General features: G+C 62.8%; 99 protein-coding genes and 5 pseudogenes (2 of these 104 cut by a window edge). 45 read left to right on the top strand and 59 right to left on the bottom strand.

The window, feature by feature from the left end:
• The 3 genes from REH34_RS28230 to REH34_RS28220 form a co-directional block, all read left to right on the top strand.
• Positions 1-1849, top strand: partial view of a TonB-dependent receptor gene (locus tag REH34_RS28230; RefSeq protein WP_311970036.1) — the 3' portion only. Its footprint begins 260 nt before the window's first position; 1849 of the gene's 2109 nt are visible here — the last part of the coding sequence; its start codon lies off the left edge, out of view; it ends in the stop codon at positions 1847-1849.
• Complete coding sequence (locus REH34_RS28225) at positions 1850-2974, top strand: ABC transporter substrate-binding protein (RefSeq protein WP_311970035.1); 1125 nt, start codon at positions 1850-1852, stop codon at positions 2972-2974. It begins immediately after the preceding gene.
• Between the two features lie 214 nt (positions 2975-3188).
• Positions 3189-4133 carry a hypothetical protein gene (locus tag REH34_RS28220; RefSeq protein WP_311970034.1) on the top strand — a complete coding sequence of 315 codons (945 nt, stop codon included), beginning with the start codon at positions 3189-3191 and terminating at the stop codon, positions 4131-4133.
• Between the two features lie 185 nt (positions 4134-4318).
• Here REH34_RS28220 and REH34_RS28215 read toward each other — a convergent pair whose 3' ends face one another.
• From REH34_RS28215 to REH34_RS28190, 6 genes are all read right to left on the bottom strand, one after another.
• Positions 4319-4993: a response regulator transcription factor gene (locus tag REH34_RS28215; protein ID WP_311970033.1), complete on the bottom strand. Its 675-nt coding sequence runs from the start codon at positions 4991-4993 to the stop codon at positions 4319-4321.
• Between the two features lie 10 nt (positions 4994-5003).
• The gene (locus REH34_RS28210; RefSeq protein ID WP_226502369.1) at positions 5004-6278 is read right to left on the bottom strand and encodes a HAMP domain-containing sensor histidine kinase; all 1275 of its coding nucleotides are present in this window, start codon (positions 6276-6278) and stop codon (positions 5004-5006) included.
• A gap of 25 nt (positions 6279-6303) precedes the next feature.
• Positions 6304-9384 carry an efflux RND transporter permease subunit gene (locus tag REH34_RS28205; protein WP_311970032.1) on the bottom strand — a complete coding sequence of 1027 codons (3081 nt, stop codon included), beginning with the start codon at positions 9382-9384 and terminating at the stop codon, positions 6304-6306.
• On the bottom strand, positions 9381-10553 hold the full coding sequence (locus REH34_RS28200) for an efflux RND transporter periplasmic adaptor subunit (RefSeq protein ID WP_311970031.1): 1173 nt from the start codon (positions 10551-10553) through the stop codon (positions 9381-9383). Before REH34_RS28200 ends, REH34_RS28205 begins: the two co-directional genes overlap by 4 nt.
• Positions 10554-10561: 8 nt before the next feature.
• Complete coding sequence (locus REH34_RS28195; protein WP_311970030.1) at positions 10562-11944, bottom strand: efflux transporter outer membrane subunit; 1383 nt, start codon at positions 11942-11944, stop codon at positions 10562-10564.
• 155 nt (positions 11945-12099) lie between these two features.
• The gene (locus tag REH34_RS28190; protein ID WP_311970029.1) at positions 12100-12270 is read right to left on the bottom strand and encodes a DUF3077 domain-containing protein; all 171 of its coding nucleotides are present in this window, start codon (positions 12268-12270) and stop codon (positions 12100-12102) included.
• A 267-nt stretch (positions 12271-12537) separates the two neighbouring features.
• On the opposite strand from REH34_RS28190, the gene REH34_RS28185 reads away from it, so the two are divergent.
• Positions 12538-12816 carry a type II toxin-antitoxin system RelE/ParE family toxin gene (locus REH34_RS28185; RefSeq protein WP_226502835.1) on the top strand — a complete coding sequence of 93 codons (279 nt, stop codon included), beginning with the start codon at positions 12538-12540 and terminating at the stop codon, positions 12814-12816.
• A 13-nt stretch (positions 12817-12829) separates the two neighbouring features.
• Positions 12830-13114: a HigA family addiction module antitoxin gene (locus tag REH34_RS28180; RefSeq protein WP_226502364.1), complete on the top strand. Its 285-nt coding sequence runs from the start codon at positions 12830-12832 to the stop codon at positions 13112-13114.
• Between the two features lie 12 nt (positions 13115-13126).
• Here the strand turns inward: REH34_RS28180 and REH34_RS28175 are convergent, their stop codons facing one another.
• Genes REH34_RS28175 through REH34_RS28155 form a run of 5 tightly spaced genes read right to left on the bottom strand, consistent with a single transcriptional unit; the run spans position 13127 to position 19270 of the window.
• The gene (locus REH34_RS28175; RefSeq protein WP_311970028.1) at positions 13127-14515 is read right to left on the bottom strand and encodes a sigma-54 dependent transcriptional regulator; all 1389 of its coding nucleotides are present in this window, start codon (positions 14513-14515) and stop codon (positions 13127-13129) included.
• Positions 14512-16251: an ATP-binding protein gene (locus REH34_RS28170; RefSeq protein WP_311970027.1), complete on the bottom strand. Its 1740-nt coding sequence runs from the start codon at positions 16249-16251 to the stop codon at positions 14512-14514. The genes REH34_RS28175 and REH34_RS28170 overlap by 4 nt, the downstream gene beginning before the upstream one ends.
• A 58-nt stretch (positions 16252-16309) precedes the next feature.
• On the bottom strand, positions 16310-17188 hold the full coding sequence (locus REH34_RS28165; RefSeq protein ID WP_311970026.1) for an alpha/beta fold hydrolase: 879 nt from the start codon (positions 17186-17188) through the stop codon (positions 16310-16312).
• Positions 17185-18579 carry an aspartate aminotransferase family protein gene (locus REH34_RS28160; RefSeq protein WP_226502360.1) on the bottom strand — a complete coding sequence of 465 codons (1395 nt, stop codon included), beginning with the start codon at positions 18577-18579 and terminating at the stop codon, positions 17185-17187. The genes REH34_RS28165 and REH34_RS28160 overlap by 4 nt, the downstream gene beginning before the upstream one ends.
• On the bottom strand, positions 18569-19270 hold the full coding sequence (locus REH34_RS28155) for an MtnX-like HAD-IB family phosphatase (protein ID WP_311970025.1): 702 nt from the start codon (positions 19268-19270) through the stop codon (positions 18569-18571). Before REH34_RS28155 ends, REH34_RS28160 begins: the two co-directional genes overlap by 11 nt.
• A 237-nt stretch (positions 19271-19507) precedes the next feature.
• Here REH34_RS28155 and REH34_RS28150 point away from each other — a divergent pair, with 237 nt between their 5' ends.
• From REH34_RS28150 to REH34_RS28140, 3 genes are read left to right on the top strand one after another with little or no spacing between them, the layout of a single operon-like run.
• On the top strand, positions 19508-20293 hold the full coding sequence (locus tag REH34_RS28150) for a MipA/OmpV family protein (RefSeq protein ID WP_311970024.1): 786 nt from the start codon (positions 19508-19510) through the stop codon (positions 20291-20293).
• Positions 20293-20664, top strand: a complete 372-nt coding sequence (locus tag REH34_RS28145) for an EamA family transporter (protein ID WP_311970023.1) — start codon at positions 20293-20295, stop codon at positions 20662-20664. The genes REH34_RS28150 and REH34_RS28145 overlap by 1 nt, the downstream gene beginning before the upstream one ends.
• A gap of 25 nt (positions 20665-20689) precedes the next feature.
• Positions 20690-21076, top strand: a complete 387-nt coding sequence (locus REH34_RS28140; protein WP_311970022.1) for a transporter — start codon at positions 20690-20692, stop codon at positions 21074-21076.
• Between the two features lie 623 nt (positions 21077-21699).
• Here the strand turns inward: REH34_RS28140 and REH34_RS28135 are convergent.
• The 9 genes from REH34_RS28135 to REH34_RS28095 all read right to left on the bottom strand — a co-directional run bounded on the left by REH34_RS28135 (position 21700) and on the right by REH34_RS28095 (position 34897).
• Complete coding sequence (locus tag REH34_RS28135) at positions 21700-23139, bottom strand: efflux transporter outer membrane subunit (RefSeq protein WP_311970021.1); 1440 nt, start codon at positions 23137-23139, stop codon at positions 21700-21702.
• A gap of 21 nt (positions 23140-23160) precedes the next feature.
• Positions 23161-26268, bottom strand: coding sequence for an efflux RND transporter permease subunit (locus tag REH34_RS28130; RefSeq protein ID WP_409373358.1), 3108 nt, complete (start codon positions 26266-26268; stop codon positions 23161-23163).
• 8 nt (positions 26269-26276) lie between these two features.
• Complete coding sequence (locus tag REH34_RS28125) at positions 26277-29480, bottom strand: efflux RND transporter permease subunit (RefSeq protein WP_311970019.1); 3204 nt, start codon at positions 29478-29480, stop codon at positions 26277-26279.
• Complete coding sequence (locus REH34_RS28120; RefSeq protein ID WP_311970018.1) at positions 29477-30700, bottom strand: efflux RND transporter periplasmic adaptor subunit; 1224 nt, start codon at positions 30698-30700, stop codon at positions 29477-29479. Before REH34_RS28120 ends, REH34_RS28125 begins: the two co-directional genes overlap by 4 nt.
• A gap of 256 nt (positions 30701-30956) precedes the next feature.
• Positions 30957-31565 (bottom strand): PqiC family protein, encoded by a 609-nt coding sequence (locus tag REH34_RS28115; RefSeq protein WP_311970017.1) that lies wholly within the window; start codon positions 31563-31565, stop codon positions 30957-30959.
• Complete coding sequence (locus tag REH34_RS28110; RefSeq protein ID WP_226502351.1) at positions 31562-33244, bottom strand: intermembrane transport protein PqiB; 1683 nt, start codon at positions 33242-33244, stop codon at positions 31562-31564. Before REH34_RS28110 ends, REH34_RS28115 begins: the two co-directional genes overlap by 4 nt.
• A complete protein-coding gene (locus REH34_RS28105) occupies positions 33237-33854 on the bottom strand; it encodes a paraquat-inducible protein A (protein ID WP_311970016.1) in 618 nt (205 codons plus the stop codon). The genes REH34_RS28110 and REH34_RS28105 overlap by 8 nt, the downstream gene beginning before the upstream one ends.
• Positions 33851-34459 carry a paraquat-inducible protein A gene (locus REH34_RS28100; protein WP_226502349.1) on the bottom strand — a complete coding sequence of 203 codons (609 nt, stop codon included), beginning with the start codon at positions 34457-34459 and terminating at the stop codon, positions 33851-33853. The genes REH34_RS28105 and REH34_RS28100 overlap by 4 nt, the downstream gene beginning before the upstream one ends.
• Positions 34460-34672: 213 nt before the next feature.
• Positions 34673-34897: a hypothetical protein gene (locus REH34_RS28095; RefSeq protein ID WP_226502348.1), complete on the bottom strand. Its 225-nt coding sequence runs from the start codon at positions 34895-34897 to the stop codon at positions 34673-34675.
• A 152-nt stretch (positions 34898-35049) separates the two neighbouring features.
• Here REH34_RS28095 and REH34_RS28090 point away from each other — a divergent pair, with 152 nt between their 5' ends.
• Positions 35050-35448: a hypothetical protein gene (locus tag REH34_RS28090; protein ID WP_226502347.1), complete on the top strand. Its 399-nt coding sequence runs from the start codon at positions 35050-35052 to the stop codon at positions 35446-35448.
• Here REH34_RS28090 and eutC read toward each other — a convergent pair.
• The 3 genes from eutC to eat form a co-directional block, all read right to left on the bottom strand.
• On the bottom strand, positions 35445-36296 hold the full coding sequence (gene eutC / locus REH34_RS28085; protein WP_311970015.1) for an ethanolamine ammonia-lyase subunit EutC: 852 nt from the start codon (positions 36294-36296) through the stop codon (positions 35445-35447). The genes REH34_RS28090 and eutC overlap by 4 nt on opposite strands.
• Before the next feature lie 159 nt (positions 36297-36455).
• Positions 36456-37850 (bottom strand): ethanolamine ammonia-lyase subunit EutB, encoded by a 1395-nt coding sequence (locus REH34_RS28080; RefSeq protein WP_311970014.1) that lies wholly within the window; start codon positions 37848-37850, stop codon positions 36456-36458.
• A gap of 3 nt (positions 37851-37853) precedes the next feature.
• Positions 37854-39215 (bottom strand): ethanolamine permease, encoded by a 1362-nt coding sequence (eat, locus tag REH34_RS28075; protein WP_226502345.1) that lies wholly within the window; start codon positions 39213-39215, stop codon positions 37854-37856.
• Between the two features lie 342 nt (positions 39216-39557).
• Between eat and REH34_RS28070 the strand changes: the two genes are divergently transcribed.
• Positions 39558-40604 carry an AraC family transcriptional regulator gene (locus REH34_RS28070; RefSeq protein WP_311970013.1) on the top strand — a complete coding sequence of 349 codons (1047 nt, stop codon included), beginning with the start codon at positions 39558-39560 and terminating at the stop codon, positions 40602-40604.
• Positions 40605-40760: 156 nt separating this feature from the next.
• The gene (locus tag REH34_RS28065; RefSeq protein ID WP_311970012.1) at positions 40761-41915 is read left to right on the top strand and encodes an aminotransferase class V-fold PLP-dependent enzyme; all 1155 of its coding nucleotides are present in this window, start codon (positions 40761-40763) and stop codon (positions 41913-41915) included.
• Between the two features lie 150 nt (positions 41916-42065).
• Here REH34_RS28065 and REH34_RS28060 read toward each other — a convergent pair whose 3' ends face one another.
• From REH34_RS28060 to REH34_RS28010, 12 genes and pseudogenes are all read right to left on the bottom strand, one after another.
• Positions 42066-42650, bottom strand: coding sequence for a peroxidase-related enzyme (locus REH34_RS28060; RefSeq protein WP_226502342.1), 585 nt, complete (start codon positions 42648-42650; stop codon positions 42066-42068).
• Positions 42650-43174 carry a carboxymuconolactone decarboxylase family protein gene (locus tag REH34_RS28055; protein ID WP_311970011.1) on the bottom strand — a complete coding sequence of 175 codons (525 nt, stop codon included), beginning with the start codon at positions 43172-43174 and terminating at the stop codon, positions 42650-42652. The genes REH34_RS28060 and REH34_RS28055 overlap by 1 nt, the downstream gene beginning before the upstream one ends.
• Positions 43175-43392: 218 nt before the next feature.
• Complete coding sequence (locus REH34_RS28050) at positions 43393-44958, bottom strand: ABC transporter substrate-binding protein (RefSeq protein ID WP_311970010.1); 1566 nt, start codon at positions 44956-44958, stop codon at positions 43393-43395.
• A gap of 107 nt (positions 44959-45065) precedes the next feature.
• Positions 45066-46079 (bottom strand): ABC transporter ATP-binding protein, encoded by a 1014-nt coding sequence (locus REH34_RS28045; RefSeq protein WP_311970009.1) that lies wholly within the window; start codon positions 46077-46079, stop codon positions 45066-45068.
• On the bottom strand, positions 46069-47082 hold the full coding sequence (locus tag REH34_RS28040; RefSeq protein ID WP_311970008.1) for an ABC transporter ATP-binding protein: 1014 nt from the start codon (positions 47080-47082) through the stop codon (positions 46069-46071). The genes REH34_RS28045 and REH34_RS28040 overlap by 11 nt, the downstream gene beginning before the upstream one ends.
• On the bottom strand, positions 47079-47984 hold the full coding sequence (locus REH34_RS28035; protein ID WP_226502337.1) for an ABC transporter permease: 906 nt from the start codon (positions 47982-47984) through the stop codon (positions 47079-47081). The genes REH34_RS28040 and REH34_RS28035 overlap by 4 nt, the downstream gene beginning before the upstream one ends.
• The gene (locus REH34_RS28030; protein ID WP_311970007.1) at positions 47981-48955 is read right to left on the bottom strand and encodes an ABC transporter permease; all 975 of its coding nucleotides are present in this window, start codon (positions 48953-48955) and stop codon (positions 47981-47983) included. Before REH34_RS28030 ends, REH34_RS28035 begins: the two co-directional genes overlap by 4 nt.
• A complete protein-coding gene (locus tag REH34_RS28025) occupies positions 48955-50412 on the bottom strand; it encodes an NAD(P)/FAD-dependent oxidoreductase (RefSeq protein ID WP_311970006.1) in 1458 nt (485 codons plus the stop codon). Before REH34_RS28025 ends, REH34_RS28030 begins: the two co-directional genes overlap by 1 nt.
• A 271-nt stretch (positions 50413-50683) precedes the next feature.
• On the bottom strand, positions 50684-51634 hold the full coding sequence (locus REH34_RS28020; protein WP_311970005.1) for a LysR family transcriptional regulator: 951 nt from the start codon (positions 51632-51634) through the stop codon (positions 50684-50686).
• A gap of 202 nt (positions 51635-51836) precedes the next feature.
• A pseudogene (locus REH34_RS30430) lies at positions 51837-52277 on the bottom strand (methyl-accepting chemotaxis protein); the annotation flags it as partial.
• Positions 52278-52400: 123 nt separating this feature from the next.
• Positions 52401-53105, bottom strand: a pseudogene (locus tag REH34_RS30425) (PAS domain-containing protein); the annotation flags it as partial.
• Between the two features lie 211 nt (positions 53106-53316).
• Positions 53317-54933 (bottom strand): PvdJ/PvdD/PvdP-like protein, encoded by a 1617-nt coding sequence (locus REH34_RS28010; RefSeq protein ID WP_311970003.1) that lies wholly within the window; start codon positions 54931-54933, stop codon positions 53317-53319.
• 390 nt (positions 54934-55323) lie between these two features.
• Here REH34_RS28010 and REH34_RS28005 point away from each other — a divergent pair, with 390 nt between their 5' ends.
• From REH34_RS28005 to REH34_RS27980, 6 genes are all read left to right on the top strand, one after another.
• Positions 55324-56532: an MFS transporter gene (locus REH34_RS28005; RefSeq protein WP_226502333.1), complete on the top strand. Its 1209-nt coding sequence runs from the start codon at positions 55324-55326 to the stop codon at positions 56530-56532.
• A 219-nt stretch (positions 56533-56751) separates the two neighbouring features.
• Positions 56752-57216 (top strand): hypothetical protein, encoded by a 465-nt coding sequence (locus REH34_RS28000; RefSeq protein WP_311970002.1) that lies wholly within the window; start codon positions 56752-56754, stop codon positions 57214-57216.
• Positions 57189-58256, top strand: a complete 1068-nt coding sequence (locus tag REH34_RS27995) for an S-type pyocin domain-containing protein (RefSeq protein ID WP_311970001.1) — start codon at positions 57189-57191, stop codon at positions 58254-58256. Before REH34_RS28000 ends, REH34_RS27995 begins: the two co-directional genes overlap by 28 nt.
• A gap of 12 nt (positions 58257-58268) precedes the next feature.
• The gene (locus REH34_RS27990; protein WP_311970000.1) at positions 58269-58793 is read left to right on the top strand and encodes a hypothetical protein; all 525 of its coding nucleotides are present in this window, start codon (positions 58269-58271) and stop codon (positions 58791-58793) included.
• The gene (locus REH34_RS27985; RefSeq protein WP_311969999.1) at positions 58790-59254 is read left to right on the top strand and encodes a DUF6392 family protein; all 465 of its coding nucleotides are present in this window, start codon (positions 58790-58792) and stop codon (positions 59252-59254) included. The genes REH34_RS27990 and REH34_RS27985 overlap by 4 nt, the downstream gene beginning before the upstream one ends.
• A gap of 320 nt (positions 59255-59574) precedes the next feature.
• Positions 59575-60039: a hypothetical protein gene (locus REH34_RS27980; protein ID WP_311969998.1), complete on the top strand. Its 465-nt coding sequence runs from the start codon at positions 59575-59577 to the stop codon at positions 60037-60039.
• A gap of 48 nt (positions 60040-60087) precedes the next feature.
• Here the strand turns inward: REH34_RS27980 and REH34_RS27975 are convergent, their stop codons facing one another.
• Together REH34_RS27975 and REH34_RS27970 are read right to left on the bottom strand one after the other, a co-directional pair.
• Entirely contained in the window at positions 60088-60801 is a 714-nt protein-coding gene (locus REH34_RS27975) for an alpha/beta fold hydrolase (protein ID WP_311969997.1), read from the bottom strand.
• A 96-nt stretch (positions 60802-60897) separates the two neighbouring features.
• Positions 60898-61185: a YkgJ family cysteine cluster protein gene (locus tag REH34_RS27970; RefSeq protein ID WP_409373357.1), complete on the bottom strand. Its 288-nt coding sequence runs from the start codon at positions 61183-61185 to the stop codon at positions 60898-60900.
• Positions 61186-61466: 281 nt separating this feature from the next.
• Between REH34_RS27970 and REH34_RS27965 the strand changes: the two genes are divergently transcribed.
• The 3 genes and pseudogenes from REH34_RS27965 to REH34_RS27955 form a co-directional block, all read left to right on the top strand.
• Positions 61467-61952 (top strand): flavin reductase family protein, encoded by a 486-nt coding sequence (locus REH34_RS27965; protein ID WP_311969996.1) that lies wholly within the window; start codon positions 61467-61469, stop codon positions 61950-61952.
• A gap of 101 nt (positions 61953-62053) precedes the next feature.
• On the top strand, positions 62054-62806 hold the full coding sequence (locus REH34_RS27960; RefSeq protein ID WP_311969995.1) for a GntR family transcriptional regulator: 753 nt from the start codon (positions 62054-62056) through the stop codon (positions 62804-62806).
• Between the two features lie 21 nt (positions 62807-62827).
• A pseudogene (locus tag REH34_RS27955) lies at positions 62828-62943 on the top strand (LLM class flavin-dependent oxidoreductase); the annotation flags it as partial.
• Positions 62944-62988: 45 nt separating this feature from the next.
• Here REH34_RS27955 and REH34_RS27950 read toward each other — a convergent pair.
• The 3 genes from REH34_RS27950 to REH34_RS27940 all read right to left on the bottom strand — a co-directional run bounded on the left by REH34_RS27950 (position 62989) and on the right by REH34_RS27940 (position 66118).
• Positions 62989-64341 (bottom strand): OprD family outer membrane porin, encoded by a 1353-nt coding sequence (locus REH34_RS27950; RefSeq protein WP_311969994.1) that lies wholly within the window; start codon positions 64339-64341, stop codon positions 62989-62991.
• 269 nt (positions 64342-64610) lie between these two features.
• Positions 64611-65543 carry a 2-hydroxyacid dehydrogenase gene (locus tag REH34_RS27945; protein ID WP_311969993.1) on the bottom strand — a complete coding sequence of 311 codons (933 nt, stop codon included), beginning with the start codon at positions 65541-65543 and terminating at the stop codon, positions 64611-64613.
• Positions 65544-65578: 35 nt separating this feature from the next.
• Positions 65579-66118, bottom strand: a complete 540-nt coding sequence (locus REH34_RS27940; RefSeq protein ID WP_311969992.1) for a chalcone isomerase family protein — start codon at positions 66116-66118, stop codon at positions 65579-65581.
• A 226-nt stretch (positions 66119-66344) separates the two neighbouring features.
• Here REH34_RS27940 and REH34_RS27935 point away from each other — a divergent pair, with 226 nt between their 5' ends.
• From REH34_RS27935 to REH34_RS27925, 3 genes are all read left to right on the top strand, one after another.
• A complete protein-coding gene (locus tag REH34_RS27935; protein WP_311969991.1) occupies positions 66345-67019 on the top strand; it encodes a response regulator transcription factor in 675 nt (224 codons plus the stop codon).
• A gap of 165 nt (positions 67020-67184) precedes the next feature.
• Positions 67185-68321 (top strand): D-alanyl-D-alanine carboxypeptidase family protein, encoded by a 1137-nt coding sequence (locus REH34_RS27930; RefSeq protein ID WP_311972177.1) that lies wholly within the window; start codon positions 67185-67187, stop codon positions 68319-68321.
• A 142-nt stretch (positions 68322-68463) separates the two neighbouring features.
• On the top strand, positions 68464-69054 hold the full coding sequence (locus tag REH34_RS27925) for a bifunctional 2-polyprenyl-6-hydroxyphenol methylase/3-demethylubiquinol 3-O-methyltransferase UbiG (protein ID WP_226502320.1): 591 nt from the start codon (positions 68464-68466) through the stop codon (positions 69052-69054).
• Positions 69055-69135: 81 nt separating this feature from the next.
• Here the strand turns inward: REH34_RS27925 and REH34_RS27920 are convergent, their stop codons facing one another.
• Complete coding sequence (locus REH34_RS27920) at positions 69136-70155, bottom strand: branched-chain amino acid aminotransferase (RefSeq protein ID WP_226502319.1); 1020 nt, start codon at positions 70153-70155, stop codon at positions 69136-69138.
• A gap of 241 nt (positions 70156-70396) precedes the next feature.
• Between REH34_RS27920 and REH34_RS27915 the strand changes: the two genes are divergently transcribed.
• Together REH34_RS27915 and ppnN are read left to right on the top strand one after the other, a co-directional pair.
• On the top strand, positions 70397-71338 hold the full coding sequence (locus REH34_RS27915; protein WP_311969990.1) for a sensor domain-containing diguanylate cyclase: 942 nt from the start codon (positions 70397-70399) through the stop codon (positions 71336-71338).
• A gap of 241 nt (positions 71339-71579) precedes the next feature.
• Entirely contained in the window at positions 71580-72953 is a 1374-nt protein-coding gene (ppnN, locus tag REH34_RS27910; protein WP_311969989.1) for a nucleotide 5'-monophosphate nucleosidase PpnN, read from the top strand.
• Positions 72954-73016: 63 nt separating this feature from the next.
• On the opposite strand, the gene REH34_RS27905 is transcribed toward ppnN, so the two are convergent.
• Positions 73017-74213, bottom strand: a complete 1197-nt coding sequence (locus tag REH34_RS27905; protein WP_226502316.1) for a sugar transporter — start codon at positions 74211-74213, stop codon at positions 73017-73019.
• 362 nt (positions 74214-74575) lie between these two features.
• Here REH34_RS27905 and REH34_RS27900 point away from each other — a divergent pair, with 362 nt between their 5' ends.
• The 3 genes from REH34_RS27900 to ada all read left to right on the top strand — a co-directional run bounded on the left by REH34_RS27900 (position 74576) and on the right by ada (position 76980).
• Complete coding sequence (locus REH34_RS27900) at positions 74576-75163, top strand: N-acetyltransferase (protein ID WP_311969988.1); 588 nt, start codon at positions 74576-74578, stop codon at positions 75161-75163.
• A gap of 294 nt (positions 75164-75457) precedes the next feature.
• Positions 75458-75931, top strand: a complete 474-nt coding sequence (locus REH34_RS27895) for an acyloxyacyl hydrolase (RefSeq protein ID WP_311969987.1) — start codon at positions 75458-75460, stop codon at positions 75929-75931.
• A 185-nt stretch (positions 75932-76116) separates the two neighbouring features.
• Positions 76117-76980: a bifunctional DNA-binding transcriptional regulator/O6-methylguanine-DNA methyltransferase Ada gene (gene ada, locus REH34_RS27890; RefSeq protein WP_311969986.1), complete on the top strand. Its 864-nt coding sequence runs from the start codon at positions 76117-76119 to the stop codon at positions 76978-76980.
• A gap of 17 nt (positions 76981-76997) precedes the next feature.
• Here ada and REH34_RS27885 read toward each other — a convergent pair whose 3' ends face one another.
• Positions 76998-77912 carry a PHB depolymerase family esterase gene (locus REH34_RS27885; protein WP_311969985.1) on the bottom strand — a complete coding sequence of 305 codons (915 nt, stop codon included), beginning with the start codon at positions 77910-77912 and terminating at the stop codon, positions 76998-77000.
• Between the two features lie 350 nt (positions 77913-78262).
• Here REH34_RS27885 and aroQ point away from each other — a divergent pair, with 350 nt between their 5' ends.
• A complete protein-coding gene (aroQ, locus tag REH34_RS27880; protein ID WP_226502312.1) occupies positions 78263-78703 on the top strand; it encodes a type II 3-dehydroquinate dehydratase in 441 nt (146 codons plus the stop codon).
• 20 nt (positions 78704-78723) lie between these two features.
• Here the strand turns inward: aroQ and REH34_RS27875 are convergent, their stop codons facing one another.
• On the bottom strand, positions 78724-79602 hold the full coding sequence (locus tag REH34_RS27875; RefSeq protein ID WP_311969984.1) for a LysR family transcriptional regulator: 879 nt from the start codon (positions 79600-79602) through the stop codon (positions 78724-78726).
• 218 nt (positions 79603-79820) lie between these two features.
• Between REH34_RS27875 and REH34_RS27870 the strand changes: the two genes are divergently transcribed.
• Both REH34_RS27870 and REH34_RS27865 read left to right on the top strand, forming a co-directional pair.
• Positions 79821-80252 (top strand): DUF202 domain-containing protein, encoded by a 432-nt coding sequence (locus tag REH34_RS27870; RefSeq protein WP_311969983.1) that lies wholly within the window; start codon positions 79821-79823, stop codon positions 80250-80252.
• A gap of 6 nt (positions 80253-80258) precedes the next feature.
• Entirely contained in the window at positions 80259-80579 is a 321-nt protein-coding gene (locus REH34_RS27865) for a DUF202 domain-containing protein (protein ID WP_311969982.1), read from the top strand.
• 92 nt (positions 80580-80671) lie between these two features.
• On the opposite strand, the gene REH34_RS27860 is transcribed toward REH34_RS27865, so the two are convergent.
• Complete coding sequence (locus tag REH34_RS27860; RefSeq protein WP_311969981.1) at positions 80672-82834, bottom strand: ATP-binding protein; 2163 nt, start codon at positions 82832-82834, stop codon at positions 80672-80674.
• A 198-nt stretch (positions 82835-83032) separates the two neighbouring features.
• On the opposite strand from REH34_RS27860, the gene REH34_RS27855 reads away from it, so the two are divergent.
• Positions 83033-84226, top strand: coding sequence for an MFS transporter (locus REH34_RS27855; protein WP_311969980.1), 1194 nt, complete (start codon positions 83033-83035; stop codon positions 84224-84226).
• A 28-nt stretch (positions 84227-84254) separates the two neighbouring features.
• Here REH34_RS27855 and REH34_RS27850 read toward each other — a convergent pair whose 3' ends face one another.
• Entirely contained in the window at positions 84255-85046 is a 792-nt protein-coding gene (locus REH34_RS27850) for a sulfite exporter TauE/SafE family protein (protein ID WP_311969979.1), read from the bottom strand.
• The gene (locus REH34_RS27845; RefSeq protein WP_226502306.1) at positions 85043-85384 is read right to left on the bottom strand and encodes a helix-turn-helix transcriptional regulator; all 342 of its coding nucleotides are present in this window, start codon (positions 85382-85384) and stop codon (positions 85043-85045) included. The genes REH34_RS27850 and REH34_RS27845 overlap by 4 nt, the downstream gene beginning before the upstream one ends.
• 98 nt (positions 85385-85482) lie before the next feature.
• On the opposite strand from REH34_RS27845, the gene REH34_RS27840 reads away from it, so the two are divergent.
• On the top strand, positions 85483-86346 hold the full coding sequence (locus REH34_RS27840; RefSeq protein ID WP_311969978.1) for an MBL fold metallo-hydrolase: 864 nt from the start codon (positions 85483-85485) through the stop codon (positions 86344-86346).
• A gap of 101 nt (positions 86347-86447) precedes the next feature.
• On the opposite strand, the gene REH34_RS27835 is transcribed toward REH34_RS27840, so the two are convergent.
• Positions 86448-86711 (bottom strand): DUF2790 domain-containing protein, encoded by a 264-nt coding sequence (locus REH34_RS27835; RefSeq protein ID WP_226502304.1) that lies wholly within the window; start codon positions 86709-86711, stop codon positions 86448-86450.
• 378 nt (positions 86712-87089) lie between these two features.
• Between REH34_RS27835 and REH34_RS27830 the strand changes: the two genes are divergently transcribed.
• A complete protein-coding gene (locus REH34_RS27830) occupies positions 87090-87419 on the top strand; it encodes a DUF6388 family protein (protein ID WP_311969977.1) in 330 nt (109 codons plus the stop codon).
• Positions 87420-87542: 123 nt separating this feature from the next.
• A complete protein-coding gene (locus tag REH34_RS27825) occupies positions 87543-88808 on the top strand; it encodes an MFS transporter (protein WP_226502827.1) in 1266 nt (421 codons plus the stop codon).
• 65 nt (positions 88809-88873) lie between these two features.
• Here the strand turns inward: REH34_RS27825 and REH34_RS27820 are convergent, their stop codons facing one another.
• Together REH34_RS27820 and REH34_RS27815 are read right to left on the bottom strand one after the other, a co-directional pair.
• Positions 88874-91738, bottom strand: coding sequence for an EAL domain-containing protein (locus REH34_RS27820; RefSeq protein WP_311969976.1), 2865 nt, complete (start codon positions 91736-91738; stop codon positions 88874-88876).
• A 164-nt stretch (positions 91739-91902) separates the two neighbouring features.
• Entirely contained in the window at positions 91903-92646 is a 744-nt protein-coding gene (locus tag REH34_RS27815) for a FadR/GntR family transcriptional regulator (protein WP_311969975.1), read from the bottom strand.
• 319 nt (positions 92647-92965) lie between these two features.
• On the opposite strand from REH34_RS27815, the gene moaA reads away from it, so the two are divergent.
• The 3 genes from moaA to REH34_RS27800 all read left to right on the top strand — a co-directional run bounded on the left by moaA (position 92966) and on the right by REH34_RS27800 (position 95073).
• Entirely contained in the window at positions 92966-94006 is a 1041-nt protein-coding gene (moaA, locus tag REH34_RS27810) for a GTP 3',8-cyclase MoaA (protein WP_311969974.1), read from the top strand.
• Positions 94007-94072: 66 nt separating this feature from the next.
• Positions 94073-94426: a DUF305 domain-containing protein gene (locus tag REH34_RS27805; RefSeq protein ID WP_311969973.1), complete on the top strand. Its 354-nt coding sequence runs from the start codon at positions 94073-94075 to the stop codon at positions 94424-94426.
• 47 nt (positions 94427-94473) lie between these two features.
• Positions 94474-95073, top strand: coding sequence for a chemotaxis protein CheB (locus REH34_RS27800; protein ID WP_311969972.1), 600 nt, complete (start codon positions 94474-94476; stop codon positions 95071-95073).
• 21 nt (positions 95074-95094) lie between these two features.
• Here the strand turns inward: REH34_RS27800 and REH34_RS27795 are convergent, their stop codons facing one another.
• A complete protein-coding gene (locus REH34_RS27795; protein ID WP_311969971.1) occupies positions 95095-95901 on the bottom strand; it encodes a class II aldolase/adducin family protein in 807 nt (268 codons plus the stop codon).
• Between the two features lie 232 nt (positions 95902-96133).
• Here REH34_RS27795 and REH34_RS27790 point away from each other — a divergent pair, with 232 nt between their 5' ends.
• Positions 96134-96772, top strand: a complete 639-nt coding sequence (locus REH34_RS27790; RefSeq protein WP_311969970.1) for a cysteine dioxygenase — start codon at positions 96134-96136, stop codon at positions 96770-96772.
• On the top strand, positions 96769-98352 hold the full coding sequence (locus REH34_RS27785) for a rhodanese-related sulfurtransferase (RefSeq protein ID WP_311969969.1): 1584 nt from the start codon (positions 96769-96771) through the stop codon (positions 98350-98352). Before REH34_RS27790 ends, REH34_RS27785 begins: the two co-directional genes overlap by 4 nt.
• A gap of 511 nt (positions 98353-98863) precedes the next feature.
• Here the strand turns inward: REH34_RS27785 and REH34_RS27780 are convergent.
• Positions 98864-100858, bottom strand: a complete 1995-nt coding sequence (locus REH34_RS27780) for a N,N-dimethylformamidase beta subunit family domain-containing protein (protein ID WP_311969968.1) — start codon at positions 100856-100858, stop codon at positions 98864-98866.
• A 177-nt stretch (positions 100859-101035) separates the two neighbouring features.
• Between REH34_RS27780 and REH34_RS27775 the strand changes: the two genes are divergently transcribed.
• Positions 101036-101749: a sulfite exporter TauE/SafE family protein gene (locus REH34_RS27775; protein WP_409373356.1), complete on the top strand. Its 714-nt coding sequence runs from the start codon at positions 101036-101038 to the stop codon at positions 101747-101749.
• A gap of 12 nt (positions 101750-101761) precedes the next feature.
• On the opposite strand, the gene REH34_RS27770 is transcribed toward REH34_RS27775, so the two are convergent.
• The 6 genes from REH34_RS27770 to cynS all read right to left on the bottom strand — a co-directional run bounded on the left by REH34_RS27770 (position 101762) and on the right by cynS (position 106060).
• Positions 101762-102451: a dihydrofolate reductase family protein gene (locus tag REH34_RS27770; protein WP_311969966.1), complete on the bottom strand. Its 690-nt coding sequence runs from the start codon at positions 102449-102451 to the stop codon at positions 101762-101764.
• 75 nt (positions 102452-102526) lie between these two features.
• A complete protein-coding gene (locus REH34_RS27765) occupies positions 102527-102913 on the bottom strand; it encodes a type II toxin-antitoxin system VapC family toxin (protein ID WP_311969965.1) in 387 nt (128 codons plus the stop codon).
• The gene (locus tag REH34_RS27760; protein WP_226502290.1) at positions 102910-103155 is read right to left on the bottom strand and encodes a type II toxin-antitoxin system Phd/YefM family antitoxin; all 246 of its coding nucleotides are present in this window, start codon (positions 103153-103155) and stop codon (positions 102910-102912) included. The genes REH34_RS27765 and REH34_RS27760 overlap by 4 nt, the downstream gene beginning before the upstream one ends.
• A gap of 107 nt (positions 103156-103262) precedes the next feature.
• A complete protein-coding gene (locus REH34_RS27755; protein ID WP_311969964.1) occupies positions 103263-104981 on the bottom strand; it encodes a thiamine pyrophosphate-dependent enzyme in 1719 nt (572 codons plus the stop codon).
• 125 nt (positions 104982-105106) lie between these two features.
• Positions 105107-105580 (bottom strand): nuclear transport factor 2 family protein, encoded by a 474-nt coding sequence (locus REH34_RS27750; protein ID WP_311969963.1) that lies wholly within the window; start codon positions 105578-105580, stop codon positions 105107-105109.
• A 12-nt stretch (positions 105581-105592) separates the two neighbouring features.
• Complete coding sequence (gene cynS / locus REH34_RS27745) at positions 105593-106060, bottom strand: cyanase (RefSeq protein WP_226502288.1); 468 nt, start codon at positions 106058-106060, stop codon at positions 105593-105595.
• Between the two features lie 213 nt (positions 106061-106273).
• Here cynS and REH34_RS27740 point away from each other — a divergent pair.
• Together REH34_RS27740 and REH34_RS27735 are read left to right on the top strand one after the other, a co-directional pair.
• Positions 106274-107707, top strand: a pseudogene (locus tag REH34_RS27740) (sigma-54 interaction domain-containing protein); the annotation flags it as partial.
• 206 nt (positions 107708-107913) lie between these two features.
• Positions 107914-109080, top strand: a pseudogene (locus REH34_RS27735) (pyridoxal phosphate-dependent aminotransferase); the annotation flags it as partial.
• A gap of 213 nt (positions 109081-109293) precedes the next feature.
• Here the strand turns inward: REH34_RS27735 and REH34_RS27730 are convergent.
• On the bottom strand, positions 109294-111255 hold the full coding sequence (locus tag REH34_RS27730) for a ligand-gated channel protein (RefSeq protein ID WP_311969962.1): 1962 nt from the start codon (positions 111253-111255) through the stop codon (positions 109294-109296).
• 482 nt (positions 111256-111737) lie between these two features.
• Between REH34_RS27730 and REH34_RS27725 the strand changes: the two genes are divergently transcribed.
• Both REH34_RS27725 and REH34_RS27720 read left to right on the top strand, forming a co-directional pair.
• On the top strand, positions 111738-113081 hold the full coding sequence (locus REH34_RS27725; RefSeq protein WP_311969961.1) for an MFS transporter: 1344 nt from the start codon (positions 111738-111740) through the stop codon (positions 113079-113081).
• A 367-nt stretch (positions 113082-113448) separates the two neighbouring features.
• Positions 113449-113821 carry the start of a winged helix-turn-helix domain-containing protein gene (locus REH34_RS27720; protein ID WP_311969960.1) on the top strand. Its footprint extends 2534 nt past the window's final position, so the window shows 373 of its 2907 coding nt (coding positions 1-373); the start codon lies at positions 113449-113451; the stop codon falls past the right edge of the window.

The raw sequence follows: 113821 nt of genomic DNA, 5'->3' as shown, positions 1-113821 counted from the left end.
CTACCTGCCGTCGGTCCAGGCCGATGGCGCGCGCCCGCAAACCCGCGGCTTTCAGGGCAGCGTCGTGCAGAACAGCCGCCTGGACGGGCTCAATGTGGTGTCCACCACCGACTACCCCGCCGAGCAACTGGGCGGCGTCGAGGTGCTCAGCGGCTTATCGGGTTCGCTGTATGGCCCGGCCAACCCCGCAGGCACCTTCAACCTGCTGTCCAAGCGCCCTACGGACTTCACCCGCAACCGCGTCACGGTTGGCCTGGGTACCGGCATGAGCTGGCTCAAGGCGGTCGACCTCAGCGGCCCCTTCGATCCGGAAGGCAAGATCAAGTACCGTCTCAACCTGGTCGACGAGCAAGGCCACAGTTACGCGCCCGGCAGCACCTTGCGCCGCCAGTTGGTGAGCCTGGCCACCGATTTTCAGCTCAGTGACGACAGCGTCATCGAGACCAACCTGAGCCACTACAACTATCTGGACAAAGGCTTCCCAGGCAAATTCGCCACCAGCGGCAATGGCGTCACCCTGCCCCACGCCCTTGACGCGACCCGCAGCAACCTGGGGCAGAACTACGCCGGCGACAACAACACCACCGACACCGCCAGCGTGCATTTCAAGCACAACCTCGATGACAACTGGAAGCTGGACATCGGCGCGCTGCGGCAAATCGCCGATCGCGAATCCACGGCCGTCACCAACACCTTCACCGACAACGCCGGCCGCTATGCCAGCACCGTCTCCAGCGCCACAGCGAGCCGCTTCACCATCAACAGCTACCTGGCCAACCTCAATGGCACGGTGTACACCGGCGCCATCCAACACCAGCTGACGTTCGGGCTCAGCGGTTTTGACTGGGACAACTACAACCCGGTGGCCGGTGCCACGCAAAAACTGGGCACCGCCTCGCTCAGCGATCCAGCCAACTTCGCCGAACCGGACTACCCGGACTTCACCGACCGCTACCACTCGGCCAACGCCAGCCAACGCTCGCTGATAGTCGCTGACACCCTGACTTTCAACCCGCAGTGGAGCCTGATGCTCAGTGGCAGCCAGAATCGCCTGACCACTGACAATTACACGACCACAGGTGGGCATTTCGCCAACCAGGCCACCGGCATCAGCAGCGCCGAGAGCTTGATGTACAAGCCGATCGACGACTTGACCCTGTACGTGACTTACGCCGACAGCCTGCAACAGGGCGACAGCATCCCGGCGGGCAGTCTCAATGCCGGGCAGATCCTTTCGCCCTACCGCAGCCGCATGGTGGAAGTCGGCGGCAAATGGGTGGTCGATGGCGTCAACCTGTCGTTGGCGGCGTTCCAGATGAAACGCCCGTTCGCTTATGCGCAAAACAACGTCTATGCCGTGGCCGGCCAGCAACGCAACCGCGGCCTGGAGTTCATGGCCGACGGCAGCTTGACCCGCAACCTGCGGGTCTTCGGCGGCATCACCTGGCTCGACCCGAAACTGCTCGACACCGCCACCCCCAGCACCGATGACACGCGGATCGTCGGCCTGGCGCGCACCACCGCCAGCCTGCTGACCACCTACCAGATCGAGCAAGTGCCGGGCCTGGCAGTCAACCTCAATGCCCGCTACATGAGCGCGCGACCGATCGATGACAGCAACGACCACTGGGTAAGCAGCTACGAGACCTTCGACCTGGGCGCCAGCTACAGCACGCGCGTACTCAAGCGCGACACGGTGTATCGCCTGGAAATGACCAACGTCGGCAACAGCCATTACTGGACCAACATCGTCCCCGGCGGGCTGAACGGCTACACCGGCGCCGGGCAGACCAGCGCCAGCCTGGGTGCGCCGCGGATGCTGCAGGCGTCTGTGCAGGTGGATCTGTAGATGGCCTGGCTCACCTCGACTCGATGCCGCCGGTTGCTGGCGGCCCTGTTGCTCGCCCATATGGGAGCGGGCTATGCCCGCGAAGGGGTCATGGCTGACGCCGCAGCGCCTGCGGTTGCTCCCGATTCTTCGCAGATTGCAGCGCTCGCTTCGCGGCCACAGCCCGCTGCGGCCGAGGACGGCGTGGCGCGACAGATACGCGACGACAGCGGCCGCGAGGTCACGGTACCTGCCCAGGTGCACCGCATCGCCGATGGCTGGTACGCGCACCACGTGCTGCTGATGACCCTCGGCGCCGGCCAGCGGATCGTCGCCACAGTCAATCACCCTCAAGGCCAGCCTTGGATGTTCAAGGTGCTGCCCAGCCTCGGCCAGGCCACCGCCATCAATGGCACGGCCTTCAATGTCGAAACCCTGCTCAGTGACCGCGTCGATTTGGTGTTCACCAGCACCGGCGATCGCCAGGCAATGGCTTATGAGCAAGCTGGGGTGCCGGTGATGCGCATGGGCTACACCGACCTGGCGGGGTTGCAGCGCTCCATGCTGGCCACCGCGCAGGCACTGGGCGGCGCACAGCCGCTGGAACGGGCCAAGGCCTATAACCGCTATCTGGACGAGCAACTGGCGACGGTCAAAGCCCGCGTAGCCGATGTGCCTCAGGCCCAACGCCCAAGGGTGCTGCACATCGCTTCGCTCGATCCGTTGAAGGTCGATGGCAGCGATACCTTGATCGATCAGTGGATCCAACTGGCGGGCGGGCGTAACGCCGCCGTGGGCCTCAAGGGCAACCTGCAGCCGGTCTCGGCCGAGCAGTTGCTGGTCTGGCAGCCGGATGTGATCGTCCTCGCCGCCAACGCCGGGGATATCAGCCCATCATCGCTGTTGCAGCAACTGCCCGCCGTGCAACAGGGGCATGTGGTGCGTAATCCGGCCGGGGTGTTCCCTTGGGATCGCTACGGCACCGAGGTGGCATTGCAGCTGGAGTGGGCGGCTCAGCAACTGCACCCGGAGCGCTTCAAGGAGGTTGATATGGTCGCCAAAACCATGGATTTCTACCGGCGTTTCTTTGATTACCCGCTGACGACGGCCGAGGCGCAACGCATCCTCAAAGGGCTGGCGCCCTAGGAGCTCGAGTCACCTGGCTGGCCTCTTCGCTGTGCAGTTCGCCCGGAATTGGCAGGCCAATCATGCAAACTGCATGAAAATGGATTTACATATTTATGCAAGCCTATGAATTCAAAGGGTTTTATTAATTGCTAAAATTGGCACGCCGCCTGCTCCTGCAGTGGTATGGATCCCTTCTGGATCTTCACTGCCCGCGACATGGAGTAGCACAAAAATGGTTACCTACGCCGAAACATCTGCCCTGACCCAGCCCGCAGGGCTTGCACGAGACGCTGCACTGGACCGCAGCCACACCCACCGATCAGGTATCTCCTGGGCGGCCATCTTCGCCGGTGCGGCCGGAGCTGCGGCCCTGTCGCTGATCTTGATCCTGCTCGGTACCGGCCTTGGCTTCTCCGCCATGTCGCCCTGGGCCGATCATGGCGCCAGCGCGACCACCTTGGGCGTTTCCTCGATCGTCTGGCTGGCTCTGACGCAGATCATCGCCGCTGGCATGGGTGGTTATCTGGCGGGCCGCTTGCGTTCACGCTGGGTCAACACTCACGGTGATGAGGTGTATTTCCGCGATACCGCCCACGGCTTTCTGTCCTGGGCAGTTGCCACGCTGGTGACCGTAGCCCTGGTGGTAGGCTCGGCCAGCGCCGTGGTCAGCGGCGGCGCCAAAGCAGGTGCGGCAGTGGTGGCTGGCGGCGCAAGCGTTGCTGGCGCGGCCGCAGCCAATAGCAGCGATCCCTATGGCTACTTCATCGATGCCCTGTTCCGCGACACCCGCCCCGTAGCCGTCAGCGACGATGCCGCGCACGGTGTGGTAGGCCGGATCATCGCGCGTACGATCTCCAACGGTGGTCAACTGGCTGCTGACGATCGTGCCTATCTAGCGCAGATGGTCACCCAGCGCACCAGCCTGACCCAGGCTCAGGCTGAACAACGGGTCGATCAGGTGTATGGCCAGGCTCGCCAGAGCGTAGAAGATGCCAAGGTCGCCGCGCAGAAAGCCGCCGATCAGGCTGCCAAGGTGGCCGCTACCGCTTCGCTGTGGATGTTCGTAGCGCTGCTGTGCGGCGCGTTCTTCGCCAGCTTCGCGGCCATCTACGGTGGTCGTCGCCGCGACGCAGTGGTCTATGTCGAAACCGAACATCACCGCGCCAGCGCGCTCTGAATCCAACCCGAAAGGAGATCCATCATGCGTTCATTACTGTTGTTCTTTCTCGGCGTGCCAATCCCTATCATCATCCTGATCGCGCTGTTCATGCACTGACAGGTCATGAACCGATAGCACTGCCCGCGGCCCCCGCCCCTCTCCAGGTGCGGGGGCCGACTGTTTTGGTGCCGGCTGATCCTCGCCTAGGCGTCTTGCGCCAGCTTGTAACCCAAGCCATGCACGGTGTGCAGCATGGGCTGTTCGAAGTCCCTGTCCAGGGTGCGGCGCAACAAATGAATGTTGCTGCGCAAGCTATCGCTGCTCGGCACATCGCGGCCCCACACCGCCTCTTCCAGCTCTTTGCGCTGCACGATACCGGGGCTCTTGCGCATCAGCAGTTCGAGGATCTTCAAATTGGTCGGGTTGAACTTGAGCAGCAGCCCGCCGCGGGTCACCTCCAGGGTATCGAGGTCGAAATGCAGGGCACCGACCTTGAGCATGCGATTACCCTTGCGGCTGCGCCGCGCCACCACCGCTTCGATCCGCGCCAGCACCTCGCTCATCGCAAAGGGCTTGGTGACGTAATCGTCGGCGCCGACATCGAAGCCCATCAAGCGGTCGGCCAACTCGTCCCGAGCACTGAGCATCACGATCGCCACGTTGGACTTGGAGTGATGACGCAGCGTATGGCAGATCTGGTTGCCGTCGATGCCGGGCAGCATGATATCCAGGACGATCGCATCGAACGGCTTGGAGGCCGCCAGGTTCAACCCGGTCAGCCCGGTAAGGGCCCCTTCTACCTCATGGCCTTTGAGCGTGAAGAATTCGATCAGGTTGTCGTGAATGTCCTGGTGATCTTCCACCACGAGAATACGCATCGCGCGTCTCCTAAACTTTTAGCAGCTGCACGGTGAACCGGCAGCCATTGGGTTCGCGGGTGCTCAGGCTGACTTCCCAGCCTTGGCTGGTGCAGATTCGCTGCACCAGGGACAGGCCCAGGCCCAGCCCTTCGCCGCGTTTTTCCGGCCCGCGTATGAACGGCTCGAACATCGCGTCCTGTTGATCCGGGGCAATACCGATACCGCTGTCCTCGACCGTGAAGCCGGTCGGCGTCAGGGTCAGGCTGACAAAACCGTGATCCGAGTAGTGCCAGGCATTGCGTAGCAGGTTACCCATGACCGAATGCAGGAATGTCTGATTGTAGAGGCCGGTCATCGCGTCGTCGGGACGGTAGATGAATTCAAGCCCCTTGGCCTCGATCTGCTTGCCCCAGATCTCCGTCAACTCGTCGGCGGTCGCCCGCAGGGTCACCAGATTGCCCTGGGCGGTGACGTTGTCCTTGTCCCGTGCCAGCAGCAAAAAGGTCGCCACCAACTGCGTCATCGCCTCGGTAGCGCGGGAGATCCGCGTCACCTGCTGGCGCGCGCGCGGGTCCAGCACCGAGGTTTCGAGCAGTACATCGCAGGAGCTGGCGAGGATCATCAACGGCGTGCGCAGCTCGTGGCTGACATCGCTGGTGAACATCTGCTCGCGCCCCAGCGCCGCGCGCAGCTTGCTCAAGGCCTCATCGAAGGCCAGGGCAACCTCGCCCACTTCGTCGGCGGCGTAATCCGGGGACAACGGCGGCGCCATCTCCAGCAATTGATCACGGTGGCGCACCTGGCGCGACAAGCGGATGACCGGGGCCATCACTCGCCGGGCAAGCATCCAGCCCAGCAGCACGGCGAGGATGATACTCAGCACGAAGCCGGAGGTGACCACGGTGAACAGCAAACGCTCGCGCTGCTTGAGGTCTTCCTGGTCCCGCAGCAGCACGTACTTGCGATCGCCCACGGTCTGGACCATGGCGTAGTAGGTCTTGTCGTCGCGGCTGATTTCCTGAAAGCCTTCTGGCAGCGGCTTGAGGTCATCGGCCATGGCCAGGTCGCCTTGGCCTTCGGTGGCGAAGAAGAGTTCGTCCTTGTCCGGCTGGAAACGCCAATCATCGGCGTTGTCCATCATCAACAGGCGATGCAGGTTGCCGCTCAGGCTGATGGTGGTCAGCTTGCGCTCCACTACATGCACGGTGGCCACGATACCGACGGCGAACACGCCCGCGACAAAGGCGCTCATCAAGGCGAAGACCACAACGATTCGCCTCGCCAGGCTTTGTTTGAATTCCATAACGCTCCAAAACGACGCACCGACCTCAAACCGGTACGTTCCCCCTGATAACCAACCCTCTGGTGCGGCGACGCTCGAACCAAAGATAGACCACGGGGGTGGTATACAGGGTAAGCACTTGCGATACCAGCAGTCCGCCAACAATTGTGATGCCCAGTGGCTGACGCAGCTCGGCGCCGGCACCGTGCCCGAAAGCCAGCGGGATAGCGCCCAACAAGGCAGCCATCGAGGTCATCAGGATCGGCCGCAGGCGCAGCAGGCAGGCCTCGCGCACCGCGTCCACCGGCGCCATGCCGCGCTGCTGACACTCAAGCGTGAAGTCGACGATCATGATCGCGTTCTTCTTGACGATACCGATCAGCAGAATGATGCCGATCATGCCCAGCACCGACAGGTCGAGCCCCGCCAACAGCAAGGCCAGCAACGCGCCGAACCCGGCCGACGGCAGGGTCGAGATGATGGTCAGCGGATGAATGGCATTCTCGTACAGCACGCCGAGCACGATATACACGGTGATGATCGCCGCCAGAATCAGCCACGGCTGGGACTTGAGCGAAGCCTGGAACGCTTGCGCGGTGCCTTGGAAGCTGCCCTGCACGGCATCCGGCAGCCCCACCTGCAAGGCGGCCTGATCGATGGCGTGGACCGCATCGCTCAGGGCCATGCCCGGTGCCAGGTCGAACGATAAGGTGATCGCCGGGAACACGCCTTGGTGGTTGATGATGATCGGCACCTGTTCGTGGCTCAGGTGAGTTACCAGGTCGAGCGGCACCATCGCGCCACTGGTGGACCGTACATAGAGGTGCGAGAGCGTCTGGGTCGAGGTCTGCCAGCTCGGGTCCAGCTCGAGGATCACGTGGTTCTGGTCCAGCGCGGTGAACATCGTCGCCACCTGGCGCTGGCCAAACGCGTCATAGAGCACATCGTCGATGGCCTGGATACTCACCCCCAGCCGCGCCGCCGTGGCGCGGTCGATGGTCAGGGTCGCCTGGTTAGTGCCCTGCTGTTGGTCCGAGGTTACGCCGGTCAATTGCGGCAAGGTTTTGAGCTTGTCCATCAACACCGTGCTCCAACGCTCCAGCTCGGCGCTGTCCGGGTCCTGCAGGGTGTATTGGTATTGGGTCTTGCTGACCCGCCCGCCCACCTGAATGTCCTGCTGGGGTTGCAGGTACAGCTTGATGCCCGGCACCGCATTGAGTGCCGGTTGCAGGCGCCGGATGACTTGCTGGGCACTGACCGTACGTGCCTCGAACGGCTTGAGGTTGACCACCAGTCGCGCCTGGCTGACGGTCGGGTTGGGCCCGATCCAGAAGTACACCTTGGCTACCGCCGGGTCGGCCTGCACCACGGCGGCGACCTGCGATACCAGATCCAGCATCTGCGCGGGCGAGGTGTCGGCGCCGCCTTCAGCGATACCGGTCATCAGGCCAGTGTCTTGCTGCGGGAAAAAGCCCTTGGGGATGATCACATACAGCGCGCCGGTGGCCAGCACCGTGGCGATGGCAAAGGCCAGGGTCAGGCGCTGGTGGCCCAGCACCCAGTCAAGGCTGCGCCGGTAGCCTTCATTGATATGATTCAGCACGTTTTCGCAGGCACGCTCGAAGCGATTCGCCGGCTTATCCTCGGCATGGGGTTTGAGCAGCCAGGCGCAGAGCATCGGCGTCATGGTCAAGGACACCACGCACGACACCAGGATCGCCACGCTGACCGTCACCGCGAACTCGCGCATCAAGCGTCCGACCATCCCCGACATCAACAGGATCGGCAAGAACACCGCGATCAGCGAGACGGTCATCGAGACGATGGTAAAGCCCACCTCGCGCAAGCCATCGCCGGCGGCCTGCAGGCGCGACTTGCCCATCTCCAGGTGGCGGACGATGTTTTCCATGACCACGATGGCGTCGTCGACCACAAAGCCGACGGCAATCGCCAGGCCCATGATCGACAGGTTGTCGAGGCTGTAGCCGAGCAGATACATGACCCCAAAGGTGCCGATCAGCGACAGCGGTATGGTCATCGCCGGGATCAGCGTGGCGGTGGCCTTGCGCAGGAACAGGTAGATGACCACGACCACCAGCAACACCGAGATCATCAGGGTGAACTGCACGTCCTTGATCGACGCGTCGATGGTCTGGGTCCGGTCGCCAGCCACCACGATCTGCACGTCTCGCGGCAGGGAGGCGGTGAGCACCGGCAGGTTGGCCTTGATGCCGTTGATGGTCGAGAGCACGTTGAAGCCCGGCTGCTTGTGGATGTCGACGATCACCGTCGGCTCGCCATTGATGCGCGCGTATTGCTCGGTGTCCTCGGCGCCCGCCACCACCCGGCCGATATCGCTGACCTTGATCGGCACGCCATTGCGATAGGCGACCACCTGATCGCGATAGCCCTGGGGTTCGAGCAACTGGTCGGAGGTGCCCAGGGTGACGGTACGCGTCGGCCCGTCGAGGTTGCCCTTGGGCTGGTCGAGGGTGCTGATGCCGACGATGCTGCGCACGTCCTCGAGCGTCAGGCCACGAGCGGCCATGGCATCGGGGTCGATCTGGATGCGGATGGCCGGCACCTGCTGGCCGTGGAAATCCACCTGGCCGACGCCGGGCAGTTGCGACAGGCGCTGCGCCAGGTAGTTGTCGGCATACAGGTTGAGCTCGGGCAGCGTGCGCGTCGGTGACGTGACCGCGAGCGACAGCACGGTGGCTTCGGCCGGGTTGATCTTGTGGAAGGTCGGGTCGGTGGTCATGGTTTTCGGCAGCTGCGACTTGGCTGCCGACAGCGCCGCCTGGACATCACCGGCCGCGCCGTCGATGTTGCGATTGAGGTCGAACTGCAGGGCGATCTGGGTCTTGCCGGCGGCGCTCGACGAGGTCATCGAGGTGACCTGCGGCACGGCGGCGAAGGCGCGCTCCAGAGGCGTGGCCACCGATGAGGCCATGGTCTCGGCGCTGGCACCGGACAGCGTCGCGGTGACCTGAATGGTCGGGAAATCCACGGTCGGCAAGGCTGCTACCGGCAGTTGCAGGTAGGAGAAAATCCCCAACAGCAACACACCCGCCGCCAGCATGCACAGGCCGACGCGCCGCTGAATCAGGCTGACCAGCGCGTTCATGGCTGCACCGCCGGCTCGACCGCAGGCGGCAGCACCGTGACTTTGACGCCGCTGGCGATCCGCGACTGGCCTTGGATGACCACGGTTTCACCGGGCTGCACGCCGCGGGTGATCCACTGCATGCCATCGACCACTTGCTGAGCCTTGACCGGGCGCACCTGGACCTTGTCATCGGCACCGAGCACATAGACGAAGTTGCCGTCGCGGCCCAACTGCACGGCGTTGGCGGGCACCACAGTCACGCCGCGCTGGGTGTTGACCAGCAACCGCGCGCTCACCAGTTCACCCGGCCACAGCTGGCTCTGGCTGTTGTCGAACTGCGCCTTGAGCTGGATCTGTCCGCTGCTGGCGGCCACCTGACTGTCGATAAAACTCAATGCGCCGCGGGCCAAGGTCTTGCTGCCGTCACGGCGCAGCGCCACTACTTGCAGGGGCTGGCCCTTGGCGTATTCCTCAAGGATTTCCGGCAACTGGTCCTGAGACACGGCAAAGGCCACGGTGATCGGGTTCATCTGAGTGATGGTCACCAGGCCCGTGGCCTCGGCGCCGTGGGCAATGGCGCCGACATCCAGCAGGCGCTGGCCGGTGCGGCCGTCGATCGGTGCGCGCACCTGGGTGAATTCCAGTTGCAGACGAGCGTTGTCCAGCGCGGCCTGGTCCGCCTGCACCGCCGCCACCTGAGCAGCGACCTCGGCGCGATAGGTGTCGACATCCTGGGTCGGGCCGGCCTTGGCATTGGCCAGGTTGACGGCCCGATCGAGGTTGACCTTGAGGCTGGCCAACTGCGCCTGGTCCTTGGCCACCAGCGCTTTGGCCTGATCGACCTGGGCCTGATAGACGCGCGGATCGATCTGCCCCAGCAAACTGCCGGCCTTGACCGTCTGCCCCTCCTGGAACAGCACTTTCTGCAGCTCGCCATCCACACGTACCCGTACGTTGACGGTGTTGAGGGCCTGGACGTTGCCGATAGCGTCGAGCCAGATCGGCAAGTCCTGCTGAGTGACCTTGGCCACCCGCACCGGCACCGGGCCGCCGCCAGTGTGGCCGCTGACCGGTTTTGACGCTGGCCAATAGAAATAAACCACCGCGACCAAGGCGGCGAGCGCCACGAGGATGACCATCGAACGCAGGCGCAGCCGAGGTTTTACAACAGGGTCTTGGACATTCATCGGGGCATTCATCGGTCGATAGCCTGGGAAGAAGTGGACGCAGCAATGGCCTGCGGCGAGAAATCGCCACCCAAGGCGCGGAACAGGCCGACAGCCGCCTGCAAATGAGCCAGGCGCACTTGCAGCAACGAGTCTTCGGCCTGGTACTGGGTGCGTTCGACGATCAGCAGGGTCTGGAAGTCCGTGGAGCCGAGGCGGTAGCGCACTTGCGCCAGGCGCGCGGCTTCACGGGCCGAGGTGACGGCGGCCTGGCTCAGGCTGTAGTTCTTGTCCAGCTCGCGGGTGGCGCTGAGCTGGGTTTCGACGTCTTGCAACGCCACCAGCATCGATTGCCGGTAGCTGGCGATCAGCTCCTGCACATGGGCCTCATCGAACGTGAGCTGCCCCTTGAGTTGGCCGCCCGTGAATACCGGCTGGGCCAGGGTGCCGATGGCACTCCAGATCCCGCCACCGGCCAGGGTGTCGACGCCAGCCAACAGGTCAATGGACAAGCTCGGCAAAAAGGCCGCACGGGCGACGCCGACATCGAAGTTGGCGGACTTGACCCGCGCCTCGGCCGCCTGCACGTCCGGGCGCTGACGCAGCAGGCTGATAGGCAAGCCGGCCGACGGCTGCGGCGTTTGCAAGGTGTGCAGCGCCGGGCCATGGATGCTGAAGCCCTGAGGGGGCACGCCGGTCAGCACGGCCAGTTGATACAGGGCCTGATCGCGCTGTTGCTGCAAGGTCGGCACGGCCGCCTGGAAGGTTTGCAGGGCGTTGCGCTGTTGCTCGACCTCAAGGTTGGACACCGCGCCCTGACTGGCCTGGTACTGCACCAGATCGAGCACTTGCTGGGCGTCGTTGGCGATCGAGCGCGCGAGGTTCAGGCGTTCGTCCAGCGACAGTACCGTGAAGTAGGCGTTGGCGATGTCGGCGCTCAGGGTCATGCGCAGGGTCTGGGCGTCGAACACCGTGGCCTTGGCCAGAGCGTCAGCGGAATTGGCCTGGGCGCGGTTCTTGCCCCAAAAATCCAACTCGTAAGTGGCTTCGCCGAACACGCTGGCCTTGGGTGTGACGCCGTAGTTGTTCTGGCGTTGCTTGAGGCCACCGAGGCTTACCTGAGGGAACTGCGCCGCACCCGCCACTTGGGCAGAGCCCTGGGCTTCGTCGATGCGGCTGATGGCGGCCTTGAGGTCGTAATTGTGGTTCAGGCCCTGGTCGATCAGTTGATCGAGTTCGGGGCTGGCGAAGCCTTTCCACCACTGCCCCCCAGCGGCCGGCGCGACCACGGACTGACCGTCCCAATGATCGGCCACCAGCAGCTCGGGCGTGTGGTAGCTGGGCACCAGGGAACAGCCAGCCAGGGTCGCCAGCAGGGCTATGGCAGGAACGTTGATCAATCCACGAGACATCGACACACAGCACCCCAGCCAACGCGAACGGTTGCGAATGAGGTGCAGATTAGGGGCCGGCGTTTAGCGCCGGATTCGTCGAGGGATAAACTTTTGTTTAGAAGCTGTTAATGGCGACCACTTGATCACCCTGTAGCGAGGGGGCCTGCCCATCGCTACAGGGTTGGCAGGCCTAGCATCAATTTGTTTGCGCAGTCTTGCAGGATGGAAGCGTGTTCGAGGGCGTCGACGGCGGGGATATCGGGGTTGACGGTAAAAAGGGAGTGGCCATCGAGCGAGCGGCCCCACTGGGTGGTTCCAGCAGTGTTGAGAGTAGCTTGAGTCATAGAGGGTGAAATCCAGATTGAGAATGGAATTTCGCCAAAACAGCTCTTGGCAGGCCAAAATGAGCCCGCAAGACGGTATAGGCGCATCGCGCCAAATGGTCTGGGCCGCCAAGCCCATCTCGCTGATGTGCAGCGAGGGCCGAGAGGTCAACTCGCACCACGCCTGATCACAAGTCTTGCGAGGGCAAACCTTCCGGGCGATGCGCGGACGTATCGGGACACAGTTGATCATTTGAATTGTGTGACGCCTAGCGTCACGCTATGCTGATGATCAAGACCTTCCAGCACAAAGGCCTCAAAGCCTTCTACCACAGCGGTACCACCCGCGGAATCCGCGCTGACCATGCACGGCGACTGGCACGGATGCTGCCGATTCTTGATCGGGCAGCGATTCCTGGGGATGTCGACATTCCCGGCTGGCGGCTCCACCTGCTCAAGGGCAGTCTGGATGGCTATTGGTCAGTGAGCGTTTCAGGTAATTGGCGCCTGATATTTCGCTTCATTGGCTCGGATATCGAACTGGTCGATTATCTTGATTACCATTGAAAGGAGCCGTCGCATGGCCATGCACAACCCGCCCCACCCTGGCGAAACGCTACTTGAAGATGTCCTGCCTGCACTGGGGCTCAGCATCGCCGCTTTCGCCCGCCATCTCGGTATTTCCCGCGAAGCCCTGTCCCGGGTTTTGCATGGCCGTGCGGGTATCTCGATCGACCTTGCGCTGCGGCTGGAACAAGCAGGTATCAGTACCGCGAGGCTGTGGGTGGGAGTCCAGGCGGATTACGACTTGTGGCGGGCCCGGCAGCAGAAGCGCCCGACCATCGAGCGGCTGGCTGTCGCGTGAACGCGGCAGCGCCTACCGGGCTATTCGATCCACCTGAATGCCGAGCTTCTTGAGGCGATACCAAAAGCTGCGCTCGCTGATGCCCAGCAACTGCGCGGCGGCGGCTTGCACGCCTCCGCTTTGCTGCAACGCCGCCAGCATGAACTGCTTCTCCATCTGTGCCAGGCTGCCATCCAGATCACTGGGCACGCCACCTTCAACACCCGGCGCCCGGTCAATCGCTGGTGTGGAGTGAAACAGATACCCCGGCAAATCCACCGCCTCGATCGTCGCGCCCTGGGCCACGATAATCGCCCGCTCGACACAGTTCTGCAGCTCGCGGATATTCCCCGGCCAGCTGTACTCGGCCATGGCCTGCAACGCATCAGCACTGAAGCCGTTTAGGCGTTTGCCGGTGCTGGCGCCCAAGGTGCGGGCAAAATGACGTGCCAGGGGCGCGATGTCTTCGACCCGCTCGCGCAAGGCCGGCAGCGGGATCGGGAAGACGTTGAGGCGGTAGTAGAGGTCCTCGCGAAACTCCTTGTTGGCCACCGCTTCCAGCAAGCCTTTGTTGGTCGCGGCGATGACCCGCACATCGACCTTGCGCTCGCGCGTATCCCCCACCGCCTCGATTACCCGCTCCTGCAAGGCACGCAGGATCTTGGCCTGCAACGGCAGCGGCATATCGCCGACTTCATCGAGGAACAGTGTGCCCTTGTCGGCCTGCACGAAACGCCCGACCCGATCCGCCAACGCCCCCGTGAACGCGCCCTTGCGATGGCCAAACATCTCGCTCTCGAGCAAGCCTTCAGGGATGGCCGCGCAGTTGACCGCCACGAACGGATGATTGGCGCGGCTGCCGTGGTTGTGAATGGCACGGGCGACCATCTCCTTGCCGGTGCCGCTCTCACCGGTCAGCAGAATGGTCGCGCTGCTGTCGCGCACCGATTCGATGGCCTGAAGCACGCGGCTGAACGCCGGGCTCTCGCCCACCAGACTGTCGATCTGCTGGTGCTCGTGCAATTGCGCGCGCATCCGCGCGTTGTCGCGCAGGATGTCGCCGAACTGCAGCGCCTTGTGCACGGTGATGTCCAGTTCGTCGATGTCGAAGGGCTTGGCGATGTAGTCATAGGCGCCGTTGCGCATCGACTGCACGGCGTTGCGCACCGTGCTGTAGGCGGTCATGACGATCACCGGCAGCAGCGGGAAGCGCGTCTTGATCTCCCCCAGCAGCCCCGGGCCGTCGAGCCCCGGCATGCGCCAGTCGGTGATCACCAGGTCGATGCTCTCGTGCTCCAGCGCTTGCAGCGCGAGCAGGCCGTTGCCGGCGGTCAGCACCTGCAAGTCGGGACTGGTCAATGCCGAGACCAGCAGGTCGCACAGCTTGGGTTCGTCGTCGACGACCAGAACGCGCCGGCTCATGGCTGCGCATTCAGATAGAGATTGAAGGTCGCGCCCTGCCCCGGCACGCTCAGGCATTCCACCCGGCCGTCGTGGCTCTCCATGATGGAAAACACCTTGGCCAGACCCAGGCCGGTGCCCGAGGCCTTGGTGGTCACGAATGGATTGAAGATACGCTCGAGCATGTCTGTGGGGATTCCCCTGCCGGTGTCGGTGAAGCTTAGCTGGGTAATCAGCCCCGTGGATACAACGCCCAACCGCAGCGTGCCGCCCTCGGGCATGGCGTCGATGGCGTTGAGGACCAGGTTCAGGCAGGCCTGCTGCAACAGCCGCGAATCGGCATACAGCGTTGCGCCAGGCGCCTGATCGTCAATGATCGCCTCGACCCGGTGATTGGCCAGTTCCGGGCCGCAGAAGCCCAGCAACTGCTCCAGCCACGGCCGCGCCTCGAACACCGCCCGCACCGGCGCACTCGGTTTGGCGAACTCGAGAAACTCGGTGATCAGGTCATTGATGCGGGTGACTTCGCTGATCACGTATTCGAGGTGGCGCATATCGGTTTCCGGCAGGCTGGCGCGCCGGTGCAGCAACTGCGTGGCGGTCTTGATGATGCCCAGCGGGTTGCGGATCTCGTGGGCCAGGCCCATGGCGACTTCGCCCAGCGTGTGCAAGCGATCGCGGCGGCGCAGTTGCGCTTCCAGGTGCTGCAGATCGCTCAAGCCCTGAGCCATGAGGTTGAACGTACCGCTCAGCTCCGCCAGCTCCTCGCCCGCGGGCACCTCGACACGCTGGCTGTAATCGCCCGCAGTAATCGCCCTCACACCTTGCGACAGCGCACGCAGGGGCCGCGCAATGCGCCTGGCCAGCAGCCAGCCGACGCCCAGCGACAACCCGGAACCGACCAAAAACAGCAGCATGAACAGATTGCTCTGATTGATCGCCCCCATCAGCGCCGAGTGCTTGAGCAAGCCACTGAACACGGCGCCCTGCAGCGCGCCATCGTCGCTGAAGATCGGCCGATAGACGCCGTCATACCGCGCCGTCGACTGCGGGCTCGGCACCCGCGAAGTGCGCAGCACCTGTTCGATCTCCGGCGGCAGGATCCCGCTGGGGTGCTCGTCGAATTTTTGCGTCGAGAACACTTCAGCCAGCCCTTGGGGACTGTTGAGGTACAGGCGTAAATCCAGCGAGTGCACATCGGCGACGCTGGTCAGAAACCCCTGGTCGAGGTAGCTGGCAATCACCAGTTGGTAATCGCTGCCGTCCAGCGTCGCCGGGAACCGCGAGACCACGGTGCCAGTGGGGTTGTCACCTTGATAGACGATCTGCAACGAGACATCGGGCAGATCCTTGATCTGATGCAGCACGGCGTCGGACGCCGTGGTGAACACCACCTTGTGGTCGCTGATGCGGATCAACGCCACCACGTCGACACCCATGGCGTTGGCGATGTCGTTGGTCATCTGTTGGTGCTCGGCGCTGACAGGCACCTGGCCGAGACTGTAGTGCAGCAGCAGCTGCGCCACCTGGGTGTTCTGGCGCAGGGTTTCGCTGGTTTCGTCTTCGACGATCTTGGTCGACTCCTCGAGCCACACCCGCACGTTGGCATTGAAGATGCTCGACAACGTCGTCGCCGCCAGCTGCGCGGCGATCATGGTCGGCACCACACTGACCAGCCAGAACGCCAAGACCAGCTGGCGTTGCAGACTCCATTGGGACACTCGAAACATTCGGCGCAGGCCGCTGATGACGCTCATCCATACTCGCTTGTGTTCAGGGCCGGGTCGCTTCGAGCCGGTCGGCTCCAAGGCTGCCTCAAGAGGCGCATTCCTGCAACCGCGGGACAGGCGCCGATGCAGGCGGCTGTTCGAGTCGCAGGGTGTCGATAAATTCGGCACTGAGGGCGATCACTCGGGGGTATTCCAGGTCGACGGTGATCATGTGGTAGCAGTTGTCGAGCAAAATCTTGGTCACCGGCCCACCGCTGCGGCGCTCGATGTAGTCGGCATTCCAGGTGCTGGTGATGTCGTCCTCGCGCGAATGCAGCACCAAGGCCGGCGTGGTCATGCCCGGCAAGCTCTGCTTGACCTTGGCGATCAGGCGATGCAACTCGCGCACGCTGACCCCCGACATCATCAGCAAGCCGGCATTGTCGCTTTCACCGGCCAGCATCTGCTTCTCGATGATCGCCCGTAGCCGCGGGTTCTTGATGCCATAGGGCGATTTTTCGACGAACTTGCACAGGTGCACGCCAAACGGGATGCTCATGAACAGCGGCGTGAAGGGCGCCAGTGGGGTCATGTTCCAGCCGTCGTAGCGCAACGTGGTCGAGTACAGCAGCAACCCCGTCACCCGCCCAGGGTTTTGCGCCGCCAGGTACATCGACAGCAGCGAGCCCATCGACAACCCGCCGACGAACACCTGCGCGTACAACGCGCGGATGCCGTCGAAGGCGCGCTGGGCGCTGGCGAACCAGTCGCCCCAGCGCGTGGCGCGCAAGTCGGCGTTGTCGCCGCAATGCCCGGCCAGGGTCGGTACGAACACCGTGCAGCCGCGTTTGGCCAGCCCTTGGGCCACCCGGCGCAATTCTGCCGGGGTGCCCGTCAGGCCGTGGATAAGCAAAACCGCGACGGTGCCGTTACCGATGACAAAACCGGCGTCGCCCTCGCCCAGATCCACTCCTGGGTACATCATTTTTTGCAGACTCGGTGCAGCAGGCGATCCAGCAGGCCGATGGCCAGGTCGATTTCCGCGTAGCTGATTTCCAGCGACGGCGCCAGGGTGATGACGTTCTTGTAGTAACCGCCCACGTCGAGGATCAGGCCCAGCTTGCGACCGTCGATTTCCAGATCGCCCTTCATGCCTTCTTCGACCATCAGATCGAGCATGGCCTTGTCCGGGGTGAAACCGTCTTCCTTGCAGATCTCGCAGCGCAGCGCCAGGCCCAGGCCGTCGACGTCGCCGATGATCGGATAGCGGCGTTGCAGGTCCTGCAGGCCGGCGAGGAAGTACTTGCCCTTTTCCATGACCATGCGGCCGTAGTCGATCTCGCTGGTCATGCGGAACATCTCCAGGCCGACGGCGGTGCCCAGCGGGTTGGAGGCGAAGGTGGAGTGGGTCGAACCTGGCGGGAAGATACCTGGGTTGATCAGCTCTTCGCGGGCCCAGATGCCGCCCAACGGGTTGAGGCCGTTGGTCAGCGCCTTGCCGAAGACGATGATGTCCGGTTTGACGTCGAAGTGCTCGATCGACCACAGCTTGCCGGTGCGGTAGAAGCCCATCTGGATTTCATCGACGACCAGCAGAATACCGTGCTGGTCGAGGACCTGCTTGAGCTCGCTGTAGAAGTTCATCGGCGGTATCACGTAGCCGCCGGTGCCCTGAATCGGCTCGACGTAAAAGGCCGCGTATTCGCACTGCTGGGTTTTCGGATCCCACACACCGTTGTATTCGGTCTCGAACAGCCGCGCGAACTGCTGCACGCAGTGGCTGCCGTATTCTTCCTTGGTCATGCCCTTGGGGCCGCGGAAGTGGTACGGGAACGGGATGAACTGCGCGCGCTCGCCAAAATGGCCGAAGCGGCGACGGTAGCGGTAGCTGGAGGTGATCGATGAAGCGCCAAGGGTCCGGCCGTGGTAGCCCCCCTCGAAGGCGAACATCAGGCTCTTGCCGCCCGAGGCGTTGCGCACCACTTTGAGCGAGTCTTCGACCGACTGCGAGCCGCCGACGTTGAAGTGCACGCGACCGTCCAGGCCGAATTTCTTCTTGGCATCGACGGCGATGGTTTCCGCCAGTTCGATCTTGCCGCGGTGCAGGTATTGGCTGGCGATCTGCGGCAGGGTGTCGATCTGCTGCTTGAGTACGTTGTTCAAGCGCGGGTTGGAGTAGCCGAAGTTGACCGCCGAGTACCACATTTGCAGGTCGAGGTAGGCCTGGTCTTCGGTGTCGTACACGTAGGAGCCCTCGCAGCGGCTGAAAATGCGCGGCGGCTCGACGTAGTGAACGGTGTCACCGAAGGAGCAATACTTGGCTTCCTTGTCCAGCAGGATCTGATCTTCGGGGCTTGCGATGCGTTTATCCGACATGGTGGAAGAGTTCCTGTGATTCGAGGCTGTAGTGAGGAGCGGGTGCGGCGACTGCCTGTGGCAAGCGCGCCAGCAGCGCTGGAAGTTCGCTGAAGGAATCGAAGCGCGCGTAGGGGATGCCCTGGCGCTCGCAGTGTTCGGCCAGGCGGCCTTTGGCGAACACGAAGTCGGCGCCAGCGGACACGCACATGTCCGACTGGCCATCGCCAATCACCAGCACGCGTTTGCCGGGCGGGGTCGACTTGCATTTGCAGTTGCCCGACGCCGCGCGACAGGCGTCGCTGGCGTGGGGGAAATCGATGCTCCAGGCGTCCGGACCGGCCTGGCGCAGACGGTTGGCGATGATCGGCAGCAGGCTGCAGTAGTTGCGCGACAGAATCCGCGCGATGGCTTGTTCGATGCCGTCGCTGACCACCTCGATGGAGGCGCCGAGTTCGCGCACGTGGTCGACGAAATCGGGGAACGCCGGATCGATCTCGACGCTGTCGAAATACCCCAGCAGCTCGCTGGGCGTAGCCTTGACCATCGCCAGTTGGCGACCCAAACATTCCCGCGAACCGATGTTGCCGGCCAGCCACTGGTCTTCTACCGCTTCCCAGGCAGGATCGGCGAAGCGTTGAAGAATGTTGTCGATGACATCGCTGCGGGTGATGGTCCCGTCGAAGTCACACACGATATGCCACTGCAGCATCTGCATTGTCCTCGTTGATGCGGCGCACGTTGCGCGCAACGAGGCTAGAGCATGGACTGTGCCAGCTGTGGGAAACGCCAGCGGGCCGGGCCTTGCGGGCATTTCGAACGTGAATGCGCAAGAATTTCCCGCCCCCGGGCTACAATTTTTGTAGCTCGCTACAAACAACATGAGTGCTTGCACGGGCCGCGGCGATGGGGATAGATGCGCGCATTCATCCGATTGGAGTTGCGGATCATGCCCGCCCGTTTTTCATTGTCCTTGCTCATCGTGGGCCTATGCGCCAGCGCCTTTGTGCTTGTCGATGGCAGCGCCGTGGCCAGCGCCGCCCCCCTTACCGGCGACATCGGGACTGGCGCCAGCTATGAGGTCCATGACCCCAGCGGCAGCCGCTACGAAACCCGCCCTCTGCCCTACTTCGACCTGACCTGGGGCAACGTTGAGCTGAGCAGCGACGACGGCTTGCAGTGGAGCGCCTTGCACAGCGGCGGCTGGAGCGCCGGGCCCTTCATCAATCACCTCGACGGTCGCACGGCCAACGGTTCATTGCGGGGGTTGGGCGATGTCGACGACATGCTGGTGGGTGGAGGCTTCGTGGCCTACAGCCCGCAACCCTGGTGGAACGTCTCGGCCCAGGCCGGGCGCACGGTTGGCGGCGGCAGTGGCAACGGCGGCCTGATCGGCAAGCTCGGTGGCGAGCTGGACTACCCGGTGTACCGCGGCATCATGGGCAGCAGCCAAGTGAGCGCGCACTTCAGCGACCACGCCATGATGCAGACGTTTTTTGGCGTCGATGCCCAACAGGCACAGGCATCCGGGCTGCGCACCGACCATGCCGGCGGCGGCCTGCAGGCCACCGTGCTGAGCCAGGCGCTGCAGTTTCCGTTGCTCGACCATTGGTCGCTGGTGACCACCCTGAGCTGGACCCATCTGCAAGGCGCGGCGGCGGACAGCACCCTGGTCAAGGCCCGCGGCCGGGTCGATCAGGGCGAGGCCGACGTCGCCGTGGCGTATCACTTCTGATGACCTTGACTCTCTTTGCCCTCATCGCCTTGACGGTGTCGCTCGACGTGGTCGGGCAACTGGCGTTCAAGCTCGGCCTGGACGCCCTGCCAGAGCTCGCGGGTGGTTTTCGTCTGCTCGGCTTTTGCCGGCAACTGTTCGCTGCGCCGCTGTTGTGGACCGGCATTCTGGCCTATGTGGTGGAATTCGTGACCTGGCTGACGGTGCTGTCCATGGCGCCGTTGAGCCTGGTGTTTCCGGCCGCAGCGCTGAGCTACTGCGGCGTAGTGGTGGCCGGGCGCGTGGTGCTCAAGGAGCACATCAGCCGCCGCCGCTGGATGGGCACCGTGCTGATCACTGCGGGGGTGATGCTGGTGTGTGCCACGCAATGAATCCCCTGACTGACTGGACTTGATCATGACCATGCACATCACCAAGCAGAGCGCTGGCGTCGGCTTGTGGGCCCTGCTGATCGGCTCCGAGAGCGTCGCCCAGCTTGCCATGAAGATCGGCAGCGCAAGCCTGACCAGCCTGCCCATGGGGCTGGATTGGCTGAAGACCGCACTGAGCAGCCCCGGCGTACTGATCGCCGTGGCGTGCTACGTCTTTTCGTTTTTTACCTGGATGCTGATTCTGCGAATTACCACGTTGTCCAAGGCCTTCCCGTTGAGCTCGGTGGTGTTCGTCGCGGTGCTGCTGGGCTCCTGGCTTGGGCTGGGCGAACACATCAGCGGCCTGCGTTGGCTGGGGGGCCTGGTGATCGTTGCAGGCATTGGCGTGATGGCTGAAGGTGCCGAGGGGTGAACCGCTGAATCTGATACCCGCACTGGGGGCGCAAGATTGCGTTCGGCGGCGAGGAGGCTCTCAAAAACACCGCTAAAGGTGGGGCGTTGAGAATGGGGAGTGGTCCTTTGCTGCGGGCCTGTGCGGCTCGCCCTGCCCATTGGCCCTTCGCCTAGGCTCAGGGTACCCGCGTTCCGGCACCTGAAGAGAGGTCACGGCGCAATGGGCCATCCTTGGCCCAATGCGCCTGACCCGGCATCCTGCCGGGATCGCCCTCTCTTCAGGCGCCTCCACGCGGCCTGCTGGAGGGGCGGCCGCACAGGCCCGCAGCAAAGGACCAGCCGAGATTTGAGCGATTTCAGGAAAGAGCAGACACCACAAATATCACTGTTCTGCTTTCGAGCCGGCCTTGGGGTCGCGGCCCCCTTCCAGCAGGCCGCGCTTCGACGCACTGGCGAGGGGATAGCCGGCATGGATGCCGGCTAAGCCCCGTTGGGCCACGGAAGGCCCATCGGGGCGTGCCCCTCGCCAGTGCGTCGAAGCGCGGGCACCCTGAGCCTAAGCGAAGGGCCAATGGCGGGGGCCGCGACCCCAAGGCCGGCTCGAAAGCAGAACCACCCAATCCCCAGCCCCATCCTGCAAAATCACTGCCCAGCGCTGACACCCTCCCAAGACCCACCCAAAGCCGCCTGCAACTGCACGCTAGTCACCAACTGGGTCCCCACCAAACTCAACAACGTCTGCCGTTCACTAAGACTCGTGGCCTGCGTCGTCGCCACATCCAGATAGTCGATGACCCCGGCTTCATACTGATCCCGGCTGACCGACGCGGAATCCTCCGCCGCCTCTGCAGAAGTGCGACGCGCCACCAATTCCGGCTCCAATGTCCGCAGCTCGACCAGATAATCCTCCACCTCGCCCAAACCGGTCAGCACCGTCTGTCGATACGACGCCACTGAAGCATCGTAAGCCGCCCTCGCCTGCTCCACCGTCGCCTTGGTCTTGCCGAAGTCCAGCAACGTACCGGTCAGGCTCGGGCCGATGGACCAGAAGCGATTAGGCAAGGAGAACAGATTGCTCATGGTCGAGCTTTGATAACCGCCACTGGCACTCAGCGTCAGGTCCGGATAATAGGCCGCGGTGGCCACCCCGACCGCAGCGTTCGAGGCCGCCATTTCCCGCTCCGCCGCAGCGATGTCCGGGCGCCGCTCCAACAAACGGCTCGGCACACCCAGCGGCACCTGAGGCACGTGGTAAGCCCACTTGGCATCCGCCGCCAGGCTGAATTCCGCCGGCGCCTTGCCCATCAATAAGGCGATGGCATGCTCGTACTGCGCGCGCTGCCATTGCAGATCGAGCATCGACGCCCGGGCACTGTGCAGCTGAGTCTTGCCGGTAGACAGGTCGGCGCGCGAAACGATCTTCTCGTCGTACTTGTTCTGGATGATCTGCAGGTAACGCTCGTAGCCCTTGATGGTGTCCTCATACAGCGCAATGCGCCGATCGAGAATGCGCAGCTGGAAGTAATCCTGGGCCAATGACGATTGCGCGCTGAGGGTTGCGTTGGCCAGATCGGCGGCGCTGGCCTGGGCACTGGCGCGATCTTCCTCGACAGTACGGCGCAGCTTGCCCCAGATATCGGCCTCCCAGCTCAGACTCAACGTCGCCGAATGCTCGTTGCTGGGGCCGCCTGCGCTGCCAGCACTGCTCGAACCGCTCGATCCGGTGCCGGTCTCGCTGCGGGTGGTGGCGCCGGTGGCCGAGACAGTCGGCAGCAACTCGGCCCGCGATCCACGCACCAGCGCCAGTGCTTGGCGGTATTGCGCCGCGTACTGAGCGACGTTCTGGTTATTGAGCTGTACCTGGGCCACCAGCGCGCTCAACTGCGGGTCCTGATACAGCGCCCACCACGGGCCCTTGGGTAGTTCATCCTGGGGGCTGGCGGCCTTCCAGCCCGCGGCTTCCTTGAACGCCACCGACACCGGGGCGCTGGGGCGCTGATAGTCCGGGCCGACCATGCAGCCACTCATCGCGGCGGCGACGGCCAGGGCCAAACACAGACGCGACGGCTTGAAAACATTCATGGGATAACCTTCATCAGTCAATCAGCCGGCGGCGTGCGAGCGGCGAATACGGGTATGCCACAGCTGCCGAGTGGCACGGCTCAGGCGGTCTAGATACAGGTACACCACAGGGGTCGTGAACAACGTCAGCAACTGGCTGAGCGCCAGGCCGCCGGCGATCGCCATGCCCATGGGTTTACGCAAGTCGGCGTCGCCGCCACTGCCCAGGGCCATGGGCAAGGCGCCGAAGAACGCTGCCAGGGTGGTCATCAGGATCGGCCGCAGACGCATGCGGCAGGCTTCGATGATTGCCTGCTCGGGGCTCAGGCCCTGCTCGCGTTCGGCCATCAAGGCGAAGTCGATCATCATGATGGCGTTCTTCTTGACGATGCCGATCAACAGCAAGATGCCGATCAAGGCGATCACCGTCAGCTGCATATTGGTGACCTTCATCAACAGCAAGGCACCGACCCCGGCCGAGGGCAAGGTCGACAGAATGGTCAGCGGATGCACATAGCTCTCGTACAGCACGCCGAGGACGATATACACCGCCAGCAGCGCCGCGAGGATCAGCCACGGCATGCTCTTGGCCAGCGCCGCGAAGGCCTGGGCGGTACCAGCGAAACCCACCTGCACATCGCGCGGCATACCGAGCTTGTCGATGGCGCCATCGATAGCCGCAGTGGCCTGCTCCAGCGATACGCCATCGGCCAGGTTGAAAGCCACGGTGCTGGTCGCCGACTGGCCCTGGTGCGCCACCGACAGCGGCGCGTTGTCCGGGCTGAACGAGGCGAAGGCGGTCAACGGGATCTGCTCCTGGTCGCTGTTGACCACATACATACGCGCCAGCATGGTCGGATCCTGGGTGTACGCCGGGTCAAGGCCCATGATCACGTGGTACTGATTCATGGTTTTGTACAGCGTGGCGACCTGGCGCTGGCTGAAGGCATTGTTGAGCAGATCGTCGATGTCGCTGGTACTCACTCCCAGGCGGCTGGCGGCGGCGCGATCGATGTGCAGCTTGATCTCTTGACCGCCAGTCTGCGAATCGGAGTCGATACCGGTGAGCTGCGGCAAACTGCGCAACGCCGCCTCGACCTTGGGCGTCCACAGCCGCAGCACGTCGAGATCATCGGCGCGCACACTGAACTGATAGGTCGCGTTAGCGCTGCGGCCACCGATGTGGATATCTTCGGCGGGCATCATGAACACCTGGATGCCGGCGGTCTTGCTGTTGGCCATGCTCAGGCGATTGGCGATCACCTGAGCGGTGTCCTTGCGCAGTTTGTAATCCTTGAGACGAATGAAGAACATACCCGTGTTGCGCGAACCGAAACCACCGCTGCCGGTGGAAGTGTTGACCGCCTCGACATCCGGGTCGGCGGCGATGGCCTTGGCGATCTTCACCAACTGTGGTTCCAGGGCCTGGAACGAGGTGTTCTGGTCGCCGCGCACGGCGCCCATGAGCACCCCGGTGTCCTGAGCCGGGAAGAAACCCTTCTGCACCGTGGCGTACAGGTAGACGTTGAGCATCACCGTCAGCAGCAGGCTGAACAGCGTCAGCAGGCGATGACGCATGACCCACACCAGCGCCGCCAGATAGGCATCCTGCAACGCCTGCAAGCCGCGCTCGACCCACTGATACAGGCGCGGCACCGGCTTTTGATGATCAGGCTGACGCAACACCAGCACGCACAACACCGGGGTCAAGGTCAGCGACACCACCATCGACAGCACCAGCGCCACGCTGAGCGTCACGGCGAACTCCCGGAACAAGCGCCCGACGATGTCGCCCATCAGCAGGATCGGAATGAACACCGCTATCAACGAAACCGTCATCGACAGCACGGTAAAGCCCACTTCCCGGGTGCCCATCAGCGCTGCCCGCAGCGGGCGCATGCCCTGCTCCTGATAGCGCGCGATGTTTTCCAGCACCACGATGGCGTCGTCCACCACAAAACCGGTGCAGATGATCAACGCCATCAGCGACAGATTGTCGAGGCTGTAGCCCACCAGGTACATCACCGCGCAGGTGCCGATCAAGGAGACCGGCAACACCACAGCGGGGATCAAGGTCGCGCGCGCGTTGCGCAAAAACACGAAGACCACCACGATCACCAACAGCACTGCGATCAGCAGGGTCTCCTCGGTATCGTGCAGCGAAGATCGCACCGTGGTGGAACGATCGATCATGGTCGCCAGCTGTACATCACCCGGCACCATCGCCTGCAGCTGCGGCATCAGCGCCTTGATGCTGTCGATGGTCTGCAGCATGTTGGCGCCCGCCGAACGCGTCACGCCCAAGGTCACCGACGGCTGGCCGTTGAAGTAACCACCGACGAAGGTGTCTTCCACCGAATCGTAGACGTTGGCGACATCGCCCAGATGCACCGCAGCGCCGTCCTGATAGCTGACCACCAGCGCCCGGTATTGATCGGCCTGATCGAGCTGGTCGTTGCTGTCGATCATCCAGTGCTGGCCGTCACCCTGAAGAATGCCCTTGGGCTTGGCCTTGGTGGCGTTGCTGATCGCCGTGCGCACGGTGTCCAGCGAGATGCCGGCGTGGGCCAGTTGCTGGGGCTGCAAATCGATGCGCACGGCGGGCAGCGAACCACCGCGCACCGACACTTCGCCAACGCCCGTGACCTGAGCGATCTTCTGTTGCAGCGTGCTGTAGGCCAGGTCGTACAGCTCGCCGCGGCTGCGGGTCGGCGAGGTCAGCGCGAGCATGATGATCGGCGCGTCCGAAGGGTTGGCCTTGCGGTAGGTCGGCAGCGATGGCATCGAGCTGGGCAGCAAGCTGCGCGAAGCATTGATGGCCGCCTGCACGTCGCGGGCGGCACCGTTGATGTCACGGTCCAGGCCGAATTGCAGCACCAGACTGGTGGAGCCCTGACCGCTGCTCGAGGTCATCTCGGTGATCCCGGCGATGGTCCCGAGGCTGCGCTCCAAGGGCGTGGCCACGGTGGCGGCCATGGTTTCCGGGCTGGCGCCAGGCAGGCTGGCACTGACGATCACCGTGGGGAAGTCCACCTGCGGCAGCGGCGCCACCGGCAGCAGGACGAAGCCGAGCACACCGGCCAGGGTGATGCTCAGGCTCAGCAGCAGCGTCGCCACGGGCCGCCGGATAAAGAACCGCGACAGGTTCAGCGGGCGGCTCACGGCGTAGTCCTTGCCTGATCATTGCGGCGACCGAATCGGGCACGCGCGCGCTCCGACAGGCCATCGAACAACAGATAGATGACCGGCGTGGTGAACAGCGTCAGCAACTGGCTGAGCAGCAGACCGCCGACGATCACCAGCCCCAACGGCCGGCGCAATTCGGCGCCGGCGCCGGTGGCCAGCATCAACGGCAAGGCGCCGAACAACGCCGCCAGCGTGGTCATCAGGATCGGCCGCAAGCGCAGCAGGCAAGCGCGATGGATCGCGTCGCGGGCACTGAGGTGCTGGTGCTGACGGCCCTCGAGGGCGAAGTCGATCATCATGATGGCGTTCTTCTTGACGATACCGATCAGCAGAATCACGCCGATCAAGGCAATCAGGCTGAACTCGGTGCCACACAGCAGCAACGCCAGCAGCGCGCCGATAGCCGCCGATGGCAAGGTCGAGAGGATGGTCACCGGGTGGATGAAGCTCTCGTAGAGCATGCCCAACACGATGTACATGGTCACCAGCGCCGCCAGAATCAGCCACAGGGTGTTGCCCGTCGCGGCCTGGAAGGCAGCGGCGGCACCCTGATAACGCAAGGTGATACTGGACGGTGCCTGCAGCTCGGTCATCACGCTGCTGATGGCCTGCTGCGCTTGCTCCAGCGAGTAGCCGTCGGCCAGGTTGAACGACAGCGTCACGGCCGGAAACTGATCCAGGCGCGCCAGGCTCAAGGCGCCGGTACGCTGGCCGACCTTGGCGATGTCGGTCAGGCGCACCATCGAGGCCGGGGTGTTGGCGGTGGTCGTGCTGCTGGTCGAGCCCGTGGTTGCAGTGCTGCTCGAACCGGTACTGGTAGTGGTGGTGCTGGTGGTGGTCGACGCGTTGGCCGCCGCCAGATAGATATGGTCGAAGGCCTCCATGGAATTCTGGAAGCGACCCGGCACCTGCAGCACCACGCGGTACTGGTTGGACTGGGTGAAGATGGTCGAAATCAGACGCTGACCGAAGGCGTTGTACAGCGCCGTATCCACATCGGATGCGGTGATACCGTAGCGCATGGCCGCTGCCCGATCCAACTCGACATAGGCAACCAGCCCCTGATCCTGAAGGTTATCGACGACATCACGGAGCTCCGGGCGGTTCTGCAGTTTGGCCATAAGCTTGGGAATCAAGGCCGCCAGATTGGCGCTGTCGGCATCGTCGAGGGTGAACTGATACTGGCTGGGCGTCAGCTGATCATCCACCGTCAGGTCCTGGGAACTGGTGAGGTTCAGCTGCATGCCCGCGACGCTGGCGGTGGACTGCTGCAAGCGCTTGATGATTGCATCGGCGGTGTCGCTGCGTTCGTCGAACGGCTTGAGCTCGATCTGCAGCCGGCCATTGTTGAGCGAGGCGTTGGTGCCATCGACACCGATGGTCGAGGACACCGATTGCACCGCCGGGTCCTGACGCACCACCTCGACCAGCGCCTGCTGACGGCGCGCCATTTCGCTGAACGACACGTCCTGAGAGGCGCGGGTAAAACCCTGCAGCAAGCCGGTGTCTTCTGGCGGGAAAAAGCCCTTGGGCACGATGAGGTACAGCAGCGCCGTCAGCGCCACGGTGGCGACCGCCACCAGCAGCGTCAGGCGCTGATGATCGAGCACCCACAGCAGGCCGCGATCATAGCCGTCGAGCACACGCTGGTACTGGCGATCGCCCCAGGCGGCAAAGCGGCTTTGCTGGTCTTTTTCGACATGGCGCAACAGGTGGGCGCAGAGCATCGGCGTGAGGGTCAGGGATATGACCATCGACACCAGAATCGCCACCGCCAGGGTGATGGCGAATTCGCGGAACAGCCGGCCGACCACGTCGCCCATGAACAGCAGCGGGATCAGCACCGCGATCAGCGATACGGTCAGCGAAATGATGGTGAAGCCGATCTCCTGGGAGCCCTTGAGCGCGGCCACCATGGGCGTCTCGCCCTCCTCCAGATGCCGCGAAATGTTCTCGACCACGACGATGGCATCGTCGATCACGAAGCCGGTGGCAATGGTGAGCGCCATCAGTGTCAGGTTGTTGAGGCTGAATCCGGCCAGGTACATGACGCCGAAGGTGCCGACCAGCGACAGCGGCACCGCGACACTGGGGATCAGCGTGGCGGTGAGGTTGCCGAGGAACACGAACGTCACCAGCACCACCAGGCCGATGGACAGCATCAGCTCGATCTGCACGTCCTTGATCGAGGCGCGGATGGTTTGCGTGCGGTCGTTGATCACCGCCAGTTGCACCGAGTCCGGCAGGGCCTTTTGCAAGGTCGGCAGTTGCGCCTTGATGTTGTCGACCACGTCGATGACGTTGGCGCCGGGCTGGCGCTGCACGTTGACGACGATCGCCGGCTGGCCGTTGGCGGTGGCCGACAGGTATTGGTCCTGGGGCGCTTCGGCGGTGGTGGCGACGTCTTTGAGACGCAGCGCGGCGCCGTTTTCATAGGCCAGCACCAGCTCGCCGTATTCGGACGCATCGCGCAACTGGTCGTTGGCATCGATGGTGATCGAGTGCGCCGGGCCGTCGAAACCGCCCTTGGAGCCGTTGACGTTAGCGGCGTTGACCTTGGTGTAGACGTCTTCGAGAGTCAGGCCGTGAGCGGCCAGCGCTACCGGGTTGACTTCGATCTTGACCGCTGGCTGCTGACCTCCGGCCAGGCTGACCAGGCCCACGCCGGAAATCTGCGACAGCTTGAGCGCCACCCGGGTGTTGACCAGGTCCTGCACACGGGTCAGCGGCAGGCTGTCCGAGGTCGCGGCAATGGTCAGCACCGCCGTGTCCGCGGGGTTGACCTTTTTGTAGGTGGGCGGGTTGGGCAAGTCGGTCGGCAGCAGGCTGTCGGCGGCGTTGATCGCGGCCTGGACCTCCTGCTCGGCGACGTCCAGCGACAGGTCGAGCGAGAACTTGAGAGTAATGACCGAGGAGCCTGCCGAGCTCACCGAGTACATCTGCGACAGCCCAGCCATCTGCCCCAGCTGACGCTCCAGCGGTGCGGTCACCGCCGAAGCCAGCACGTTGGAGCTGGCGCCGGGATAGAGGGTCGAGACCTGGATGGTCGGGTAATCGACTTCCGGCAGCGCCGAGGTGGACAGCAGCCGGTAGGCAAAAATCCCCGACAGCAACACCGCCACCATCAGCAACACCGTGGCGACCGGGCGCTCGATAAACAGCCGTGATGGATTCATGGGGCTTTGGCGCCTGCCGTCTTGTCGGCGGCGGGTTTTTCGATCTCCACCGCCGCGCCGTCGCGCAGGTGATCGATACCCCGGGTAACGACCTGATCGCCATTGGCGATGCCGTCGGTGATCACCGTGCGCTCATCGATATTCGGCCCGACCTGCACCGCCTTGCGGTTGGCCTTACCGTCCTTGACCACATAGACAAAGTGCCCACCGGAGCTCAACTGTACCGCCGCCGCAGGGATGACCACAGCGCTCTTCAGGGTATCGGTCTGCAGCTTCACGTTGACGAACTGGTTGGGGTAGAGCTTCTCGTCCGGATTGTCGAACACAGCCTTGAGCTTGATGCTGCCGGTGCTGGTGTCGATCTCGTTGCTGATGAACTTCAGGGTGCCGGTGGCCAGCACTGCGGTGCCGAGTTGATCCATGGCCTGCACGCTCAGCGCCTGGCCCTGGCGCACCTTGGGCAGCAGGCTGGCGAGTTGCGCCTGAGGCAGGCTGAAGGTCACGCCGATGGGGTTGGTCTGAGTGACGGTGACGATGCCGGTTGTGCTCCCGGACTGCACGATATTGCCCGGATCGACCAGGCGCAGGCCGACGTAGCCATCGATGGGCGAGACGATGCGCGCGTATTGCAGGTTGAGCTTGGCGGCGTCGATCTGCGCCTGGTCGGTCTTGGCCGCACCGGCGTATTGGCCGACGGTGGCGACCTGGGTGTCGAGGTCTTGCTTGGCCAGGGAGTCCTTGGCGTACAGGCGCTTGTAGCGCTCGACGGTGAGCTGCGCGCTCTTGAGCAGTGCGTTGTTTTCTTCCAGCGCGCCTTTGTATTGATCCAGGGTGGCCTGGTAGGCACGGGGGTCGATCTGCGCCAGCAACTGGCCCTTTTTCACGTACTGGCCTTCGGTGAAGTACACCGCCTGCAGTTCGCCGTCGACGCGGCTGGTCACCGTCACCGAATAGTTGGGGATCACCGTACCGAGCGCTTGCTGGATCACCGGCACGTCGGCCAGCCCGGCCTGACCAGTGGCGACGCTGATGGTGGCGTTCATGCCCATGCCCGGCCCGCCCGGCCCCCGACGGCCGCCTGCGGCCATGCCGCCAGGCGCCGAGTCAGGGCTGGAGGAATGCTTGTAGATCAGGTAAGCCCCACCCAGCACGGCAATGCACAGCACGGTGAGGAGCAAGGGTTTACGGGAGCGAGATCGGGCAGCCGGAGTTTGGGTCATTGATACACTTCTGCAAGGCTGAAATACGAGGCAGGCACACAGCAATGCCCGCGAACAGGATGGAGATTAGGGAATAATTGTGCAGGAAATATGGAGGGGGGTGGCGGGCCTCAGGGATGTGGGCTGAATGTACAGGCCTCTTCGCGGGCAAGCCTTGCTCCCACAGAGTTAACCGATCCTGAGTCGTACACCTGTGGGAGCAAGGCTTGCCCGCGAAGAGGCCGATAGCCTTGCACATCTATCCCTGAAAAAGCGCCTACCGCGGGCAACCAACGGCAGGATTATCCGCCCACTGCCGCGCCGTGCCGGCAATGCGCGCCGCCAGATCGCCGATGGCTTTCTGATGCGCCAACACCAGGCTGTTGAGATCGACCCCGGCGTTATCCTTCACCACCGTTGCGCAGGTCAGGGTGGTGCGCTTGCTGTCGTCATTGCCACGACGGCTCAGGCTCCACACCACATCCACCAGCGCGTACTGCCCAGGCACGCTGTCGAACCGGCGCACGTCAGCCTGCAACGACACCACCGGTTGCCCGGCATTTTTCGGCAAGCCCGACAGATCGCGAACGCCCAGTTGGCGTTCCATCTGGGCCGCCAGGGCATCGTGGAACTCGTCCGCCAGCGGCGCGCCCCAACGTTCGTTATCGAGGATGGCCAACCGGCCCTGATCCTGGCGCACCACCAACTGCGGCTGATCGACCTGCACCGGCATGCGCACGGTCAGCAGCTCGAACTGAAAGTCCGCGGGCGTGACCGCCTTGGGCGCCGATTCGGTGGTGGGCACCAGTGTGTAGTAATGAGTGGCCGGCGACGTACAGGCCGCCAATCCCAGCGTGGTGCCCAGCAGCAGATAACGCAGCATCATGGTTTGGTTTCCAACTGAATATCACGAGAAGACGAGCCACTGGAGCGATAGGCGTCCGGCGAGCCTTCGCTCACCCGTCCGCGAATCAGCGATTCAGGATGGCGGCCGAGGAAGTCGGTCAGTACCCGCACCGAGCGCGCGGTGCGTTGCACTTCGTCCATGGCCTGGCCAATCTGCTGACGCTGCGGCGAATCATCGCCCAGGGTGTCGGCGGCGGCGGCCATGGTCTTGCGCGTCTGGGCCATGGTATCGGCCAGTTCCGGCAGGACCTGACCGTTGAAGCGGCTAAGCGTCTTGTGCATTTCGTCGAGGCTGCCGTTGAGGTTGTCGGCAATCTGCTCGATCGGCAGCTTGCTGACCTTGTCGACCATGGCCTGCAACTGCTCCTGCAACTTGTCGAAGCTGCCCGGCGCGGTGGGGATTTCCAGCGGCCGCGCAGACATATCGAAGTTCACCGGCGCTACCTTGGGCAGGAACGCCAGGGAGATATACAACTGCCCGGTCAGCAGGTTGCCGGTGCGCGCCTGAGCCCGCAAGCCATGCTTGACGAACTCCGAGAGCATTTTGGCGGCCTGCGCATCCTCGTTGCCCTTGCCGGCGATCTGCGTGAGCTTGTCGTTGGCCTTGCCGAGCCGATCCGGGAAGATCACCGCGCCGACCATGGTCGGGAAGGTCTGGGTCTTGGCGTCATAATCGAGGTCGATCGACACCACGCGGCCCAGGTTGACCCCCAGGAATTCAACTTGCGAGCCGACCGTCAGGCCTCGCAGCGACTGGTCGAAGCGCATGCGGATATAGCGCGGCGTACCGTCTGGCGGTGCCAGGGCGCTTTGCTGATCGGCGAACAGATCGAACTTGGTCATCTCCGCCGCTTGCTTCTGATCGGGGTTGTACTTGGGCTCGACGAACGCCACGCCGCCGGACACGATCGAGGACACCGACTGGGTGTTGACCTTCAGGCCATCGGCACCAAGGCTGATATCCACGCCGCTGGCGTTCCAGAAACGGGTATTGGTGGTGACGAATTCATCGTTGGGCGAATTGACGAACACTTCGATGTCGACGCCCTTGCCGTCCTGGCTCAAACCCACCTGCACCACCTGGCCGACCTGGATACGCCGGTAGTAGACCGGCGAGCCGATGTCCAGCGAACCGAGGTCGTCGGCATGCAGGCTGAAGCGCTTGCCACGCTGGCCATAGGTAATGGGTGGCGGAATTTCCAGGCCGCGAAAATCGCTGCGGGTCTGTTTCGAGGCGCCAGGGTCGGCACTGATAAAGGCGCCCGACAACAAGGTGTCGACGCCCGAGATCCCCTGAGCGCCGATGCGCGGGCGCACCACCCAGAAGCGCGAGTCTTCGGTGGTGAATGACTTGGCCGAGTCCTTGAGCTCGATGGTCGCGACCACGCGGTTGCGATCTTCGCTCAGGGCGATGGCAGTCACCTGGCCGATCACCACGTTCTTGTACTTGACCTGCGTCTTGTTGGCTTCCAATCCTTCGGCCGTCTCGAAACTGACGGTGATCTTGGGGCCGGCCGACAGCGAGTTGTGCACCACCATCGACAGCCCGATCACGGCCGCGACAATAGGCACCAGCCACACCAGGGAAACGTTGAAGCGACGCCGACGAACGTCGGGATTGCCCGGCGTGCGGGAAGGATCAGCAACGGGTTCAGACATCTTCAACCTCTGCGTCCCAGATCAGCCTGGGATCAAAACTCATGGCTGCCAACATGGTCAGCACAACGACGAAACCAAAAAACAGAATGCCCAGCCGCGGCTCGATGGTGCTCAGCGAACGGAACTGCACCAGCGCCGCCACCAACGCCACCACCAGCACATCGAGCATCGACCAATAACCGATCAGCTCGATGAATCGGTACAACCGCGAGCGCTCGCGCATGGCCCACTGGCTGCGCCGCTGCGCAGTCACCAGCAAGGTGCCGAGCACCAGAAACTTGATGCAAGGCACCGCCACGCTGGCGACGAAAATCAATACGGCGATATCCCAGGACCCACCCTCCCAGAACTCGATCACACCGCTCATGATGGTGTTCTCGGCGCCACTGCCGAATAGATCGGTATACATCACCGGCAGAAGGTTGGCGGGAATGTAGAAAATCATGCTGGCCAGCAGCAGTGCCCAGGTGCGGGTGATGCTGTTGGGCTTGCGCGGGTGCACGCTGGCATCGCAGCGCGGGCAACGATGAGTGCCTTCGACGCAGGCCAGGCCGCAGGTATGGCAAAGGGTCAGCCCCATGGTGGCGGCGGTGGGCGCAGGGCTGCTCATTCGCGCTCCTCCAGCTCGGTCCATAGACGCCGAATGCTCTTGCCGGATATCAGGATGATCAACACGGTGAGCATGGCCAGCGCCCACAAGCCCAGCCCCGGATGCACGCTGAGCATGCCACCGAGCTTGACGATGGCCACCAGGATGCCGAGCAGGCACACCTCGAGCATGCTCCAGGGCCGCAGTTGTTCGAGGGTACGCATACAGGCCTTGAAGCCCGGCGCGCGCAGCCCGACGTTGGCGTAGCTGAGCAACCAGCACAGCAGCAGGATCTGCAGGCCCGGAGCGAGGATGATACACAGGCCCGCCACCGCCGCGATCAGGCTGATCTGCCCTTGCGCCAGGGCCTCGACCGACTGCCACAGCGTTGCGGCATTGGCCAGGCCCTTGAGACTGATGGAGATGACCGGAAAAATATTGGCGAACAGAAACAGGATCAGCGCCGTGACCGACAGCGCGAACAGTTGCTGAATGCTCAGCCCGTGACCGCGTTCCAGCACCCCGCCACAGCGCTGGCACAAGGATTTTTGCCCGCTGAGCAGCGGCACCGGCGCGTAGACCGCGTCGCAGTGTTCACAAATGATCCAGGGGCAGGGTTCGGTCATGGGGCAGTTTGATCGTCGTGTTGAAAAAATGCCGGCTCAGGGCGCGCGACACTATAAATCAAACGCAGGCGAGTGGCGTCATTATGGCGTCAATCAACTGCGACTTCACAGTGTGGAGGCCGTCTCGGCGAGTCCTGCAGAGATAGCCACTTGCCATAGACCGCGACTGGTGGCGCAGGGTTCAAGGGTCGCGAAAGGTTCGCGGCCCACGACTCACAGCGAGCGCAGATTCCACGCCAGCCAGCGCCAGGGGTATTGCTCGGCAAAGCCCGCGCCCTTGCATTGCTCCTGGTGCACGAATACCCGATGCCCGCGGCTCAGGGGCTGATAGTTATGGCAATAGGGGCAGCGCACGATATCGCCTTCGAGTAGCCACTGGCGCGACCACTCCAGCATGTGTTCATCGCGCTCGGCGTATGGATCGGAATATGAACTCAACGGCAAAGGGCCTTCAATACGGCAGGATACAGACGGCCGACAAGGTTACCTCAGGTGGCATGAGGTTTCATCTGTGGGCGCTGAACGGGTGTTTTGCCTGGTCGCAGCGCTTCAGTAGGCAAGATCACCGACCAAGACTATGATCTGACCCCATGAACCCACCCCCACTGCGCCAACCCTGCCCGCCCGGAGCTTGCATATGCGAGCGCGAACGGCTGCAAGCGTTGCCAGACGCTGACCTGCGGATTCTGCTGCTGACCCGCCAGGAAGAGAAACGCTTGCTCGAACGTCTCGAAAACCTCGACAGCCTGGCTGACCTGGTGCGCGTGCAGCAACGCATGTTCGAGCAACTGGGCTTGCGCGTGCACGTGGGCCCCGGCGCCAATGAAGTGCGCACTATGCGCGGCATCCGTATCGAGCTCGATGAACTGCCGGGGATGTGCCGCAAGACCCGTCAGGCGATCCCCGCCGCGATTCGCCGCAGTCTGGAAAAACGTCCGGAAATCGCCTTCAACCTGCTCAACGCCAACGACTTGCTGCGCGACGCCTAGTCTTGCCGACGCGTCCCGGCCAGCAGAAAATTCCCCGGTCGCTCACCCTCGCCCGCTTCCAGCAGCGGCACCTGGGCTTCATCCTTGAGGCTCACGCCCGATAACTGCCGCACACAGGCCTCACGCATCAGGTACAGCAATTTGTGCGCGGCCATGCCGTAGCTCATGCCTTCGAGGCGCACGTTGGATATGCAGTTGCGTGCCGCATCGGTCAGCCCGACCCGCGGCGCGTAGGTGAAATACAGGCCCAGGCTGTCCGGTGAACTGAGCCCAGGGCGCTCGCCGATCAGGATCACCACCATGCGCGCCTTGAGGCGCTGCGCCACTTCGTCGGCCACCGCCACGCGGCCCTGGCTGACCAGGGTCACGGGTGCCAGGCTCCAACCCTCGGCGGCGGCCTGGTCGTCGATACGTCGCAGCATCGCCAGGCTATGGCGATCAACCGCCAGCGCCGACAGACCGTCAGCGATCACCACCGCGACGTCGTAACCCTGGGGGTTGGCTTGTGCGTGGGCATCGAGCAACGCCGCCGAGTCGTCATCGAGCCGGCGCCCCAGGTCGGGACGTTGCAGGTAAACGTGGCGATCGGCGGCGGCGCTGTGCAAGCTCAGGCACTCACGGCCACGCTCGGCCAGTTGCGTGGCCAGCGCCCCGCCGTCGAACGGCAGGTGCACGGCATCGCGGGCCTGGGCGTGGGCGAACTGAAAGTCCAGCTGAGCGCTGGTGGGCAAGCTGGTACCGGCGCGACCCAGGGCGATACGCGCGGCGGTCAGATTGCGCAGTTGCTGCCAGGGGTCGGCCTGGGCGGGGCTGGTAGAGGGCGGGGTGTCATCGGGGGGCAGTTTCACGGGGTACCTCGGTTTTCTATGCAGGTCGCTGGATTCGCGTGCTGCTGATGGCCTCTTCGCGGGCAAGCCTTGCTCCCACAGGTGTACGACTCAGGTCCAGCTTGCACTGTGGGAGCAAGGCTTGCCCGCGAAGGGGCCGGCCCGGTTTGCACAAGTACATCAGGTCAGCTGCGCCAATGCCTGCCGGAACGCCGGCGGCAACCCGTTACCCAGGCGCAACTCGCCATCGCGTTGATGCAGGATGCCCATGCGTGCCAGCCACTCTTCATATTCCGGCGCGGGCTTGAGGCCCAGCGTCTTGCGCGCATACAGCGCATCATGGAACGAGGTGGTCTGGTAGTTGAGCATGATGTCGTCCGAACCCGGGATCCCCATGATGAAATTGATGCCCGCCACCCCCAACAGGGTCAGCAGCATGTCCATGTCATCCTGATCGGCTTCGGCATGGTTGGTATAGCAGATGTCGCAGCCCATGGGCACGCCCAGCAGCTTGCCGCAGAAGTGATCTTCAAGGCCTGCGCGGATGATCTGCTTGCCGTTGTACAGGTACTCGGGGCCGATGAAACCGACCACGGTATTGACCAGAAACGGCTTGAAATGCCGAGCCACGCCATAGGCGCGGGACTCGCAGGTCTGCTGGTCGACGCCATGGTGGGCGTTGGCCGACAGCGCACTGCCCTGCCCGGTCTCGAAATACATGAGGTTGTTGCCGACCGTGCCGCGCTTGAGGCTCAGGCCCGCTTCGTAACCTTGTTGCAACAGCTGCAGGCTGATACCGAAACTCTCGTTGGCCGCCTGGGTGCCGGCGATGGACTGGAACACCAGGTCCAGCGGTACGCCGCGCTCGATGGCGGCGATCGACGAGGTGACGTGGGTCAGCACGCACGCCTGGGTGGGAATCTGGTAATGATTGATCACGCCATCGAGCATCTTCAACAGCTCGGTGATGGCGCTGAGGCTGTCAGTGGCCGGGTTGATGCCGATCATGGCATCGCCGTTGCCGTACAACAGGCCGTCCAGGGTGCTGGCGGCGATTCCGGCCGGGTCATCGGTCGGATGGTTGGGCTGCAGGCGCGTGGACATTCGCCCACGCAGTCCGATTGTGTTGCGAAAACGGGTGACCACGCGGATCTTCTGCGCCACCAGCACCAGGTCCTGAATGCGCATGATCTTCGACACCGCGGCGGCCATTTCCGGTGTCAGCCCAGGCGCCAAAGCTCGCAGGCTGTGCTCATCGGCCTCATCCCCGAGCAGCCAGTCACGCAACCCGCCTACGGTCAGATGGCTGACCACGGCGAAGGCCTCGGCATCATGGCCGTCGATGATCAGCCGCGTGACCTCGTCGACTTCATAGGGGATCACCACCTCGGTGAGGAACTGCTTGAGCGGTACGTCCGCCAGGGCCATTTGTGCGGCCGCGCGCTCGGCGTCGCTGGCAGCGGCGACGCCTGCCAGGTAATCGCCCGAACGCGCCGGGCTGGCCTTGGCCAACAACGACTTGAGACTGTCGAAGCGCCAGGTCTGGCCACCCACTGTGTGTACGAAACCGCTCATGGCTCAAGCTCCTGTGGTCAAGGCTGCACTGGGCACACCGCGGCTGCGTACGGCGGCGCAGAACAGCGCACCCACCACCATCAAGGCGAGGAAGACGCCGAAGATCAGGGTGTTGAACCAGATCATCGCGATCAGGCAAACCACCGCCAGCACCAGGGCGATGCCCGGCACGATCGGGTAGCCAGGGGCGCGGAAGCTGCGCTCCAGATGCGGCTCGCTGGTGCGCAGTTTGAACAGGCTGAGCATGCTGACGATGTACATGACGATGGCGCCGAACACCGACATGGTGATCATGGCGGCCGTCAGGGTCATGCCTTGTAGGTTGACCAGGCTGTCGCTGAAGATCGCCGCGATGCCGACCACGCCACCGGCGAGGATGGCGCGGTGCGGGGTCTGGAAGCGTGACAGCTTGGCCAGGCCTTTGGGCAGGAAGCCGGCGCGCGCCAGGGCGAAGAATTGACGCGAGTAGCCCAGGATGATGCCGTGGAAGCTCGCGACCAGGCCGAACAGGCCGATCCACACCAGCATGTGCATCCAGTTGGAGTTGCCGCCGACCACGGTTTTCATCGCTTGTGGCAAGGGGTCGTTGATGTTCGACAGCGCGCGCCAGTCACCCACGCCACCGGCGAAGATCATCGTACCGATGGCCAGCACCACCAGGGTCAGGATGCCGCCGATATAGGCACGCGGGATGGTGCGCTTGGGGTCCTTGGCCTCTTCGGCGGCCATGGCGGCGCCTTCGATCGCGAGGAAGAACCAGATCGCGAAAGGTATCGCCGCAAAGATACCGGCGATGGAGCCGCTGCTGAAGCTGTTCTCACCCGACCAGCCACCGAGCACGAAGTTGCTGAAGCTGAAGCCCGGCGCGACCACACCCATGAATACCAGCAGTTCGATGACCGCAAGGATGGTCACGACCAGTTCGAAGGTCGCGGCGATGTTGACCCCGACGATGTTCAGGCTCATGAACACTACGTACGCGCCGACGGCTGCCCAGCGCGGGTCCAGCCCCGGGAACTGCACGTTGAGGTAGGCACCGATGGCCATGGCGATGGCCGGTGGCGCGAAGACGAACTCGATCAGTGTCGCCAGCCCGGCGATCATCCCGCCACCCACACCAAAGGCCCGCAGGCTGTAGGCAAACGGCCCGCCAGCGTTAGGAATAGCGGTGGTCAGTTCGGTAAAGCTGAAGATGAAGCAGGTGTACATCACGGCGACCATCAGCGTCGTGACCAGAAACCCCAAGGTACCGGCGGTGCCCCAGCCATAGCTCCAGCCAAAGTACTCACCAGAGATCACCAGCCCGACGGCGATGCCCCACAAGTGCAGTGTGCCCAGCGTGGGCTTGAGTGTATTGACGGTCATTGATCACACCTCGGAAATCCAGCGGCAAGATTGCGTAAGGCCAGCATAACCATAGGCTACGGGCCAAGACTTGACCGCGAAAACGCGCATTTGCGCTGTGCGGTCAATTTTTACGATCGTCGCGCCAAAGCGGGGCGGTGCGCCCCAGAAACGCACACTTCTACGGCATTCATCCTTGTAGCGAGGGCCTCGGCCCCGGCTGCGGTCTATCCGTTACAAGTAATGTGCCTGATAACAGGTGATCGGGCGCGGGCCTCCTCGCTACAGGCGAATACAGTCATCAGCCGGAATGGACTTTGCATGAAACATTTTCATACAGATCTTCAATGGTACCGATTGACTATGCTCCAACCCTTCCTTGCACCCGCCGCCAGCGCCACCCGCCCCAGCAACCAAGGCGTGTTGTCAGCGGCAGCCAATGGTCTGGACGGCTTCATCAGCCACCACGGCGGTGACCTGGACCGAGTGTTCGGCCGCGCCGGTATCGATCCCGAACAACTGCAACACCCCACCTTGAGCCTGGCGTTGCCCAACTATTGCCAGGTCCTTGAAGAAGCCGCCCGGCAAACCGGTTGCGACAACTTCGGCCTGCGTTACGGCCAGCAGTTCAAGCCCCAGGCCCTGGGGCTGCTGGGTTATGTGGGGCTGTGCTCGGAAAATCTCGAGCAGGCACTGATCAACTTTGCCGCAGCCTTCCCCTATCACCAGCACAGCACCTTGATCCGCCTGGTGGACCAGGGCGAGTGCTACCGTTTCGACTATCAAGTGCGCCACGACGCCATCGTCGAGTGTCGTCAGGACGCTGAACTGACCATGGGCATGGCCGCTAATCTGGTGCGCCATGTGCTGGGTGACGGCTGGACGCCGCGCGAAGTGGGCTTCGAGCACGCCCGCCCGCAGGACTGGCGCGAGCATCGCGACGCCTTCGGTGCACCGGTGCGCTTCGGCCAGGGCGGCAACTGGATGCTGATCCCCAAGCAGCCACTGATCGGCCACGCCATGCCGGGCCACGACCCGATGCTGTTGATGGTGGTCAAGGACGCCATTCGCCAGCTTGGCGAACGCGCCAGCGGGCCGCAACTGCCAGAGCAGATTCGACAGCTGTTGCGAGCCACGCTGCATCATGGCGAACCAGTGCTGGAGTTGATTGCCGAACACCTGCAGTTGAGTCCGACGATCCTGCAACGGCGCTTGCGTGACCACGGTTTGAGTTTCACTCAGATGGTGGACCAGACCCGCCAGGCCATGGCGCGCCAGCATTTGCGCGACGGGCACTTGAGCATTTCGCAACTGGCGCCGTTGTTGGGTTATTCAGAAACGAGCGCGTTTTCACGGGCGTTCAAGCGCTGGTTCGGGGTCAGCCCGCGGCAGTGGCGCCAAGGTAGCTAGTCGCCGGAACACCAAGGAGAATATTAATTCGAATAAATACCCGATTACCGAATTTATTTCCACGCCACCCGCGACACAGAGCGGTTTTATCAAAATATTTCTTCACTGACACGAGTAACCTTTCCCTATTCTCAGTCACTCGTGAAACCTTTCCACATGACCCCTCTTCCGCTCTATTTCGACTATGCCGCCACCACCCCCGTCGACGACCGCGTTATCCAGGCCATGGTCGAGTGCCTGGGGCGGTCGGGCAACTTCGGTAATCCGGCGTCCAGCTCCCATGCCTTCGGCAGCAATGCCAGGCAGGCAGTGGAACTAGCGCGGCGCCAGGTGGGCGAGTTGGTGGGAGCGCCCGCCGAGTCGATCATCTGGACGTCGGGCGCGACCGAGTCCAACAATCTGGCGATCAAGGGCGTCGCCATGGCCAGCACGCCGCAGCGTCGCCACCTGATCACCAGCGTGCTCGAACACAAGGCGGTCATCGACACGGTGAATCAGCTTGAAGCCCAGGGTTTTCCTGTCACCTGGCTGACTCCGGATGGCAACGGGCTGATTCAGCCCGCAGCGGTGCAGGCGGCCTTGCGCGCGGACACCTTGCTGGTGTCGCTGATGCGAGTGAATAACGAACTGGGTACGCTGACCGATATCGCTTCGATCGGCACATTGGTGCGCGAGCATGGCGCTTTGTTTCATGTCGATGCCGCGCAGGCGACGGGCAAGGTCGATATCGATCTGGACGCGTTGGAGGTCGACTTGATGTCGTTCTCGGCGCACAAGACGTATGGCCCCAAAGGCATCGGCGCTTTGTATGTGGGCCCGCGTGCACGGGGCGCAGTGCAGGCGCAGATCCATGGTGGCGGGCACGAGCAGGGGTTGCGGTCGGGCACCTTGGCGACTCATCAGATCGTCGGCATGGGCAGCGCTTTTGCCATCGCTGCGAATGAACAACAAGCAGAAACGCAACGTATCACCGCACTGTCGCAGCAGTTGCGTGAAGGCCTGTTGGCGCTGCCGGGGGTGACGCTCAATGGCTGCGCGGCGCAGCGCATCCCACATACGCTGAACCTGTGCATCGCCAGGCCTGGGTTCAACAGCGCGAATCTGGCAGGCTCCCTGGCCGTGTCGTCGACGTCGGCATGCAATTCGGCGAGCAACGCAGCGTCCCACGTATTGCTCGCCATCGGGCTAGACCACAGCCAGGCCAGCAGCAGCGTGCGCATCAGCCTCGGCCGCTATAGCCAGGCGGCGGATGTGGAGCAGGCGATCGCAATTCTTGACCAGGCCCTGAAAGCACCCGCGCCGCTTTGGTAACGCTGTGATGTTCTGGCTCGCGTATGGACCTAAAAGATCTATCGCTTGAAAGGGCCCCTTCGCGGGCAAGCCTCGCTCCCACACTCAAGATCGGCTGACTCTGTGGGAGCGAGGCTTGCCCGCGAAGAGGCCAGTGCTGCTAACGCAAACCTAGACGTTGTACACCGGCTCACCCAGATTGAGCATCAGCCGATTGGCCCAGGCGAAAATCGAAATCGCGTGGATCAGGTCCAGAATCGGCCCCTCTTCGAGCCCATGCTCACGCAGCGCCGCGATATTCGCTGCGCTGATATTCGCCGGATCAACCGTCAGATCGATCGAAAACTGCACGATGGCACGCTCGCGCGGTGTCGTCCCGGCCGTCGCCGGATCGGCGAACACTTCGGCGATCACATCATTGCGCTTGGCCAGCTGCTCGAAACGCTGGGCGTGCACCGAGCAGCAATACACACACTGATTGATCCGCGACACCACGGCGCTGGCCAGCTCGCGCTCAGCGCGGGACAGCCCACCCGGCGCGTACATGATGGCGTTGAAGGCCAAAGAGCGCTGACGCAGGATCTCGGGTTGATGAATCAGGGTCAGGTAGTAATCCGACACCTTGGCCTGGGGATGGCTCTCCTCCAGCACCGCCGTCTGCTCGGGGGTAGCCTGGTCGACGCTGACAGTGGGCAGCCAGGCTTTCCAGCCCAGCACTTCGTTGGTGAAACCGGCAATACGGATCGGCTCGCTCATCACGCAACTCCTGCGGATTGCATCGCCAGCAGACCGCTGGCCAGACGCACTTGATAGGACATGAACGCCACCAGCTGCGCAAGAGTGACGATTTCCGGGGTCGACAGCCCGGCCTCGGACAGCGCGATCAGGGCGTGACGATCGCCTTCTACCGGTGCCTTGATCAAGGTCCCGGTGAACGCCAGCACAGCCTGCAAGCGCGGTTCGCCCAGGGCTTCGATGGCGCCCGTGGCAACGGCTGACAGCTGCTCGGCCGACACGCCGATCGCCTCGAGACGCTCCAGGTAATGCGCGGCCAGCAGCGGCTGCGGTGTCAGCAGGCAGGCGTGGTACGCCACCAGCAGGCGTTCGGCCTGGCTCAGGCCGTCGGCGACCTCAGCGGCGAAGAACAGCTCGTAGCTGCTCTGGGTGGCAGCCAGCACCTTGTTGCGAAACTGCCGCGCGGCATGCACCGGCGAGCCGGGTGCGATGTGCAGCAGGGTGTCGAGCACGTCCGGCTCGGGTGTGGATTCAACGAAGGTCATTGTGGGTTCTCCATCAGGACCGAGAAGCTTGGGCGCTCAACGACCACTACAAGGATCGAGCATCGTTGGCGTGCGGAAAATCGTTTCGCGGGCAAGCCTGGCTCCCACACAGTCAGCAGCCCCAGAGCCGTACATCGTGGGAGCAAAGCTTGCTCGCGAAGAGGCCGGTCGTGACAACGTCTACCCCATGGCAGACATAGGTCCCCGGCCCCATATGTTTACTTCTGTTCAGTCACCATCATCGCTGCCGTGCGATCGCTCACCAACGGCTCGACCTTGAGGCCTTTACGCGCCGCCCAGATGTTCTGGTAGTGGAACAGCGGAATGATGCCGACGTCATCGCTCACCACTTTCACCGAGTTCTCCAGAATCGCGCGGCGCTTGGCCTCGTCGAATTCTGCAGTGGCGTCCTGCAGCGCCTTGTCTACCGCCGGATTACTGTAGTGCCCCCAGTTCGAAGCGCCCTGCCCTTTGGCACCGTCCACGGTGGTGAGGATGTTGGTCAGCGCATAGGCCGCCTCACCGGTGCCGTTGCCCCAGGCAATCACGCTCACCGCCAGCTCGTTCTTGTTGGCCTTGCCGGCATACACCGCCCATGGCATCACATCGAGCTGCACCTTGATGCCGATGCGGGTCCAGAACTGCGCCACTGCTTGCATGGCCTCCGGCGCCTGCGGGTAACGGTCGCCCGGCACGCTGACCGTCAGCTGGAAACCTTCGGGGAAACCGGCCTCGGCCAGCAGTTTCTTGGCCTCGGCCGGGTCGTAAGGGATGTTCTTGATGTTGGCGTTATAGCCGTAGGTGTTGGACGGCATCCACTGATTGGCCTCGGTCACCGTACCCTGCATGATGCGCTCGTCGATGGCCTGACGGTTGATCGCCAGCGACAGCGCCTTGCGCACCCGCACGTCGAGCAGCGGGTTTTCAGGCAGCGGCTTGCCGGCGTTATCGCGGATCAAGTCGTTCGGGCCCTTGCGAAAGCTCGGCTGAATGATCAGCGCGCGCAGGCCTTGATAGGCGTACACGCTGACCGCCGGGCTTTGCTTGAGGCGCGCGATATCGGTCGGTGCGACCTTGTCGATGACGTCGACATCACCGGCCAGCAAGGCTGCGGTGCGGCTCGAAGCATTGGCGATGAAGCGATAGTCGACCTTGTCCCATTCCGCCTTCGGCCCCCAGTACGCATCGTTGCGCTCGAAGATCGTGCGGTCGCCCGGCACGTAGGACACGAAGCGATACGGCCCGGTGCCGATCAGCGCCTTGCCGGAGTTGTAGTCGGCGCTCTGGGCGTTTTCACCGGCGTGACGGCTGACCACGTACACCGAGTTGATGTCCGGCAGCAGGTTGGCGTTGGGCGCCTTGGTCTTGACGATCAGGGTATGGGCGTCCTTGGCGGTGACCGTGTCGACGGTGCGCAAGGCGCCGGCGTAGGACGCCACGCTGCCTGGTACGGCGCGGGCACGCTCGTAGGAGAAGACGAAGTCGTCGGCAGTCATGGACGTGCCGTCCGACCATTTGACGTCATCGCGCAGGTCGAATTGCCAGGTCAGCGGGTCGAGGACTTTCCAGCTCTTGGCCAGGCCCGGCATGGTCCGATCGTCACGACGATCAGCCAGCGATTCGAAGAAATGCAAAGCGACGGAACGGTCACCGGCATAGTTGTTGAGCTGTGGATCGAGAGACGAAATCGGATCGGCGAAACCGATGCGCAGCGACTCGGCCGAGGCGCCGGTGGCGGCGAGCAGTAACGCGGTGGCAAGCAGTGAACGAATGCTAGGTTGCATGCAGGTTTCCTTGTGTGTGGTAGCGGGCTCCGCCCGCGAAGAGGTCGAAGACCTCAAAAACTTCGCGGAAACAGCCCACTCCCAAAGGGTGCGGGTCATGTCAGGGTTTAGATCTGGTCATTCAAATGGCAAGCGCTCAGATGATTGGGTGCAACCTCTCTGAGCGGTGGAGCCTGCTCCCGGCAGCGCGCAAAGGCGTGCGGGCAGCGGGGATGGAAATGACACCCGCTGGGCGGGTTCAGCGGGCTGGGGATTTCCCCTTTGATCGCGTCATACCGGGTACTGCGAACATCGAAGCGCGGAATCTGTGCCAGCAACGCCTGGGTATAGGGGTGATTGGCCGCGCCAAACAACTCCTCCACCGGCGCGCTCTCCACCACGCGGCCCAGGTACATGACGATTACCCGATCGCACAGGTGCTCGACCACACCCAGGTCGTGGCTGATGAACAGGTAGGTCAGGCCCAGCTCGTCGCGCAGGTCCATGAACAGGTTGAGGATCTGCGCCTGGATCGACACGTCCAGCGCCGCCACCGATTCATCGCACACCAGCAATTGCGGCTGCACTGCCAGCGCCCGGGCGATGCCGATGCGCTGACGCTGGCCGCCGCTGAACTGATGCGGATAGCGCTGGCGCAGGCTCGGGTTGAGGCCGGCGCGTTGCAGTTGCGCGCTGACGTAGTCATCAAAACCGGCGCTGTCGGTCAGGCCATGCAGGCGTGCGCCTTCACCGACGATGCGGTCGACGCGCAGCCGCGGATTGAGGCTGGCCGAGGGGTCCTGAAAGATCATCTGGATCTTCAAGCGCGCAGCGTGGCGCTCGGCGGCACTGAGTTCATCGACCGCCGTGCCGTCGATCCGCACCTGGCCACTGGACGCCGGCATCAGCCCGGCCACCATGCGCCCAAGGGTCGACTTGCCGCAGCCTGACTCGCCCACCAGCCCCACCACCTCGCCGTGCTGAATGCGCAGGTCGACGCGGTCCACCGCATGGGTGACAGAGGTTTTGCGGGTCAATTGCAGGCGCTGCGCCCAGCGCTCGAAAGCCCCCTCGCCGCTGGCCTTGCCGAAGGTCTTGCTGACCTGATCGAGCTCGACGATCGGGATCACATTACTGTCCATGGCTACCTCCCGGATGGAAGCAACGCACGCTACGGCCGGGTTCGATCTCACGGCTTTCAGGCTCCTCGGCACACACCGCACTTGCCCGCGGGCAGCGCTCGGCAAAGGCGCAGCCGGCGGGCATCGACAGCAGGTCGGGCGTCATCCCGGGGATCTGCCGCAGCCGCTGGCCACGCTGGTTTCGGCTCGGCAGGCTGTCGATCAGCCCTTGGGTATAGGGGTGCAGCGGGCGGTCGAGCACATCGCCCACACTGCCCTGTTCGACGATCTGCCCGGCATACATCACCGCCACGTCGTCGGCCAGGCCGGCGACCACCGACAGATCGTGGGTGATCCAGATCAGCGAGGTGTTCTGCTGGCGCACCAGTTTCTGTACCTCACTGAGGATCTGCGCCTGAATGGTCACGTCCAGCGCGGTGGTCGGCTCGTCAGCGATGATCAAATCCGGGGCGTGCAGCAGCGCGATGGCGATCGCCACCCGCTGGCGCATGCCGCCAGACAGTTGATGGGGATAGGCATTCAAGCGCTCCTCGGGGCTCGCAATACCCATCAGCGCCAAGGTGCGACTCGCATGCTCGCGGGCTTCGCGGCGGCTCAGCGAACTGTGCGCACGCACGGCTTCGATCATTTGCGTATCGACGCGCAGCACCGGGTTGAGCGTCATCATCGGGTCCTGGAAAATCATCGCGATGCGATTACCCTGCAGCTGGCGCAGCTCTCTGGCGGAGAGTCTGGTCAGGTCACGGCCCTTGAACAGCACCTCGCCGCCGCTGATCCGGCCAGGGGCGTCGACCAGGCCGAGGATGGAGAAGCCGGTCACCGACTTGCCCGAACCCGACTCGCCCACCAGACCAAGGATGCGCCCCGGTTGCAGACGCAACGACACGTCGCGCACCGCTGGCAGGACGCCCGCACGGGTGTAGAACGACGTCGACAGGTGCCGCACCTCAAGCGTCGCCTCAGGCACGACGACGGGGGCCGCTTTGATCTCAGCCAGATTCATCGTTGCAGCCTCGGGTTGAGCACGTCGCGCAGGCGGTCGCCTACCAGGTTGATGGCGACGATGGTGGTCAGCAGCGCCAGCCCCGGATACAAGCTGATCCAATATTGATTGCTGAGCATGTACTGGAAGCCGTTGGCGATCAGCAGCCCCAGCGATGGCTCGGTGATCGGCACGCCGAGGCCAAGGAACGACATGGTCGCCTCCAGGGTGATGGCGCGAGCGATTTGCAGGGCGCCGATGACGATCAGTGGCGGCAGGCAATTGGGCAAGATGTGCCCGACCACGATGCGCCACTGGCCGATGCCCTGGCCGCGGGCCGCTTCGACGTATTCGCGGCGGTTCTCCACCAGCGCCTGGCCCCGCGCGGTGCGAGCGTAATAGGCCCACTCCAGCAGCACCAGGGTGATCATCACATTGCCGACGCCCTTGCCCAGCCAGGCGAGAATCATCAGCGCCATGAGCACCACCGGAAACGACAGCAGCAAATCCACCAGGCGCATCAGCAGTGCGTCGACCCAACCACCCGCGCGAGCCGCCAGCAGGCCCAGCAAGGTGCCGACCACTGCGGCGATCAACGCCGAACCGATGCCCACGAACAGGCTGATGCGCAGGCCATAGATGATCGCCGAGAGCAGATCGCGCCCCTGACCATCGGTGCCCAGCCAGTAGGTATAACCGGCATCCATATTGGCGCTGCCGGGCGGCAGGCGCGCGTCAAGAACATTGAGTTGCATGAGGTCGTAAGGGTTCTGCAAGGTCACCCACGGCGCCAGCACCGCCACGGCGAGGATCGCCAGCAGCAGCACCGCAGCCGCCACGGCCACCTTGGATTGCAGAAATTCATCGACGCCGCGGCGCCATGGCGATTGCGCCTGGAAGCGGGTTGCAGGAACGACGCTCATCGCGGCGACTCCACACGGACCCGGGGATCGAGCAGGTGATACAAGCCGTCGACGATCAGATTGAGAATCACGAAAATCACCACCACTATCATCAGGTAGGCGACCACCACGGGGCGGTCCAGGCTGTTGATGCTGTCGAGGATCAGCTTGCCGGCACCGGGCCAGGCAAAGATGCTTTCGGTGACCACGGCATAGGCGATGGTCGAACCCAACTCCAGGCCCAGCACGGTCACCAGCGGGATCATGGTGTTGCGCATCACGTGCATGAGCATGACCCGCATCGGCGACAGGCCCTTGGCCCGGGCGAACTTGACGTAATCCTGGGGCAGCACTTCACGCACTCCGGCGCGGGTCAGGCGCAGCACCAGAGATATCTTGAACAGCGCCAGGTTGAGGGCCGGCAAGATCAGGTGCTTGAGGCCATCGAGGCTCAACCACGACCACTGCACACCGAACAGTTCACGGGTTTCGCCACGGCCGCTGGCCGGCAACCAGCCCAGGTTAATGGAAAACACCAGAATCATCATCAGCGCCACCCAGAACGCCGGCAGCGAAAAGCCGAGGATGCTGCTCGCCATCAGCACTTTCGACAGCGGATTGTCGGGGTACATGCCGGCGAACATGCCCAGCGGTATACCGATGACAACCGCCAGCAACAGCGCGCCAACGGCCAGCTCAAGAGTCGCGGGCAGGCGCTGCAAAATCAGCTGCAAGGCGTCTTCGTGATAGACGAAGCTCATCCCCAGATGGCCGTGCACGGCGCCCTGCAGGAACACCAGGTATTGCTGCCACAGCGGCTTGTCGAGGCCGAGCTGCGCGATGGCCGCCAGACGCTCGGCCTGGTTGAGGTCCTCGCCTACCAGAATGTCCAGCGGGTTGCCGATGGCATTGAGGCCGATGAATACCACCAGGGTCATCAGCCACACCACCAGCAACGACTGGGCAATGCGCTTGAGGGTCCAGCCGAGCATCAACGACGCTCCTCGGCGGTCAGCTCGCCGGCCACCCACTCATCGCCGAGCAGTTCAGGGTCGGCGTAGTCCTGCATGGCCTGAAAATGCAGGTCGATATCATCGCTGAACAGTTGGCTGACCAGCCCTTGGGCCATGCGGCGAGCGCCCTCGCTGATGGCCGGGATATCGCCGGACACCGCGCCATAGCTCAAGGCAGCCGGGTAGCTGAAGCAGTGGATGCGGTGCAGGCCGGGGCAACTGCCCGGTTGTTTTTCGAGAAACTCGAAGCAACTACCCAGGTCCGGTAGCGCGGCCAGCTCGGCATCCTGCTCGTCGGCCGGGGCCTCGAAACGGTCGCCCCAGAAGCGAATGTGTTCGGCGAAGGGCGCAAACTCCGGACGCTGCTGCAAATCGGCACGAAAGCCGGTGGCGAACACCAGAAAGTCATACTCGAGCTCGGCCTGAGCGGTGCGCACCAGCACCGTGCCCTGCCCGGACTCCTTGATCGACAGCACTGATGCCTCGAACAGAAAGCGCGAATTGCCCGCGCTGGAAACCCGCAAGGTGCTGCCCCGCGGTGCTGGCACCTGCTGGGTGTTGAGATAGTGGCGCAAGCGCCATTTCCAGGCGTCCGGCAGGCGCCAGTAGCCGTGCACCATGCCGGGGTTGCCAGCGCCCTTGCCTTTGTTGATGCGCGGCATCACGGCGCGGCGGATCAACAGGTCGACCTTGGCGGCGCCCGCCTCCAGCGCAGTGGCCGCGCTGTCCATCGCCGAAGCGCCGCCACCGATGACGCCCACCCGCTTGCCGACGAACCAGTGGTCCTGCAGTCCCGCCGCCGAATGGCACCAGTAGCGAGGCGCGACACTGTGAGCGTAGTCCGGCACCCACGGACCACCCAGGCCGTCACGGCCAGTGGCAAGCACCACATGGCGGGCGAGGACTTCACGGCCTGCGTCGCCATGGCTGATGCTCAGTGCCACCAGTCCATCGGCACGGGGCTGCACGCGGGTCACGCGGTGTTCGTTGCGTACGTCGACCTTCATCACCTGGCGATACCAGCGCAGGTACTCGGCCCACTGCAAGCGCGGAATCTTGTCCAGCGCGGCCCAGGCGTCCAGGCCGAATTGGGCTTCGTACCAGGCACGGAAGGTCAGCGCCGGCAGGCCCAGTGCCGGGCCGGTCAGTTGCTTGGGCGAGCGCAGCGTCTGCATCCGCGCCGTGGTCGCCCACGGGCCCTCGAAGCCCAACGGCGCCTGATCGAATACCTGCACGGTGACGCCCAGATGGCGCAGCTCGGTGGCCACCGCCAGGCCGGCCATGCCCCCGCCTATCACCGCGACGTCGAGCACCGCCTGACCCTGCTCAATGCGCGGCTTGACCCACGCCTTGGCCGGCAATTCGAGCCATTCGAGGTCCTGGCGCAGGCGCGCTTCGAGGGCGGCGAGGCCGATAGGGGCGTTGGGCTGTGGCATGAGGATCGGTCCCGGCAAGGCAATGGAAGAATAGGCGACTGCTCGCGCCGGTGAGCCATTGCGAATTGAGAGCGCCATGGCATCACCTGCAGCGAACCGCCCGCACGAGAGCGAGAGCGGCGTGTCGATCATTCAAAAAGCGCGCCATACATACGATATATGGATGATAAGGCGTCATGAATGCGATATACGAATACTAAAAGATGGTTTTTATTCTGCCAAAGACCTAAAAAGCATATTTATAGATCGAGACTGAATTTATCGACGGTCGCTATTCGGCGTAGATGCTCTGCAATAGCGCATCGTGTTGCCCGCTGGCGTGCATCACCATGCCCGGCACTAAGGCGCGCGCGGTCTCGCCCAATGCCTCGATCAGCGCTTGGGTGACCTCCGAGCGCGGGCTGGCATAGGCCGAGATCAAGCCGAAGAAGAACGGTATATGGCAGTCGATCGCACGTACCACCAGGCCTTCGACTGGCACACCATGGGCAGTGAATGGGTCGACCAGGGCCACTCCCAGGCCGGCGCGGGCCATCTGCATGGCGATCAGCGAAGTGTTGGTGTCGAGCATATGAGGGGGGGTGTCGCGGGCACCTTGGAAGGCCTTGTCGATGCGCCGGCGAAACCGGTAGGGATTGGACATGCTGATCAGCGTCTGCTCGGCCAGCAATGCCATGCTCAAGGTGTTGTGGGCAGCCAGAGGCGAATCGGCGGCCAGCACCGCGACGCAGGGCGCCTCGCCGATCCAGTGGATATCCAGGCCGCGATGCTCCAGCGGCAGGCTGACGGCCCCCAGGTCGACGGTTTTCGACAGCACGGCCTGGACGACGTTTTCCGGGGACATGCTGTGCAGCTGAATGTCGTAGGGGCGCAACGCCTGGGGCAGGCGCGCCAGGGCCGCAGGCAACAAGCCGGCAGCCAGAGCCGGAATGCCGACCAGCTTGACATGGCGATTCTCGTCGAGGGCGATGTGCTCGGCACGCTGGCGGATATTACGGATGCCCAACAGCGCGCTCTCGACCTCGGCGTACATCATGAAAGCTTTTTGCGTGGGCGAGACCTTCGGGCCGCTGCGCTCGAACAAGGCGAACCCCAGCTCCTGCTCCAGCTCCTGGATCATTCGCGTGACCGAGGGCTGGGAGCGCCCGAGCATCTTCCCGGCGGCGGTGACGCTGCCCGCTGACATGACCGCCGCGAAGGCTTCCAGTTGACGCAGATCCATGGGTTCAAGCCTTGTGCGAGGGTTAACCGCGCAAGCTTACTGTATGTGCAGAGCCTGACCCAAGCGTGGGGGCTGTGCCGGCCCCTTCGCCGCCGAACGCGCAATCCCGCTCCCACCGGTGCATGACGATAGTTCGACCAGCCCTGTGGGAGTACAGCCCGCTGGCGAAGGGAGCAATCGCCACAACGCCATTACCGGACGATCAGCTGCTGACCTTGCGATCATTGGCAAACATGCTCACCGCATCCACCGCCTGCCCGGTGCCCTCGAAGATTTTCAGGATCACATCCGCCGCCTGGTCCGCCAGCAGCACGCTGTTGCCAGCGCGTTCACGGGTCGCGCCCATGCTGTTGATGGTCTGGCGAGTTTCGCGCTGGATGCTCTCGACCATGGTCGACACCTCTGCCGTGGACCCGGCGGTACGTCCTGCCAGTTGCCGCACTTCGTCGGCGACCACGGCGAAGCCACGGCCCTGGTCACCTGCCCGCGCAGCCTCGATCGCGGCGTTGAGGGCCAGCAGGTTGGTCTGGTCGGCGATGCTGCGGATGGTCCCGACGATGGTGCTGATCTGCTCGGACAACTGCCCCAGCGCATCGAGCATCCCCGACGAGGTATCGATATCACTGGCGATATTGCGCATCTCCTGCGCCGCCTGACGGATCACCGCGGTGCCCTGCTCCGCGACTTTTTGCGTCTCTACCGAAATCCGCCAGGCCTGGGACGCGCTGTGGGAGTCCTGATCGTGACGGATAACCTGGGCGGTGATATCGGTGGCGAACTTGACGATCTTGTCGAGCCGACCGCTGGGGTCGTACACCGGGTTGTAGTTGGCTTCCAGCCATACCGCCTGGCCCTGGCGGTTGCGGCGCTCGAACTGGCCGCTGAACAGCTCGCCCTGGTTCAGGCGCTTCCAGAAATCCTGATACGCCTTGCTGGCCGCCAGCTCCGGCGCGCAGAAAGTCCGGTGGTGCTTGCCCTGAATATCCTTGAGGCCGTAGCCCATGGTCCGCAGAAAATTGTCGTTGGCCGTGATCACCGTGCCGTCGAGGTTGAACTCGATGACCGCCATGGCCCGATCGATGGCTTTGAGCTTGGCTTCTGCCTCATGTTCGGCCTCGATACGCGCGGTCACGTCGGTGGCGTACTTGACCACCTTGCAGACTCGCCCGGTATCGTCCAGCACCGGGTTGTAGCTCGCTTCGAGCCACACCTTGCGCCCTTTGGCGTCGATGCGCTCGAAGGTACCAGCGACAAATTCGCCGGCGGCCATGCGCGTCCACAAACGACGGTATTCAGGGCTGTTGGCGTATTGCGGCTCGCAGAACATCCGATGGTGTTGTCCGTTCACCTGGTCGGCGCTGTAGCCCATGGTCTTGAGAAAATTACCGTTGGCTTGAAGAATCCGACCGTCCACGTCGAACTCGATGACTGCCATAGCGCGATCGATGGCCTGCAGCAGACTGCGTTGCATCGCCATCTCGCGCTTGAGGTCAATCATGCCTTGCTTGTTATTGGCGAAAAACATGTTGCTCGCTCCCGGACAGGCACCACGTCGGACCGGGTGCCAGTACGTTGTACGATACCTGTACATGAGAACTATACAAGAGCAGCTCATCATTAGAGCTTAAGCTTTAGACCACGTAGATCAAGGCTTACAGCCATAGAATAGCTTTTAGCCACTATTATACCTTGGCCGTTGGCAAGCTCCGCGCATAGTAGGGCCGGCGCGGCGCCCTGGACACCGCATCGCCTATGTGATCCTTGTCGTCGGCGGCAACATGCAATGCCAGCTTCATCACCTCCACCTCGCTGGCATCGGCTTCGTTGCTGGCCGTGAGTTCAGCGCCGCAGCCATGGGTCGTCGACCCCAGCCAGGGCTCGTCCACCGTGACCCAGGGCCCGGTGGCGAACCACGGCACGCCGCGCACTTCGCGGCGTACTACCTGACCTGGATGGGCGCGCTCGTGGGCATCGAACCAGTCCTCGACGCGGTCATCGATCCAGCCATGCAGGCGCCAGAACGTCGGATTGAGGTGGGAAGAGAACGGATCGCCCAGAAAATCGTTGTCGCGGGCGAACCAGTGCTCGGCGAAGTCCGACGGATCACGCGCGGCCGGCACCGGCTCGCCGGTCGCAGGATTGCGCGGGACGCTCGACCAGCACATGTGCAGCCAGTCGTGCAGGCTCAGCTCCAGCTCGGAGCCGAACTGCGCCAAGGTCATCTTCGCCAGGTATTGATGATCGCGATAACGGGACTCCCAGACCTGAAAGTTGCTGTAGAAGGTTTCCGGACTCTTCACCAGGCCCATGCCGACGCTGTAGGGTTGGTCTTCCGGGATCTGCCAGGTCGGCGGCACGCAGCAGCCGCCGTGGTTGTCGTAAAAACGTGCGAAGCCGACCCAATCCTGTACGGCCGCCGGCGGCGGCACCGGGAAATGCCGCCAGGACGGCAGGTCCTGGTAGGTGCGCGCGGTGGTCAGCATGTAGCGATGCATGAAGAAGAAGTCTTCGCCTGAGCCGTTGTGGTCCTTGGTGCGCCCTCGGGCATCGCGCTCGGCGTTGCGCGGGCCAGGTTGCCAGCCCAAGGCACGCAAGGCCTCGCGACGGTCATCGGACAACAAATGCCATTTGTCCCGTGAAAAGTGCCACAACTGGTGCTCCAGGCGTTTTTGTGGGGTGATGCCCCAGGCCAGCAAGCCGGGCGCGACAGGCAAGCGTTCGCGCGATTCCGGAAACGGCTGCTTGCGCGCAACGAAATTCGCCACTTTACCCACCGAAGGCTTGTTCGGGTCCAGGGTGTGCAGTTCGCCGGTCATGGTGTCGGCATCGGCCACCCCGAAGCTCGCCCACTGTTCATTCAGTTGAGAGACGAACTCATAGGCCGCCACCTGCCGCGGCGATTCGCGATCGAGCAGCCGCCAGCGGATTTCCTGCACCGACGCATCGACCATGTCGCCGAGTATCCGGTAGCGTGGTTCGGCGGGCGTGCGCAGATTGGCGGCGGAATCGACATAGCCGGATAAACCGCGGCCGCGCTCGGCGACGTCCAGAAACATCTGTACATCGCTGCCAGGCAGCCCTTCGAGTGCCGGCATACCGCTGACGTCCAGCAACCAGATGCCGCGCAACTGGCTGCTGAGATGTTGCATCTTGGCGTCGGCCAGTTCGACTTTGGGGGCGTCCGGGGTCAAGTCCTTGTCCCGGTAGGCTTTGTAACGTTTGGCGGCGAAATAGCCGGCAGGCGCCAGCACGCCAGTGAGCGCCATCCCCGCCAGAATCTTGCGGCGTGAAATCTCCATGCATCCCTCCCCATACAACAATAAAAGGCGCGCTCCGACCTCCTGGTCAGCATCGCCGTGCACCTTGCTAAACAGACAAAAGACAGAATATTGACTTTTTTTAGATTTTTTAATAATCACGCCATCTAATTGACGAATACGTTAACAGATATTTCAAGATCCCCGCTAGTGGCCCCTGGGTACCGCCCGGCGGCCACCCGTAGCCAGGAGGCTCGCCCGCGACAGGGCGTATCGGCAGCAACTGCCTGGAGGCCCTATTTCCGGGGGCAAGCCTCCTGGCGACAGCGTCGTTTGCGGACCCCGGTGGCCGGAATGAGCGGACCTCAGGCCTGTTTTTCTTCACCGCGCGAACCGTCAAGATGGCCACCTTCAAGACAAGGGACTGCGTCCATGAGCATTTCACAGGAATTCCCCCGCGACGCTGTCGAACAGCCCGTCGCCGATACTCGTCTGCCTTGGACCGGCCTGCTGGCCTTGGCCATGGCCGGATTCATCACCATCCTCACCGAAGCCCTGCCGGCCGGCCTGATGCCGCAGATGGGCAAGAGCTTGCAGGTCTCCGAAGCGCTGGTGGGGCAACTGGTGACGCTCTATGCGCTGGGTTCGTTGCTGGCGGCCATACCGCTGACCTTGATGACTCAAGGCTGGCGGCGTCGGCCACTGTTGATGATCGCCATCGGCGGCTTTGCCGTGGTCAATACCATCACCGCACTGTCCAGCTGGTACCCGCTGACACTGGTGGCACGGTTTTTCGCCGGGGTGTTTGCCGGGTTGGTCTGGGCGTTGTTGGCCGGCTATGCGGCGCGCATGGTCGCGCCGCCACTCAAGGGCCGGGCGATTGCAGTGGCCATGGTCGGCACCCCGCTGGCGCTGACCCTGGGCATTCCCGCCGGCACGCTGCTGGGCACCATCGCCGGCTGGCAGACCACGTTTATCTGCATGTCGGTGATGACCCTCGCGTTGTTGCTGTGGGTGCGGGTCAAGGTGCCGGACTTCGCGGGTCAACCTGCCACCGAGACCTTTTCGCTGGGCTCGGTGTGGCGCATCGCCGGGGTCAAGCCGGTGCTGTTGGCGACTCTAGGGTTTGTCCTCGCGCACAACATTCTCTATACCTACATCGCCCCGCTGCTGGTGCCATCGGGCCTGGACGCGCAAGTCGGCATCGTTCTGCTGGTATTCGGCGCCTCGGCGCTGGGCGGTATCACCCTGATCGGCATGCTGATCGATCGCTGGCTGCGCGAGTTGACCCTGGTGACGACGTTGATGTTCATCGGTGCCAGCGTTGCCTTGGCGCTGTGGAGCCAAAGTGCGGCGGCGGTGTACGCCCTGATGGTGGTCTGGGGCCTCGCCTTCGGCGGCGCCGCGACGCTGCTGCAGACGGCCTGCGCCAAGGTCGGCGAACGCGCCGCCGACGTCGCCCAGGCGATGCTGGTGACCACCTGGAACATGGGCATCGCTGGTGGCGGTATCGTGGGGGGCTTGTTGCTGCATGGCCAAGGCACCCGCAGCCTGCCGTGGGTCGCGGCGCTGCTGCTGGCGGTGGTCTGGGTAACGGTGCTGCTGGCGCGGCGGGCGGGGTTCAAGCCAGTGGCCCATTGACCGGCATCACACTGTAGCGAGGAGGCTTGCCCCCGATAATATCGGCCACTCCTCGCAGCAGCTGGCTGGCCCCTTTAAGCCGCAAGCCAGGCTGTTGAAGGCGTACGCGCCTGCCTCCCTGTTCAGGCTTCCTTTTCTTACAACTTCAATATCCATCCCCACCTACAACCGCTTCACCCCACCGGTCACGCTGTCCTTTCCTGACAAAGAGACAGCGACATGGATGACCATCTCAGAAACACACGGCAAGGGCCGGTATACCTCGACTCATCTCACATCACCTCGACCTATGATGGTGTGCTCCTGGAAGCGAACCACCCGCTCGGCAGGCCAGGCGGTTACGTGTTTGGAACCGGATATCTGTCTTCCACCGCCATCCCGGTTTTCCCCGAAGACTACGGACCACCTCAGCCTGAAGCCTATGAAAAGGAAGTCGACGCTCAGCTTCAGGCTTCGAAGCAAAGGGTATCTCAAGCCAATCCGCAGATCCTTGCCACTGCCCGGGCAGATATCGATACCAGGGTGGCGGACACCGCCCCTTTGGTCGACATCTCGCCAGTAGGCCATATTGCCGCGAAGCTTGTAGTAATCGACTCCCTGATAGCCGAAGCCAATCGCCTATCAGTCAGATGGCAACGGTGGCATGCCTGCCAGCAATGCCTCGATATGACCTTTCGGCGGTAAAAGGTCATATCGAGGCATTGCTGGCAGGCATGCCACCGTTGCCGTTACAAGCGGGCGTGGACAGTCTTTTTACCGATCCGCCGTTAGGTAAGCCAGAACTGGAAGCACTGTTGCAGTTCGTAGAACTCGACCGCGACAAGGGACTGAATACGTCGTTCTCCAAAGCTCGCGAAGCTGTTCTGCGCAATGAAAGCATTCGCCACCTGAAAGAGTTGGCTGTAAGGCTGGATGCAATCCGCACTGCTACGGCGTCCAGCCAGCAGCGCCTGGCCGAACATAACGCTCAACAAGCCGCGTTGACGGCTGAGCTGGAACGTCAAGCCACAGCAAAGCGCGAACAGCTGGAGCAGCAGGCTCGCGAGGAGGCGCAGGCTGCCGCAGCTGAACTGGAGAGACGCCTGAAGGCACAGGCGCAAGAGGATGCTCTGAACGCGGCTAACGCGCGCCTCGATGCGTGGCGGGCGCTACCAGGCGCCTTGGTTGTCGACATTCCGCAGCTCAAAGGTCAAGCCCCCTCGCTGGTAGCCGCAGGCTCAGCGCTATCGATCCTAGACAGTAATCCCCTATCGCTGCGGACCGCCATCAGGACGGCTATCGACATACTCTCCAAGATCGCGCTCGGGATAACCTCATCGGCCACGGTGTTGCTGTCGGGCCTGGCGGTGGGCTTTATCGCTCTGCTCTGGCCATCGAACCTGGGCAATGGAGAGCGTCGCAGCGTGCTGCTGATGCCGCTGGACACCTTGCCTGCGCCAGATTCGGCCACCTTGGACGCGGCAGCGCAAAGCGGCCAACCGGTCACCTTGCCATACGCCGCTACGTTGCGCAGTGACGCCGATGGCTTACGGATAAATGTAGTCGCTGGCCGCGAGGACTTTCCGCTCCGGGCACCGGTGATCGACCTGACGTTGAACACGCAGACAGGTGCCTATCAGGCGTTGATCAATACCCCGCCACGGCTGATCCACGTCACGCCGATAGTGCAACCCGGTGATGCCTCCACCGAACTGCCTATCACCGATCCGCTGAAGCCTGTCTAGCCGGGTCCTTCTTTGGAACTGCAAGGTCTGACCGGGAACGTAACCCCTGGTTACGAAGCGCTGGATGCCGAGCTGTATATCCTTCGCTATCCTGCCAGCACCGGCTTGCCTACGCTTTATCTAGCGGTTGAACGGCCGCCAGTGGAGCTCGGAGAGGTCGGGCCGTATAAAGATTTGGCGCAACGCAGTAAGGGAGATCGATTGGATATCGACCATGTTCCGTCAGGCAAAGCACTAGAGATCCACTACCTAGAAGCGAATCCTCTGATGCCAGTTGACGTGCGTAAGAAGTTAGTTAGTAGAGGGGCCGCTGTCGCTATCCCAAGGGAAATCCATCAGAGATACAGCGAAACTTATGGAGGAAGGAATACCAAGGATAAATCGGCACTCGATGGTGCTAACTTAGAGGTAGCCGTGAATAGCAACATCAACGCATACCGACCCGCGCTCCTCGAATCAGGTATGTCAACCGAGCAAATCACGGCCATAATTGAGGCTTTGCACGAAATGAACCGGAAGGACGGCCTTTACGAATGATTGAACAGAACTTTGAAAAGGTAGTAGCTGCTCTCGGCAAACCCGAGGCAGAGGTCATCGCTGAGCTGGGACTACTTCCTGATATGAAATACCCAACTGAGGATGAATCCTTCTTCTTCGACTACAAACCGGAGAAGGGTGTAGAATTTGTTTTCGACTCAGAAACTTTCCACTTCATTAAGGTGCATATTCTACTTAGGCCGTCCCCGATGGCAAGCCACGTGTATACAGGCGCCCTCCCCTTGGGCATCTCACTGGACTGGAATCGAGAAAAAGCCCATTCCATCCTTGGCCAACCGACGAAATCCTGGCCGGCCAATAACATACCAACTATCGGTGATGTAGGCGGCTGTGATTCATTTACGCTGACAGGTCACGAGCGTCTTGAACTGTTCATCGGATATTCAACCTCCGGAGATATTGACCAAATCAGTGTAATGCACAAGAACCGCCCTGTTTGACCTCCTCATATATATTTTAACGATTGGGCGTGATTGTTAGTAATGCTGGCGTCGCCATTGACAATCTACATGGGCGGCGTCAGCGTTTTCGTCCTAGTCTAGGGAAGGAATTGGCTACCTCTGAACAGGAACGCACCTAGCGCCACGAAGTACAGGATGTCGAGCTGCATAAGCCCAGCTATCATGCCAGCGCATTATCTTGCGGTTACATCTATGCGAAAAATTGATCCCCAGGATCTACGTAACATTCTCGCCATGTGCGCGTCACTGACCATTCCAGTAAAGCCCTCACAAAATCGAAAAAAAGCTGAAATATATAAATGGTCGCAGAAAAATTTAACGAAATATTAAATACATTAGGCAGAGCAGAACCAGAGGTCATTAACGTTCCGGGTTTGACGCCACAAATGAAAGACCCCACCGACGACAATTCATTCTGGCATACGTACTCAATAGAAAATGGCGTTGATTTCATGTTCGATGCTCAAACCTCAAAGTTCGTCGAGGTTCACATCCAGCTAAAAGCCCGGCCTGGGGATATGCAGGTCTACTCCGCGCCACCACCGCTAGGTATTTCCAGCACTTGGAATAGAACCCAAGCCTTGGAATTTCTTGGCTCACCGACTCGTTCCTGGCCCGCTACAAAACTTCCTGTATTGGGAGAAAGAGGCGGATGTGACTCTTTCCCAATAGCGGCATATCCAGATATTGAACTCTTCGTTGGGTACTTCACGGCGTGGGAGGTGGAGCGGATGAGTTCGATGCATAAGGATCGACCAATCTAGCAGCAGCGCCCTTCGTTGCAAATAAACGAAGGGCGCTTGCCCTACCCTCTACCGAGCCTTCAACCAATCCCGCAAATCACTCACCTCGGCCTCGCTGATCGAATGGCGCAATCCCGGATACAGATGAATCTGCGGGGTAATGCCAATCGCCCGCAGGCTCTCATCGGCCTGGGTCGCACTCGCCACCGGCAGGACGTTATCCGCCGTGCCATGGCCGATGAAGAAGCGCACCTTGGCGTACTGCGGATCAGCCTTTATCTTGTTCCGCAAGGGTGGCAGCAACTTGCCACTTAGCGCCGCCATCGCGCCGATGCTTTGCGGATCATGCAGCGCGACCTGATAGCTCATGATCGCGCCCTGACTGAAGCCCACCAGGGTCACCCGATCCGCACGCGTGTGGTACTTGGCCACAGCCGCTTTGATGAACGCGGCGATACGCGCTTCGCTGCTGTTCACGTCGCCGCCCAGGCCATCGTATTCGGTCGCCTCACCCTTGGGGGTGAACCACTGGTAGCCGTCCTGGCTGATCTGCATCGGCGCCTGCACCGACAGGTAGGTATAGCCTTCGGGCAAATCGTCCTTGAGGCCGAACAGGTCCGCTTCGTTGCTGCCGTAGCCATGCAGGAAGATCACCAACGGCTGGTCGGGCTGGCCGTTACCGGGCTGTTCGAGGTATTGCAGCGGCAGGTCGCCGTGCAGTGCGGGCTGAGCAAGCAGCAGAGGCGAAAACAGCAGGGACAGAGCAGCGATGAGCAGTTTCATGTCGGGATAGAGCCTTCGGGCTATGAGGGTGCACCGATCATAGCGCCCATGCCGCGCGCTTGCAGCGCCGCCATGAGCGCCTGACGCAAACATTCATCAAGGCGCCACACGCTCTTCAAGGCAATCGTCGCCGCCCATCTCGAATTCCCGACAGATCAGCGGCCGCTGACGGTAGATGCTGCAGCTCATGGTGCGGCGGTCGAGCGCCGCGCACCAGCCATCGTCGAGCCGCGCCATGGTCTCCGAGCCCCAGTCATCGACCTCGATAAAGCGCTCCGGCACCCCGGTGTCGGTGATCAACATCACTTCCAGGCGGCAGCATTTGGCCGCGCAGGTAGTACAGCTCACCGCATCAGGCGGTGCAGCATCGGTGATGGGGTGCAACGTGATCAAAGGCAATTCCATGGGCTATAGAGGGCGAGGCATGGAGGGTAGCCGGATCCGTGGCGAGCACAAGGTTTTTCCGACCTGCAACGCCTGCCTCGCAAACAGCGCCGACCAAGATAAATAGCGTTTGCACAGTCAAACTTATGGTATACCATCAGACCATATACATGGCCGAGTCGATTCCGTGCTGGCCTACACCGAACTGAAAACGGTGTGGATCAACCTCATCCAGGCGCCCATGCCTGATCCCTTCGTGATGCATTGACAGGTACCTGATCATGATCGACCCCAGTCTTTATAAAGAAGTGATGGCCTCGTTTCCGTCCGGCGTGACCGTGGTCACCGCGCTGGACGCCGAGGGCGGCATCGTCGGCATCACCGCCAGCGCTTTCAGCGCCCTGTCGCTGGACCCGGCCCTGGTGCTGTTCTGCCCCAGCTACAGCTCCGACACTTACCCTGTGCTGCGCGCCAGCAAGCGCTTCGCCATTCACTTGCTCAGCGGGCCGCAACAGGCTCACGCCTACGCCTTTGCCAGCAAGGGCAAAGACAAGGCCAAGGCAATCGAGTGGACACTCAGCGAGCAGGGTAATCCGTTGCTGGAAGGCGCCACGGCCATCATTGAGTGCGAGCTTTGGCGCGAATACGAGGGCGGCGATCACGCCATCGTGGTCGGCAAGGTGACCAATCTGATCCTGCCGCACGAACCCGTCACACCGATGATCTATCACCGTGGCAAGCTCGGCGCGCTGCCGGCGTTCTGCTGAGGCCCCGCCCCTACCCCCGTGATAAACTGCCCGATGCCGAGCGCCCTGAGTGGCGTTCGGTGCCTTTCGTGCCCAGCACAGCCACAACCAGAGCGGACCCGATGAAACGCCTGCCACTTGACGATAGCTTCAAGGTCCATCGCAACCCCGTCACCCTGCGCGAAATCGTCCTGGACAAACTGCGCGGCGCCATCATGAATTTCCAGCTGCTGCCCGGCGACCGCCTGGTAGAGCGCGACCTCTGCGAACGTCTGGGTGTCAGCCGCACGTCAGTACGCGAAGCGCTACGCCACCTCGAGTCCGAAGGCCTGGTGGAATTCGCCGACGCCAAGGGCCCGAGCGTAGCGATCATCACCTGGGCCGACGCTTGTGACATCTATGAGCTGCAATGTGTGCTGGAGGGCTTGATCGTGCAGCTGTTCACCCTCAACGCCAAGGCCAAGGACATCCGCGCCCTTGAGAAGGCCCTGGAGGTCAATCGCAGGGCCCTTGAAGAGCAGGAGCTGCCAGCGGTACTGGATTCGGTTCAGGGTTTCTACGATGTGCTGCTCGAAGGCGCCGGCAACAAGGTCGCGGCCACTCAGCTGCGCCAATTGCAGGCGCGCATCAGCTACCTGCGGGCCACGTCGATGTCCCAGGCAAACCGCCGCAGCGCCAGTAACGAAGAGATGCAGCGCATCGTCGCGGCGATCAAGAGCGGCGATGCCCTGGCCGCTCACCAGGCATCGGTCGACCACGTGCGCGCGGCCGCCAAGGTGGCGCTGGATTATCTGCGCGGCGAGCAGGAAGGCAACGCCAAGGTGCACGAGATCGCCACGCCGGTGATGCTCAAGGAACCGCGTATCGCGCGCTGAATGTTGCACTGGCAATACCGGCATCAACGACTGGGCGTGGACGCGTTCGGCTTCTGGTGCGACAGCGGCCTGCCGCACGCCGAAAAGAAAAATCCCTGAAGTTGTTCATTGAGCGGGTCGTGCCGGCGTTTCGTTAGCACGCCGGCTGTGGGCGGCAATCACGCTCCCGCCCTCGCCGTCTACTAGAACAACGCCAGCTGATAGGTGAGGATCAAGCGGTTGTGGTCGATGTCGCTGGCCCCTGTCGCATTGGTGCGGAACGAACCGTTGCGCACACCGATGCCCACGCCTTTGAACGTACCTTCCTGGATCACGTAATCCAGAGCGATGTCGCGCTCCCATTCGTTCTGATCACCGCCCGCCGTCGCCTTGATGTTCTGGCCATTGAGGTAAATGGTCGAGAACTTCAGGCCCGGCAGCCCAAGGCCTGCGAAGTCATAGATGTACTGGGCAAAGCTGGTGTTCTCCCCGGCACGGGCGAAGTTGGAGATCAAACGGTCGGTGATCAGGTAGGTGGTACCGCCGCCGGCACCTTCGTTGACCAGGCTGCCCTGGTTGAGCTGCACGAAGTTGCTGCCTTCCGAGACCCGCTGATGGCCGGCCATGAAGCTGTGGCCGCCCAGCGCGTAGGTGAACGACGCGCTCCAGGTGTTGTTCTGGATCTCGCCGGGGGTGCGTGCATACCCGCTCGTCTTGTAGCCTTCGGCGCGCCCGGAAGCACTGCCGTTGGCGCCGTCGGAACCGGTGTGGAAGAAGCGCAGGTCGGTCTTGAACGATTGGCTCTTGTCGATGGCCCAGATGTGGGTCAGGCCGGCGAAGTGCTGGGTGTAGTAGTCTTCAAGGTTCGCGTAGTAGTACTGCGCGGTGAGGCTCTTGGTGACGGCATAATCGCCACCGGCGAACCAGAACTTGTTGCTTTGCTGAGTACCGCCACTGACCGCGAGCCCGGTGCTGTTGGTCGAAGCACGGCCGACAGCGTGCTCGATCAGCCCGCCGGTGAAGGTCAGGTGATCGATATCCTTGCTGATGAATTGCGTACCCTCGAACGTCTGCGGCAACAGGCGGCCATCGTTGGGCACGAGGATCGGCAAGTTAGGGATCAGGGTGCCGGTCTTGACCTCGGTCTTGGCGAAGCGCACCTTGCCAGTCAGCCCCAGACGCCCGAACTGGTCGGCATCATGGCCCCCATCGGTAGGAAACAGGTTGCCTGGGCTGCGGTCCTCGCCGGCCTTGCCGACTTTGCCGCCACCGTCCAGCCGCACCGCATAGGTGCCCAGCGCATCCAGGCCAAAGCCCACGGCACCTTCGGTATAACCAGACTGCACCTTGAGCACGAAGGCCTGGCCCCAGTTGTGTACCTGGCCGCTGTAGGCGCTGTTGCCAACCTTGCCTTGACTCTCGCGAATGTCGTTGGACAAGTCGAGGTTTTTGAGGCTCAGCGTGGCCTTGCTGTCGTCGATGAAACCGGCGGCGCCCGCTTGTTGGGCGGCGATGCCGAGGGCAATGGCCATTGCCAGCTGTGAAGAGGTGTTCATGCTCGATTCCAGTGCAGACATGAAAGTCTTGAGTTTCTGCTGGGGCTCGAAGGCAAGCGATGGCTTGCCGTACATCCGAATGGACTTGAGCCCCTAATGGGCTCGTTGCGGTGGACCGCTGGCGACGGGAGGCAATTTATGACAGGTGAATTATTATTAAAAATAATTTTTTTATCGCATTCAAGAATTAAAAAGCATATCGGACTATTCGGTTAATTCAGAGTTCCGCCAAAAATTCGTTTGGAGCTATCCTTGCTCCTGATGGGGAATCACCTCACCGGATTGACCATCGCCTGCCCTGCCAGATAACGCTCGACGTTATCGATGAACAGCTCCGTCTGCCCGGCCCAGGCCGAATCGGAGCGGCCGGCGATGTGCGGGGTCAGTACCAGATTCTCGAACTCCAACAGCGCCTCGGGCCGAGCGGGCTCGCTTTCGTAGACATCCAGCGCTGCCCCGGCGATCACGCCCTCGCGCAACGCTGTCGCCAATGCCGTGGTGTCCACCACTGAGCCGCGGCCGACGTTCACCAGGTAGCCTTCAGGGCCCAGCGCTTGCAGGATCGAGCTGTCGATCAGGTGCAAGGTCGCCGCGCCACCGGGCACCGCCACTACGAGAAAATCGCACCAGTGCGCCAGGGCCGTCAGGTCGGCGAAGTAGCGCGGCGGCCAATCCGTCACCGGGTTGCGGCTGTGATAGCCGATGTCCATGTCGTAGCCGCCCGCACGCTTGGCCAGGCAGCGGCCGATATGGCCGGCGCCCACCAGGCCGAGGCGGCGCCGGTGCAAGCCGGGGTCGCTGGGCAGGGTGTTGCGATCGCAGCCGGCCCGGGCCAGGCGATCCATCTGCGGAATGCGCCGCACCACTGCGCCCAACAGCGCCATGGCGTGGTCGGCAACGATATCGGCATTGGCACCGCCACCGTGGGTCACCGCGATACCGCGCTGAGCGGCATGCTGATGATCGATGTTCTCGTGACCGGCGCCCATGGCACTGGCGATCCGCAGCGCCGGAATGGCGTCGATCTCGGCAGCACTCAAGCCCCGCGAGCCGTTGGTCAGTACCGCCTGTACGCGGGCCGATTGAGCATCGCTCAGGGCCTCGGCAGCGGGGTTCAATACCTCGAAACGCTGCTGCAGTCGCTGTACCACGGTGTCCGGCATGGGCACCAGCAGTGCCAGCGGTATGGATTCGGATGACATGTCCAGACGCTCCATGAATGTTAATGAATCGGCAGCTAGTTCTTGCTTGTGCCCAGCAACTGCGCGCGCAGATCCGGATCGCGGCTGCGCGGATCGAGCCAGATGGCGAAGAACGCCTTGGCGTAGGTCAGGTCCTTGATCTCGCTCTTGAGCTGGTCGCCGACGTAGAACTGTGCACCTTGCCCCGGCAGAAACACGCCGGTCAGTCGGCTGCCTTCCTCTACGTCGACGAACGACTGCTGCATCTGTTCACGCCAGCGTTGCAGCTGCTCGGCACTGACTGCGCTGCCTTGGATACGCTTGATTTCATTGATGCTGGCGTCCACCAGGGCGTCGCCCTTGATCGACCTGTGGTAGGTCAATTCAAGGGCGAAGGGAGTGCTGTCGTCCAGATGGTCGGCCGGGGTATACAGTCGCGCGGTATAGACCAGAAAGCCGAATTTGCGAAAGTCCCCGGCGCCCAGCAGGTGGGCGTTCGCCAGCGCGGTGTGCCAGCCGGCCAGTGCTGCGGGGCTCAGCAGCAACACGGCAAGCATCGAAGTCACCAGTAACGTCAGACGGCTGAACAGCTTCATCTACCACTCCAGTCGTATCGCCCGTGGATCACAGACGCTATAGGCAAAGCCGCCAATGCACAACTGCGCATAACGGACCGCAGGCCGCGCATACAGGGGCAAGGGCATTAAACATTAGTTAATTTACCGCCGCCACGCACCGCCCTTAGGCTGAGAACAGGGTATATCGCCAGGTGTGCCCGGCCGAACGGCTGTTCCTTCGGCCCGATACGCAGCGGAGCCGTCAATGAAGTATGTGCTGGTAATCGAACAGGATGAAGTCACGGCCCAGGCCGTGATGGCGGAGCTCAAGGGGCACGGGTTCAGCGTGCAATGGGCCGACAACGGCTCTACCGGCCTGGCCATGGCCGTAGCGGGCCGGTACGACAGCATCATCCTGGCCCGGCGATTATCCGACATCGACGGCCTGACCATCGTCGCCACCCTGCGCGAGCAGCATATCCACACGCCGATCCTGATGCTCAGCGTGCCCGCCGGGGTAGACGCCAGCGTCGAGCACCTGCGCAGCAGCGGCGACGACTACCTGACCAAACCTTTCACCAGTGGCGAACTGGCAGCGCGGCTGGCCATGCTGCAGCGCCGTGGCGAGGATGCGAACCTGTCTGCATCGCTGGTCAGCGGGCCCTTGCATCTGGAACTCGATACCCAGCGGGTCACGCGCGATGGTCAGGCGCTGGAACTGCTGCCCTCGGAGGTCAAGCTGCTGGCGTTTCTGCTGCGTAATATCGGCCAGCGGGTGACCAGCACCATGCTGTTCGAACAGGTGTGGGGCTACCCCTTCGACCCCGGCAACCAGATCATCGAAGTGCACATCGATCGCCTGCGCCGCAAGCTCGTCGGCCCCGGCGCACCGACCCTGCTGACCTTGCGCGACGGCGGCTATCGGCTGCAGGCCGCATGACTCAAGCGCTGCATCGCGTCCAGTAACTTTTATTTAATCTCGCCCCCGTTGAGCGGCCGCTGGCTCTGGCCTACCGTGTGCGACCTTTTTTTCATATTCACTCAAGGCCCGCCGTCCGTGACCTTTCGCTTGCTGCCGTTGCCCCTCGCCCTCGCCTGTGCCGCCATCACACCTTTGGCCCTTGCCGACGGCCCCGTCTCCGCAACCCTGCGCAGCGCCGAGCCGATGATTCCTGCACCGCCGCAACTGGGCGCGCGGTCCTGGGTAATGATGGACGCCACCACCGGCACCATCATCAGCAGCCAGAACCCCGACGAGCGCCTGCCACCGGCCAGCCTTACCAAGTTGATGACGGTGTACATCACCACCCATGAACTCATGGCCGGACGTCTCAAGCCTGACGACAAGGTCACCATCAGCGATAACGCCTGGCGCACTGGCGGCTCGCGGATGTTCATCACCCCCAACAGCCAGATCAGCGTCGACGACTTGATGCACGGCGTGGTGATCGATTCCGGCAACGATGCCGCCGTGGCGCTCTCCGAACGCATCGCCGGCAGCGAAGACGCTTTCGCCGGGATGATGAACCAGACCGCGCAGAAGCTGGGCATGACCAACTCCCACTTCATGAACCCCACCGGCCTGCCGATCGACGACCACTACTCGTCGGCCCACGACATGGCGGTGCTGGCTCAGTCGATCATTCACGACGAACCCGCCTACTACCCGCTGTACGCCAACAAGTACTTCACCTGGGGCGGGATTCGCCAGCCGAACCGCAACCTGCTGCTATGGCGCGACGCCTCGGTCGACGGCCTCAAGACCGGCCACACCGACGCCGCCGGCTACTGCATGGTGACCTCGGCGGTGCGCAATGGCGAGCGCCTGATCACGGCGGTGTTCGGCTCCACCAGCATGGCCAACCGAGCCTCGGACACCGAAACCTTGCTGACCTACGGCTTCCGTTTCTATGAAAACGCCAAGTTGCAGAACGGCCGGGCGGTGCTTGCACAGCCGCATGTGTGGAAAGGCGCCGCCGATACCGTCCCGGTCGGCCTGGCCAGCGACTTGGTGCTGACCCTGCCGCGCCGCAGCCATCAGAATTTCAACGCGCACGTCAACCTCAACCCGGACCTGGTCGCGCCATTGCCGGTGGGCACGGTGGTCGGCAGCTATGACGTGTTCGATGGCACCGACAAGCTGGTATCGCGGCCACTGGTGACCTTGGCCGACACGCCTCAGGGTGGCTGGTTGCATCGTTTGCTGGATGGGATTCGGATGTTTTTTGCGTCGAAGTTCTGAGGTGCGTTGTGTATCGATGCAAATGACCCCTTGAGAACACTCGAGTATCAAAGCTGAAACCCGAATCCCCCTTGCAGTCGCCGGGGGAATACTGGCACATTCAGCAACAGGCTTTAGTCCAAAGCCTGTTTGGAGATGTGCCATGGATGTCGACACCCTCAACGCGTATAACGTCTACGCCAAGCCCTTCGCCCAGCACTGGCACGAGCAACCGCAACCCAGCGATCTCTACACCCTGCTGAACACCTTCTTCACTCCTGGCCTCACTGCCGATATCGGCTGCGGCGCCGGGCGTGACGTGGCATGGCTCAACAACGCCGGTTTCGACACCGTGGGTTATGACGCCAGCGACCTGTTGCTCGACCACGCCCGCTATCGCTACCCGAACCTGCGTTTCGAGCTGTCCTCGCTGCCGGATCTGGCCAACATTGTCAGCGAACGCTTCCAGAACATCCTCTGCGAGTCGGTGATCATGCACCTTGACCTGCGCCTGATCCGCCCCTCGGTGGCGCGCATGCTCGACCTGCTGGTGCCGGGCGGCGTGCTCTATATCAGTTGGCGCGTGATGAAAGGCAGCGCCAAGCGCGATCAGCATCGTCGCCTGTATTCGGCCTTCGATAAATCGCTGATCCTCCAGGAATGCCTCGGCCACCGGGTGCTGCTGGATCGCGAAGACCTGAGCGAAGCGTCCGGCAAGCGCATCCAGCGCATGATCATTCGCAAGCGCGGATGAACCGGCGCGATAACGAGCCTGCCATAAAAAAACCCATCCACCGCGTGCGCCGTGGATGGGTCGTCGTCCTGCAGTTGGGTCTTACACCTTGACGATCCAGCCCGCCGGGCCTTCGATGTCACCGGCCTGCACGCCGGTCAGCTCGTTGTACAGACGCTGGGTCACCGGGCCGACTTCGGTCTCGCTGTAGAACACGTGCATCTTGCCGTCGTATTCGATGCCGCCGATCGGCGAGATCACCGCGGCGGTGCCGCACGCGCCAGCTTCGACGAACTGGTCGATCTTGTCGATGAACACGTCCCCTTCGATCACGGTCAGGCCCAGGCGCGTTTGCGCCAGCTCGATCAGCGACAGGCGGGTGATGCCCGGCAACACCGACGGCGATTTCGGCGTGACGAACTCGTTGTTGGCGGTGATGCCGAAGAAGTTGGCCGAACCGACCTCTTCGATCTTGGTGTGGGTTTGCGGATCGAGGTAGATGCAATCGGCAAAGCCGGCGCTCTTGGCAGCCGCACCCGGTTGCAGGCTGGCGGCGTAGTTGCCACCTACCTTGGCGGCACCGGTGCCGTTGGGGGCTGCACGGTCGTAGCTGGAGATCTGGAAGTTGTGCGGCTTCATGCCGCCCTTGAAGTAAGGACCGACCGGGATGCAGAACACCGAGAAGATGAATTCAGGGGCGGTACGCACGCCGATGTTGTCGCCCACGCCGATCACGAACGGGCGCAGGTACAGGGCGCCACCGCTGCCATAGGGCGGGATGAAGCGTTCGTTGGCCTTGACCACCTGCTTGCAGGCATCGATGAACATCTCGGTCGGCACGTGCGGCATCAACGTGCGATGGCAGCTGCGCGCCATGCGCAAGGCGTTCTGATCCGGGCGGAACAGGTTGATCGAACCGTCCTTGCAGCGATAGGCCTTGAGGCCTTCAAAGCACTGCTGGCCGTAATGCAGGGCGGTGGAACCTTCGCTGATGTGCAGCACATTGTCTTCGGTCAGGGTGCCTGGCTGCCAGTCACCGTCCTTCCAGTTAGACAAATAGCGCAAATCGGTCTTGATGTAATCGAACCCCAGTTTGTCCCAGTTAAGGCTTTCGTGACCCATGACACCCTCTACGCTTTGAACGACCGCCTGAACCTTTCAGGCCGCTGATTATTGACAATGGCTGTAACAATACTGCATTCGGACGCCGGTTTCAGCAGGTGCGTCGCCACATGAGCAACTTTCATCGGCGCGAGCTGCGCGCCTGGCCGTTCGTCCGTTGCCACGCACGGGCCTTGCGCAAATCCGCGCTAGTGGCAACATGCTATCGAGCACCGCCCATCTCTTTATTCGAAGCCTCCCCATGCCCAACTTCCCTCTCGAACCTGAAAGCGACGTCTACAAGACCCTGCTCGAATCCACCAAGGCCATTCCCTGGCGCATCGACTGGGACACCATGACCTTTACCTACGTCGGCCCGCAGATCGAGGCGCTGCTGGGCTGGACGCCACAAAGCTGGGTGGGCATCAACGACTGGGTCGAGCGCATGCACCCGGATGATCGCGATTATGTGGTGGAGTTCTGCGTGACGCAGTCCCAGGCCGGCGTCGATCATGAGGCCGACTATCGAGCGCTGACCAAGGACGGCGGGTATGTCTGGATCCGCGACGTGGTCCACGTGATCCGCAAGGACGGCAAGGTCGAGGCGTTGGTGGGTTTCATGTTCGATATCAGCGAGCGCAAGGCCACCGAGGAGCATCTGCTCCAGCTGCAAAAACAACTGGAGGAGTTCTCCTTCAGCGATGGTCTGACCGGCATCGCCAACCGGCGCATGCTCGACAAGGTGCTGGAGCGCGAATGGGCACAGGCGCAACGCAGCCAGAAGCCGATTTCGCTGATTCTCGCGGACATCGATTACTTCAAGCAGTACAACGATTGCTACGGCCACATGAAGGGTGACGAATGCCTCAAGCGCGTCGCCCAGAGCCTCAGCCTGGCGGCCAATCGACCGCTGGATTTCATCGCCCGCATGGGCGGTGAGGAGTTCATCTGGGTACTGCCCGAGACCGATGCCGCCTCGGCCCGCGAAGTGGCCAACAAGTGCCAGCAGTTGATTCGCCAGGCGCAGATCCCCCACGAGCGCTCGCAGGTATCGACCTGGCTGACGGTCAGCCTCGGGGTGGGGACCATGATCCCGGGGCAGCAGGCCCACGCGCTGAGTTTTGTCGAGAAGGTCGACGAGTTGCTGTATCTGGCCAAGCACAATGGCCGCAAGCGCGCCGAGTATGGGCAGTTTGGGGGTTGATGCTGTGTATCGGCCGGGAGGGGCCCTTCGCGGGCCAGCCGCATCACCGCTAATTCAAGAGATGAAACCTGCCCGCCAATTTTCCTCGACAGCTGCTCTGACGTTTTGGTTATGCTAGGGTCAAATAAATCGCTAACCGCTTATTACCCATAAGGAAATGCTCGCGTCGCGCCCAACCGCAACACCGCCTGATGCTTGCGGGCCGCAGTGGCCTGCAGCTGTCGATTCAAGGAATCAGAGTATGGCTCAAAGACACGTCATCAATGCCTCGGTCAGCCCCAAGGGCAGCCTGGAGACCCTGTCCCAACGCGAAGTGCAGCAGCTCAGCGCTGCCGGTTCGGGCAGCACCTACACCCTTTTTCGCCAGTGCGCCCTGGCCATCCTCAATACCGGCGCCCATGTCGACAACGCCAAGACCATCCTCGAAGCCTACAAGAACTTCGAAGTCCGCATTCACCAGCAGGACCGCGGCGTACGCCTCGAACTGCTGAACGCGCCCGCCGACGCTTTCGTCGATGGCGAAATGATCGCCAGCACCCGTGAAATGCTCTTCAGTGCCCTGCGCGACATCGTCTACACCGAAAGCGAGCTCGAAAGCCAACGCATCGACCTCAGCAACTCCCAGGGCATCACCGACTACGTCTTCCATTTGCTGCGCAACGCTCGCACCCTGCGCGCCGGCGTCGAGCCCAAGATGGTGGTGTGCTGGGGCGGTCACTCGATCAACTCGGACGAGTACAAATACACCAAGCGCGTCGGTCACGAGCTGGGCCTGCGCAAGCTCGACATCTGCACTGGCTGCGGCCCTGGCGTGATGAAAGGCCCGATGAAGGGCGCCACCATCGCCCATGCCAAGCAGCGCCTGGAAGGCGGCCGCTATCTGGGGCTGACCGAACCCGGCATCATCGCCGCCGAAGCGCCCAACCCGATCGTCAACGAACTGGTGATCCTGCCGGACATCGAAAAACGCCTCGAAGCCTTCGTGCGCGTCGGCCACGGCATCATCATCTTCCCGGGCGGCGCCGGTACGGCGGAGGAATTTCTCTACCTGCTGGGCATCCTCATGCACCCGGACAACCACGACCTGCCCTTCCCGGTCATCCTCACCGGGCCCAAAAGCGCGGCGCCGTATCTCGAGCAACTGCACGCCTTCGTCGGCGCTACCCTGGGTGAAGCGGCGCACAAGCATTACCAGATCATCATTGACGATCCGGTCGAAGTCGCGCGGCAGATGGCCTCGGGCCTGAAGGATGTGCGGCTGTTCCGCCGCGAGCGCAACGACGCCTTCCATTTCAACTGGCTGTTGCGCATCGAGGAGAGCTTCCAGCGGCCGTTCGATCCGACCCACGCCAACATGGCCAGCCTGCAATTGCGCAAGGACCTGCCGGCCCATGAACTTGCCGCCAACCTGCGCCGGGCGTTTTCCGGGATCGTGGCCGGCAACGTCAAGGACAAGGGCATTCGCCTGATCGAGGAGCATGGCCCCTACGAGATCCACGGCGATGCCTCGATCATGCAGCCGCTGGACAAACTGCTGCAGGCGTTCGTGGCGCAACACCGGATGAAGCTGCCTGGTGGCGCGGCGTACGAGCCGTGCTACCGCGTAGTGACCTGACCTTGGGGGAGCGGGCTCCACCCGCTCCCACAGCTGCAAGCTGCAAGCGTTCAGTGTGTCAGTTCAATCTTCCAGAGCATCTGAATTTTCTGGCTTGGCGAACCGATAGGTCGTGAAGCAGCACACCAACAAGCCACTGACCGCCAGCATGCCGCCCACCAGCCCGATGTTCGATGTGCCCAACTGACTCATCACCACGCTGCCCAGCAGCGCCCCGCCGCCGATACCGATGTTGTAGATCCCGGAATGCAAGGCCATGGCCACGTCGGTGGCATCTGGCGCCAGGCTGATGACCTTGGACTGCATCACCAGGCCGAAGCACATGATCGCCGCGCCCCAGATCACACTCAAGGCGCCCAGGTGCGAAGCGTTCAGAGAGAACGGCAACAGCAACATCAGGCACAGCCCCAGCACCGCCACCGACGCGATCAGGAATCCCCGCGGGAAGCGGCTGCTGTACAGGCTGAACAACAGCGAACCGATGACTCCGGCGCCGCCGAACAACAGCAACAGCACGGTGGTCATGTCGCCGCTCAAGCGCGCCACCCCTTGCGCGAAGGGTTCGATATAGCTGTAGGCCGTAAAGTGCGCGGTGACCACCAACGCCGTCAGCACATACAGCGACACCAGCGCCGGGCGCTTGAACAGAATCGGCAAGCTGCGCAGCGAACCCGAGTTCTGGCTCGGCAGCAACGGCAGCGTCTTGGCCAGCCACAGCACGGTCAGCGCCGCCACCCCGGCGATCGCCAGGAAGGTCGTACGCCAGCCCAGCGCTTCACCGACGATACGCCCGATCGGGATGCCCAGCACCATTGCCAGCGACGTGCCGGTGGCCAGCAGCCCCAGCGCCTGCACTTGTTTGCCCGCCGGCGCTACACGCACCGCCAGCGACGCGGTGATCGACCAGAACACCGCGTGGGCAACGGCGATACCGATGCGGCTGATCAGCAACACAGCAAAGCTGTTAGCCATGCCGGACAGAATGTGGCTGGCGATAAACACCACGAACACGGCTACCAGCAAGGTGCGCCGTTCGATATTGCGGGTCAGCAGCATCATCGGCAGCGACAGCAAGGTCACCACCCACGCATACACAGTGAGCATCAGCCCGACCTGGGCAGTGGTCATCGAAAAGCTGTGGCCGATCGCGCTCAACAGGCCGACCGGCACGAATTCGGTGGTATTGAAGATGAAGGCGGCAAGAGCCAGAGCGATAACGCTCAACCAGCTGCCAGCCTGAGTGCTCGTGGATGTATTCATCGAGTGTCCGTCAAACCTCATGGTGCCTTGCGCCCGCAACGGCCGTGAGCTGCACGCAAGAACCGGTAAACCCGCCCCTACAGAAAATCCACGCACGAAAACCCCGCTCGAAGGGAATCCCTTGAACGAAGCAGCAATGAGCAGAATTTTTATCGGTATGGTTTTTCGGTACGAGAGGTACGGCCAGATGCGGCGCATTCTACGCCGGTGCCGTGCACGGGACAATAATCCCCTGGCTAAGGACCGGCCGTTTGGCGCCAAACGGTTGCGACAGGTTGCCGCATGTGTTGCTGCCGCGCCACCCCAGGCAATAGCCAGGACAGGCTGCTAGACTGCTGCGCAGCTTGCCCTCCGAGGACTTTATGATCGACATCCGCCCCATGACCGCCGCCGATTTCGAGCGCTTCTGGCCGACCTTCCAGGCCGTCGCCGAGGCCCGGCAAACCTATGCCTACGACCCGGCCCTGACCTTCGAGCAAGCCCGCTATCTGTGGCTTGAACTGCCCTTGCACGCTCTGGTGGCCGAGGCAGATGGCCAGTTGCTCGGCAGTTACTACCTCAAGGCCAATGCCGCCGGGCCCGGCAGCCATGTCAGCAACTGCGGCTACATGGTCACCGAGGCGGCGCGTGGCAAAGGCGTAGCACGGCTGATGTGCGAGCACTCCCAGCAGCTGGCGCGCGATAACGGATTTTTGGCCATGCAGTTCAACTCGGTGGTCGCCAGCAACGAAGTGGCAGTAGCCTTGTGGCAGAAACTCGGGTTCGAGGTGGTCGGACGCTTGCCCAAAGCCTATCGCCACGCTCTACACGGGTTAGTGGATTGCCTGGTGATGTACAAATGGCTGACCGCAGAACCCGACTTGGCGCCCACCTCCTCGCCTAAGCTGCTGATCGGGCGCAAAAATATCGAATCGGTCGTTTCCAGACCGCGACGCACACCCCGTGGCTAGCGGCATACATGCCAAAGGACAGACGTGAATGGCATCTGAAAAATCGGTGAAAAAAGCGTAATGAACCTGTAGAACTTTACGCAATGACCTAAGGTCATTAGCGAACACTGGCTTGTAAAGTTGATGTTACAAAAGCCTGGAGGGCCGCCTTTGGAGGCCTCTATCAAGGCGTTGTGCAAGCGACGGTGAAACCTGGACAGTACGTCATAAAAAAACAAACCAGATGGAGCTTGAAAAATGGGGTTGAAGCGTAGTCTCGCAATCAAATGTGCGATGGGGTGTCTGGTAGCTGCCATGGCCGGCAGCGCCCAGGCAGCCACGATCAGCGGCGCAGTCGGCATGACCGGTCAGAGCGACATGACCTACCGAGTCGGCCTGGGGCTGGATTGGGACAAGACCTGGCTGCAGTCCTCGGTGGGCCACCTCACCGGTTACTGGGACCTGGGCTTCACCTACTGGGAAGCGGGTGAACACACCAGCGCGCGGCAGTCGATTTCTTTTGCACCGGTGTTCGTCTATGAGTTTGGCGGTGGCACTGTGGTGCCCTACCTCGAAGCCGGCGTCGGCATCGCCGGTTTCAGCGGCACCCATGTGGGCAGTCGCGATCTGGGCTCCTCATTCAACTTCGAGGACCGCCTGGGGGTGGGCCTGAAGATCGCCCAGGTGCACCGCTTCGGTGTGCGCGTCATTCACTATTCCAACGCCGGGCTCAGCGAGCCTAACGAGGGGATCGAGTCGTACTCGCTGTTCTACAGCATGAACTTCTGATTTTCCCTACCGATTGCCTGTAGCGAAGGGGCTTACTCTGGACAGATTTCCAGACAACCACCATGGAGGCTGACCCGTCCCTTCCTAGTGCGAGACCCTCGCTACAGGGCCAAGAGCAAGACTCGGAGTTTTATCGATCTTGCAGGGCTTTATAGTGAGCTCATCGCCTGAACGTCGAGTCCGATATGAAACCCGCATCCACCACCCCGAATGCCGAGCGCATCACCCGCGCCTGCCAACTGATCGAACAGGCCGACACCCTGCCGAGCCTCAACGAGGTGGCGGACGCCGTGGGGCTCAGTGCGTTCCACTTTCATCGCCAGTTCAAGGCCGCCACCGGACTCACACCCAAGGCCTACGGCGCTGCGCACCGGGCACGCAAGCTGCGCACGGCGCTGACTCAGGGCGGCTCGATCACCGAGGCCTTCTACGACGCAGGCTTCAACTCCAATGGTCGCTTCTACGAGGCCGCCACCGGCCTGCTTGGCATGAAGCCCGCAGACTTTCGCGGCCGCGGCCACAACAACCGCATTCGCTTCGCCGTGGGTGAATGCTCACTGGGTTCGATTCTGGTGGCGCAAAGCAACCGGGGTATCTGCGCCATCCTGTTGGGCGACGATCCCGATCAACTGCTGCAAGAGCTCCAACGGCAATTCGCCAATGCCGAGTTCATCGGTGGCGACGGCGATTTCGAACAGTTGGTCGCACAGGTGGTGGGCTTTATCGAGGCCCCGGCGCTGGGCCTCGACCTGCCGCTGGATATCCGCGGCACCGCCTTTCAGGAGCGCGTCTGGCAGGCACTGCGCACCATCCCGGTGGGCAGCACTGCCAGCTATGCGCAGATTGCCGCGCAGATCGGCGCACCCCACGCCTACCGCGCAGTGGCCCAGGCCTGCGGCGCCAACACGCTGGCCGTGGCGATCCCCTGCCATCGCGTGGTACGCAGTGACGGCGGGCTCTCGGGCTATCGCTGGGGCGTGGAGCGCAAGCGCCAATTGCTCGAAGGCGAACGGCCCGGTGCCTCCAGCGGCGAACCCGCAGACGGCTGAACCCGCACCCCTGCTCGCTAGAGCTGCCAGAACAGACAGGCCTGGGCCGCCACATCGAACCCCGGATTCATCGCGCCCAGCCAGCGAGGTTGCCGCACATAGGGTTGATGCACCACATGGCCGCCACCCTTGAGCGCATACAACACCACCGTGACGCCTTGGGGATTGCGCCACAGGCTGCGCATGGGCGCCAGTTTCGGCAATTGGTGAGCCGACACGGTGTCGTCCTGCTGCAACCGAGCACCCGCCCGCTGCGCGAAAAATTCTGCGGTCGCCATCGATGAGCGCACCGCGTCGCACCGGGCCAGGCCGAACCAGCTTCCGCTGCCGCCCTCGAACGGATTGAGCCGGTCAGCCGTCCCGTTGATGATCAGCATCGGCACTGCCACGCCGCCCGCTGCCGGCCCGGGGGCGTCACCGATCGGCAAACTGGCGGCGATCGCGGCGGCACCGGCCAGCTGCTGTGGCACTGCCAGTGCCAGCCGATAGACCATCTGGCCGCCGCTGCCATAACCCAGTACATAGACCCGCTCGACATCGATTGCATGCTCGACAGCCATTGCCTCGATCATGGCCTGAATAAACGCTATGTCCTCGGGGCTGCCACTGCCCCACCCGGCTGGCTGGGCGGCCGGATAGGCCACCGCGAAGCCGCATACGCGCGCCTGCTGCTCCAGCGCCTGGCCGATCAACCCGCGCATCGCTGCAGGATCTTGTCTCTCGCCATGCAGCGCAATCACCAGCGGAGCGTCCGGGACCAGTTCGCGTGGGACGTAGGTGTCGTAATGGCGCGCGAGCGGCGCGCTGCCAAGCTCTCGATGAGCCAGCGTGCCCTGCCCCAAAGACACGGGCACACGCCGAGCATGCAGCAGGTAAATCGCGGCGCCGCCGAGCATCAGCAGGACGACCAACAGCGCAAGCACAATCCACATCGTCGGGTGGCTCTCCTCGCGGGGCGATTGTCGGGAACATACAGCCAGTGGCGATAACTTAACTATACGTCGCACGCCGCACGCCGCACGCCAAACGCCGGGCCCGAGACAGACGAGCCGTACTTCTGTTTGGCGGACTGTAGGCCATGGTAGTTCAAGCGCGCCACGAAAAAATATTCAGTTGAAAGACAACGCCGCCTCGGCTACAAGTTTGCCTCGGGCGCCCACCGCTGATGGGGGCGGCGTCTTTCGGATCGACACACCCACGCCGCGACAAGAATAATCCTGTCCTTGAGACCTGCGGTGTCGATCGATTTCAACCGCATTGATCCTGCAAAAAAGGTAAACCGATGAAAGTGCTCATGCTCCACGGCATCAATCACAACATGTTCGGCAAGCGCGATCCAAAGCAGTACGGCACCATCACCCTGGCCGAGATCGACGACCAGCTGCGCGCCCTGGGCAAGGAGCTGGACACCACGGTCGAGACCTTTCAGACCAACCATGAAGGCGAGATGTGCGAGCGCATTCACCAGGGCTACCTCGACAAGGTCGATGCCGTGCTGATCAACGCTGGCGCCTGGACTCACTACAGCTACGGCATCCGCGATGCGCTGGCGATTCTGGAAGTGCCGGTGATCGAAGTGCACATGTCCAACATTCATGCCCGTGAAGAATTCCGCCATCACTCGGTATTCGGCGAAATCGTCACGGGGCAGATCTGTGGCCTTGGTGTCGACAGCTACCTGTTGGCCCTGCGCGCCGCCGTTTCGGCCAACCAGCGCAAGTAAGCATCCGCGTGCGGTCGTGCTCAGCCTATCCGGCGGCTGACGAAGTCCACGAACGCGCGACTTTTGGCGGGGGGTTGCATGCGTGGCGGCAGCAGTGAATACAGGCTCAGCCGCTCGTCAGGCCAGTCGGGGAACAGCTCGACCAGGCAGCCCTGCGCCAGCAGCGCTTCGTTGCCCAGTGCCATCAACTGGGCGATCCCCTCACCCGCCAGGCAACAACTGTGCAAGGTGTTGACGTCGTTGACCGTCAATACGCCTTCGGTAGTCACGTCCAAGCGCTGGCGGCCACGATGGAACGCCCAGTCATGCAAACGCCCAAGCTCGGCATCGCGATACTGAATGCAGCGATGGTCGGCCAGCTCCTGCGGGGTGCGCGGCCGGCCATGAGCGGCCAGATAGCCGGGTGTGGCGACGGTCAGCAGCCGAGTGTCCATTAACTGACTGGCCTGCAAGTGGCTGACGGGCGGCTCGCCAAAACGCAGCCCCAAGTCGAACCCTTCGCCGACCAGGTCCCCGAGGCGCTCGCGGGTCACCAGCTCGAGCTGGACCTCAGGGTAGGCGCGCAGGAATTCCCCGATCAGAGCGCCAGACAGCAACCGCGCCAGACTAGGGTCGATGTTGACCCGCAAACGTCCACGCACCGCCGCCGCGCCGCGGGTAGTACTGTCGGCGGCTTCTTCGAGCCCGGCGAGCAACGGCATCACCAATGAATGAAAGCGCCGACCGTCCTCGGTGAGGCTCACCGTGCGGGTGGTGCGGTCGAACAAGCGGACCCCCAGGCGTGCCTCCAGCCGGGCGATGGCGCGGCTGACGCCGGGCTGTGACATATCCAGAATGTCACCTGCCGCTGCAAAGCTGCCTTGCTCGACAATGGCGACAAATACACCCATTCCATTCATTGAACGTTCGTCAAAAGCCATGACACATGCTGTTCCGTCATCAGTCAGAGGAGCGCCATGTTATCTGTTAATGGATTGTTTGCCACCCCACAATCGGCGTCGCCTGTGTGTTTCATCAGGTCGCAGGCAGATTCGTGGCCGGCGCCGGGCTCTGCTAAGATGCCCCGAGCCTACGCTGACGCACCAGCGCGGCCCCGACCTGCGAGCCCTACCGCGCCATGGATTCCCACTCATCACCGCCCCCGGCAGCCAAGCCGCACCCTCATACCGCAGCGCCAACGCCGCGCAGCAGACGCACCCTGGATCTGCTCGGCGGCGGCAGCGAACCCGATCCACGCTTTACCTTGGCCAACGAACGCACCTTCCTGGCGTGGATTCGTACCGCGCTGGCGCTGATGGCGGGTGGCATTGCCGTCGAGGCCTTCACCGCCGATGTGTTCATGCCTGAATTGCGCAAGACGCTGGCCATCACCCTGCTGGTGCTGGGCATGCTTATCAGTGTCAGTGCTTGCCTGCGCTGGCTGAATGTCGAACGGGCGATGCGCCAGCGCAATCCGTTGCCCTTGCCGCTGCTGGTGCCGTTGCTGTCCATTGGCGGCGCACTGGTGACGGCGGTACTGATCGCTTTCGTTGCGTTGCGCCAGGTGTGAACCGCGATGACCAGCCTGCACCATGACGTCGGCCTGCAACCGGAACGCACCCTGTTGGCGTGGCGGCGCACGCTGCTGTCATTGCTGGCGGTCAGCACGTTGTTCTTGCGCTGGATCCCACACCACGGCGCGTTTGCCTTCGGCCTCATCGGCGTGGCGATGCTCAGCGTGGTGACGATCTGGCTGGGGCAATGGCGGCGCTACCGGGTCAGCGCCCGCGCGATCAGCGAGAACCGTACGCCGGTGGCGCTGCCGGAAATCGCCGCCTTGGGGTTCGCCTGCAGCGCGCTCGGCGCGCTGGGACTCTATGTGGTCTTGAGATTTTGACCGCCGCTGTAGCGAGGGGGCTTGCCCCCATCACGGTGGATCAGACACTGCTGCAGTGATTGGCAGCCCCTATCGGGGGCAAACCGCCGCTTTTAGAGGAGCGATGAGTGACGCTGCCCCTTGGTAGCCTGCCCCAGCACGCGAGAAAGCTGATCCACCGAGTAAGGCTTGTGCAACAGCTCGAACCCCGCCAGGCCGCTTTCCTCAAGGACATGACTGTAGCCACTGGTGAGGATCACCGGTAGTTGCGGAAACAGCTCACCGATACGCGTCGCCAGCTCGATACCGTTGATGCCCGGCATGACCACATCGGAAAACACGACGTCAAAACGCCCCGGCACCGATGTCAGCTCGACCAAGGCGCGCTCGGCGGACTTCACCCACACCGGCGCATACCCCAGCTCCAGCAGCGACTCGGCGGCAAAGGCGCCGACCTCTTCGTTGTCCTCGACCACCAGCACGCAAACGCCCCCGCCACTCACCTGCGCCAGCTCGCCGATCACAGCCTCGGTGGCCGTGCGGGCCTGCACGCTGGGCAAGTACAAGGTGAAAGTCGCGCCCTGGCCTGGGGCGCTGTGCACTTGCACGTCGCCGCCCGACTGCCGGGCGAAGCCGAACACTTGAGACAACCCCAACCCGGTGCCGTCGCCAAAAGCCTTGGTGGTAAAGAAAGGCTCGAAGATCCGCGCCAGATCTGCAGGATCGATACCCGCCCCCGTATCGCTGATCGCCACCGCGACGAATTGACCCTTGGCCGCATGCTGCCCGGGGATCGCATCGACTTTGGCGACCGTGATCGTCACCCTGCCCTGCCCGGCCATGGCGTCACGGGCATTGACCGCCATATTGATCAGTGCGGTATCGAACTGGCTCGGGTCGGCATGGATGAAGCACCCCTCGTCCGGCAACTGCAGGTCGATGTTCACTCGCGAGCCGACCAGGGTATTGAGCATGCCGATGACGGCACTGACGCTGGCGCCGACATCAAAGGCTTCTGGCTTGAGGGTCTGGCGTCGCGCAAAGGCAAGCAACTGGCCAGTGAGACGCGTGGCGCGGTTGACCGTCTCGGAGATCGCCTCAACGTAACGCTGGCGCCGCTCGGGCGCCAGATTAGGCCGCCCGAGCAGATCGGTGGAGGAGCGAATCACGGTCAGCAGATTATTGAAATCGTGGGCCACACCACCGGTCAGCTGCCCCACGGCTTCCATTTTCTGCGCCTGGCGCAGCGCTTCTTCAGTATCGAGCAAGGCGCGAGTGCGGCTCTCGACCTGCTGTTCCAGGGAGGCCGTCAGGGCCCGCAGGCGATGTTCGGCGCGGCGCCGCTCGACCGCCATGCGGGTTCGGTGAGCCACTTCGCGCACCAGCGCGAGATCCGCCGGGTGCCAGACCCGTTGTTCGGCATGGTTGAGGTAAAGCAGCGCCACCATGCCGCCCTCTTCATTGACCGGCATGTTGACGAAAGCCTGGGCGCTGATGGCCTTGAGTGCGGCCGCGGTGGCGGCCGTCATTGGGTCTTTCTCGGCATCGGCTATCACGATGGTCTCGCCACGCTTGAGTGGTTCGATGTAAGAGCCGTAGTCGCGAAAGTGCAAAACCCCGGCCAGCGTCTTGATACCCGGGGCATTCCAGTCGCGTTCGATGGTGATGGTTTCGTTGAAGGTATCGACCAGGCCATAGCCAGCCCGACTGACTTCGAGGTGGCGGCCGAGGATCTCGGCGGCGGCATACGCCAGCTCTGCCGGATCGGCCAGGTCGCGGATACGATCGCTGAGCTGCGCCAACGCCTGGCGCCGGCCCTCTTCGGCCATGCGCTCGGTGATGTCCTGAGAAATACCGGTGATGCGCAGCGCCTGGCCCTGTGCATCACGCAGGGTACGGCCGCGCACGTTGATCCAGCGCAGCTCGCCCGCCGGGGTGAACAGCCGGTAGTCGATCCTGTAATCGCTGCCACCGACGACACTCGCTTGCAGCGCCGCCTGCCGGCGCTCACGATCGTCGACATGAACGGCTGCAACCAGTTGCGCGTAGCTGAAAGCTTCGTCAGGGCCACGGCCATAGTGCTCCCGACAGGTCGCCGAGGTCGTCAGGATCTCAGACGCCAGGTCGAGGCTCCAATGGCCGACGTCGCCGGCCTCCAGGGCTTCACGCAGCTCCAGCACGCTCGCCTGCAACGCGGCGGTCTGTGCGCTGGAGCTTTCATGCTGCGCCGGGTTGGAGGGATCAAGCGCATCGTTCATCAATATCGCGGTAGTCACGCTTTCGCCTTACATGGATTAGCGGTGGCCAACCGTCGGCTCGACGTGGCCGCAAAGGTACGACCCTTACGGCTCGCAAGCGTTCAGCGATTGTGTCGCTATGTTTGCCCATTGATAGCAACTTTCACCCAGAGCGCCCGGCGACACGGTAGACTTTTCGCCTTCGCGCCCTTTTCAGGCCTTTCCGGAGCCCGTTTCATGTCTTCTTCGCCCGCCGTGGCACCCAGCGCTGCGCCGCAAATGACGCAGGGCCTGATCACCCTGTTCGCCTTTTGCTGCGGGGCCATCGTCGCCAACATCTATTATGCGCAACCGATCATCGACCTGATCGCCCCAGAGGTTGGCCTGTCGGCCCACGGCGCCAGCTTGATCGTGTCACTGACCCAGATCGGCTATGCCCTGGGCTTGTTGTTCCTTGTGCCGCTGGCCGATCTCCTGGAAAACCGCCGCTTGATGCTCGCCACCTTGGGGCTGTCGACGCTTAGCCTGGTGGCGATCAGCTTCACCACGTCGGCACCGGCGCTGCTGGCGATGTCGTTGCTGGTGGGGTTCAGTTCGGTGTCGGTGCAGATGCTCATCCCGCTGGCCGCCCACCTGGCACCCGAACAGACTCGCGGGCGCGTGGTCGGCAGCATCATGGGCGGCCTGCTGCTGGGCATCCTGCTGGCCCGGCCGCTGTCCAGCCTGATCGCCGACCATTTCGGCTGGCGTGCGGTGTTCATGACGGCCGCCGTGGTGATGCTGGTGATCATCGCAGTGATGGCGCGAACCATGCCACAGCGCCGACCGGACCATCACGCCAGCTACGGCGAATTGTTGCTGTCGCTGTACCACTTGATGACCCGACACGCCCTGCTGCGCCAGCGCTCCTTGTATCAGGGCCTGATGTTCGGCGCGTTCAGCCTGTTCTGGACGGCGGTGCCACTGGAGCTGTCCCGCCAGCATGGTCTGAGCCAGAGCCAGATCGCCATTTTCGCTCTGGTCGGCGCTATCGGCGCAGTGGCCGCACCGCTGGCCGGGCGCTTGGCCGACGCGGGCCATACCGCCCGAGCATCACTGCTGGCCATGGTGCTGGCACCGCTGGCGTTCTGGTTAGCACTGGTGCATCCCGCCTACAGCGTGGTGGGCCTGGCGATCACCGGCGTGTTGCTGGATTTCGCCGTACAGATGAACATGGTGCTGGGCCAGCGCGCCATCTATGCGCTCGACGCCAATAGCCGCGGACGCCTCAACGCGCTGTACATGACCAGCATCTTTATCGGCGGCGCGGTGGGCTCGTCGCTGGCCAGCAGTCTTTACGAACGCGGCGGTTGGGGCGCGATCGTGATCTGCGGCAGCGCCTTGCCGCTGATCGCGCTGGCCTGCCTGCTGGTCAATTCGCGCCGCCGCTAGCCGCAAGATCACGCCCCATGCGGGAGCCTCAGCCCCAGGTGTGCACCAACAGGTAGGTGGCCACCATCAGACACACGCCAGCGAACAGACGCTGCAACGCCTGGGCAGGCACCCAGGGCGCCAGCAGCCTGCCGCAGAGCATGCCGACCAGGCAGGCGGCGATAAACCCGCCGCCAGCCGCCGGGATGCTCACCCCGGTGCGCAAGGCACCCACAATCGCAACTGTCGACACCAGCGCCACCACCATCAACGATGTGGCGACGACCCCATGCACACGGATGTCGGTCAGTTGCCGAAAGGCCGGCACCAGCAAAAAACCCCCGCCTACGCCCAGCAAGCCACTCAAGAAGCCGCAACAGGCGCCCAGTATCGCCAAGGTGGCCGCGCATTTGCGCGTCCAGTGCAGGCGCCCGGTGGCAGGATCGAGCATGCAGTTCTTCTGTTGCCAGCCACCGGACTCGTCGGTGCTGCGATTTGCCTTGATCATCCGCACCGCGACGACCACCAGCACCACGCTGAACAAGGTCGCCAGGCTGGCGCTGGACAGACGATGGGCGACATAGAGCCCCCATGGCGCCATCAGCGCGCCCAGCGCCGCCATCAACAGCGCCGCGCGGTAGCGCACCAGGCCCTTGCGCAAGCCATCGATGGCGCCCAATGCCGCCGCGCCACCCACCGCCATCAATGCCACCGGCCCCGCCTGAGTGATAGGCCAGCCCAGGCCAAGCACCAATGCCGGTACCGCCAGCACGCCACCGCCGGCCCCGGTCAGGCCGAGCAACATGCCGATCAGGACCCCAAATACCAGCGCCTCGATCATCCCGCGTGACCCAGCCCGAGCACCCGCCCGCAATAAAGCCCGGAGAGAGTTTTCATCACCTGGATCACCTCGTGACTGGCCAGGCCGTAAAAAATGTACTTGCCTTCACGGCGGGTCGCCACCAGGCCTTCATCGCGCAGTACCCCCAATTGCTGGGACAAGGTCGGTTGGCGCACGCCGGTCATGGCTTCGAGTTCGCCGACATTGCGCTCCCCCTGGGTCAATTGGCACAGGATCAGCAAACGGTCCTCGTTGGCCAGCGCCTTGAGCAGCGCACAGGCCTTGGAGGCCGACTCGCGCAGGCGGCTGACGTCTTCGGCAGTCAGGGAAAAGTCCATGGGGATGCTCTTGTTGGCGGGCATCGGCGGATTATCTTTGAACACACTATATAAAACAATATATTGTGTTTGCCTTGAATGATCACCAGGAGCTGAACATGTCAGCGCAAATAGAGTCATTCTTCGACGCCGACTCTTCGACCTTCAGTTACGTAGTCCACGCCGGCCCCCACAGCGCCTGCGCCATCATCGACCCGGTGCTCTCCTACGATCCACGTTCGGGGCGCACCAGCAAGGTCCGCGCCGACGAGATCGCTGCCTTCGTGCGTACGCACCAGTTGCAGGTGCAATGGCTGCTGGAAACCCACGCGCATGCCGACCATCTGTCTGCCGCACCCTATCTGCGCGCGCAACTGGGTGGGCGCATCGCTATCGGCGAGCACATCTGTCAGGTGCAGAAGGTGTTCAAGACGGTGTTCAATCTCGAACCCGAATTCCACCTTGACGGCTCTCAGTTCGATCACTTGTTCAGCGCCGATGAATGCTTTCAGATCGGTGAGCTCAAAGCCCAGGCCCTGCATGTGCCGGGGCATACGCCTGCCGACATGGCATTCATGATCGACGGCGACACGTTATTCGTCGGCGATACGCTGTTCATGCCCGACGTCGGCACTGCGCGCTGCGACTTTCCGGGCGGCAATGCCCATCAGCTGTACCGCTCCATCACTCGCCTGCTGGCCTATCCGCCGGCCACCGCGTTGTACCTGTGCCACGACTACCCGCCCGCCGGGCGTAGCGAGCGCTGCCGCAGCAGTGTTGGCGAACAGCGCGCGCACAACATCCACGTACGTGACGGCATCAGTGAGGAAGCGTTCGTGCAAATGCGCGAAACCCGTGACCGGGGCTTGCCGATGCCAGTGCTGATGATGCCCGCGGTGCAGGTCAATATCCGGGCGGGAGAGTTGCCTCCTGCCGAAGCCAACGGCGTGCGGTATCTGAAGATCCCGCTGGACAATCTGTAGCGAGGAGGTTTGCCGGCAACAGCGTTTTGCAAGCTGACGCAATGGGACGTGACGCGCTGCCATCGGCAGCGAGCGCCCTCGCTACAGGGCGGGGGTCATGCTCAGTTCTGCTGCGGGCATTCACCTTGTACGCGGTAGTCCAATTCGTGCTCGACGCCCTCATGGTTGAGATAGAGCATCTTGGCCTTGTCGATGCCGCAAGGGCTGCCGGTGGTGTTGTCGCTGATCACCCGGGCCACATCGAGATGGACGAATGCCGCGTCCTTGTCCATCACCGGTTTGGTCTGCGCGGCAGTGGCGGCGAACACCGAAGAAGAGGCTACCAGCGCAAGGCCGAGGGCAAGTGTCTTGAATGACAGGTTCATGGTTTATCTCCGTAAGATATCCGAGGTTGAAGCCGTTGCCTGGCACTGTAAAAGCACGGTGCATCAGGGCTGCGGTTATCAGTATGACGCCTGCCAACCCTTGTCATTGCTCCCCTAAAGTTAGTTTCACCCCTTTGACCAAGGCCTATATCAGGGTTCATCCACAGTTTAATGTGTGCACATTGCCGATAATGCCACTGGCCCTGTCGAGTAAACCGATTCAGCCGCCCACCTGACTCAGACGGTTTAACTTGACACGCCCTTAAATAAACTTTTGTTAATATTACTTTTCATCTGTATCAAAGGCATAACGTTCCAGAACGCCCTGTGCGCTTCAGTGCGCTATAGTCAAGGCATCACCCGCCATCGGTAATCGCCATGCCCCAGGTCGAAACTCCGCACCAACTCGCCCTGCAACTGTTTCTGGGCCAACACCCGGAAGTGGCCCACGATCTTGATCGTCTCAATCCGTTGCTGGCCCAGGTCGCCGGCCTCACCCTTCAGCAATATCGCGAGGAACGTCTGCACGAGGCCTTCGAGCAAGAAGCCGAACGCCTGGGCCTGTTCGCCTGGGAACTGACCTTGCAATTCACCAGCCCGACCCCGCAGGCCTTCGAAGAACAGCGCCGCGAAGTTCACCGCGAAGTCGCGCAGATGGCGCATATGGGCTGGGAGGAATATTGCGAGCTTAATAATCTGCCGAGATGATCCTGGCCGGAATGGTTATAAGGCCTCTGATAAATGTTATGACCAAGGGCACCCCTGCGCTCATTGCATTTTTGTTAACATCGTCGCCCCGACGTACCCACAACAAGACATTGCCCCTTGAACTTGTCTCGCTCCCCCACATCGATCTTCGCCCAACCCGGTTTCAGCGCGTTTTTGTGTGTGCGCCTGGCCGCCGTATTTGCTCAGCAGATTCAAGCGATCGTCATCGCCTGGCATATGTACGACCTGACTCGCGAGCCGCTGTCATTGGCCTATGTGGGCATGGCGCAGTTCATTCCGATGGTCATCCTGCTGTTGCCGGCGGGCGACTTGCTGGATCGCTACAACCGCCGCCGCATCCTGCAGATCAGCTGGACCGTGGCCACGTTCTCCAGTGGTGCTCTGTTGTGGCTGACGCTCAGTGGCACCCAGGAAACCTTGCCCTACTACCTGGCCATGCTGGTGTTCGGGTGCACCCGCGCCTTCACCGGCCCGGCGCTGCAAAGTCTGCTGCCGCAGATCGTCGCCCGCGCATACCTGGCCCAGGCGATTGCCACCAACAGCATGATCATGAAGATCGCCACCATCGCCGGCCCGCTGCTGGGGGGCTTGCTGTACGCCGGCATCGGCGGCTGGACCTACGGCGTCTGCCTGCTGGGCTTCGCCACCGGTGTGATCCTGCTGCAATGGGTGCCCACCACCCACACGCCACCGCCCAAGCCGGACGACGGCACCACTGCGGTTACGCGCTTTACCGCCGGGATCCGCTTCATTACCTCGCAGCCGATCATCCTCGGGGCGATCTCGCTGGACCTGTTCGCGGTATTGCTCGGCGGCGTGGTTGCCCTGCTGCCGATCTACGCCCAGGAGATCCTGCACGTCGGGCCTGAAGGCCTGGGCCTGCTGCGCAGCGGCATTGCCGTGGGCGAACTGTGCATGGGCCTGTACCTGAGCATCCGCCCGGTCAACGCGCACATGGGCCTGCGCATGTTCGCCGCCGTCGCGGTATTCGGCCTGGCCAACATGGTGTTCGCCTTGTCGAGCTGGTTCTGGCTGTCGTTCGCGGCATTGATGGTGGCCGGGGCTGCGGACATGATCAGCGTGTACATCCGTTCGTCGCTGATCCAGTTCGCCACTCCGGATGCCATGCGCGGTCGGGTGAGCGCGGTCAATATGCTGTTCATCGGCTCGTCCAACGAGCTGGGCGAATTCCGCGCCGGGGTCAGCGCCACCGCGTTGGGCACTGTGCCGGCAGCGATATTCGGCGCGGTGAGCACGCTGGTCATCGTCACCGCCTGGACCCGGTTGTTCCGCCCGCTGTGGTTGGTGCAGAACAACGAAGCAGTGCTGCCGAAAAGCGCCCCGGTCGCGGAGCAGGCTGGGGCCTAGGGGCAAGCTGCAAGCAATTTGGGGCGTTGGCCAGGGGTGTTCCATCAGGCCTGTCTGAATGGCGTCTAGGGCGCCAGCAGTGGATGACGCTTGAGATCGTCCAGCGCCAGCGGCCGCGCGAAGTAGTAGCCCTGCGCGTGCCCGGCGCCCATCTCCTGCAGCAGCCGCAGCGACTCGGCATCTTCGACGCCCTCGGCCACCACCGGCAGACCCAGCGATTCGGCCATGCGCACGATAGCGCGCACGATTGCCCGGCTACGGTCGCTGGCGGTCAGTTCAAGAATGAACGACTTGTCGATCTTCAAGCCGCTGAACTGAAACTGATGCACATAGCTCAAGGACGAGAAGCCCGCACCGAAGTCGTCCAGTACCACCGACATGCCCTGCTCCGCCAACTGCTGCATTGCCCGGCGGGCCTGATCCGGCTCGGCCACCAGGGCGCCTTCGGTCAGCTCCAGGCAGATGCGCGACGGCGCTACGCCATGGCTGGCCAGCACCGCCAGGGCCTCATCGGCAAACTCCGGGCGGGTGATGCTGTAACTCGAACAGTTGACGTGCACGATTGGCCAGTGCGCATGCTCCGGGTCCGCGAGGATCATCGCCACCGCCGCCAGCATGTACAGGTCCAGGCGCCCGATCAGGCGCAAGCCCTCCAGCGCCGGTAGAAAGTGCACCGGCGCGAGAATCTGGCCGTTAGGCAGACGCCAGCGAATCAAGGCTTCGAGGGCGACCAACTGGCCGCTTTCGACATCGACGATGGGCTGGAAATACGGCAGCAGCTCATCCTGGCGCTTCAGCGCATTGCGCAGCGCACCTTCGCGCTCGACCTGATCGGAGAACTCGCGGCGCAGCTCCTGATTGAACACCGCAAAGCTGTCGCGCCCGGCATTCTTGACCCGATACATGGCGGTATCGGCGTCGCGCAGCAGGTCGGCAGGCTCGTGATGGAACTCGGCATCGGCACCGACGATACCGATGCTGCAGGACGAAAACACCACATGACCGTCGATATGGAACGGCAGGTCGAATGCCTCCAGGATCCGCTCGGCGATACTCACCGCCACTTCCAGCGGCGCGTGGGGCGCCAGCACGGCGAATTCATCACCGCCCAGACGCGCCAGCAGGTCTTCGTCGCGCAGGCAACTGCGCAGGCGCGCGGCCGCCTGCATCAGCAGCTGATCGCCGAAGTGGTGGCCGCGGCTGTCGTTGATCAGCTTGAAGCGATCGAGGTCGAGGAACATCACCACCAGGTCGTTGCCGTCGCTGCGAAACGCCTCCCAGGCCGATTGCAGGCGCTGCTGCAAATGGCTGCGATTGGGCAGCGCGGTGAGGGCATCGTGAGCGTTTTCGTATTGCAGGCGGGCGTTGAGCTGATCGAGTTCGCGGGTGCGGCTCTGCACCCGCGCTTCGAGCTTGAGATTGGCAGCCAGCACTGCCTCTGCGGCGCTGCGGCGGGACAAGGCCGTATCGATATGGCGGGAAACGAACGTCAGCAGTTCCTGATCGCGGGTGCTATAGCTGACCAGGCGCGAGTAGCTCTGCACCACCAACACGCCGCGCACCACATCGTCATCGAACAGCGGAATGCCCAACCACGACTGCGACCGGATCGGGTCGCTGGTGCGCTGGATCTCGCCTGAGGCCATCAACAGGCTGGCGTCGTTGAAATCGATCAGACAGGCGCGGCGCTGGCGGATCACGTACTCGGTCAAGCCGCGATTGCTGCGACGCGGAGCCGGCGCGGCGCTTTGGTGTTCATCGACGTAATACGGGAACGTCACTTCCTGGGTGGTGACGTCGTACAGCGCGATATAGAAGTTACGCGCTACCAGCAGCTCGCCGACGATGCCGTGCAGGCGCCGAAACAGCTGCTCCATGTCGCCGCTCTGGCTGGACAGCTCGGCGATCTGGAACAGCGCGCTGTGCAGGTGCTCGGCACGCTCGCGCTCGGCCACTTCCTGGCGCAATGCGGTGTTGAGCTGAGACAGCTCGCGGGTGCGCTGGGAGACGGTCTCTTCAAGATCGGCGCGGTGCAGAATGCGGTCCAGCGCCATGGCCACGTGGCGGGCGACCACGAGAAACAGCGCGCGGTCTTCGGCACTGTAGATGCGCGGCACATCGTAGACCTGCATGGCGATCATGCCGAACACCTCGTCAGAGGCATTCTTCAGTGGCGCGCCCATCCAGAACTCCGGCCGGTCGCCCACGCAGAAGAACCGTTGTTGCGCCTGGGCCGCAGCGATACCGGCAGCATCGATCAGCAGCGGGGTGCCGCTGGTCAGCACCTGGGCAGTCAAAGACAGGTGATCGCGGTCCAGGTACTCGTAAGTTTCGGCCTCCAACGCATCGACATCGATCTTGTCGACGTAATAGGGATAGCTGATCTTGCCGGTGGCCGAATCGTACAAGGCGAGGTAGAAGTTCTCGGCGTCGATCAACTGCGCCAACTGCTGGTGCACCGCCACCAGGAACTCAGAGCGCTCACGGGTAGTGCTGGCCAGATAGATGATGTCGTAGAGCACTCGCTGGGTGATCTGCGCACGCGCCAGGGCGTCGGTCTGCAGGCGCTGCCCCAGGCGGTAGGCCAGTTCGGCCAAGGCCGGGTCATGGGTTTCACTGATCGGCGCCAGCAGCCAGCCGAGCACGAACTCGCCGCGGCCCGCCGGCCAGCGATGCAAGCGGCGCGAGGCGCAAAAACTGTCGAACTGGTCGTTGTCGATACTGGCCGGCCAATCCAGCCGTGCGTCGCCCTCACCTACCCGGTGCAGCTGTTCCCCCGCCCGATAGATCACCCAGGCCTGGGTGTGCGCACTCCGGCGCGCGGCGCGCAGCAAGACGCACAGCTCGTCGGCAGCGAACTGATCATCAAAGGTATCGATGGTCCCTGATGACAGGGAACGGGACTCGAATGGCTGTCGCGGCGAAATCATGAGCACTCCATGGCGTAACACACTCGCTGCCCATCATCATGTGCTATCACCGCTGATGGCAATAGCCGCTCAGGCTTTACATGAAATACTGTGAAACTTATTTACATAAATCCTGGGTTTTCAACAACCTTGCCCAAAAACGGCGTCGCTTAGCGCTCAACCGCTCAGCCGTCGCGCTGGTCCTGGTGAGACTTGAGTACCCGCGCTCGGCTATTGGCCAGGTGCACACGCATGGCCGCTCGCGACGCGTCGAAGTCCTGGCGGGCAATGGCGTTGTAGATGTGTTCGTGCTCACGCACCAGGCGGCTGTGCGCCAGCTGGCGGTCGAGGCGCGCGATGGATGCGGTGCTCAGGCGTGCCCGGGGGAACATGCTGGTGCCGAAATGGGTAATGATTTCGATGAAATAGCGGTTGTTGGTGGCGTGGGCGATCTGCAGGTGGAATTGAAAGTCGGAGATGATCGAGCCACCGGTATCACTGGCCAACTCGAACCGCGCCAGCGACTCGCCGATGGCGCCAAGCTGCTCGTCGGTGCGCCGCAGCGCGGCCATCCCAGCGCCTTCGACCTCGAAGCTCATGCGTACATCGATGATCGCCAGCACGTCTTGCAGAGTGACGATAGTGGTCGGGTCGAGGCGCGATACCGCCGAACCTGGCGTATTGAGGACGAAAGTACCAATGCCTCGGCGGGTTTCCACCAGCCCGGCCACCGCCAGGCGTGACAGCGCGTCACGCACGACCGAGCGACTGACGCCGCCCGCATCCATGAGTTCGACTTCGCTGGGCAGCTTGTCGCCGGGCTTGATCAGGCCATCGACGATCTGCTTCGAGTAGTCATCGACCAGGGTCTGGGCCAGGTTTCGCGACTTGCGCCGCGGGCTCTTTGGATCGAGGGGTTCAAACGCCAAGGGAATCAATCTGTCAGCGGGAAAGAACCCAATCATATAGCAGCGATGAGCGCTGTGACAGCCATGGCGCACTCCATGGAACGACCCGCAGGGCCGCCGGTCCATTCAATATGACCCACACTGCGGCGATAGAGCGCATCAATGGGACAATCGGCACAGACGATTAGACGCCACCGGTGCCGGGCAGTACCGTACAAGGCACAGGCCGTGAAGCTTTAGCTGGCATAGCCGATACAGAGTCTGCAGCAGGCCCGTGGCACTGGCGGCGCCACAGGCGTAATCTAGAGCCATCCGTAACCCCTCAGCTTCGCGGCACGGTATGCCACCATGGCAGCCCCGCCTCGCTTCCCCGCGAAGCCTCACATCTGGAGTCAAGGTGCAGGACAGTTATTCACGCAAAATCGATTATCTGCGCATTTCGGTCACCGACCGTTGCGATTTTCGTTGCGTCTATTGCATGGCCGAAGACATGCAATTCCTGCCCCGCGCGCGCATTCTCACCCTTGAGGAAATCGAAGCACTGGCCGCGCAGTTCGTCGCTCTGGGCACTCGCAAGATTCGTCTGACCGGCGGTGAGCCGCTGGTGCGTGCCGGCATCGTCGGTTTGTGCGAGCGTCTCAAGGCCCTGCCCGGGCTGCAGGAACTGTGCATGACCAGCAATGGCTCGCAGTTGGGCAAACTGGCGCAGCCGTTGTTCGATGCCGGCCTGGACCGTCTCAACATCAGCCTCGACAGCCTCGACCCTGCGCTTTTCCGGGAATTGACCCGTACTGGCGACCTGCATCAGGTGATCGCCGGCATCGATGCCGCCCGCGCCGCCGGCTTTCGCCACACCAAGCTCAACTGCGTGGTGCTCAAGGGGCGCAACGACCACGAGATCAACGACCTGCTGCAGTTCGCCCTCGATCGCGAGCTGGATCTGACCTTCATCGAAGAGATGCCCCTGGGCACCATCAGCGAGCACAGCCGCGCCGAAGCGTTCTTTTCCAGCGAGCAGGTACGCGAGCGAATCAGCGAGCGCTACACCCTGATCAGCTCCGCCGAGAGCACCTCCGGGCCCTCGCGCTACTGGCGTGTGGCCGAGGCGCCGCACAGCCGCATCGGTTTCATCTCGCCCCACAGCCACAATTTCTGCGCCACCTGCAACCGCGTGCGCCTGACCGCCGAGGGCCGCCTGCTGCTGTGCCTGGGCAACGAGCACTCCGCCGATCTCAAAGCCGTGTTGCGCGGTCACCCCGGCCAACCGCACAAACTCGAGAAGGCCATCCTCGCGGCCATGGCCATCAAACCGTGGAAACACGAGTTCCGACTCGACGATGAAGTGCAGGTCGTACGCTTCATGAACATGACTGGCGGCTGAAAAAGGGAACGTCCGGGCGTCTGCGCCGTCTGTGCCTTATACCGCCACGACGCCGAGAGTCGCCCCATGAAATCCACGCCGCTGCTGTTTCTTGTCGCTGCCGCCCTGTCGACCTACCTTTGGGCCGCAGATCCCGACGCCAATCCCAACATCGAGCAGATGCACAAGGACTACATGGCGCCGATGAGCCAGATGAGCGAATCGATGCACAAAGGGGTGATGGCCGACGACCCCGACGTCGCCTTCGCCTCTGGGATGCTTGCTCACCACGAAGGCGCCGTCGCCATGGCCAAGGTCCAGCTCAAATACGGCAAGGACGCGCAGATGCGCAAACTGGCAGAAAACGTGATCAAGACCCAGGAAGCAGAAATCGTCGAAATGAAGGCCTGGCTGGCCAAGCATCCCGCCTCAGGTCACTGAGTACAGCCAGCCGCTCGCTGCATGCCCGCAAAAAGGACTCATCGCTCATGGACGCCAGCAAGATCAACGGCAACGTCGCCGAGACGCTCATCGTTATCGGTGCCTCGGCCGGCGGTATCGACGCACTCAAGCAAGTGCTGTCCAAGCTGCCGGCCGATCTCCCGGCGGCAGTCGCCATCGTCCTGCACAGCGGCCCCAACAGCCCGCGCCTGCTGGCAGACATCTGGAATCAGCACAGTAGTTTACCGGTCAGCTATGCCAGCGGTGGCGAGGTACTGCAAGCGGGACGGGTGTACATCGCCCCGCCCGATCAGCATCTGGAGGTCATCGACGGCGGCCGACTGCATCTGGACGACGGTCTGCGGGTACTGCATTCGCGTCCCAGCGCCGACCGGCTGTTCGAAACCGCGGTGAAGGAGTTCGGTAAGCGCACCATTGGCGTCATCCTGACCGGCGGGGACGGTGACGGCGCCGCCGGCATGCGCGCCATTCATGCCGCAGGCGGCATTGGCGTCGTGCAGGAGCCCAGCGATTCAGTCGACCCGAGCATGCCGCTGACGACCCTGCGCACCGATCACCCACGCTACTGCATGCCACTGCGGGATATAGGTGCGCTGCTCGGTGAGCTGGCGCTGAGGCTGGGATAGCTCGTTAGCTGCCCCGGCGGGTCAGTCCTTGTAATCCGTGCCGTGGCGATCCAGTTCGCGGATCAGGGCGTTCCAGTGGCGCTGGACACCTGGCCCGGTACCGCTGCTGAATACCTTGGCTTGTTCCTCGACCTTGGCGACAACTTCGGCTGGCGGGAAAATCAGTTCGGCATTGCCAGCCGTCTGCGCGGCGATCTGGATATTGCAGGCGTATTCCAGGCGATGCAGCTGCTGAAAGGCGTGTTCGACACTGACGCCCGCCGTGAGCAGGCCATGGTTGCGCAGGATCATCACGCTCTTGTCGCCCAGATCGGCGACCAGGCGCTCGCGCTCATCCAGATCCAGCGCCACGCCTTCATAGCCGTGATAGGCCACGCGCCCGGAGAAGCTCAGAGAATGCTGAGAGATCGGCAGCAGCCCACCTTTTTGCGCGGACACCGCGATACCGTCGCGCGTATGGGTATGCAATACCGCCTTGAGGTCGGGACGCGCGGCGTGGATGGCACTGTGGATCACGTAGCCGGCGTAGTTGATGCCCAGGCCGGTCGGATCGTCGACGATGGTGCCGTCGATATCCACCTTGACCAGGTTGGACGCGCTGATCTCATCGAACAGCAGCCCGAAAGCGTTGATCAGAAAGTGTTCCTCAGGCCCCGGCACCCGCGCCGAGAAATGCGTATAGATGTGGTCGGTCCAACGCTTCAGCGCGGCCAGCCGATAGGCCGCAGCCAACGTGACACGTACTTCCCATTCTTCCGCCGACACGCGGTCGCGTACGGAAGTATCGAGGGACTCGTTGCTGACGGGCAAGGCACTGACATTGCTCATGGGTATCTCCGTATTCGAGGCTATCTGCTTTCAAGGCGCTGTGAGGGTGGCCATGCATCGCTGGTCAGGCATCGATGGCCAAGCATGGAACGCAGCCTAAAGCTACGGAGCATTGAAGGAAAAGCACTTTTCGGTCTAAGCTAATCATTAAAAATTAGCATATTAAAAAACCTCTTTATGCTTATATTCGTACCAGCCGCGACACCGTGAACCTGCCGGATGGAAAACCACCATGACCGATAATTCGAACCCCGAGCGCCTTCGCACCTTTATTGGTGCCTTGGCCGAACTGATTGACCGCGATCCCAGCCAGGAGCAGCTGCTGCAACAAGGCGGCGAATTGCTGGGCCGTCTGGTCAGCGTAGACGACTGGCTGCCTGACGCCTTTGCCGTGCCGGATCCGCAGCGCTACCAGCAGTTCCTCCTGCACGCCGATTCGCGCCAACGCTTTTCAGTGGTCAGTTTCGTCTGGGGTCCAGGCCAGACCACACCCATTCACGATCACCGCGTGTGGGGCCTGATCGGCATGCTGCGCGGCGGTGAATACTCCCAGGGCTATGCCCGCGCCGCTGATGGGCGGTTGCATGTCGAAGGCCCGGCGGTCCATCTGCAACCGGGGGATGTGGAGCACCTGGCACCCGACAGCAACGATATTCACCAGGTTACCAATGCCTTCGCCGACCAGGTCTCGGTCAGCATCCACGTGTACGGCGCCAACATCGGCGCCGTACGCCGCGCCGTCTATCAGCCAGACGGCAGCGAAAAACTGTTTATTTCCGGCTACACCAATACCGTCTTGCCCAATATTTGGGACCTGTCCAAGGACCTTGCCGCCCCTACCTCCTCGACACCGGAGCACGCTACACGATGAGCCTGACTGCCACCCGATCCTTTGCCGACATACGCCGGGCCCTGCTGGCCCGCACTGAAGTGGCATTGGTCGATGTCCGTGAAGAAGATCCCTACGCCAAGGGCCACCCACTGTTCGCGGTGAATGTCCCGCTGTCGAAGCTGGAACTCGAAGTGTTCGACCGGATACCGCGGCGTGACACCGCCATCACCGTCTATGACGATGGTGAAGGCCTGGCCGAATTGGCCGTGCACCGCCTCGAAGCCCTCGGCTACAGCGATGTGCGCCTGCTGGAAAACGGTTTGCAGGGCTGGCGCGACGCTGGCGGCGAGCTGTTCATCGACGTCAACGTGCCCAGCAAGGCCTTTGGCGAGCTGGTCGAACACGAGCGCGACACGCCCTCGCTGCCTGCCGAAGAAGTGCGCGCGCTGCTCGACCAGAACGCCGATGTGGTGATCCTCGATGCGCGTCGCTTCGATGAATACCAGACCATGAGCATCCCCAGCGGCATCAGCGTGCCCGGCGCCGAACTGGTACTGCGCGCCCGCGAACTGGCGCCCGATCCCAAGACCCGCATCATCGTCAACTGCGCCGGCCGCACCCGCAGCCTGATCGGCACTCAGTCGCTGATCAACGCCGGCCTGCCAAACCCGATCGCCGCCTTGCGCAACGGTACCATCGGCTGGCTGCTGGCCGGGCAGACGCTGGAGCATGGCCAGGCGCGCCGCTTCGCCGAAGTCGACGAAGCCACCCGGGCCCAGGCCGCGACCGCTGCGCGTGAAGTGGCCGACCGTGCCGGCGTGCAACGCACGACTCTGGCGCAGTGGCAGCAATGGCAGGCCGACGCCACCCGCACCACCTACTTGTTCGACGTGCGCACGCCTGAAGAATTCGCCCTCTCGCACCTGCCGACAGCGCGCTCGACGCCCGGCGGCCAGTTGGTCCAGGAGACCGATCACTTCGCCAGCGTGCGCGGTGCGCGGATCGTGTTGGTGGACGACGATGGCGTGCGTGCCAACATGTCAGCCTCGTGGCTGGCGCAGATGGGCTGGGATGTTTCGGTCATCGACGACGCCCAGCACAGCGACTTCACCGCCAGCGGCGAGTGGCGGCCCAACGACCCGGAAGTGAGCAACTTCGAGACCATCAGTGCTCAGACGCTGCAGCAATGGCAGGCCGAGGGCAGCGTGGCCGTGCTGGACTTCACTACCAGCGCCAACTACGTCAAGCAGCACATCCCCGGCGCCTGGTGGGCACTGCGCTCGCAATTGCAGGACGTGCTGTACAACGTGCCGGACGCCGAGCGCTATGTGCTGACCTGCGGCACAAGCCGCCTGGCGCGCTTCGCCGTGGCCGAGGTCGAGGCGTTGACTGGCCAGCCGGTGTTCCTCCTCGAAGGCGGCACCGCCAGCTGGAAAGCCGCCAACCTCCCGCTGGAGGGCGGTGACGAGCGCCTCGCCGCCGCGCGTACCGATCGCTATCGCCGCCCTTATGAAGGTACCGAGGCACCGCCTGAGGCCATGCAAGCCTATCTGGACTGGGAGTTCGGTCTGGTCGCGCAACTGGGTCGCGATGGCACCCACGGCTTCAAGGTGATCTGATATTCGGGGGGCGCTGCGGTATTGGCGCCGATGCGGCTGGCGCTTTCGCGGGCAAGCCTTGCTCCCACAGTATGTGACTGTCAATCCTGTGGGAGCAGGGCTTGCCCACATCGATACGGCTGGCGCTTTCGCGGGCAAGCCTTGCTCCCACAGTATGCGACTGTCAATCCTGTGAGAGCAGGGCTTGCCCACATCGATACGGCTGGCGCTTTCGCGGGCAAGCCGTGCTCCCACAGTATGCGACTGTCAATCCTGTGGGAGCAGGGCTTGCCCACATCGATGCGGCTGGCGCTTTCGCGGGCAAGCCTTGCTCCCACCGTATGTGACTGTCAATCCTGTGGGAGCAGGGCTTGCCCACATCGGTGCGGCTGGCGCTTTCGCGGGCAAGCGTTGCTCCCACAGTATGCGACTGTCAATCCTGTGGGAGCAGGGCTTGCCCGCGAAAGCGTCAGTGGCTTCACTGAAGATCGTGTGCCGCCCCCCCTTCCATAAGCTAAGACACCTTCGCATTTCACGGACGAACCTGAAACGCCCGCAACACATTCAGCGTCACCTGCCCCACCGAATTCGCCTCACCCCACGCGGGCAGCGCCCCACCCCAGCACACCGACCCTACCGCGAACACCAACCCACCCGCCTCGCTGCGGCGGATGCACAGGTCAGCGCGGCGGCGCGGTCCTTCGTGAGGCTCCTGCTCGCCGGTGTCCAATTCATAGCTGTCGTCGAAAGACTCGGCACAGGCCAGCACTACGGTGTTTGCCGGGGTCCCCCAGTGGCGACTGGTACGGTCTATTTCATAACCGGCCGCACCGCCCAACAGGATTCCCGCAGCGTCGATACGCTCACCCGTGACGCCCTCGAACACCCAGGCCCAGGCAGGCTCGTAACTGGCCGGCGTCCGTGCGTAGGGCTGCGCCCGAGTGAACCCCATGGCCGCTGTGCCAACGCCCAGCAGACGGTGCTCGGGGCGCCCGCGCCAGCGCCACAGGCCGCCCGGTTCACCGGTGATCGACAGATGATTTTCGCCCGGCGCGCTCTCCCAGGTGCGTACCCCGCGCTGGCCGCGGCGCACCTCCAGCGTGCCCTGCTCGTCCAGCGCCGCCACCCAGTAGAAACCGTTGCCGCCCAGGTAGGCGAGGTTGCCGCCGCCGTCGATGTAAGCCTGCAAGGCGTCGAGCATTGGCGTGGTCCAGTACTCCGGATGGCTGCCGGTGATGACCCCGGTGCAGCCGTCGAGCAGGTTTGGATCGCGGTGCAGGTCATGGTCGCTGATCACCTCTACGGCCACGCCGTTGTCGGCGAAAAAGCGCAGCATGTGCAAGTCGACAGGCAAGCCGTGGGGGCCGCCGCACAAGGGGTACTGGTAGTCCTCGCGAACCGTGGTCCAGGGGCATGGCCAGGTCGCGAGGGACACGCCGGAGCCGTCCTGATGGCTGTCGTAGAGGCTCAGCCAGCGATTCTGCTGCGCAGCCCGATGGCCGGGGTCTTCGAGCTGCCACGGGTAGAGGGCTTCGGGCAGCGCCTCGTTGGCATAGGCCTGATAGGTCAAAGTCGGCAGCGCGAACAGCAATCCTCGCGCGGGCTGCGCGGGTAGCACTACAAAGGCAATGTCCGCCTGCCCCGAGGCGCTTCGGACACGCAGCGCGTACACGCCGGACGGCGTCTGGGCAGGAATCGTCAGAGACAGGCTCTCGGGCCAGTCGAATGCCGGTCGATCATCCTCGTGCAGATGCACCGCCGCGTACTGCTCAGGCGCACCGCGCGGGTCATGGTAATCACCGGTCCATGCCGGCCCTCGCGCGGCCCAGGTGGGCGCGCCATGGATGATCAGCGCAGCGCGATGGCCGTGCTGATCGGCGACGCGATCGACGGGCTGGATCGGCAACGGCCAGACGGAGACGCCGTCGATTCCGGCTGCGGTGATAGTGGCCACGCGGGCATTCAGCGTCGGTGAGCGCTGCGCCCAGTCGGCGGCGATATTGATGCCGTCGATGCCCCCACGGGCCCCTGAGCACTGCTGATCGCAGAGCACTCGCGCCCCCTCGGTGATGCAGATCCGTCGAACCTGCTCGTTCCATTCGAAACGCATCGTCAGCCAGATATCCCTGGGCAAGGCCACCGCCGCGAAGGCGCGCTCAGCGCCGCTGATCAGGCTCACCCCAACCTGTGGCAGATAGCGGCATTCGAAATCAGCTGTGGACAGCACCACCCGCTCGCCCTGATTGGCCGTCAGCAGCAGATCGAACGTCATCCACCCGCTCGCCTCGGCAACCGGCACCTCGATCCATGACCCTAGCTCGAAACCCTGCACGCCAGGCGCTTGCGCCATGCCTTGCAACGGCCAGCGCAGCGCCGGTTGCTCCAGTCGATCCAGGCGCACTACCTGGGTGTCGAGCACTTGCGTGACGCAGGACAGATGAAACCCCAGGCGCTCGCCGGGCCGAGCGCTGAGGGTGCTGGGGTAGCCCATGATCGGCAAACTGGAATGGTCGGTGAGTCGATGCATGCTGCGTCTCCAATAACGGCCCAGGCAGTTTCGCTGGCGCGCCGGCCAAGGTAAAGTCTCGGCCATCGTTGCTCAAGAAGAGCCGCGCGCCCCAGACAATCAATCTCGACAACGGACTGCCCCGCCATGCTCGACGTCTTCCACGCCCTGCCCTTCACGCCGCTGAACTGGGGCCTGATGCTGGTCGCCATTGCGATCGCCTATATCGTCTTCGGTATCGCCGGTTTCGGCACCGCGCTGGTGGCCGGGCCGTTTCTGGTCAGGCTGATGCCGCTCTCGCAGGTGATACCGCTGCTGGTACTGCTGGATTTCATCGCCGCGTTCGGCAATCTGCTGCCCTCGCGTCAGGCCGTGGTCGGTCGCGAGCTGCTGCGATTGCTGCCGTGCATGGCGATCGGGTGCACCTTGGGGGTGGTGTTTCTGCTCAGGCTGCAATCGGATCGGCTGCTGCTGTTGATGGGCGTGTTTCTGGTCGCCTATGCCATTTACATGCTCAGTGTGAAGGTCAAGCCCGCGCAGTTGTCGGCACTGTGGTCGATTCCCTTGGGCACGGTGGGAGGCGTGTTTGGCGCCTTGTTCGGCAGTGGCGGGTTTCTCTACGCGATCTACCTGAGCGCACGCCTGGAGGACAAACAGCAAGTGCGCGCCACGCAGAGCGCGCTGATCAGTTGCAGCACCCTGGTGCGCCTGACCCTGTTCATCGTCGCCGGTGTGTATGCCGATTTCAGCCTGCTGGCCCTCGCGCTCTGCCTGCTGCCGGCCATGGCCGGCGGCTTGTGGCTGGGCCGGCGCCTGACCTTGCGCATGTCCCGCGAAGCCTTCGTGCGCCTGGTGACCTGGCTGGTGCTGGCCAGCGGAGTGACCTTGCTGTACCGCTATTTCAGTGGCTGATACGGGCCGGCATCACGCCAGGCGCCGGTAGCGCAGCCACACACCACCGCCTTCCTGCACCTCGGCGCTGGTCAAGGTCAGATAATGCGCATCGCGCCAGTCCTGCTGCTTGATCTCGAACGAAGCCGGGTGTTCGCCACGGCCATCGATCAGCGGCAGGATCACCACGCTGACCTCATCCACCAGCCCGGCATTGACGAACGAGCCACTGACCGCCGGGCCGCCCTCGACGATCAATCGCTCCGTGCCCAGCTCGCGACCGAGTGTCTCGACCACCTGATACAGGTCGATGTCAGTCTTGCCGGCGAAGAAATACGACACTTCGATGGACTGCAGATACGCCAGGTAGTCATCGGACACCGCTTCGGTCAGCACTTCGACCACATGGGAGCCCAGCGCCTCGTTGCTCTTCCAGGCAACCTTGCCGTGGGGGTCGATGGAGATCGCATACTTGTCCGCATCGCGCTTGGCAAACCATGCGGTGCGCGGGATCGGCGCCTTGGCCAGCCCAGTCGGATAGCCCTCGCCGTGCGCGATTTCCTCCATGGTCACCCGCCCGCAGATCCACGCATCGAAGGCAAAGCCCTCGGCGAGTTTCTCGTACAGCTCGCCTGCGGCCTTCTTGAACGGCCGATCCCAACCGTCGGTCAAGGCGTGGCCGTCCAGAGAGGACATCATGTGACAGATAACGTAAGGCTTCATCGCGGGGCTCCGGGTCGGGATATTGATTTAATGCCGACCCGGGATCGCCCTTAATAGTTCAGCTGGCTGGATGATCTAGACCCTGCGCACGGGGCCGGGATATTGGGCAACCAGGCCATCGGAGGTCAACAGCGTAATGCCCTCGACGGTCGCTTGAGATACCAGAATTCGGTCGAAAGGAGCTTTGTGAATGGCGGGCATGCCCTCTACGCCCACGGCGTGCTCGCTGGCGATCGGCAGTTCGCTGTAGCCGTTGTCCAACAGGCAACGGCGCAGCACACGGGCATCGACTTGGAAATCAGCCCGCCCCAAGCCCTTCTTGATGGCGATCTCCCAAAGACTGGCGGCACTGAAAAACAGCTCATTGCGCGGATCGTCAATCAACTCGCGCGCCAGCGCGGAAAGAGCCGGCGAATCCGCCGCTACCCACAGCAACAAGTGCGTATCAAGCAGCAGTTTCACGCCTCGCCACCGAATAGGGCTTCGATTTCATCGGCGCCCATACGATCGAAGTCATCCGGCACCTGGATTTGCCCTGCCATGAAGCCAATGCGTCTGGTCTCGCCAGCCTCTGGAGCCCCCAATGCCATAACTTTGACCAGCGGCTTGCCGGCCTTGGCGATGATGAACGACTCGCCTTTGCTTGCAAGATCGATAAGCCGCGACAAGTGAGTTTTCGCCTCGTGAATATTGACGGTATGCATAAAACCTCCAACGGACTAAGTCCGGTTAGTCTGGTCTCAATTGGCAGCATCCGCAACCACTGCGCCCGCTTCGCGCGAGCGCAGCAGATCAACGGATCGATAGCGCCCTACTTGACGAAATTATCCACCAGCAGGTGCGCCACATCGCTGCCCCGCCCGCTCAGCACCGCCTTGGCCGAATACAGGGCCATGTTGGACACCTGCGAGAACTCCACCTTGGGCGGCATCACCAACTCTTCAGGGTTGACCTTCACATCCAGCAGCGCCGGCCCTGGATAGGCCAGGAATGCCGCTACCGCTTGCTCCAGTTCAGCGCCTTCGGTGACCTGCTGACCATGGAAGCCGATGACCTGAGCCAACTGCGAGAAGTCCGGATTGAGCAACTCGGTGTAATTGTCCAGCAGGCCCTCGACCTTCTGCTCGATCTGCACGAAGTTCAGCGAGGCGTTGTTGTAGACCACCACCTTGATCGGCAGCTTTTCCTGCACTGCGGTGAGCAGGTCCCCCAGCAGCATCGCCAGCCCGCCGTCGCCCGACAGCGAGATGACCTGGCGCTGCGGGTAGGCCTTCTGCAAGCCCAGTGCCTGGGGCATGGCGTTGGCCATGGTGCCGTGGCGCAGGCTGGTGAGGGTGCGGCGCTGGCCGTTGACGTTGATATGGCGCAGCAGCCAGACCATCGGCGAGCCGCCGTCCGCGGTGAACAGCGCATCGGCGCTGGCATGCTTGTCGAGCAGGTGCGTCAGGTACTGCGGGTGGATCAGCTCGCCGTCGGTGTGGCGCTGATCGTGGGCCAAGGTCTTGAGGGTCTTCTGCCGGACCTTCAGGCACTCTTCCAGATAATCGTGCTCGCTGCGCTCCGGGATCAACGGCAGCAACGCTTGCAGGGTCGCGGTGATATCGCCGACTACACCCAGATCGATCGGGTGACGACGGCCCAAGTGAGCACCCTTGCGGTCGACCTGAATCACCGTGGCCTTGGCCGGATAGAATTGCTGCCAGGCAAAGTCGGCGCCCAATAGCAGCAACGTGTCGCAGTTCATCAAGGCGTGATAGCCCGATTCGACCCCGAATACGCCAGTCATGCCCATGTTGTAAGGATTGTCGTACTCGACGAAATCCTTGGCCCGCGACGTGTGGGCGATAGGCGCCTTGAGGCGACTGGCCAACTCGACCAAGTCATCGTGGGCACCCTCGCAGCCGTAGCCGGCATAGATGGCGATCTTCTTGCCCTTGGCCAGCAATTCGGCGATCTGCGCCAGTTCGTCGTCATTGGGCCGCAACACGGGGCGTGGTTGATGGGCGGTGAACGGGCGATCGCCTTTGACTTCCATGCTGCTGATGTCGGACGGCAGGATGATCACCGCCACACCGCCTTCATTGAGCGCGGTCTGCGCAGCCATCATGGTCACCCGGCGAGCCTGCTGCGGGGTGTAGACCTGTTCGCAGAACACCGTGCAGTGGCCGTACACCGCCTTGAAATCCACCTCTTGCGGGAAGTCCATGCCCAGCTCGCTGGTCACCACCTGGCTGGCGATCAGCACCAAGGGCGCGCCATTACGTTGCGCTTCGAAGATACCGTTGATGAAGTGCAAGCCACCTGGGCCACAGGAACCGGCGCAGGCGGTGAGGCGACCACTGATCAGCGATTCGGCGCCGGCAGCGAAGGCGGCGACCTCTTCGTGGCGCACGTGCACCCAGTCGATGTCGCTGCGGTGGATGGCGTCGGTGACGTAGTTGAGGGTGTCACCGACAATCCCGTAGCAATTGCGCACACCGGCAGCGTGCAGGGTTTCGACGACGATATCGGCAACTTTCTTGGCAGCCATGGGGTGCTCCTTTCGATTTTGGCGCGAAGGGTTCCATGGTTAGTGGGCCGTGCCAGACACGAGTTCAGAGCGATTGGCGCGGGTGGTCATGAAGAAAATCTCATGGCCCACCGCTGGACCGGACGTTACAGCCCCAACTCACTCAACCCCGGATGATCGTCCGGGCGTCGCCCCAACGGCCAGTGGTACTTGCGCTCGCCCTCCTTGATCGGCAAGTCGTTGATGCAGGCGAACCGCCGCTGCATCAGGCCATCGGTATCGAATTCCCAGTTTTCGTTACCGTAGGAGCGAAACCAGTTACCCGAGTCGTCATGCCACTCGTAGGCATAGCGCACGGCAATCCGATTGCCCTCGAAGGCCCACAGCTCCTTGATCAACCGATAGTCCAGTTCCTTGGCCCACTTGCGTGCCAGGAAGGCTTGCGCCTGCTCGCGACCATGAACGAACTCGGCGCGGTTACGCCACTCGGTATCCGGCGTATAGGCCTGCGCCACCTTGGCGGCATCTCGGGAGTTCCAGCCATCCTCGGCCAGGCGTACTTTCTGGATTGCTGTCTCGCGGGTAAAGGGCGGCAGCGGCGGGCGTTGTGTATCGCTCATGTTCGGTCTCGCTCAGAAGGGTTTGTAGGGCAGGAATTTGCCATCGAGGGTGATCACCGCGCGGCTGCCGCCCTCGGGATCGTCGACCTTTTTCAGGTCGAGCTTGAAGTTGATGGCACTGACGATACCGTCGCCGAACTGCTCGTGGACCAGGGCCTTGAGCGTGGTGCCATAGACCTGCACCATTTCATAGAACCGATAGATCGTCGGGTCGGTGGGGATGCGCTCGGGGATGCTGCCGCGCAACGGGATGGCTTGCAGGCGAGCGATGTCGTCGTTGTCGAGGCCCAGGCGCTCGCCGACGATTTCTGCGCAGGCGGCTGGCAGGGGATGCTGCCCGAGCAAGGCCGCAGTGACATAGACCAGGCTCAATTCGGTGCCTTGTGCGAGGGCTTCCCAAGTGAGGTTTTTATCCAGCTTGGCAGCGAGGATACGTTCGGTCAGGGGTTGACGCTGGGTTTGGCTGGCATCGGCGTGCATGGTGTAACTCCTTCATCGAGATGGGTTACCTAAACCCATAGCACAGCACGTACCAACTTCACTTATTATTTAGGCCATTGATAAATATAGTAATTTTAGATTTTAAGATAAACGATATTTCGTCATTAACGACACTTCGTACTAATATCGACGATATATCGTCATATCTGGCTCCACCGCCGTTCGAGGATCACCATGAAAGCCCTGACCCCACAACTGATCCTCGGCGCCGCCGGTGAAGGCATCTATGGCATCGACCGTCGCGGCCACGCCACCTTCGTCAACCCCGCGGCCGAGCGCATCCTCGGCTGGAGCGCCGCCGACATGGTCGAGCGCAACACCCACGACCTCATGCACCATCACCACGCGGATGGCAGACCCTATTGCGGCACCGATTGCCCGATCTATGCCGCCTTCAACGACGGCGAAGTGCACCACGTCACCCACGAAGTCTTTTGGAACCGCGACGGCCAGCCGATCCCGGTGGAATACACCAGCACGCCGATGCGCGATGGCGACGAACTGGTAGGCGCGGTGGTGGTGTTCCGCGACATCAGCTCGCGGCTCGAAACCGAGCGGCAATTGCGTCAGGCGCTCAGCGAAGTGCAGCAGCTCAAACAGCAACTCGAGCAGGAAAACGCCTATTTGCAGGAGCAGATCGCCGTGGACCAGGGTGGCCATGACCTGATCGGCAGCAGTGCCCCCTTGCAACGCATTCACCAACAGATTCGCCTGGTGGCGCCGACCGACGCCAACGTACTGATCTGCGGCGAGTCGGGCACCGGTAAGGAGCTGCTGGCCCGCGCCATTCACCAACAGAGCCTGCGCCGGGACCGCCCGCTGATCCGCGTCAACTGCGCTGCCATCCCGCGCGAGCTGTTCGAGAGCGAATTTTTCGGCCACGTCAAAGGCGCCTTCACCGGCGCCATCAACGAGCGTGTCGGGCGCTTCGAGTTGGCCCATGGCGGCACCCTGTTTCTCGATGAAGTGGGCGAAATCCCTCTGGACCTGCAAGGCAAGCTGCTGCGCGTGCTGCAGGAACAGCAGCTGGAACGCGTCGGCGACAGCGTCACCCGGCAGGTCGACGTGCGGGTCATTGCTGCCACCAACCGCGACCTGCAAAGCGAAGTCAGCCAGGGACGCTTTCGCGAGGACCTGTACTTTCGTCTCAACGTCTTCCCGATCGAGTCCGTACCCCTGCGCCGCCGGCCCGAGGATATCCCCGGGCTGGCCAAGCATTTTCTCACCCTCGCCTGCCGCCGCCTCAAGCGCCGCGAACCGGTCCTCAGCCTGGCCGATATCCAACAGCTGCAGCGCTACCCGTGGCCGGGCAACGTCCGTGAGCTGGAGAACCTGCTGGAGCGCGCTGCGATCATTTCCATCGGCGCGCGCCTGCATCTGGAAATGCCCAATGCGCCAACGGTAGCCCATAAGCCGCTGCCCAGTCGCGCCGGCATGCGCATCCTCACACAGACCGAACAGCGCGACCTGGAGCGCGACAACCTCATCGCGGCGTTGCAGGCCTGTCAAGGCAAGATCGCGGGTGCCGGGGGCGCTGCCGAGCTGTTGAACCTGCGGCCGACTACCTTGCGCTCGAGGCTGGATGCGTTCGGGTTGCAGCCGGCGGCGTTCAAGAGCAAGGGCTAGACCAAGAGCCGCCGCGGTCACGAGCTGCCTCACACGGTGTTCGCCGATCCGCCCTGCGCTTCATGCGCCGAACGATATCGGTTCTGGCGCCCGCAAGGTGATCGCACCAAGGCTGGCGGCTATTGAACAACGGCGGCGCCTCTCCTATGGTTAGCCCACCTGACCGGGCGCCTCCGGTTTTTTGACCTTGCAGAGATGGATCACTCATGCGCTATTCCCCGTTCACCGACCGCATCGCCGGCAAAGGCGTCGCCGCCTGGGACATTCACCACGCCGCAGTGGTGGCCGAGCGCGAAGGGCGCGATGTGATCGTGCTGAGCATCGGCGATCCGGACTTCGCCACGCCAGCCGCCATCACCGAGGCTGCGGTTCAGGCACTGCATGCCGGAGATACCCACTACGCCGAAATTCCCGGACGTCCGGCATTGCGCCAAGCGCTGGCCACCCGCTACGCCCGGCTGTGGCAGCGGCCGCTGGCGGCCGAGAACGTCTGCACTGCAGTCGGCGCCCAGAACGCCTTGTTCGCCGCCTCGATGTGCCTGTTGCAGCCTGGCGATGAAGTCATCGTCCTGGAGCCGATGTACGTGACTTACGAAGCCACCATCCAGGCGTCCGGAGCGACACTGGTGCGGGTGCCCTGCCCGGCAGCCAACGGCTTTCGGCTCGATCCGCACGCGGTCACCTCCGCCATCACCCCACGCACACGGGCGATCTTTATCGCCAACCCGAACAACCCCACCGGCGTGGTGCTCGATGCGAGCGAAGTGCATGCCTTGGCGGAACTGGCCATCGCCCACGATCTATGGGTCATCGAAGATCAGGTCTACGAAAGCCTCACCTATGGCGTGCCGCACCTCAGCATCGCTGCCCTGCCGGGTATGGCCGAGCGCTGCGTGGTCGTCGCCAGCCTCTCCAAGTCCCACGCCATGACCGGGTGGCGGGTCGGCTGGGTGATCACCGAGCCAGGGCTGATCGGCCATATCGAAACCCTGATGCTGTGCATGACCTATGGGTTGCCGGGTTTTCTGCAGACTGCGGCCCTGGCAGCGCTTGACTGTCACGATGAAGTCACCACACAGATGCGCGCCGTCTACCGCCGTCGTCGCGACCTGGTGATCGCAAGCCTCGGTGATTGCCCCCACCTGAACGTGCTCAAACCAGATGCCGGCATGTTCGTGCTGGTGGACGTACGCCGCACTGGCCTCAGCTCGTTGGACTTCGCCTGGCGGCTGTTCCACGAAACCGGCGTGGCGGTGCTGGATGCCGAAGCCTTCGGCGCACCGGCAGCGGGTTTTGTAAGGCTGTCGTTTACCTTGGGGGATGACAAGCTGGCCGAGGCGTGTCGACGCATTCGCGGGTTTGTGGAGGGGCTTTGAGGGCATTGCTTTTGCGGTCAAGTCGCAGCAGAGGCGAAAACGCCCAGGCGACTGCCCTGATACGCTGGGCGCAGCAATTCCCTGAAACCGTCACGCATCGCGCCGCGCTGGGTCCAGGGACAAAGTTCGCCGAAAGATAGGCTGCGTCGATGCTTGAACATCGACGCAACTCTCAGCGACCCGGTAGAAACAGCAGGGACCGGTGCCCTGTCAGATCGCCCAATCCACCCCCACGCTGTAACGTCGACCATCCAGCACTTTATGGTACTCGTCGTAGCCGATCCGCTTGTCGAACACGTTGTACACCCCGGCCAGCAGCTTGAGGTCAGGGGTCACTTTGTAAGCCGCGCCCAGGTCGACAAAGGTGTAGGCCGGCGTGTATTCAGAATCCCCATTGCGCAAATATTCCAGGCTGCTGGAGCGGTAGTTCAACCGTGTCCAGGAGGCCAGCCGGTCGGTGGTTTGCCAGTTCAGCGTGGTGTTGTACATATGCCGTGGCGTGTCGTTCAACGGCTTGCCTTTGAGCGCACCCGTCTTCTGCTCGGAGCCCGTGAAGGTGTAGTTGCTGGCCAGCGACAGGCGCTCGGACAATTGCCAATCCAGGGTCGCCTCGATGCCTTGCAACTGCGCCTCATCAATGTTGATGCGGTCACTGATGAACTTGTACGCGGTGGCGCCGATCATGCACTGGCCCGAGGCGTTGCCGGTGCTGTCTACGCAGCGCCGCTGCGAGGTGATCCGGTCCTTGAAGTCGGTGCGAAACAGCGTCAGCGCGCCGCTGACGCCTTGCTGGCCGTCCCAGATCACTGCCAGCTCCTGGCTGATGGTGGTTTCAGGTTTGAGCTTCGAATTGCCGACGATGATCGCCGGGTCGCCACCGCCACCCGTGATCTGTCCCCAATTGTCGACGGCCGCGCGGATATCGGGCGAGCGATAGCCGGTGGACACCCCGCCTTTGACCGTCCACTGGCTGTCCAGGTGATAGACCCCGTACAGCCGCGGCGACCAGTGCCCGCCATAGTTCTCATCCTGATCCAGGCGCAATCCGGCAGTGAGTGCAAAGTCCTCGGTGAGGCGCCATTCATCCTCGGCGAACAGCGCCCAGGACCAGCGTGTCAGGGTGCTCAGGCCAGCACCCGCCTCCAATTGATTGCCCAGGTCGGTCAGGTCTTCGTACAGATATTGCCCCCCGACGGTGGTGACATGACGATCGCCGAAATACGACATCTGCGAGTTGACCAGCGTGGTCCGCAGGTCCATCTCACGGCCGGGGTTGGTGCTGCGATCGGCCTGGATGTAGCTGTCGCTGTGCAACGCACTCCAGCGCCCGGAATGGCTGAGGGCGACATGGGTGCGCGCGTAGTTGTTGTGATCGTCCTTGGTGCCCGCGCGCCCGCGGTGGCTGTCGCGCTGCTGCAACGTATGCCCGCCTTCCAGCATGAACGTGTTGAACGCGTCCGGGGTCAGCGCCAGCTTGGCGGTCCCGCTGTCAGTGGACTGCTCCTTGAAACCGCGGATGAAGCGATCCTCGTCGCGCCGATTGCGTTGCCCGTAGAGTTGCAGCCCCAGCAACCCGTCGATGAGCGGCCCGGCGGCGAATACCTCGGTGTTGTTGGCATTGCCCGAGGCGGAACGCTCCTGCAGGGTCAGCTCGCTGCGGACATTGCCATACCATTGTTGCGAAACCTTGCGGGTGATCACGTTGATCACCCCACCCATGGCATCGGAGCCATACAGCGACGACATCGGCCCGCGTACCACCTCGATCCGCTCGATGGCGGCCAGCGGCGGCAACCAACCCTGCTCGATGCCGGAGTTGTCGCTGTTAGGGCGCGTAGCCCGTGAGTCCTGCCGCTTGCCGTCCACCAGGATCAGCGTGTACTGCGACGACATGCCGCGAATCCTGATATCACTGGTACTGCCGCCGCCGGTGACCTCTACTCCGGGTACGTCGCGCAAGGCGTCGGTCACGTCACGGTAAGACTTGTTGGCGAGCTGCTCCTGGCTGATCACCGTGATCGACGCCGGGGCGTCCTTGAGTTGCTGGCTGAAGCCCGAAGCGGTGACCACCTGGTTGGGCAGTTCCATGGGGGTAATTTCGGCACTGACGGCCACGCTGTAAAGCGAGCAGCAGCCAAGGGCAAGGGTCGATGGAGCGAGGAGACGAGACATGGCAAATCCTGAAGACCAGGCACCGCGAACGGCGCGAAGCCACCCATGGTAGTGAGAATCATCCGCACTAAAAGCCGATTTACGATACTTACGTTTTTCCTGGGAATGGTTTCCCCCTTGTAAATCCAAGGGCCAATTGCCACTTTTTTTGAAATTTCTTGAAACATCCCCAGCCCCCATCCCCCTTGGCCTCGAGCGCCGACAACCGGGCGCAATGTCGCACCCCAGAGCCTTCGCAGCGGTTGCGCTGAACCGGTTCAGGTGCGATAACAAAAAGGCAACCTGCTCGAACATCTATAAAAAACGTAGATTCACAGGGCATCGGACGTCGACCCTCGGCGATCCTGCAACGGTTGTCATTTTGCTCGCGCGCCCCGACCGCACACCCTGTGGATCGCCGTGTCATCGAGTCTGCCCAACAACCTCATAGAGGCCATTCATTCGGCGTACGCCAACGCCGTGCAACAAAAAGGAACGTGACATTGAGCGATCAATCCACTCCGAACACCCCCCTTTCCCGCTTCTGCAAGATGCTGGGCATTCCCTACCCCATGTTCTGGGGTTTCGTCGGCTTGCTGATCTTCATGATCGGCGACGGTGTCGAACTCGGTTACCTCTCCCCCTATCTCAGTGATCACGGCATGGCCGACGACCGCATCGCGGTGGTCTTCACCCTGTACGGCGTGACCGTGGCAATCTCCTCCTGGCTGGCCGGTGCCCTTTCCAGCCTCTGGGGCCCCAAGCGCGTGATGATGCTTGGCCTGCTAATCTGGAGCGTGTTCGAAACGTTGTTCCTGCTCTACGGTCTGGAGAAAGTCAGCTACCCGATGATCCTGCTCACCTATGGCCTGCGCGGCTTCGGCTACCCGCTGTTCGCCTACGGCTTTCTGGTGTGGATCGCAGCCGCTACGCCGTCGCGCAAGATGGGTCTGGCGGTAGGTTGGTTCTGGGTGGCCTATGCCGCTGGCCTGCCGACCCTGGGTTCGCTGGTGGCGAGTTTCGCCATTCCACTGATCGGCGCCCTGCAGACGTTCTGGCTATCGTTCGCGCTGGTGGTGTTCGGTGGGCTGATCGGATTGATCGGCATGCGTGAAGCCCACGGCATGCAGCGCCTCGCCCCCGAGGGCGAAAAACCGCTGCGCTCGATGACCAAGAACATCACGATCATGTGGACCAACCCCAAGGTCAGCCTGGTGGGCCTGGTGCGGATCATCAATACCTCGTCGATGTTCGGCTTCCTCATCGTGATGCCGGGGTTCTTCATGGACACCGTCGGCTTTACCCTGGAGCAATGGCTGCGCCTGCTGACCATCGTCTTCGTGTTCAACATCATCGGCAACCTGACGTCCAGCGTGATCAGCACGCGCATCGGTTATCGCAACACCATCCTGTGGCTGGGCGCAGTCGGCAGCACCATCAGTACGCCGCTGTTCTTCTTCATGCCTCAGGCGTTCCCGCACAACTTCATGCTAGCCTCGGTGTTCGGCGCGTTCTATGGCCTGACCCTGGCGTGCTTCGTGCCGTTGTCGGCCCTGGCACCGGCGCTGGCGCCGCAGAACAAAGCTGCGGCGCTGTCGGTGTTGAGCCTGGGCGCAGGCGCTTCGACCTGGGTCGGGCCCGCGGTGGTGGCGATCTTCAACGAAAGCTTCGGCCTGGGCGGTGTGGTCTGGGCGTTTACCGGGCTCTATGCGTTGAGCGCGGTGATGATGACCTTCCTGCGCGACCCGGAACCGGTACATGAACCGGTGCTGACCAAGGCCACGTCGCGGATCAAGATAAAAGCCCCGCGTCAGGACCTGCGCTGGGCACACGCTACCCGCGACTGAGGTGACACTCGTGTGAAGCGAGGGGGCTTGCGCCCGATGGATTTTGCAGACACCACCACGTCTGAAAGTTCATCGGGGGCAAGCCCCCTCGCTGCATTTGCGACAGGCCACTCAGATTTGCAGCCCGCAGAGCGCAATGCTCAACCACCCCCTGCTTATTTGTAACAAATGGCACATAACCTGCTATAAATTTAAACAACTTTTCACTTGACCCTTTTATCCGCTAGGGATTTCCAGCACCACTGCGCAACGCTTGCCCATCGATGGTGCACTGCGCAAACCGCAAGCACGGTCACCCGACCGCAGGACCAAAAAGAGCGCCTGTTCGATAGTGAACGCCCGGCGCCAGGACAGAAGGCTTTTCACCATGAATGCCCGTACGCCGACCTCTGCAACGTCCGTCGACCTCGTCGCGCCGGCCACGGACCTGGCCGAAGCCCCCTTGTGTTTCGGCCCCTTTGCGCTGTACTCGCGCCAGCATCTGTTGTTGCGCGACGGTCAGCCGGTGAACCTCGGCAGCCGCGCCATGGCTCTGCTGGTCGCCCTGGCCAGCCGCCCGGGCGATCTGTTCGAAAAGCACGAATTGCTGGCGCTGGCCTGGCCACGGGCGGTAGTCGAGGAGTGCAATTTGCGCGCGCAGATTGTCAGCCTTCGGCGAGTGCTTGGCGCCGAGGGCAACTTCTGCTGTATCAGCACCGTGCCAGGGCGCGGTTACCGCTTCAGCGCGCCTCTACGTGCAA

Source organism: Pseudomonas baltica, assembly GCF_031880315.1.
Taxonomy (GTDB): Bacteria; Pseudomonadota; Gammaproteobacteria; order Pseudomonadales; family Pseudomonadaceae; genus Aquipseudomonas.
Note: the sequence above shows the minus strand (reverse complement) of the source record. Positions and strands in the feature narration are given on the sequence as shown.

What these genes read in the sequence shown, in the direction of transcription:
- REH34_RS28220 (WP_311970034.1), top strand. Translation starts at nt 3,189, where the DNA reads ATGGTTACCTACGCCGAAACATCTGCCCTGACCCAGCCCGCAGGGCTT.
- REH34_RS27870 (WP_311969983.1), top strand. Translation starts at nt 79,821, where the DNA reads ATGGATTCCCACTCATCACCGCCCCCGGCAGCCAAGCCGCACCCTCAT.
- REH34_RS28145 (WP_311970023.1), top strand. Translation starts at nt 20,293, where the DNA reads ATGACCTTGACTCTCTTTGCCCTCATCGCCTTGACGGTGTCGCTCGAC.
- eat (WP_226502345.1), bottom strand. Translation starts at nt 39,215, where the DNA reads ATGACCGTCAATACACTCAAGCCCACGCTGGGCACACTGCACTTGTGG.
- REH34_RS27855 (WP_311969980.1), top strand. Translation starts at nt 83,033, where the DNA reads ATGTCTTCTTCGCCCGCCGTGGCACCCAGCGCTGCGCCGCAAATGACG.
- REH34_RS28110 (WP_226502351.1), bottom strand. Translation starts at nt 33,244, where the DNA reads ATGTCTGAACCCGTTGCTGATCCTTCCCGCACGCCGGGCAATCCCGAC.
- REH34_RS28115 (WP_311970017.1), bottom strand. Translation starts at nt 31,565, where the DNA reads ATGATGCTGCGTTATCTGCTGCTGGGCACCACGCTGGGATTGGCGGCC.
- moaA (WP_311969974.1), top strand. Translation starts at nt 92,966, where the DNA reads ATGCCACCATGGCAGCCCCGCCTCGCTTCCCCGCGAAGCCTCACATCT.
- REH34_RS27850 (WP_311969979.1), bottom strand. Translation starts at nt 85,046, where the DNA reads ATGATCGAGGCGCTGGTATTTGGGGTCCTGATCGGCATGTTGCTCGGC.
- REH34_RS28010 (WP_311970003.1), bottom strand. Translation starts at nt 54,933, where the DNA reads ATGGAGATTTCACGCCGCAAGATTCTGGCGGGGATGGCGCTCACTGGC.
- REH34_RS28140 (WP_311970022.1), top strand. Translation starts at nt 20,690, where the DNA reads ATGACCATGCACATCACCAAGCAGAGCGCTGGCGTCGGCTTGTGGGCC.
- REH34_RS28035 (WP_226502337.1), bottom strand. Translation starts at nt 47,984, where the DNA reads ATGAGCGTCGTTCCTGCAACCCGCTTCCAGGCGCAATCGCCATGGCGC.
- REH34_RS27845 (WP_226502306.1), bottom strand. Translation starts at nt 85,384, where the DNA reads ATGGACTTTTCCCTGACTGCCGAAGACGTCAGCCGCCTGCGCGAGTCG.
- REH34_RS27835 (WP_226502304.1), bottom strand. Translation starts at nt 86,711, where the DNA reads ATGAACCTGTCATTCAAGACACTTGCCCTCGGCCTTGCGCTGGTAGCC.
- REH34_RS28100 (WP_226502349.1), bottom strand. Translation starts at nt 34,459, where the DNA reads ATGACCGAACCCTGCCCCTGGATCATTTGTGAACACTGCGACGCGGTC.
- REH34_RS27965 (WP_311969996.1), top strand. Translation starts at nt 61,467, where the DNA reads ATGATCGACCCCAGTCTTTATAAAGAAGTGATGGCCTCGTTTCCGTCC.
- REH34_RS28050 (WP_311970010.1), bottom strand. Translation starts at nt 44,958, where the DNA reads ATGCAACCTAGCATTCGTTCACTGCTTGCCACCGCGTTACTGCTCGCC.
- REH34_RS27805 (WP_311969973.1), top strand. Translation starts at nt 94,073, where the DNA reads ATGAAATCCACGCCGCTGCTGTTTCTTGTCGCTGCCGCCCTGTCGACC.
- REH34_RS27800 (WP_311969972.1), top strand. Translation starts at nt 94,474, where the DNA reads ATGGACGCCAGCAAGATCAACGGCAACGTCGCCGAGACGCTCATCGTT.
- REH34_RS28185 (WP_226502835.1), top strand. Translation starts at nt 12,538, where the DNA reads ATGATCAAGACCTTCCAGCACAAAGGCCTCAAAGCCTTCTACCACAGC.
- REH34_RS27785 (WP_311969969.1), top strand. Translation starts at nt 96,769, where the DNA reads ATGAGCCTGACTGCCACCCGATCCTTTGCCGACATACGCCGGGCCCTG.
- REH34_RS28040 (WP_311970008.1), bottom strand. Translation starts at nt 47,082, where the DNA reads ATGAATCTGGCTGAGATCAAAGCGGCCCCCGTCGTCGTGCCTGAGGCG.
- REH34_RS28000 (WP_311970002.1), top strand. Translation starts at nt 56,752, where the DNA reads ATGGATGACCATCTCAGAAACACACGGCAAGGGCCGGTATACCTCGAC.
- REH34_RS28180 (WP_226502364.1), top strand. Translation starts at nt 12,830, where the DNA reads ATGGCCATGCACAACCCGCCCCACCCTGGCGAAACGCTACTTGAAGAT.
- REH34_RS27730 (WP_311969962.1), bottom strand. Translation starts at nt 111,255, where the DNA reads ATGTCTCGTCTCCTCGCTCCATCGACCCTTGCCCTTGGCTGCTGCTCG.
- REH34_RS27760 (WP_226502290.1), bottom strand. Translation starts at nt 103,155, where the DNA reads ATGCATACCGTCAATATTCACGAGGCGAAAACTCACTTGTCGCGGCTT.
- ppnN (WP_311969989.1), top strand. Translation starts at nt 71,580, where the DNA reads ATGGCTCAAAGACACGTCATCAATGCCTCGGTCAGCCCCAAGGGCAGC.
- REH34_RS28170 (WP_311970027.1), bottom strand. Translation starts at nt 16,251, where the DNA reads ATGAGCGTCATCAGCGGCCTGCGCCGAATGTTTCGAGTGTCCCAATGG.
- REH34_RS27945 (WP_311969993.1), bottom strand. Translation starts at nt 65,543, where the DNA reads ATGTCATCCGAATCCATACCGCTGGCACTGCTGGTGCCCATGCCGGAC.
- REH34_RS28200 (WP_311970031.1), bottom strand. Translation starts at nt 10,553, where the DNA reads ATGAATGTCCAAGACCCTGTTGTAAAACCTCGGCTGCGCCTGCGTTCG.
- REH34_RS28105 (WP_311970016.1), bottom strand. Translation starts at nt 33,854, where the DNA reads ATGAGCAGCCCTGCGCCCACCGCCGCCACCATGGGGCTGACCCTTTGC.
- REH34_RS27920 (WP_226502319.1), bottom strand. Translation starts at nt 70,155, where the DNA reads ATGGGTCACGAAAGCCTTAACTGGGACAAACTGGGGTTCGATTACATC.
- REH34_RS28060 (WP_226502342.1), bottom strand. Translation starts at nt 42,650, where the DNA reads ATGAGCGAGCCGATCCGTATTGCCGGTTTCACCAACGAAGTGCTGGGC.
- aroQ (WP_226502312.1), top strand. Translation starts at nt 78,263, where the DNA reads ATGAAAGTGCTCATGCTCCACGGCATCAATCACAACATGTTCGGCAAG.
- cynS (WP_226502288.1), bottom strand. Translation starts at nt 106,060, where the DNA reads ATGCACGCCGATGCCAGCCAAACCCAGCGTCAACCCCTGACCGAACGT.
- REH34_RS28025 (WP_311970006.1), bottom strand. Translation starts at nt 50,412, where the DNA reads ATGCCACAGCCCAACGCCCCTATCGGCCTCGCCGCCCTCGAAGCGCGC.
- REH34_RS27865 (WP_311969982.1), top strand. Translation starts at nt 80,259, where the DNA reads ATGACCAGCCTGCACCATGACGTCGGCCTGCAACCGGAACGCACCCTG.
- REH34_RS27985 (WP_311969999.1), top strand. Translation starts at nt 58,790, where the DNA reads ATGATTGAACAGAACTTTGAAAAGGTAGTAGCTGCTCTCGGCAAACCC.
- REH34_RS27975 (WP_311969997.1), bottom strand. Translation starts at nt 60,801, where the DNA reads ATGAAACTGCTCATCGCTGCTCTGTCCCTGCTGTTTTCGCCTCTGCTG.
- REH34_RS28210 (WP_226502369.1), bottom strand. Translation starts at nt 6,278, where the DNA reads ATGGAATTCAAACAAAGCCTGGCGAGGCGAATCGTTGTGGTCTTCGCC.
- REH34_RS28190 (WP_311970029.1), bottom strand. Translation starts at nt 12,270, where the DNA reads ATGACTCAAGCTACTCTCAACACTGCTGGAACCACCCAGTGGGGCCGC.
- REH34_RS27980 (WP_311969998.1), top strand. Translation starts at nt 59,575, where the DNA reads ATGGTCGCAGAAAAATTTAACGAAATATTAAATACATTAGGCAGAGCA.
- REH34_RS27820 (WP_311969976.1), bottom strand. Translation starts at nt 91,738, where the DNA reads ATGATTTCGCCGCGACAGCCATTCGAGTCCCGTTCCCTGTCATCAGGG.
- REH34_RS27875 (WP_311969984.1), bottom strand. Translation starts at nt 79,602, where the DNA reads ATGAATGGAATGGGTGTATTTGTCGCCATTGTCGAGCAAGGCAGCTTT.
- REH34_RS27775 (WP_409373356.1), top strand. Translation starts at nt 101,036, where the DNA reads ATGCTGGTCGCCATTGCGATCGCCTATATCGTCTTCGGTATCGCCGGT.
- REH34_RS28155 (WP_311970025.1), bottom strand. Translation starts at nt 19,270, where the DNA reads ATGCTGCAGTGGCATATCGTGTGTGACTTCGACGGGACCATCACCCGC.
- ada (WP_311969986.1), top strand. Translation starts at nt 76,117, where the DNA reads ATGAAACCCGCATCCACCACCCCGAATGCCGAGCGCATCACCCGCGCC.
- REH34_RS27750 (WP_311969963.1), bottom strand. Translation starts at nt 105,580, where the DNA reads ATGAGCGATACACAACGCCCGCCGCTGCCGCCCTTTACCCGCGAGACA.
- REH34_RS28005 (WP_226502333.1), top strand. Translation starts at nt 55,324, where the DNA reads ATGAGCATTTCACAGGAATTCCCCCGCGACGCTGTCGAACAGCCCGTC.
- REH34_RS27755 (WP_311969964.1), bottom strand. Translation starts at nt 104,981, where the DNA reads ATGGCTGCCAAGAAAGTTGCCGATATCGTCGTCGAAACCCTGCACGCT.
- REH34_RS27940 (WP_311969992.1), bottom strand. Translation starts at nt 66,118, where the DNA reads ATGAAGCTGTTCAGCCGTCTGACGTTACTGGTGACTTCGATGCTTGCC.
- REH34_RS27840 (WP_311969978.1), top strand. Translation starts at nt 85,483, where the DNA reads ATGTCAGCGCAAATAGAGTCATTCTTCGACGCCGACTCTTCGACCTTC.
- REH34_RS28045 (WP_311970009.1), bottom strand. Translation starts at nt 46,079, where the DNA reads ATGGACAGTAATGTGATCCCGATCGTCGAGCTCGATCAGGTCAGCAAG.
- REH34_RS27960 (WP_311969995.1), top strand. Translation starts at nt 62,054, where the DNA reads ATGAAACGCCTGCCACTTGACGATAGCTTCAAGGTCCATCGCAACCCC.
- REH34_RS28160 (WP_226502360.1), bottom strand. Translation starts at nt 18,579, where the DNA reads ATGTCGGATAAACGCATCGCAAGCCCCGAAGATCAGATCCTGCTGGAC.
- REH34_RS28070 (WP_311970013.1), top strand. Translation starts at nt 39,558, where the DNA reads ATGCTCCAACCCTTCCTTGCACCCGCCGCCAGCGCCACCCGCCCCAGC.
- REH34_RS28020 (WP_311970005.1), bottom strand. Translation starts at nt 51,634, where the DNA reads ATGGATCTGCGTCAACTGGAAGCCTTCGCGGCGGTCATGTCAGCGGGC.
- REH34_RS27885 (WP_311969985.1), bottom strand. Translation starts at nt 77,912, where the DNA reads ATGTGGATTGTGCTTGCGCTGTTGGTCGTCCTGCTGATGCTCGGCGGC.
- REH34_RS27905 (WP_226502316.1), bottom strand. Translation starts at nt 74,213, where the DNA reads ATGAATACATCCACGAGCACTCAGGCTGGCAGCTGGTTGAGCGTTATC.
- REH34_RS27780 (WP_311969968.1), bottom strand. Translation starts at nt 100,858, where the DNA reads ATGCATCGACTCACCGACCATTCCAGTTTGCCGATCATGGGCTACCCC.
- REH34_RS27900 (WP_311969988.1), top strand. Translation starts at nt 74,576, where the DNA reads ATGATCGACATCCGCCCCATGACCGCCGCCGATTTCGAGCGCTTCTGG.
- REH34_RS28150 (WP_311970024.1), top strand. Translation starts at nt 19,508, where the DNA reads ATGCCCGCCCGTTTTTCATTGTCCTTGCTCATCGTGGGCCTATGCGCC.
- REH34_RS27925 (WP_226502320.1), top strand. Translation starts at nt 68,464, where the DNA reads ATGGATGTCGACACCCTCAACGCGTATAACGTCTACGCCAAGCCCTTC.
- REH34_RS27830 (WP_311969977.1), top strand. Translation starts at nt 87,090, where the DNA reads ATGCCCCAGGTCGAAACTCCGCACCAACTCGCCCTGCAACTGTTTCTG.
- REH34_RS28125 (WP_311970019.1), bottom strand. Translation starts at nt 29,480, where the DNA reads ATGAATCCATCACGGCTGTTTATCGAGCGCCCGGTCGCCACGGTGTTG.
- REH34_RS28205 (WP_311970032.1), bottom strand. Translation starts at nt 9,384, where the DNA reads ATGAACGCGCTGGTCAGCCTGATTCAGCGGCGCGTCGGCCTGTGCATG.
- REH34_RS28175 (WP_311970028.1), bottom strand. Translation starts at nt 14,515, where the DNA reads ATGAGCCGGCGCGTTCTGGTCGTCGACGACGAACCCAAGCTGTGCGAC.
- REH34_RS27995 (WP_311970001.1), top strand. Translation starts at nt 57,189, where the DNA reads ATGCCTCGATATGACCTTTCGGCGGTAAAAGGTCATATCGAGGCATTG.
- REH34_RS28120 (WP_311970018.1), bottom strand. Translation starts at nt 30,700, where the DNA reads ATGACCCAAACTCCGGCTGCCCGATCTCGCTCCCGTAAACCCTTGCTC.
- REH34_RS28080 (WP_311970014.1), bottom strand. Translation starts at nt 37,850, where the DNA reads ATGAGCGGTTTCGTACACACAGTGGGTGGCCAGACCTGGCGCTTCGAC.
- REH34_RS27935 (WP_311969991.1), top strand. Translation starts at nt 66,345, where the DNA reads ATGAAGTATGTGCTGGTAATCGAACAGGATGAAGTCACGGCCCAGGCC.
- REH34_RS27895 (WP_311969987.1), top strand. Translation starts at nt 75,458, where the DNA reads ATGGCCGGCAGCGCCCAGGCAGCCACGATCAGCGGCGCAGTCGGCATG.
- REH34_RS28195 (WP_311970030.1), bottom strand. Translation starts at nt 11,944, where the DNA reads ATGTCTCGTGGATTGATCAACGTTCCTGCCATAGCCCTGCTGGCGACC.
- REH34_RS27915 (WP_311969990.1), top strand. Translation starts at nt 70,397, where the DNA reads ATGCCCAACTTCCCTCTCGAACCTGAAAGCGACGTCTACAAGACCCTG.
- REH34_RS27790 (WP_311969970.1), top strand. Translation starts at nt 96,134, where the DNA reads ATGACCGATAATTCGAACCCCGAGCGCCTTCGCACCTTTATTGGTGCC.
- REH34_RS28030 (WP_311970007.1), bottom strand. Translation starts at nt 48,955, where the DNA reads ATGCTCGGCTGGACCCTCAAGCGCATTGCCCAGTCGTTGCTGGTGGTG.
- REH34_RS27795 (WP_311969971.1), bottom strand. Translation starts at nt 95,901, where the DNA reads ATGAGCAATGTCAGTGCCTTGCCCGTCAGCAACGAGTCCCTCGATACT.
- REH34_RS28215 (WP_311970033.1), bottom strand. Translation starts at nt 4,993, where the DNA reads ATGCGTATTCTCGTGGTGGAAGATCACCAGGACATTCACGACAACCTG.
- REH34_RS28225 (WP_311970035.1), top strand. Translation starts at nt 1,850, where the DNA reads ATGGCCTGGCTCACCTCGACTCGATGCCGCCGGTTGCTGGCGGCCCTG.
- REH34_RS28055 (WP_311970011.1), bottom strand. Translation starts at nt 43,174, where the DNA reads ATGACCTTCGTTGAATCCACACCCGAGCCGGACGTGCTCGACACCCTG.
- REH34_RS27770 (WP_311969966.1), bottom strand. Translation starts at nt 102,451, where the DNA reads ATGAAGCCTTACGTTATCTGTCACATGATGTCCTCTCTGGACGGCCAC.
- REH34_RS27950 (WP_311969994.1), bottom strand. Translation starts at nt 64,341, where the DNA reads ATGAACACCTCTTCACAGCTGGCAATGGCCATTGCCCTCGGCATCGCC.
- REH34_RS28135 (WP_311970021.1), bottom strand. Translation starts at nt 23,139, where the DNA reads ATGAATGTTTTCAAGCCGTCGCGTCTGTGTTTGGCCCTGGCCGTCGCC.
- REH34_RS28065 (WP_311970012.1), top strand. Translation starts at nt 40,761, where the DNA reads ATGACCCCTCTTCCGCTCTATTTCGACTATGCCGCCACCACCCCCGTC.
- REH34_RS28090 (WP_226502347.1), top strand. Translation starts at nt 35,050, where the DNA reads ATGAACCCACCCCCACTGCGCCAACCCTGCCCGCCCGGAGCTTGCATA.
- REH34_RS28165 (WP_311970026.1), bottom strand. Translation starts at nt 17,188, where the DNA reads ATGATGTACCCAGGAGTGGATCTGGGCGAGGGCGACGCCGGTTTTGTC.